This is a genomic window from Terasakiella pusilla DSM 6293, assembly GCF_000688235.1.
Classification (GTDB): domain Bacteria; phylum Pseudomonadota; class Alphaproteobacteria; order Rhodospirillales; family Terasakiellaceae; genus Terasakiella; species Terasakiella pusilla.
The window spans coordinates 57,080-172,422 of the sequence record NZ_JHYO01000004.1; the positions used below are offsets into that span (position 1 = coordinate 57,080).

At 52.1% G+C, this 115,343-nt stretch carries 105 protein-coding genes and 1 other RNA gene (1 of these 106 cut by a window edge); 59 read left to right on the top strand and 47 right to left on the bottom strand.

The window, feature by feature from the left end; all coding sequences use genetic code 11:
• Together gltB and Q397_RS0103675 are read right to left on the bottom strand one after the other, a co-directional pair.
• On the bottom strand, positions 1 to 3,756 hold the 5' portion of the coding sequence (gene gltB, locus Q397_RS0103670; protein ID WP_051609676.1) for a glutamate synthase large subunit. 759 nt of this gene lie to the left of the window's left edge; the window shows 3,756 of its 4,515 coding nt (coding positions 1–3,756); it begins with the start codon at positions 3,754 to 3,756; its stop codon lies off the left edge, out of view.
• Positions 3,757 to 3,773: 17 nt separating this feature from the next.
• Complete coding sequence (locus Q397_RS0103675; RefSeq protein ID WP_028878256.1) at positions 3,774 to 5,213, bottom strand: NAD(P)-dependent oxidoreductase; 1,440 nt, start codon at positions 5,211 to 5,213, stop codon at positions 3,774 to 3,776.
• Between the two features lie 340 nt (positions 5,214 to 5,553).
• Between Q397_RS0103675 and Q397_RS0103680 the strand changes: the two genes are divergently transcribed.
• From Q397_RS0103680 to irrA, 4 genes are all read left to right on the top strand, one after another.
• The gene (locus Q397_RS0103680) at positions 5,554 to 6,354 is read left to right on the top strand and encodes an undecaprenyl-diphosphate phosphatase (RefSeq protein ID WP_028878257.1); all 801 of its coding nucleotides are present in this window, start codon (positions 5,554 to 5,556) and stop codon (positions 6,352 to 6,354) included.
• A 33-nt stretch (positions 6,355 to 6,387) separates the two neighbouring features.
• Positions 6,388 to 8,214: a tetratricopeptide repeat protein gene (locus Q397_RS0103685; protein ID WP_169737966.1), complete on the top strand. Its 1,827-nt coding sequence runs from the start codon at positions 6,388 to 6,390 to the stop codon at positions 8,212 to 8,214.
• A 207-nt stretch (positions 8,215 to 8,421) separates the two neighbouring features.
• A complete protein-coding gene (locus Q397_RS0103690) occupies positions 8,422 to 9,828 on the top strand; it encodes an NAD(P)H-dependent flavin oxidoreductase (protein WP_028878259.1) in 1,407 nt (468 codons plus the stop codon).
• A 135-nt stretch (positions 9,829 to 9,963) separates the two neighbouring features.
• Positions 9,964 to 10,383, top strand: a complete 420-nt coding sequence (gene irrA / locus Q397_RS0103695; protein WP_038012820.1) for an iron response transcriptional regulator IrrA — start codon at positions 9,964 to 9,966, stop codon at positions 10,381 to 10,383.
• Between the two features lie 85 nt (positions 10,384 to 10,468).
• On the opposite strand, the gene Q397_RS20940 is transcribed toward irrA, so the two are convergent.
• Complete coding sequence (locus Q397_RS20940; protein WP_051609677.1) at positions 10,469 to 11,221, bottom strand: tetratricopeptide repeat protein; 753 nt, start codon at positions 11,219 to 11,221, stop codon at positions 10,469 to 10,471.
• 52 nt (positions 11,222 to 11,273) lie between these two features.
• On the opposite strand from Q397_RS20940, the gene Q397_RS0103705 reads away from it, so the two are divergent.
• Together Q397_RS0103705 and Q397_RS0103710 are read left to right on the top strand one after the other, a co-directional pair.
• Positions 11,274 to 12,137: an SDR family oxidoreductase gene (locus Q397_RS0103705; RefSeq protein WP_028878261.1), complete on the top strand. Its 864-nt coding sequence runs from the start codon at positions 11,274 to 11,276 to the stop codon at positions 12,135 to 12,137.
• Positions 12,127 to 12,753, top strand: coding sequence for a trimeric intracellular cation channel family protein (locus tag Q397_RS0103710; RefSeq protein ID WP_038012821.1), 627 nt, complete (start codon positions 12,127 to 12,129; stop codon positions 12,751 to 12,753). Before Q397_RS0103705 ends, Q397_RS0103710 begins: the two co-directional genes overlap by 11 nt.
• Positions 12,754 to 12,764: 11 nt before the next feature.
• On the opposite strand, the gene Q397_RS0103715 is transcribed toward Q397_RS0103710, so the two are convergent.
• From Q397_RS0103715 to ffs, 5 genes are all read right to left on the bottom strand, one after another.
• Positions 12,765 to 13,535: a substrate-binding periplasmic protein gene (locus Q397_RS0103715; protein ID WP_028878263.1), complete on the bottom strand. Its 771-nt coding sequence runs from the start codon at positions 13,533 to 13,535 to the stop codon at positions 12,765 to 12,767.
• A gap of 4 nt (positions 13,536 to 13,539) precedes the next feature.
• Positions 13,540 to 14,136: a recombination mediator RecR gene (gene recR, locus Q397_RS0103720; RefSeq protein ID WP_028878264.1), complete on the bottom strand. Its 597-nt coding sequence runs from the start codon at positions 14,134 to 14,136 to the stop codon at positions 13,540 to 13,542.
• Between the two features lie 16 nt (positions 14,137 to 14,152).
• Positions 14,153 to 14,476, bottom strand: coding sequence for a YbaB/EbfC family nucleoid-associated protein (locus Q397_RS0103725; protein ID WP_028878265.1), 324 nt, complete (start codon positions 14,474 to 14,476; stop codon positions 14,153 to 14,155).
• 5 nt (positions 14,477 to 14,481) lie between these two features.
• The gene (locus Q397_RS0103730; RefSeq protein ID WP_028878266.1) at positions 14,482 to 16,281 is read right to left on the bottom strand and encodes a DNA polymerase III subunit gamma/tau; all 1,800 of its coding nucleotides are present in this window, start codon (positions 16,279 to 16,281) and stop codon (positions 14,482 to 14,484) included.
• 106 nt (positions 16,282 to 16,387) lie between these two features.
• Positions 16,388 to 16,487, bottom strand: an RNA gene (ffs, locus tag Q397_RS24615) — signal recognition particle sRNA small type.
• Positions 16,488 to 16,582: 95 nt separating this feature from the next.
• Here ffs and Q397_RS0103735 point away from each other — a divergent pair.
• Positions 16,583 to 16,918: a hypothetical protein gene (locus Q397_RS0103735; RefSeq protein WP_028878267.1), complete on the top strand. Its 336-nt coding sequence runs from the start codon at positions 16,583 to 16,585 to the stop codon at positions 16,916 to 16,918.
• Between the two features lie 38 nt (positions 16,919 to 16,956).
• Entirely contained in the window at positions 16,957 to 17,877 is a 921-nt protein-coding gene (nudC, locus tag Q397_RS0103740) for an NAD(+) diphosphatase (protein ID WP_028878268.1), read from the top strand.
• Here the strand turns inward: nudC and Q397_RS0103745 are convergent.
• Positions 17,864 to 18,766 (bottom strand): LysR family transcriptional regulator, encoded by a 903-nt coding sequence (locus Q397_RS0103745; protein WP_028878269.1) that lies wholly within the window; start codon positions 18,764 to 18,766, stop codon positions 17,864 to 17,866. The two genes, nudC and Q397_RS0103745, sit on opposite strands and share 14 nt — an antisense overlap.
• A 120-nt stretch (positions 18,767 to 18,886) precedes the next feature.
• Here Q397_RS0103745 and Q397_RS20945 point away from each other — a divergent pair, with 120 nt between their 5' ends.
• A complete protein-coding gene (locus Q397_RS20945; protein ID WP_051609678.1) occupies positions 18,887 to 19,834 on the top strand; it encodes a DMT family transporter in 948 nt (315 codons plus the stop codon).
• Here Q397_RS20945 and Q397_RS0103755 read toward each other — a convergent pair.
• Together Q397_RS0103755 and Q397_RS0103760 are read right to left on the bottom strand one after the other, a co-directional pair.
• Positions 19,793 to 20,743, bottom strand: coding sequence for a DMT family transporter (locus Q397_RS0103755; RefSeq protein WP_028878270.1), 951 nt, complete (start codon positions 20,741 to 20,743; stop codon positions 19,793 to 19,795). The genes Q397_RS20945 and Q397_RS0103755 overlap by 42 nt on opposite strands.
• Before the next feature lie 121 nt (positions 20,744 to 20,864).
• Positions 20,865 to 22,499, bottom strand: a complete 1,635-nt coding sequence (locus tag Q397_RS0103760; RefSeq protein ID WP_028878271.1) for an electron transfer flavoprotein-ubiquinone oxidoreductase — start codon at positions 22,497 to 22,499, stop codon at positions 20,865 to 20,867.
• 145 nt (positions 22,500 to 22,644) lie between these two features.
• Between Q397_RS0103760 and Q397_RS0103765 the strand changes: the two genes are divergently transcribed.
• The 6 genes from Q397_RS0103765 to Q397_RS0103790 all read left to right on the top strand — a co-directional run bounded on the left by Q397_RS0103765 (position 22,645) and on the right by Q397_RS0103790 (position 29,692).
• Positions 22,645 to 23,499 carry a uracil-DNA glycosylase gene (locus Q397_RS0103765; RefSeq protein ID WP_028878272.1) on the top strand — a complete coding sequence of 285 codons (855 nt, stop codon included), beginning with the start codon at positions 22,645 to 22,647 and terminating at the stop codon, positions 23,497 to 23,499.
• Between the two features lie 148 nt (positions 23,500 to 23,647).
• Positions 23,648 to 25,447, top strand: a complete 1,800-nt coding sequence (locus Q397_RS20950) for a lytic transglycosylase domain-containing protein (RefSeq protein ID WP_051609679.1) — start codon at positions 23,648 to 23,650, stop codon at positions 25,445 to 25,447.
• A 98-nt stretch (positions 25,448 to 25,545) separates the two neighbouring features.
• Entirely contained in the window at positions 25,546 to 26,082 is a 537-nt protein-coding gene (gene moaB / locus Q397_RS0103775; protein WP_028878273.1) for a molybdenum cofactor biosynthesis protein B, read from the top strand.
• 230 nt (positions 26,083 to 26,312) lie between these two features.
• A complete protein-coding gene (locus Q397_RS0103780; RefSeq protein WP_028878274.1) occupies positions 26,313 to 27,377 on the top strand; it encodes an HD domain-containing phosphohydrolase in 1,065 nt (354 codons plus the stop codon).
• Between the two features lie 14 nt (positions 27,378 to 27,391).
• Positions 27,392 to 28,423, top strand: coding sequence for a substrate-binding domain-containing protein (locus Q397_RS0103785; protein WP_028878275.1), 1,032 nt, complete (start codon positions 27,392 to 27,394; stop codon positions 28,421 to 28,423).
• A gap of 81 nt (positions 28,424 to 28,504) precedes the next feature.
• Positions 28,505 to 29,692, top strand: a complete 1,188-nt coding sequence (locus Q397_RS0103790) for a Bcr/CflA family multidrug efflux MFS transporter (RefSeq protein ID WP_028878276.1) — start codon at positions 28,505 to 28,507, stop codon at positions 29,690 to 29,692.
• Here Q397_RS0103790 and Q397_RS23835 read toward each other — a convergent pair.
• Both Q397_RS23835 and Q397_RS0103800 read right to left on the bottom strand, forming a co-directional pair.
• Positions 29,667 to 30,452 (bottom strand): trypsin-like serine peptidase, encoded by a 786-nt coding sequence (locus Q397_RS23835; RefSeq protein WP_205618791.1) that lies wholly within the window; start codon positions 30,450 to 30,452, stop codon positions 29,667 to 29,669. The genes Q397_RS0103790 and Q397_RS23835 overlap by 26 nt on opposite strands.
• 41 nt (positions 30,453 to 30,493) lie before the next feature.
• Positions 30,494 to 31,288 (bottom strand): HesA/MoeB/ThiF family protein, encoded by a 795-nt coding sequence (locus tag Q397_RS0103800; RefSeq protein ID WP_028878277.1) that lies wholly within the window; start codon positions 31,286 to 31,288, stop codon positions 30,494 to 30,496.
• A gap of 359 nt (positions 31,289 to 31,647) precedes the next feature.
• Here Q397_RS0103800 and Q397_RS20960 point away from each other — a divergent pair, with 359 nt between their 5' ends.
• A complete protein-coding gene (locus Q397_RS20960) occupies positions 31,648 to 33,732 on the top strand; it encodes a methyl-accepting chemotaxis protein (RefSeq protein ID WP_169737967.1) in 2,085 nt (694 codons plus the stop codon).
• An 85-nt stretch (positions 33,733 to 33,817) separates the two neighbouring features.
• On the opposite strand, the gene cysK is transcribed toward Q397_RS20960, so the two are convergent.
• From cysK to ubiE, 7 genes are all read right to left on the bottom strand, one after another.
• Positions 33,818 to 34,795, bottom strand: a complete 978-nt coding sequence (cysK, locus tag Q397_RS0103810) for a cysteine synthase A (RefSeq protein WP_028878278.1) — start codon at positions 34,793 to 34,795, stop codon at positions 33,818 to 33,820.
• A gap of 151 nt (positions 34,796 to 34,946) precedes the next feature.
• Positions 34,947 to 35,402 carry an RrF2 family transcriptional regulator gene (locus tag Q397_RS0103815; protein ID WP_028878279.1) on the bottom strand — a complete coding sequence of 152 codons (456 nt, stop codon included), beginning with the start codon at positions 35,400 to 35,402 and terminating at the stop codon, positions 34,947 to 34,949.
• A 26-nt stretch (positions 35,403 to 35,428) separates the two neighbouring features.
• Positions 35,429 to 35,890 carry a dUTP diphosphatase gene (gene dut, locus Q397_RS0103820; RefSeq protein ID WP_417782726.1) on the bottom strand — a complete coding sequence of 154 codons (462 nt, stop codon included), beginning with the start codon at positions 35,888 to 35,890 and terminating at the stop codon, positions 35,429 to 35,431.
• Positions 35,891 to 37,096, bottom strand: a complete 1,206-nt coding sequence (coaBC, locus tag Q397_RS0103825) for a bifunctional phosphopantothenoylcysteine decarboxylase/phosphopantothenate--cysteine ligase CoaBC (RefSeq protein ID WP_038012822.1) — start codon at positions 37,094 to 37,096, stop codon at positions 35,891 to 35,893.
• Positions 37,097 to 37,234: 138 nt separating this feature from the next.
• Complete coding sequence (locus tag Q397_RS0103830; RefSeq protein WP_028878282.1) at positions 37,235 to 37,969, bottom strand: SDR family oxidoreductase; 735 nt, start codon at positions 37,967 to 37,969, stop codon at positions 37,235 to 37,237.
• A 21-nt stretch (positions 37,970 to 37,990) separates the two neighbouring features.
• Complete coding sequence (ubiB, locus tag Q397_RS0103835) at positions 37,991 to 39,532, bottom strand: 2-polyprenylphenol 6-hydroxylase (RefSeq protein ID WP_028878283.1); 1,542 nt, start codon at positions 39,530 to 39,532, stop codon at positions 37,991 to 37,993.
• On the bottom strand, positions 39,532 to 40,290 hold the full coding sequence (gene ubiE, locus Q397_RS0103840) for a bifunctional demethylmenaquinone methyltransferase/2-methoxy-6-polyprenyl-1,4-benzoquinol methylase UbiE (RefSeq protein WP_028878284.1): 759 nt from the start codon (positions 40,288 to 40,290) through the stop codon (positions 39,532 to 39,534). The genes ubiB and ubiE overlap by 1 nt, the downstream gene beginning before the upstream one ends.
• Positions 40,291 to 40,372: 82 nt before the next feature.
• Between ubiE and mutM the strand changes: the two genes are divergently transcribed.
• The 9 genes from mutM (at position 40,373) to Q397_RS0103885 (ending at position 50,481) form a co-directional block, all read left to right on the top strand.
• Entirely contained in the window at positions 40,373 to 41,200 is an 828-nt protein-coding gene (mutM, locus tag Q397_RS0103845) for a bifunctional DNA-formamidopyrimidine glycosylase/DNA-(apurinic or apyrimidinic site) lyase (protein WP_028878285.1), read from the top strand.
• 15 nt (positions 41,201 to 41,215) lie between these two features.
• Positions 41,216 to 41,581: a hypothetical protein gene (locus Q397_RS20965; protein WP_038012823.1), complete on the top strand. Its 366-nt coding sequence runs from the start codon at positions 41,216 to 41,218 to the stop codon at positions 41,579 to 41,581.
• Positions 41,582 to 41,624: 43 nt separating this feature from the next.
• Positions 41,625 to 42,401, top strand: coding sequence for an enoyl-CoA hydratase (locus Q397_RS0103855; protein WP_028878286.1), 777 nt, complete (start codon positions 41,625 to 41,627; stop codon positions 42,399 to 42,401).
• A 178-nt stretch (positions 42,402 to 42,579) separates the two neighbouring features.
• The gene (gene rpsT / locus Q397_RS0103860; RefSeq protein WP_028878287.1) at positions 42,580 to 42,843 is read left to right on the top strand and encodes a 30S ribosomal protein S20; all 264 of its coding nucleotides are present in this window, start codon (positions 42,580 to 42,582) and stop codon (positions 42,841 to 42,843) included.
• Between the two features lie 449 nt (positions 42,844 to 43,292).
• Positions 43,293 to 44,792, top strand: coding sequence for a chromosomal replication initiator protein DnaA (dnaA, locus tag Q397_RS0103865; protein ID WP_038012824.1), 1,500 nt, complete (start codon positions 43,293 to 43,295; stop codon positions 44,790 to 44,792).
• 190 nt (positions 44,793 to 44,982) lie between these two features.
• Positions 44,983 to 46,101 (top strand): DNA polymerase III subunit beta, encoded by a 1,119-nt coding sequence (gene dnaN, locus Q397_RS0103870; RefSeq protein ID WP_028878289.1) that lies wholly within the window; start codon positions 44,983 to 44,985, stop codon positions 46,099 to 46,101.
• A gap of 17 nt (positions 46,102 to 46,118) precedes the next feature.
• The gene (gene recF, locus Q397_RS0103875; protein ID WP_028878290.1) at positions 46,119 to 47,306 is read left to right on the top strand and encodes a DNA replication/repair protein RecF; all 1,188 of its coding nucleotides are present in this window, start codon (positions 46,119 to 46,121) and stop codon (positions 47,304 to 47,306) included.
• A 32-nt stretch (positions 47,307 to 47,338) separates the two neighbouring features.
• Positions 47,339 to 49,807, top strand: a complete 2,469-nt coding sequence (gyrB, locus tag Q397_RS0103880) for a DNA topoisomerase (ATP-hydrolyzing) subunit B (protein ID WP_051609682.1) — start codon at positions 47,339 to 47,341, stop codon at positions 49,805 to 49,807.
• A gap of 317 nt (positions 49,808 to 50,124) precedes the next feature.
• On the top strand, positions 50,125 to 50,481 hold the full coding sequence (locus tag Q397_RS0103885) for a bleomycin resistance protein (protein WP_028878292.1): 357 nt from the start codon (positions 50,125 to 50,127) through the stop codon (positions 50,479 to 50,481).
• Here the strand turns inward: Q397_RS0103885 and Q397_RS0103890 are convergent.
• From Q397_RS0103890 to Q397_RS20970, 5 genes are all read right to left on the bottom strand, one after another.
• Complete coding sequence (locus tag Q397_RS0103890) at positions 50,478 to 50,756, bottom strand: peptidylprolyl isomerase (RefSeq protein ID WP_028878293.1); 279 nt, start codon at positions 50,754 to 50,756, stop codon at positions 50,478 to 50,480. The two genes, Q397_RS0103885 and Q397_RS0103890, sit on opposite strands and share 4 nt — an antisense overlap.
• Before the next feature lie 84 nt (positions 50,757 to 50,840).
• Positions 50,841 to 51,179, bottom strand: a complete 339-nt coding sequence (locus tag Q397_RS0103895; RefSeq protein WP_028878294.1) for a YdbL family probable chaperone protein — start codon at positions 51,177 to 51,179, stop codon at positions 50,841 to 50,843.
• The gene (locus Q397_RS0103900; protein WP_240475019.1) at positions 51,179 to 51,370 is read right to left on the bottom strand and encodes a YnbE family lipoprotein; all 192 of its coding nucleotides are present in this window, start codon (positions 51,368 to 51,370) and stop codon (positions 51,179 to 51,181) included. The genes Q397_RS0103895 and Q397_RS0103900 overlap by 1 nt, the downstream gene beginning before the upstream one ends.
• Positions 51,371 to 51,389: 19 nt before the next feature.
• Positions 51,390 to 53,543 (bottom strand): intermembrane phospholipid transport YdbH family protein, encoded by a 2,154-nt coding sequence (locus Q397_RS0103905; protein WP_028878296.1) that lies wholly within the window; start codon positions 53,541 to 53,543, stop codon positions 51,390 to 51,392.
• A gap of 66 nt (positions 53,544 to 53,609) precedes the next feature.
• Entirely contained in the window at positions 53,610 to 55,301 is a 1,692-nt protein-coding gene (locus Q397_RS20970) for a SulP family inorganic anion transporter (RefSeq protein WP_051609702.1), read from the bottom strand.
• Between the two features lie 129 nt (positions 55,302 to 55,430).
• Here Q397_RS20970 and Q397_RS0103915 point away from each other — a divergent pair, with 129 nt between their 5' ends.
• Complete coding sequence (locus tag Q397_RS0103915) at positions 55,431 to 55,856, top strand: MarR family winged helix-turn-helix transcriptional regulator (protein WP_028878297.1); 426 nt, start codon at positions 55,431 to 55,433, stop codon at positions 55,854 to 55,856.
• A 2-nt stretch (positions 55,857 to 55,858) separates the two neighbouring features.
• On the opposite strand, the gene Q397_RS0103920 is transcribed toward Q397_RS0103915, so the two are convergent.
• Positions 55,859 to 56,731 carry a LysR substrate-binding domain-containing protein gene (locus Q397_RS0103920; protein WP_028878298.1) on the bottom strand — a complete coding sequence of 291 codons (873 nt, stop codon included), beginning with the start codon at positions 56,729 to 56,731 and terminating at the stop codon, positions 55,859 to 55,861.
• A gap of 101 nt (positions 56,732 to 56,832) precedes the next feature.
• Between Q397_RS0103920 and Q397_RS0103925 the strand changes: the two genes are divergently transcribed.
• Together Q397_RS0103925 and fghA are read left to right on the top strand one after the other, a co-directional pair.
• Entirely contained in the window at positions 56,833 to 57,945 is a 1,113-nt protein-coding gene (locus tag Q397_RS0103925; protein WP_205618793.1) for an S-(hydroxymethyl)glutathione dehydrogenase/class III alcohol dehydrogenase, read from the top strand.
• A gap of 45 nt (positions 57,946 to 57,990) precedes the next feature.
• Positions 57,991 to 58,839: an S-formylglutathione hydrolase gene (gene fghA, locus Q397_RS0103930; RefSeq protein WP_028878300.1), complete on the top strand. Its 849-nt coding sequence runs from the start codon at positions 57,991 to 57,993 to the stop codon at positions 58,837 to 58,839.
• On the opposite strand, the gene Q397_RS0103935 is transcribed toward fghA, so the two are convergent.
• Positions 58,836 to 59,177, bottom strand: coding sequence for a tRNA-binding protein (locus Q397_RS0103935; protein ID WP_028878301.1), 342 nt, complete (start codon positions 59,175 to 59,177; stop codon positions 58,836 to 58,838). The two genes, fghA and Q397_RS0103935, sit on opposite strands and share 4 nt — an antisense overlap.
• Before the next feature lie 200 nt (positions 59,178 to 59,377).
• Between Q397_RS0103935 and Q397_RS23840 the strand changes: the two genes are divergently transcribed.
• From Q397_RS23840 to Q397_RS0103960, 5 genes are read left to right on the top strand one after another with little or no spacing between them, the layout of a single operon-like run.
• Complete coding sequence (locus Q397_RS23840; RefSeq protein ID WP_084148924.1) at positions 59,378 to 60,502, top strand: cytochrome b/b6 domain-containing protein; 1,125 nt, start codon at positions 59,378 to 59,380, stop codon at positions 60,500 to 60,502.
• Positions 60,495 to 60,902, top strand: coding sequence for a DUF1924 domain-containing protein (locus tag Q397_RS0103945; RefSeq protein WP_028878302.1), 408 nt, complete (start codon positions 60,495 to 60,497; stop codon positions 60,900 to 60,902). Before Q397_RS23840 ends, Q397_RS0103945 begins: the two co-directional genes overlap by 8 nt.
• A gap of 21 nt (positions 60,903 to 60,923) precedes the next feature.
• A complete protein-coding gene (locus Q397_RS0103950; RefSeq protein ID WP_051609685.1) occupies positions 60,924 to 61,397 on the top strand; it encodes a diheme cytochrome c in 474 nt (157 codons plus the stop codon).
• A 48-nt stretch (positions 61,398 to 61,445) separates the two neighbouring features.
• Positions 61,446 to 61,976 (top strand): helix-turn-helix transcriptional regulator, encoded by a 531-nt coding sequence (locus Q397_RS20980; protein WP_169737968.1) that lies wholly within the window; start codon positions 61,446 to 61,448, stop codon positions 61,974 to 61,976.
• Entirely contained in the window at positions 61,951 to 63,234 is a 1,284-nt protein-coding gene (locus Q397_RS0103960) for an adenylate/guanylate cyclase domain-containing protein (protein WP_028878304.1), read from the top strand. Before Q397_RS20980 ends, Q397_RS0103960 begins: the two co-directional genes overlap by 26 nt.
• Positions 63,235 to 63,272: 38 nt before the next feature.
• Here the strand turns inward: Q397_RS0103960 and Q397_RS0103965 are convergent, their stop codons facing one another.
• Both Q397_RS0103965 and Q397_RS0103970 read right to left on the bottom strand, forming a co-directional pair.
• On the bottom strand, positions 63,273 to 64,139 hold the full coding sequence (locus Q397_RS0103965; protein WP_051609687.1) for a TPR end-of-group domain-containing protein: 867 nt from the start codon (positions 64,137 to 64,139) through the stop codon (positions 63,273 to 63,275).
• Positions 64,140 to 64,240: 101 nt separating this feature from the next.
• The gene (locus Q397_RS0103970) at positions 64,241 to 64,708 is read right to left on the bottom strand and encodes an Lrp/AsnC family transcriptional regulator (protein ID WP_038012826.1); all 468 of its coding nucleotides are present in this window, start codon (positions 64,706 to 64,708) and stop codon (positions 64,241 to 64,243) included.
• Positions 64,709 to 64,917: 209 nt separating this feature from the next.
• Here Q397_RS0103970 and nhaC point away from each other — a divergent pair, with 209 nt between their 5' ends.
• Entirely contained in the window at positions 64,918 to 66,438 is a 1,521-nt protein-coding gene (gene nhaC / locus Q397_RS20985; protein ID WP_051609688.1) for a Na+/H+ antiporter NhaC, read from the top strand.
• Between the two features lie 53 nt (positions 66,439 to 66,491).
• On the opposite strand, the gene Q397_RS0103980 is transcribed toward nhaC, so the two are convergent.
• The 4 genes from Q397_RS0103980 to Q397_RS21000 all read right to left on the bottom strand — a co-directional run bounded on the left by Q397_RS0103980 (position 66,492) and on the right by Q397_RS21000 (position 70,979).
• On the bottom strand, positions 66,492 to 67,526 hold the full coding sequence (locus tag Q397_RS0103980) for an AbrB family transcriptional regulator (RefSeq protein ID WP_028878307.1): 1,035 nt from the start codon (positions 67,524 to 67,526) through the stop codon (positions 66,492 to 66,494).
• The gene (locus Q397_RS20990) at positions 67,523 to 68,371 is read right to left on the bottom strand and encodes a formate dehydrogenase accessory sulfurtransferase FdhD (RefSeq protein WP_051609689.1); all 849 of its coding nucleotides are present in this window, start codon (positions 68,369 to 68,371) and stop codon (positions 67,523 to 67,525) included. The genes Q397_RS0103980 and Q397_RS20990 overlap by 4 nt, the downstream gene beginning before the upstream one ends.
• Before the next feature lie 48 nt (positions 68,372 to 68,419).
• Complete coding sequence (locus Q397_RS23845; RefSeq protein WP_051609690.1) at positions 68,420 to 70,372, bottom strand: adenylate/guanylate cyclase domain-containing protein; 1,953 nt, start codon at positions 70,370 to 70,372, stop codon at positions 68,420 to 68,422.
• Positions 70,373 to 70,457: 85 nt separating this feature from the next.
• A complete protein-coding gene (locus Q397_RS21000; RefSeq protein ID WP_205618792.1) occupies positions 70,458 to 70,979 on the bottom strand; it encodes a hypothetical protein in 522 nt (173 codons plus the stop codon).
• Positions 70,980 to 71,165: 186 nt separating this feature from the next.
• Here Q397_RS21000 and cimA point away from each other — a divergent pair, with 186 nt between their 5' ends.
• The 4 genes from cimA (at position 71,166) to Q397_RS0104015 (ending at position 77,138) form a co-directional block, all read left to right on the top strand.
• A complete protein-coding gene (cimA, locus tag Q397_RS0104000; RefSeq protein ID WP_028878308.1) occupies positions 71,166 to 72,776 on the top strand; it encodes a citramalate synthase in 1,611 nt (536 codons plus the stop codon).
• A complete protein-coding gene (locus Q397_RS0104005; protein ID WP_028878309.1) occupies positions 72,763 to 73,575 on the top strand; it encodes an RNA methyltransferase in 813 nt (270 codons plus the stop codon). Before cimA ends, Q397_RS0104005 begins: the two co-directional genes overlap by 14 nt.
• A 411-nt stretch (positions 73,576 to 73,986) precedes the next feature.
• On the top strand, positions 73,987 to 76,365 hold the full coding sequence (amt, locus tag Q397_RS21005; protein ID WP_156950626.1) for an ammonium transporter: 2,379 nt from the start codon (positions 73,987 to 73,989) through the stop codon (positions 76,363 to 76,365).
• Between the two features lie 155 nt (positions 76,366 to 76,520).
• The gene (locus tag Q397_RS0104015) at positions 76,521 to 77,138 is read left to right on the top strand and encodes an FMN-dependent NADH-azoreductase (protein ID WP_028878310.1); all 618 of its coding nucleotides are present in this window, start codon (positions 76,521 to 76,523) and stop codon (positions 77,136 to 77,138) included.
• On the opposite strand, the gene Q397_RS0104020 is transcribed toward Q397_RS0104015, so the two are convergent.
• Both Q397_RS0104020 and Q397_RS0104025 read right to left on the bottom strand, forming a co-directional pair.
• Positions 77,135 to 78,937, bottom strand: coding sequence for an ATP-binding cassette domain-containing protein (locus tag Q397_RS0104020; RefSeq protein WP_028878311.1), 1,803 nt, complete (start codon positions 78,935 to 78,937; stop codon positions 77,135 to 77,137). The two genes, Q397_RS0104015 and Q397_RS0104020, sit on opposite strands and share 4 nt — an antisense overlap.
• Before the next feature lie 128 nt (positions 78,938 to 79,065).
• Entirely contained in the window at positions 79,066 to 79,809 is a 744-nt protein-coding gene (locus tag Q397_RS0104025; protein ID WP_028878312.1) for an MBL fold metallo-hydrolase, read from the bottom strand.
• Positions 79,810 to 79,955: 146 nt separating this feature from the next.
• Between Q397_RS0104025 and Q397_RS0104030 the strand changes: the two genes are divergently transcribed.
• The gene (locus tag Q397_RS0104030) at positions 79,956 to 81,350 is read left to right on the top strand and encodes an FAD-linked oxidase C-terminal domain-containing protein (protein ID WP_028878313.1); all 1,395 of its coding nucleotides are present in this window, start codon (positions 79,956 to 79,958) and stop codon (positions 81,348 to 81,350) included.
• Between the two features lie 47 nt (positions 81,351 to 81,397).
• Here Q397_RS0104030 and Q397_RS0104035 read toward each other — a convergent pair whose 3' ends face one another.
• The 5 genes from Q397_RS0104035 to Q397_RS0104055 form a co-directional block, all read right to left on the bottom strand.
• Positions 81,398 to 82,276 carry a hypothetical protein gene (locus Q397_RS0104035; RefSeq protein ID WP_028878314.1) on the bottom strand — a complete coding sequence of 293 codons (879 nt, stop codon included), beginning with the start codon at positions 82,274 to 82,276 and terminating at the stop codon, positions 81,398 to 81,400.
• 63 nt (positions 82,277 to 82,339) lie between these two features.
• Positions 82,340 to 83,230, bottom strand: coding sequence for a hypothetical protein (locus Q397_RS0104040; protein WP_028878315.1), 891 nt, complete (start codon positions 83,228 to 83,230; stop codon positions 82,340 to 82,342).
• Positions 83,231 to 83,303: 73 nt separating this feature from the next.
• Positions 83,304 to 84,263, bottom strand: a complete 960-nt coding sequence (locus Q397_RS0104045; RefSeq protein ID WP_028878316.1) for a ribonucleotide-diphosphate reductase subunit beta — start codon at positions 84,261 to 84,263, stop codon at positions 83,304 to 83,306.
• Between the two features lie 87 nt (positions 84,264 to 84,350).
• The gene (locus Q397_RS0104050) at positions 84,351 to 86,210 is read right to left on the bottom strand and encodes a ribonucleoside-diphosphate reductase subunit alpha (protein ID WP_028878317.1); all 1,860 of its coding nucleotides are present in this window, start codon (positions 86,208 to 86,210) and stop codon (positions 84,351 to 84,353) included.
• A 451-nt stretch (positions 86,211 to 86,661) separates the two neighbouring features.
• Positions 86,662 to 88,323 (bottom strand): hypothetical protein, encoded by a 1,662-nt coding sequence (locus tag Q397_RS0104055; protein WP_028878318.1) that lies wholly within the window; start codon positions 88,321 to 88,323, stop codon positions 86,662 to 86,664.
• A 266-nt stretch (positions 88,324 to 88,589) separates the two neighbouring features.
• On the opposite strand from Q397_RS0104055, the gene Q397_RS0104060 reads away from it, so the two are divergent.
• Entirely contained in the window at positions 88,590 to 92,192 is a 3,603-nt protein-coding gene (locus Q397_RS0104060; protein WP_028878319.1) for an AsmA family protein, read from the top strand.
• 22 nt (positions 92,193 to 92,214) lie between these two features.
• On the opposite strand, the gene Q397_RS0104065 is transcribed toward Q397_RS0104060, so the two are convergent.
• Complete coding sequence (locus tag Q397_RS0104065) at positions 92,215 to 92,433, bottom strand: ribbon-helix-helix domain-containing protein (RefSeq protein ID WP_028878320.1); 219 nt, start codon at positions 92,431 to 92,433, stop codon at positions 92,215 to 92,217.
• Between the two features lie 206 nt (positions 92,434 to 92,639).
• Between Q397_RS0104065 and Q397_RS0104070 the strand changes: the two genes are divergently transcribed.
• On the top strand, positions 92,640 to 93,560 hold the full coding sequence (locus tag Q397_RS0104070) for a LysR substrate-binding domain-containing protein (RefSeq protein WP_028878321.1): 921 nt from the start codon (positions 92,640 to 92,642) through the stop codon (positions 93,558 to 93,560).
• Positions 93,561 to 93,638: 78 nt separating this feature from the next.
• Entirely contained in the window at positions 93,639 to 94,358 is a 720-nt protein-coding gene (rquA, locus tag Q397_RS0104075) for a rhodoquinone biosynthesis methyltransferase RquA (protein ID WP_051609693.1), read from the top strand.
• Here rquA and Q397_RS21010 read toward each other — a convergent pair.
• Both Q397_RS21010 and Q397_RS0104085 read right to left on the bottom strand, forming a co-directional pair.
• On the bottom strand, positions 94,350 to 94,979 hold the full coding sequence (locus Q397_RS21010; protein ID WP_051609694.1) for a LysE family translocator: 630 nt from the start codon (positions 94,977 to 94,979) through the stop codon (positions 94,350 to 94,352). The genes rquA and Q397_RS21010 overlap by 9 nt on opposite strands.
• Positions 94,979 to 95,623 carry an alpha/beta family hydrolase gene (locus Q397_RS0104085; RefSeq protein WP_028878323.1) on the bottom strand — a complete coding sequence of 215 codons (645 nt, stop codon included), beginning with the start codon at positions 95,621 to 95,623 and terminating at the stop codon, positions 94,979 to 94,981. The genes Q397_RS21010 and Q397_RS0104085 overlap by 1 nt, the downstream gene beginning before the upstream one ends.
• 61 nt (positions 95,624 to 95,684) lie before the next feature.
• On the opposite strand from Q397_RS0104085, the gene Q397_RS0104090 reads away from it, so the two are divergent.
• Positions 95,685 to 96,056, top strand: coding sequence for a VOC family protein (locus Q397_RS0104090; RefSeq protein ID WP_038012827.1), 372 nt, complete (start codon positions 95,685 to 95,687; stop codon positions 96,054 to 96,056).
• A 75-nt stretch (positions 96,057 to 96,131) separates the two neighbouring features.
• Positions 96,132 to 97,028 carry a DMT family transporter gene (locus Q397_RS0104095; protein WP_038012828.1) on the top strand — a complete coding sequence of 299 codons (897 nt, stop codon included), beginning with the start codon at positions 96,132 to 96,134 and terminating at the stop codon, positions 97,026 to 97,028.
• On the opposite strand, the gene ybaK is transcribed toward Q397_RS0104095, so the two are convergent.
• The 3 genes from ybaK to Q397_RS0104110 form a co-directional block, all read right to left on the bottom strand.
• Positions 97,025 to 97,495 (bottom strand): Cys-tRNA(Pro) deacylase, encoded by a 471-nt coding sequence (ybaK, locus tag Q397_RS0104100; protein WP_028878326.1) that lies wholly within the window; start codon positions 97,493 to 97,495, stop codon positions 97,025 to 97,027. The two genes, Q397_RS0104095 and ybaK, sit on opposite strands and share 4 nt — an antisense overlap.
• Positions 97,496 to 97,519: 24 nt before the next feature.
• Positions 97,520 to 98,470: a hydrogen peroxide-inducible genes activator gene (locus Q397_RS0104105; RefSeq protein WP_028878327.1), complete on the bottom strand. Its 951-nt coding sequence runs from the start codon at positions 98,468 to 98,470 to the stop codon at positions 97,520 to 97,522.
• Positions 98,471 to 98,571: 101 nt separating this feature from the next.
• Entirely contained in the window at positions 98,572 to 99,621 is a 1,050-nt protein-coding gene (locus Q397_RS0104110) for a cytochrome-c peroxidase (RefSeq protein WP_028878328.1), read from the bottom strand.
• Between the two features lie 286 nt (positions 99,622 to 99,907).
• Between Q397_RS0104110 and Q397_RS0104115 the strand changes: the two genes are divergently transcribed.
• The 13 genes from Q397_RS0104115 (at position 99,908) to Q397_RS0104175 (ending at position 111,531) form a co-directional block, all read left to right on the top strand.
• On the top strand, positions 99,908 to 100,963 hold the full coding sequence (locus Q397_RS0104115; protein WP_028878329.1) for a CNNM domain-containing protein: 1,056 nt from the start codon (positions 99,908 to 99,910) through the stop codon (positions 100,961 to 100,963).
• A gap of 80 nt (positions 100,964 to 101,043) precedes the next feature.
• A complete protein-coding gene (gene pyrF / locus Q397_RS0104120; protein ID WP_028878330.1) occupies positions 101,044 to 101,742 on the top strand; it encodes an orotidine-5'-phosphate decarboxylase in 699 nt (232 codons plus the stop codon).
• A 4-nt stretch (positions 101,743 to 101,746) separates the two neighbouring features.
• The gene (locus Q397_RS0104125) at positions 101,747 to 102,445 is read left to right on the top strand and encodes a hypothetical protein (RefSeq protein WP_028878331.1); all 699 of its coding nucleotides are present in this window, start codon (positions 101,747 to 101,749) and stop codon (positions 102,443 to 102,445) included.
• A 21-nt stretch (positions 102,446 to 102,466) separates the two neighbouring features.
• A complete protein-coding gene (locus Q397_RS0104130; RefSeq protein ID WP_028878332.1) occupies positions 102,467 to 103,297 on the top strand; it encodes a hypothetical protein in 831 nt (276 codons plus the stop codon).
• Complete coding sequence (locus Q397_RS0104135; protein WP_028878333.1) at positions 103,284 to 103,922, top strand: phosphoribosylanthranilate isomerase; 639 nt, start codon at positions 103,284 to 103,286, stop codon at positions 103,920 to 103,922. Before Q397_RS0104130 ends, Q397_RS0104135 begins: the two co-directional genes overlap by 14 nt.
• Before the next feature lie 74 nt (positions 103,923 to 103,996).
• Positions 103,997 to 105,208 carry a tryptophan synthase subunit beta gene (gene trpB, locus Q397_RS0104140; RefSeq protein WP_028878334.1) on the top strand — a complete coding sequence of 404 codons (1,212 nt, stop codon included), beginning with the start codon at positions 103,997 to 103,999 and terminating at the stop codon, positions 105,206 to 105,208.
• Positions 105,205 to 106,029: a tryptophan synthase subunit alpha gene (gene trpA, locus Q397_RS0104145; protein WP_028878335.1), complete on the top strand. Its 825-nt coding sequence runs from the start codon at positions 105,205 to 105,207 to the stop codon at positions 106,027 to 106,029. The genes trpB and trpA overlap by 4 nt, the downstream gene beginning before the upstream one ends.
• A gap of 12 nt (positions 106,030 to 106,041) precedes the next feature.
• Positions 106,042 to 107,055: an acetyl-CoA carboxylase, carboxyltransferase subunit beta gene (gene accD, locus Q397_RS21015; protein ID WP_084148927.1), complete on the top strand. Its 1,014-nt coding sequence runs from the start codon at positions 106,042 to 106,044 to the stop codon at positions 107,053 to 107,055.
• Positions 107,015 to 108,328: a bifunctional folylpolyglutamate synthase/dihydrofolate synthase gene (locus Q397_RS21020; RefSeq protein WP_169737969.1), complete on the top strand. Its 1,314-nt coding sequence runs from the start codon at positions 107,015 to 107,017 to the stop codon at positions 108,326 to 108,328. Before accD ends, Q397_RS21020 begins: the two co-directional genes overlap by 41 nt.
• Positions 108,306 to 109,430, top strand: coding sequence for a folylpolyglutamate synthase/dihydrofolate synthase family protein (locus Q397_RS0104160; protein ID WP_028878336.1), 1,125 nt, complete (start codon positions 108,306 to 108,308; stop codon positions 109,428 to 109,430). The genes Q397_RS21020 and Q397_RS0104160 overlap by 23 nt, the downstream gene beginning before the upstream one ends.
• Positions 109,427 to 110,536, top strand: coding sequence for a bifunctional folylpolyglutamate synthase/dihydrofolate synthase (locus Q397_RS23850; protein WP_028878337.1), 1,110 nt, complete (start codon positions 109,427 to 109,429; stop codon positions 110,534 to 110,536). The genes Q397_RS0104160 and Q397_RS23850 overlap by 4 nt, the downstream gene beginning before the upstream one ends.
• A 26-nt stretch (positions 110,537 to 110,562) precedes the next feature.
• The gene (locus Q397_RS0104170) at positions 110,563 to 111,249 is read left to right on the top strand and encodes a DUF1223 domain-containing protein (protein ID WP_028878338.1); all 687 of its coding nucleotides are present in this window, start codon (positions 110,563 to 110,565) and stop codon (positions 111,247 to 111,249) included.
• A gap of 66 nt (positions 111,250 to 111,315) precedes the next feature.
• Positions 111,316 to 111,531 (top strand): hypothetical protein, encoded by a 216-nt coding sequence (locus tag Q397_RS0104175; RefSeq protein ID WP_028878339.1) that lies wholly within the window; start codon positions 111,316 to 111,318, stop codon positions 111,529 to 111,531.
• 71 nt (positions 111,532 to 111,602) lie between these two features.
• Here Q397_RS0104175 and htpG read toward each other — a convergent pair whose 3' ends face one another.
• Complete coding sequence (gene htpG, locus Q397_RS0104180; protein ID WP_028878340.1) at positions 111,603 to 113,468, bottom strand: molecular chaperone HtpG; 1,866 nt, start codon at positions 113,466 to 113,468, stop codon at positions 111,603 to 111,605.
• Between the two features lie 225 nt (positions 113,469 to 113,693).
• Between htpG and Q397_RS0104185 the strand changes: the two genes are divergently transcribed.
• Together Q397_RS0104185 and Q397_RS0104190 are read left to right on the top strand one after the other, a co-directional pair.
• Positions 113,694 to 114,053, top strand: a complete 360-nt coding sequence (locus tag Q397_RS0104185) for an HPF/RaiA family ribosome-associated protein (RefSeq protein ID WP_028878341.1) — start codon at positions 113,694 to 113,696, stop codon at positions 114,051 to 114,053.
• A 392-nt stretch (positions 114,054 to 114,445) separates the two neighbouring features.
• A complete protein-coding gene (locus tag Q397_RS0104190) occupies positions 114,446 to 115,219 on the top strand; it encodes a ferredoxin--NADP reductase (protein WP_028878342.1) in 774 nt (257 codons plus the stop codon).
• The last annotated feature ends 124 nt before the right edge of the window (positions 115,220 to 115,343 follow it).

The window sequence follows — 115,343 nt, forward strand, 5'->3', positions numbered from 1 at the left end:
CTCACCGCCTTCAAGGGCGTTTTTGGCATCCTTGATGATTTCCGCATCCAGTGTATCCGGCACCGGGTTACGGTCTGTCATGGTGCAGAAACGCGGTGTGTCGCCAGTATCGGCTTGAGCCAGCAGCGGGTTGAGGTCAAGGTCATCGAGGTTTTCGCGACCACGGCCAACCTGTGACAACAGATCGCAACGACCGATGATGTCTTCCAGCTTTTCATAACCGAGCGACGCCAGAATCTCCGTGACTTCTTCTGCGATAAAGGTGAACAGATTGACGACTTTTGCCGCAGAGCCAGTGAACTTTTTGCGCAGGTCCGGGTCTTGGGTACAGACACCCACCGGACAGGTGTTGGAGTGACACTGACGCACCATGATACAGCCCATCGCGATCAAAGAGGTTGTCCCGATTCCGAATTCCTCGGCCCCCAGCATAGCCGCGATGACAACATCACGACCTGTGCGGAAACCACCGTCTGTGCGCAGTTTAACGCGGTGACGCAGTTTGTTGAGGGTCAGGACCTGATTGACTTCTGACAGGCCCATTTCCCATGGCAGACCGGCATATTTGATGGAGGATTGCGGGGATGCCCCGGTTCCGCCGTCATAACCGGAAATGTGGATCGTGTCCGCACCCGCTTTGGCAACACCGGCAGCAATGGTCCCAACACCGGAACGCGCAACCAGTTTCACACAGACGCGAGCGTCCGGGTTGATCTGTTTCAGGTCATAGATCAGCTGCGCCAAATCCTCAATAGAATAAATATCGTGGTGCGGCGGCGGCGAAATCAGGGTCACACCCGGTGTAGAGTGACGCAGCTTGGCGATTTCAAGGGTGACCTTGAAGCCCGGCAGCTGTCCGCCTTCACCCGGTTTTGCCCCTTGGGCGACTTTGATTTCCAGTTCCTGACAGTTGTTCAGATATTCCGCAGTGACCCCAAAGCGACCGGAAGCCACCTGTTTGACCGCAGAGTTAGCGTTGTCACCGTTTTTACGCGGCTTAAAGCGCTCGCGGTCTTCCCCGCCTTCACCGGAGTTGGATTTCGCGCCAATGCGGTTCATGGCGATGGCGAGTGTCTCGTGAGCTTCCCGTGACAAGGCCCCAACGGAAATCGCAGGCGCACACAGGCGGCGGCGGATCTCGGTGATCGATTCGACCTTATCGACGGAAATTGCATCGCGATCTGAATCGAAGTCCAGAAGGTCGCGCAACATCATCGGCTTGCGGCTGTTTACGCCGTCAGCATATTCGCGATATTTGGAATAGCTTTCGGTTGCCACCGCATCTTGCAGTTTGTGGATCAACAGCGGGTCATGGGCATGACGCTCGCCCTTGGCACGATAGCGGTAGAATCCGCCTTGCGGCAGGGGCTTGTCATCGCCAAACGCGCGCTCATGCATTTCAATGATCTTGTCTTGCAGACCTTTAAGACCGATACCGGAAATACGCGAGGTCATGCCGGGGAAGAATTCTGCGACAACGGACCGCGACAGGCCGACTGATTCAAATGCATAGCCACCACGGTAAGAACTGATGACGCCGATCCCCATTTTAGACATGGTTTTCAGCAGGCCTTTGTTGATGCCTTTTTTGTAGTTCTCGACCGCTTTTTCAAAGCTGATGTCGCCGTAAATGCCGCGGGCATGTTGCTCGGCGATGGCTTCTTCTGTCAGATAGGCGTTGACGGTTGTCGCGCCGACACCGATGAGAACGGCGTAATACTGAACATCCAAGGCTTCCGCAGAACGTACATTGATAGAAGTAAAGGTACGCAATTGCTGGCGAACCAGATAGCTGTGAACCGCACCAGCTGCAAGGATCATCGGGATCGGCGCTTTTTCAGCAGAGATATGCTCGTCGGTCAGAACGATATGTTTCTTGCCGCCGCGAACGGACATTTCCGCTTCATGACGGATACGTTCGATGGAGTCGCGCAAGGTTTCTTTTTTCGGATTAAAGGTACAGTCCAGTTCGACCACATCTTCGCTGAGGAATTTCTTCAGCGCGTGGAATTCTGTTGAGGTCAGGACCGGAGATTCAAGCTGAACCACTTCACACTGGTCCGGCCCTTCATCCAGAATGTTGCCCAGGTTGGACAGACGGGTGCGCAGCGACATGACGCGGGTTTCACGCAAGCTGTCGATCGGCGGGTTTGTCACCTGAGAGAACGCCTGACGGAAGAAGTGGTGCAGGCCGCGATATTGGTCGGACAGAACTGCCTGCGGTGTATCATCACCCATGGAGCCGATGGCTTCCTGACCGGTCTCGACCAAGGGACGCAGGATCAGGTCCATGTCTTCTTCAGTAAAACCGAACAGCTGTTGCTGACGACGCAGCACATCCAGCGGGTAATAGACCGGTTTTGGAGAATCGGCTTTGATAATTTCATCAACTTTGGTGATGTTTTTCACCCACTCGCCATAGGGCTGGCGTGCGGCGGTCCAATCCTTCAGTTCACGATCGTGGTAGAATTTACCTTCATGGAGATCGACACCGATCATACCACCCGGGCGCACATGGCCTTTCTCGACAACTTTGCTTTCGTCGATCTGAGACATACCGGTTTCAGAGCCGACCAGCAGGATGCCATCGCCTGTGATGGTGTAGCGCAAGGGACGCAGACCGTTACGGTCAAGGCCGGCTACAATCCAGCGACCATCAGTGGCGCAAATCGCGGCTGGACCATCCCAGGGCTCCATGACGGAGTTACAATAGGCAAACAGGTCTTCGTGGGTCTTGGGCATCAGGGCGTTTTGGCCAATAGATTCCGGCACCATCAGGGCTTTTACAGCCGGGGCGGAACGACCCGCGCGCACCAGCACTTCCCAGACCGCGTCCATACAGGCCGAGTCGGAGGCGCCGTTGGCGATCAACGGTTTGATATCTTCAATATGGCCACCAAAGACAGGGGCTGCCATGCAGGTTTCGTGGGCTTTCGTCCAGTTGATGTTGCCGGTAACCGTGTTGATTTCCCCGTTGTGGGCAATCATGCGGAACGGTTGAGCCAGACGCCATTGCGGGAAGGTGTTTGTGGAATACCGCTGGTGATAAATTGCGAAATTGGACACAAACAGTTCATCATTCAGGTCCGGGTAAAATTCTGTGATTTCCCCCGCCATGAACATGCCTTTATAAATGACACTGCGGCAAGACAGGGAACAGAAATAGAATTCTGTCAGATTTTCAGACAGGCACTGGTTTTCAATGCGACGACGGATGATGTAGAGATCGGTTTCAAACTCTTCGTTCGGCTTGCCAAGGGTGTTGGCAATCATGATCTGTTCAATTTCCGGACGGGTCGCGTTGGCTTTTTCCCCGATCACTTCAATGTTCACAGGGACCTGACGCCATCCGTAGATACGATAGCCGAATTTCAGCACTTCCGCTTCAACGATACAACGGCAGCGTTCCTGTGCGCCAAAATCTGTTTTCGGCAGGAAAACCTGACCGATGGCAAGCGCGCCTTCTTCCGGTTCGTGCCCTGTACGACGGATGTGACGCTTAAAAAATTCTTGCGGGATCTGAACGTGGATACCGGCACCGTCCCCGGTTTTACCGTCGGCATCAACCGCGCCACGGTGATCCAAAGCGCGTGTCGCTTGGAAAGCATGGCGCAGAACTTCGCGGTTTGGTTTGCCGTCCAAGGAGGCAACAAGGCCGACGCCACAGTTGTCGCGTTCCATGTTCGGGTCGTACATGCCGTTTTCAGCAAGGAATTTTGCGGCGCGTTGGTAATCGGATACGTATGTATTTGTCATTTTTCTCTCATGCCTCCTTATTCAGCAGCAACGCCTGCGCGTGCTTGCGCACGGAGGTATTTATGAACTTGATCGGATGCTTCGCGTGCATCGTTGATACAGTTGACGACCAGTGAAGCACCGCGTTCGATGTCCCCGGCGGCAAAGACGCCGTCAATGCTGGTCATCCATGTCTTTTTGTTAACGTCCAGCGTGCCCCAACGGGTGACGGCCAGATCGGGTTCGCCAAACAGGGTCGGTACGTCTTCCGGCTCAAAGCCCAAGGCTTCGATGACCATGTCCGCGTCCAGTTCAAACTCGGAGCCTTCGATTTCTTTAACGCTTTGGCGACCGGAGCCATCGGCGACACCCAAATGCATGGAAACCGCTTCTACCTTTTGGACTTTGCCCAGACCTTTGAAGGATTTGGGGGCGGACAGCCATTCAAAGTCAACGCCTTCCCCTTCGGCATTGCGCACTTCGTTTTGTGACCCCGGCATGTTGGTGCGGTCACGACGATAGAGACATTTAACAGATTTCGCGCCTTGACGGATGGACGTACGTACACAGTCCATGGCGGTGTCCCCGCCGCCGATGACAACAACATTTTTGCCTTCAGCATTCAGGGTGCCATCATCAAATTCCTCGACCTTATCCCCGAAGCTTTTGCGGTTGGAGGCGGTCAGGAAGTACATCGCAGGGAAGATGTTTTCCAGATCGGAACCCGGTACATCCAGTTTACGACCGGCATAAACACCCACACAGATCATGACAGCATCATGTTTTTCACGCAGGTCTTTTAAGGATGCATCGCGACCAATTTCAAAATTGAGGTGGAACTGGACGCCACCTTCTTCCAGCAGTTTGTGGCGACGTGCGACCACATCTTTTTCCAGCTTGAAGCCCGGAATCCCGTAAACCAGCAAGCCGCCGACACGGTCGTGACGGTCATAGACATGGACTTCATAGCCTTTGCGGCGCAGACGGTCGGCAGCGGCGATACCGGCAGGGCCAGCCCCGATGATGCCGACGCTTTGGCCCAGTTCACGCAACGGCTGCGGGCCTTTGACCCAACCTTGTTCAAAGGCGTTGTCGGTGATGAATTTTTCGATGGAGCCGATGGTCACGGCGTCATGTTCGGACTGTTCCAGAACACAGAGCCCTTCACAGAGACGGTCTTGCGGACAGATGCGACCACAGATTTCTGGCAGAGAGTTGGTTTCTTGGGAGACATGATAGGCATCTTCCAGACGGCCTGCAGCCACAAGGCGCAACCAGTCGGGGATGTTATTGCTGACAGGGCAGGCAACGGAACAGTAAGGGATGCCACATTGTTCACAACGTGACGCTTGCTCTTGCGCTTTTTCAATGGTGAAGCGTGCGTAAATTTCGTTGAAATCCTGTTTGCGCTCTTCGGCAGTACGTTTGTCGGGGTAGTTTTGCCCGATAGTGACGAACTGCATCATTTTTTCAGCCATCTTTTAGGTCTCCAGTTCCTCTTGTTAAAGAGTTGTCTTTTATAAAGTTATGCGTTCAAAGCCTGTGTGCACAGCGCTGGCACGATGAGAAGGCGAACAGCGTTGAGTTTGGTATGAGGGATAGTTGTGCATAAATCAAGAAAAAAACGACATATAGGTCAGCTATATTGACCTATTATGAGATTCTGGCGTGGAAACAGATGCCTCGGCGTCTCGGTATTTCGTGTGCATCTGCAATAAGTAGTACCGAAATTGTACTAACTTAGTTTTTGGGGGTCGAATCCTATCGTGTTATATAAGCTGAATTCAAAAAAACAGGTCATGCAGGGGATCTACAGACGTGACTGAACTCCATATTCTAGTGCTCGCCCTTGTTCAGGGGATTACCGAGTTTTTACCGATCAGTTCTTCCGGCCATTTGGTGCTTGTCCCGATTTTTGGGGGATGGGCTGATCAGGGGCTCATGATGGATGTTGCTGTCCATGTTGGCACCCTTGGCGCGGTCATGATTTATTTCTGGCGTGATATTTGGTTTATGTTGCGCGGTGTGATCCGTGTCAGCAAAGGGAAACGCGATCCGGGTGCCCGTCTTGCGGGGCTGGTTGTATTCGCGACCTTGCCGGTGATTGCGGCAGGCTTTCTTTTAAATGAATTTATCGGCCCGTCATTCCGCACGATCGAAGTCATCGGCTGGACCACATTGGGATTTGGTATACTTCTTTATATCTCAGACAAGATGGGTCTGACCATTCGCCGGGTAGAACATACCGGGATTGCCGATGCGTTGATTATTGGTCTTGCGCAATGCCTTGCCTTGATCCCCGGTACGTCGCGTTCCGGCATTACGATCGCGGCGGCTCGCTTTTTAGGCTATGAACGTGTGGATGCGGCGCGTTTTTCCATGTTGCTCTCCATCCCGGCAATTTTAGGGGCTGGCACGTTAAAAGGCTGGGAATTGTATCAAGCGGGCAATGTTCAGCTGACCAATGATGCACTGACAGCCGCCGGCCTGGCATTTGTGGCTGCGTTTATTGCCATTATGGTGATGATGGCATGGCTGAAACGCGCGTCCTTTACGCCCTTCTTTATCTATCGCTTAGTGCTGGGCACGGGATTGCTGTATTTTGCGTATTTTACCTAAATCTCGCTAGTCGTTGTATCGGGAAAATTTGTCGTGACTGTACATCATCAAGCGCTCGCTTTGTTACGTAATCAGAGATTTGTAGAGGCAAAGTCTATTCTGTCGAGGCAAGTCCAACAGGTGCCGAACGACCATGTGGCTTGGTACTATTTGTCTCTTGTCGCCTATAAACAAGGCGAGCGAGAAATCGCGATTAAACTGGTAGACAAATCTCTTTCGCTCTCTCCGCGGTATGTGGAGGCACTGCAAAATAAAGGGGTGATGTTGTCCGAGTTGGGGCACTGGCAAGAAAGTTGCGCTGTTTTAACTAAGGCACATAAGCTGGATCGCAAAAATCCAAATATCCTGAATTTATTGGCTTTGTCCTTTAAAGGTGCAGGTGAGTACGGCAAGGCGCTGGTCTTCATCAAAAAGGCGATTGCGCAAGACAAGTCTAACCCGCACCTTACTTTCAATATGGCGAATATTTATCGTGAGAAGGGTGCTGTTGACGAGGCGCTGTCTGGCTATGAGAAGGCTTTACTTTTAAATCCTCAATTTAAGGAAGCGTATAATAACCTGAGCGCGACACTGATAGACCTTGGTCGTTTTGAACAGGCGTTAGAGGTGTTGTCTGACGGATTAGCGACCTTTTGCGATGATCCGGAGTTGATGTTCAGCAAGGCGAAGGCTTTGTCCGGCCAGAACCAGTGGCTCCCCGCAATAGAATGTTATGATCAGGTTTTGGCAAAAGTGCCTAGCTACACACAAGCTATTGTAAACAAGAGTAATTTGCTAAAGCGCACGTTAAAATATGAGGAAGCTTGCGCGCTTTTGAGAGAGGCTTGTGATGTGTTACCACACGAGGATGTTCTGCGTTTCAACTATGCAATGGTTTTGCAAGCGTTAGGGGCTTTTCAAGCCGCTGCGGAGTTGTTGGAGGAATTTACGCAGAGTGAAGGCGAGTTTAAAGAGACTGCGCAATTTAACTTGTCTCTCAATTATTTGACACGCGGGGATTTTGTTGAAGGATGGCGGCTTTATGAGGCCCGTAAACATCTACCGACAACCGCGCGCAAAGTCGCGATTGCTGATAAGCCGATCTGGCGAGGAGAACCCATCGCGGGACGTCATCTACTTGTTTATTGGGAGCAGGGGTTAGGTGACAGCCTTCAGTTCTTGCGGTATTTGCGGTTGATTGACACGCAGGGCGGTCAGTTGATTTTTTCTTGTCAGAAGCCCTTGCATAGACTGCTTGAACGACTGACAAGTGTTGATCGTCTGGTTATCGGCGAAACCGATTTGCAGGATGTTGACCTGGTGGTGCCGCTTTTGGATTTACCGCATCTGTTTAACACCACTCTTGACACCATACCCGCATGTGACCCTGATTTACTTGTACCACCTTTGGTGCGAAAAGAACAAAATCTCACGGTCGGTATGTGCTGGAAAGGGTCAGGCACGCATGTAAATGATTTTAACCGATCGCTGACGTTAGACCTTCTCGCACCGCTCTTTAAAACCGATCATTCTTTTGTCAGCTTGCAAGTGGCACATGATCAGTCAGAAGTCATATCCGAGCTATCTCCTTATGATGTCGAAGACTTGGGTAGCGGTTTTTCTGACTTTTTTGATACTTATAAAGCACTTGAAAAATTGGATTTAGTGATCACCGTCGATACATCTGTTGCCCATCTGGCCGCGACGATGGGTAAGCCGGTTTGGCTTTTGATCCCGTTTGTTTCTGACTTCAGGTGGTTGAAAGAGCGTGATGATTCGCCGTGGTATCCGAGCGTCAGATTGTTTAGGCAAACTGAAATTGGGGGCTGGTCAGCCGTCATCGATCGGGTGCGCACCGCGTTGGAAGAAGGGGACTTCTAGGGCGCGTTGAGAGACGGCTGGTACATGGTTTTTGAGATGTACAAAAGTTCCAAAAAAGACACAAAGTTATTTAGGGGCTTGGTTTCTTGAAGAAATCGCCTAAATTCTGTCTAAATGATGTTTTTAGAGGCTGGTCAAAGCAAGTGTTTTCCGTTAGTGTCCGGCCCGAACATATCCAATTCTATGACATAACGCCGGAGTCGAGACGTGAAGTCTATTAAACCTGTTATTATTTCTGGACGCGAAGTACACCCTATTATTGAGGGGGGCAAGGGCGTCGCAGTGTCAAATGGCCGCAGTGCCGGTGCGTTTGCGAAAGCAGGTTGTGTGGGGACATTCTCAGGTGTGAACCCGGACTCTTACGATGAAGACGGCAATCCGATCCCGCAGGTCTACAAAAACAAGACCCGTAAGGAACGTTTTGAAGAACTGATCGCCTATGCCATCGAAGGCGGGATTGCGCAAGCGCGTATCGCTTATGAAGGGTCAGACGGTCGGGGTCGTATTCACATGAATACCCTTTGGGAAGCCGGTGGGACAGAGCGTGTGATTCACGGTGTACTTGAAGGCGCAAAAGGTCTGATCCACGGGGTTACGTGTGGCGCGGGTATGCCTTATAAAATGGCTGAAATCGCTGCCCAGTATAATGTCTATTATTACCCGATCGTTTCCAGTATGCGTGCTTTTCGCGCCTTGTGGAAACGCTCTTATTCCAAACATTCTGCCCTGTTGGGTGGTGTGGTTTACGAAGATCCGTGGAAAGCGGGCGGCCACAATGGCCTGTCCAATGCGGAACGTTATGACGAACCGCAAGATCCCTATCCGCGTGTTGCAGAAATCCGCAAGTTTATGAACTCGGTTGGTCTGAACGATGTGCCGATCATTATGGCGGGTGGCGTCTGGTATCTGCGTGACTGGGAAGAGTGGCTGGACAATCCGGAGATCGGTCCGGTGGCCTTCCAATTTGGTTCTCGTCCGCTGCTGACACAGGAAAGCCCGATCCCTGATAGCTGGAAACAGCGCCTCCTAAACTTGAAAGAAGGCGATGTCACGCTGAATAAATATAGCCCGACAGGGTTCTATTCGTCGCAATTGAATAACGATTTCTTGCGTGAGCTGGGCGACCGTGCGGCCCGTCAGGTGCCGTTTGCAAGAAAGCCGACCGACGAGTTGACTGGTGAAGTGAAAGTTGGTGCACGTGGTCGTTCCATCTTTGTACCTGCCGACAAACAGGCCGATGTGGAAGGCTGGATTGCTGCGGGTTACACAGAAGGAATGCGTACACCTGACGACACCATGATTTTTGTTGACCCGGATCGCGCTCAGGAAATTCTGGCGGATCAGGCGGGTTGTATGGGATGTTTGTCTGCTTGTGCGTTCTCCAACTGGGCGGACAACGAAGAAAATACAACAGGTCGTTTGGCGGACCCGCGTTCTTTCTGTATTCAAAAGACGCTTCAGGATATCGCTCATGGCGGTTCTGTTGAGAACAACCTTGCCTTTGCGGGCCATAATGCCTTTAAATTTGCAGATGATCCGTTGTTCCAATCCGGCCGTGACGGTCAATTCCCAACGGTTGCACAACTGGTTGATCAAATCCTAACTGGAAATTGAAGAAACTTTGACCTTACTTGACATAGGTCAAGATTAAGCTCAAAGTTTTCTGACATATTCCGCGCAAAGTTTAAGCGTTCTAATTAAAAACTAGCAATGCGATACTAAAGTTTGCGATTTTTATAGGGGATCACCATGGACAAAGTACGCCCGTTTAGCCACGCACTTGACCGCCTTCGTGATGCAGGATTGCGTCCAACGCGTCAGCGTCTGGCACTTGCGAAATTGTTGTTTGATGATTGTGATCGTCATGTCACAGCAGAACAACTGCATACAGAGGCGCTTTCCGGCAACATTCGTGTGTCTTTGGCGACTGTGTACAATACGCTCCATCAGTTTACGGCAGCTGGTTTGCTGCGGGAGATTGTCGTTGATGCGGGTCGTTCTTACTTTGATACCAACACCTCTACCCATCATCATTTCTTTGATGAAAGCTCCGGCATGTTGACAGACGTTCCGCATGGTCAGTTGCAGGTGAGTGGTATTCCGACACCACCAAACGGGTCGGAAATTGAAAGTGTTAACGTCGTGGTGCGTATTCGCGCCGCGTCATAATTCGATCGAGCTGTCTCTTTCGAATTATAAAAGCCGGGTTCTGGGGGGGACCCGGCTTTTGCTTGTCTGGCTTTTGGGGGCGCGCTTACGACCCGGAGTTGACGTCCATGCGTTCTAGATTAAGCCGTGCGGTTTCGGCTGCGTCACCAGAAGGGTCAATTTCGATAACAGCCATCCAGTCGGTGCGGGCTTCTGCATCCTTACCTTCAATACGATAGAGCATGCCACGTTCCAGCAAGGCCTCGGTGTTGCCGGGGGCAAGGGCAAGGGCGCGATGAATGTCGCTGCGCGCTTCTTCAAACCGTTCCGTCAGGCGATAGATGCTGCCGCGAAAAATCAGCGCATCCACATTCATGTCATCGAGTTCGAGGGCGGTGTTGAGATCGGAAAGGGCATCATGAAGCGAGTTTTGCGCACTGCGCATCTGGGCGCGATCCACATAAAGTTCGGCGGAGGTGCCATCCAGTTCAATGGCGGTGGTCAGCAGGGCGCGGGCGCGATCGACCTGATTGGCAAGATACCATCCCTGGGCCGACTGGGCGAGCAGCTGGGCTTTAAACTCTTTGGACCTGCGCGAGCTATCTGCCAGACGCTCTAGTCGGTCTGCCCCATTTTCGTAACGTTTCATGGCGATCAGGGCAGTGGCGATGCAATGTTCTGCCGCTTCACCGCCGCCATAGCCTTTCCAGTTTAGCGCCATGTCGAAGGCTTTTTCAGGTTTTTCGCGGACCAACCCCATACAGGTCTGATAGTTTTCTGCATGGTTGATGGTTTCTGCCCCGACGTGTTGAGTGGAAATTAAAAATGCGAATGCGACTAGAAATGCCTGACGTTTCACCTTAAATCCTTTAGACATAAGAAAGAGATAGAAAATGGGATTTGGTGGGTAGATGAACACACTCTTTGTATTTGGTCTAGGATATTCGGCACGTTTTTTTGCAAAACAGGCCGTCGCAAAAGGCTGGCGTGTTATGGGCACCATGCGCGAACCGCAAGAGATCGACGGGATCGAGGTTTTTCCTTTCGACGGGAAAACCCATTTCGAAGATTTTGCCGGACGACTGGAAGGGGTGACCCATGTTCTCCATTCCATCCCGCCGCATAAAGACCTTGGTGATCCACTTTATAATTTACAGCGCAAACATTTTGCGCGCCTGAAGAAGCTGCAATGGTTTGGTTATCTGTCGACGACCGGTGTTTACGGCAATGCGGACGGGGCGATGGTGGACGAAACTTTTGAACGCACACCCTCTAGCCCGCGATCCATCGCGCGCAAAGAGGCGGAGGATGCGTGGCTCGGCACAGGGTTGCCTGTCCATATTTTCCGTCTGGCGGGGATTTATGGGCCGGGGTGTAGCACCTTTGATCAAATTAGACAGGGGCGTGCGCGCGCGATCGATAAGCCGGGACATGTGTTTTCGCGCATTCACCGCGATGATATTGCAGGGGTGCTCTGGGCTTCTATTGCGCATCCACAACCGCAAACGGCCTATAATGTATGTGATGACCAACCGGCAGAACCCCTCAAGGTCCTGCGCGAAGCCTGCCGGATTATGGGCCATGAGATGCCACCGGTTCAAAGTTTTGAAGAAGCGGTAGAAACCATGTCTGATATGGCGCGTACATTCTGGCTGGATAATAAAAAAGTCGATAATAGCCGCGTCAAAGAGGCTTTGGGCTATGAGTTGATGTATCCCGGTTTTAAAGAGGGGCTGGAAGCCATCTGGGCCGAGGAAAACCATCATGACCATTGATGTCTTTTACATCCTCGCCATGATCGGGACGGCTGTTTTTGCCCTCTCTGGTGCGATGGCAGCGGCGCGGCAGGAACTGGATATTTTTGGTTTTATCATTGTTGGTCTGGCACCAGCAATTGGCGGCGGGACGATCCGTGATCTGTTGATGGGGGCGGAATATGTCTTCTGGATGATTGATCTGAATTATATTTATGTTGCCAGTGTGGTCGCGATCATCGCGTTTTTTCAAGTTCATCGGCTGGATGGGAAGCGCTACACCCTACTGACATGGGCCGATGGGTTGGGATTGGCCTTGTTTACGATCATGGGCACGCAAATTGCGGTCGATCATGATCTGCATCCGGTTATTTGCGTGGCGATGGGGATGATCACAGGGACTTTTGGCGGGATGATCCGCGATGTTATTTGCAATGAAGTGCCGTTTCTGCTGCAAAAAGAAATTTATGCCCTAGCGGCAATTGCGGGAAGCTGTGCGTATATGGTGCTTATTGCGGTGGGGTTGGAAGATCAGGGCGCGATGATTATTGCCGTGGCGACAACCTTTATCGTGCGGGGGTTGGCGATTGTGTTTGGCTGGACGCTGCCCCCCTATCGGCCACATAAAAAAGAATAGCTGGCAACCTGTTAAAAGTGCGGCTCGACGCGTTTGCGGATGTTTTTGGCGTAGTGGGTCCACAATGTTTCAAACAGGTCCGGGGCCGCTTTGTAGAGGTCTTGTTGGATCGGTAGGTACAGATAAGATGTCCAGATAGGGGGATCAAGGCGACGGATTTGTTTTGTCCCGTCTGGCACCAGTTCAATGAGACCGTCAGCAACTTTCCCCGCAAACACAAAACCATCGATTTGACCGGCAGAAAGTTTGGAGAAGCCATCATAAGGGCTGAGTGTTTCGGAAATGGGCAACCCTTGTGACTTGAGCGTTTCGGTGACGATAAAGCCTTGCGGCGCCCCAAGCTTAAATTTTTCACGCAAAAAACGGCGATCGCCCGCCCATTCTATGGGGTTATTTGCGTTTTCAAACAAATTATAGTGAACAGGCGACATGGAGCGTTCCTGATCAAGGGCATTGGTCAGGTTTTTGGGAAAACGTAGATATTTCTCTCTTTCCGGTGAGGGATTCACCCCGAGTACGGTGCCGAATTGGCCTGATTTTAAGCCACTGAGGCAACGCGACCACGGCATTCTGTACCAGTTGATGCGGAGGTCAAGTTTATCGGCTGTCTCATCAAGGGCGTCGGCAAAGATACCGCGTTGGCCTTTGGGGGGCATGGTTTTGCCCTGAGTGAGATAATAAGGCGGCATATGGTAGATGCTGGTACATACGTCCAACTTGAGTTGATCTGCCTGCGCGCTCAGGGACCAAAAAAGCGAGAGAAGGGCCAATATAAAGCGCATCACCTTATTCCATCGGGCGGCGGGCGGACAGGGCCGCCGTTAATGTACCATCGTCCAGATAATCCAGCTCACCGCCAACAGGCACCCCGTGGGCGAGTCCGCTGACAACCGTGGAGCAGTCTTCCAGACAATCGGCGATATAATGTGCCGTGGTCTGTCCGTCAACGGTTGCACTGGTCGCAAGGATAACTTCTTTTGTTCCGGTTGCTTTGACGCGCTCAACCAGATCATGAATTTTAAGGTCTTGAGGGCCAAGACCATCAAGGGCGGACAGAGTGCCGCCCAAGACATGATAGCGCCCCTTAAAGGTCGCAGAACGTTCTAGCGCCCAAAGGTCGGCAACGTCCTGCACCACACAAATCAAGCTGTCATCACGCCGTGGGTCGGTGCAGATGGTGCAGGGATCACATGAATCGAGATTGCCGCAGGTGGAACAGGTTTTGACATTCTGTTCCACACGGGTCAATGCCTGTACAAGCGGCGTCATCATCACGTCTTTCTTTTTGACGAGATGAAGGGCCGCGCGTCTGGCAGAGCGAGGGCCAAGTCCGGGGAGTTTGGACAGAATCTGGATCAGATGTTCAATTTCAGGGGCAGCCATCGCAAACCAAATCCCATTAAAACGGCAAAGACATACCCGGTGGCAACTGCAGGCCGCCTGTGATTTCTGACATGCGTTTGTTGACTTCGGCTTCCATTTTGGATTTGGCATCTGCCATGGCAGCAACGATCAGGTCTTCCAGAACTTCTTTATCTTCGGGGTCAACCAAAGACGGATCGATGTCGATCTTTTTGAGATCGGCTTTACCGGAAATAACCACATTGACCATGCCGCCGCCAGAGGTGCCATAGATTTCCAGTTCGGACAGGCCATCCTGAAATTCCTGCATTTTGGATTGCATCTTCTGAGCCTGCTGCATCATTTTTGCCATGTTTTTCATGGGACTTACTCATCTCCGTTGGTGTTGTCGGGATCACCCGGTGTTGCCTCGATTTGAATCGCGGCATCGATCTGATCCAGTTTAATTTCGTGTACTTTCTCTACCACACTGCCGGGAAAGGCGGCCAGAATTTCGTTGACCAGCGGGTGTTGGGAGACTTCGTGTTTGCGTTTGGCAATAGCTTCGTCACGCACTTGCGCCAGTGTGATATCACCGGTGGCATGGCGCGACACACTGATGGCCCACGTGCGGTTTGTATGTTCATCCAGAAACTTTTTTAGATGACCGGCAAGGGTATCAGGGGCGAGATCACCGGGGCGAAACTCGATTTTCCCCGGTTCAAACGACACCAGATGAAAGTTGTTCATCAGGTTGGCTTTCAGGATGATGTCTTTCTTTTCATCCGCTAAATCCACAACCTGTTGGAAGGTTTGCGGATCAGCCAGAACTTGCACGGGCGCTTGCACCTGTAGGGCTGCGTCTGTCAGGCCACCATTAACCACGCGCATGGCCGTCGGCCCACTACCGGAGCCTCCGCCGTGGCCCATCATCGGTGCGCCAACGGCTTGGGCCATTTGCCCACCCCCACCGCCGCCGGACGGACCACCCCCACCGGGGCCACCTGTTGGGCCAGAGGTGCTGTTTTGCATCATGCGGATGGCTTCTTCCGGTGTGGGCATGTCGGCGACATAGCACAGGCGGATGATAACCATTTCGGCAGCTTGCTGGGGGTGCGGGGCGTTGCGAACTTCACCCAGACCCTTCATCAAAATTTGATAGGCCCGCGCCAGAACCGACATGGCGAGCGTGTCCGACATTTCTTTACCGCGCACACGTTCCATTTCAGAGACAACGGCGTTTTGGGCGGCATCGGGCACGACCTTGACGCGGGTCAGCCAATGGGTGAGTTCCAGCAAATCCTGCAAGACCACGCTGGGGTCGGCACCTGCGGCATAAAGCGTATCCATGACGGCAAGGGCCGCGGCCGCATCGCCTTTCATGATCGCATCAAACAGATCAAAGGTGCGCCCGCGATCTGCCAGACCCAGCATATCGCGCACTTGTTCTTCGCCCACTTCACCATGGCAATGGGCGATGGCCTGATCAAGCAGGCTGAGGCCGTCACGTACAGAGCCATCGGCAGCGCGTGCGATCATGGCAAGGGCGGTGTCATCGACCTTCGCGCCTTCTTTTTCAGCGACCATGTTAAAGTGAGAAGCCAGCAAATCCTGATCAATGCGGCGCAGATCGAAACGCTGACAGCGCGACAGCACAGTGACAGGAACTTTGCGAATCTCGGTCGTTGCGAAAATGAATTTAACGTGCGCGGGTGGTTCTTCCAAAGTCTTAAGCAGGGCGTTAAACGCGCCTTTGGACAGCATGTGCACTTCGTCGATGATGTAGACTTTGTAACGGGCGGAGGTCGGACGGTAGCGCACCGACTCGATTACTTCGCGGATGTCGTCCACACCTGTGCGCGACGCCGCATCCATTTCGATCACATCGACGTGGCGGTCCTGGGCAATGGCGACACATTGTTCGCAGACACCGCAAGGGGTGATGGTTTCGCTGCCTTTTCCATCTTCGCCGATACAGTTGAGTGCGCGTGCGACCAGTCGGGCGGTGGTTGTCTTACCTACACCGCGTACCCCGGTCAGCATAAAGGCTTGCGCCAGACGACCAGATTCGATGGCATTGGAGAGGGTGCGCACCATGGCATCCTGACCGATGAGTTCCTCAAAGGTGGACGGGCGATATTTTCGGGCGAGGACGCGATAAGCGCCTTGATCTTCTGTATCTGTCATAGGGGCTAAAATCTTTGTATTTCTTGTTCGTCACAAGTTAGCAGGGCTTGGCCCGACATGCCAGTCGGGATTGCAAAAAAAGACAGAAGATTTTGGGGAGAAAATAAGGTGAGAGATTGAATACGACCCGAGCAGTGAACTCGTTACGGCTGCTTCCTTCCGGACCTGACCGGGTTGGCGAGGAGCTCGTCCGCATCAACCTCTCAGGGCCGTCTTCTATACCGGGTAGGCGTTGACTTCAAGGGAAAACTGACTCTACCATGCACCCCTGTTTAATTTTCTTTGAGAAACCGAGTCGCCCATGGTTGATGCCGTTGAAATCTATATCTGTAAAAAAGGCCAAAAAATTGAGGAAGGCCAAATGGTTATGTCCAACGACATTGACTGCAAAGAAGCCGCGAAAGAAGATGCTGAAAAACGCTGCAAGATCGTGCCATCGACCGAACGGATTGTCTATTATGACGTCAGCGGCGGCGGGTTCAAGGTGCTATATTCCTACACCAACCCCAACGTAAAAGAGGCGAAGCGCAGCCGTCCTATGGGGCGCGGTGGGGCAGCGCCTGCGCCGGTGAAAAAGAAGAAAGTAGCCAGACAGAAAGGAATGTGGGAAAAGATCAAAGGGTCATTGGGGTTATAGGGTAACCAGATCTGAACAGAAATATGGGAGTTGACCAGATGTCTTCATCATCATTCGATCTTTATTACACAAATGCCCAGATTGACAGACGATCAACCGACCGTCCCAGAACCGAGTTGATCACTGAAACCCTATATTCCGAACAGGCCCGCTTTGTGGTGCTGTCAGATAACCAAAACCTGTTTGAGCTGAAAGACGATCTTCATCATCCCGCTTTCTTGGAGCGCAAGGACGTGGAAGCTTACATCCCCCATCACCCGTGGGCCTATCTGGGGGTCTATGGCAAGCACGCCTTGTTTGTGCTTGATCTCAGTGTGTTGGAAGATCATGCCATCATCGAGGGGTTTGAGAATAAGTATTTGTTTGAAGATCTTAGACGGGCCGCCCCGGTTCACCAACGTACCGAAGCGTCGCAGTTGGCCTATGCCCGTGGGTTGATGTACTGGCACAAACGTCATCGCTTTTGTGGTGCCTGCGGATCGGAAACGGAAAGTCAGCAAGCCGGTCATGTGCGTAAATGTTTAAACCCTGAGTGTGGTCTGGAACATTTCCCGCGCACGGACCCGGCGGTCATTATGCTCGTGACTCATGGGGATAAATGTTTGCTGGGACGTCACAGCCGCCTGAAAGCGGGGATGTATTCCACGCTTGCTGGTTTTGTTGAACCGGGGGAAACACTGGAAGATGCCGTGCGCCGGGAGGTGATGGAAGAAGCGGGGATAAAAGTCGGCAAGGTCACGTATGCCGCCTCCCAACCTTGGCCCTTTCCCACCAGTTTGATGCTGGGCTTTTATGGGGAAGCGGAAACCACAGAGATCTCGTTTGCGGATGATGAGCTGGAAGATGCGCAATGGTTTACACGCGATGAGCTAATCAATATCGCGGATCAAGGCAAAAGCCTCGCCAGTCATGACAGTATTGCCCGTCAATTGATCGAAAACTGGATCAAAGCAGGGTGAAATAGTGCCCTGCCGTATCTTTGACAATATCCGCCATGGCTTGGGCTGCGCGGGTCAAGGGGTAGTCTTTGGACCAGACAAGGCTAGTGACCCGCTCAATCTGCGGCTCGATCAGCTTGAGCGCGACCAGTCGGTTTGCATCAATATGATGCTGGCAGGAACTGTAGGATAGGGCGGTACTGCCAAGGCCGCGACACACAAGTTCGGTGTGGATGGCGAGCGATTCGACTTCAATCACCACATTAAAGGCTTTCCCCATTTTGCTGGCGTGTTGTTCAAGGATATGGCGCAGGCCATGTTTGGGGCCGGGCAGGATGAAGGGTTCTTCCAACGCTTCTGTTAGGGTGATGGTGTCGCGCCCTTCCCACCGTGGGGCAGGCTGGGTCATGAAATAGAGCGTATCTTCCCACAAAGGGTGACTGCGCAAAGACGGGCTGACGTTGCCTTCAAATAAAACCCCGATATCCAAACGCCCATTGAGCAAACTATCCTGAATGGCCCCGCTTAGCATCTGGGTGATGCGCAGTTTGACGTTGGGATAACGCTGGTGGAAGGTTTCGACAATGGGGGCAGCGAGCACACTGCCGACACTGGGCGGCAGACCCAAACGCACTTCACCGCTGATTTCACCTGCAAAGGCGGTCATGTCGGTGCGCAGGCGCTCCATTTCCTCAGCCAAAAGACGCGCGCGTGGTCGCATGCGTTCGCCTGCTTCGGTCAGCACCACACCGCGCCCTGTGCGTTGAAACAGGGCGACGCCTGCATCCTCCTCCAGCATTTTGATCTGGCGGCTGAGCGCGGGTTGGGTGACGTTTAAGCGTTTCGCCGCATGGGAGAGAGAGCCGGTTTCCGCCACATGAAGGAAGGTGCGTAGTTGTTTGAGGTCCATAACGACTTATCCTGATATAACGAATAATTATATCTTTTAAAAATTTATTATATTTGGCTTATGTCACAAACAGGCGTAGAGAGTAAAGTGTAAAAAGCCCTCCTTCAGCGAGCCCTTGAAATGAACGATCAACAAACCGACCCAACCGCCATTATCTTTGTCTTTATCGCCACCATTGCATTGGCGTTTAAAGGTGTTTTCGCCAAGTTTGCCTATATGGCGGATATGGGGGTGGATGCGGTTTTGCTTTTGCGTTTCGGGATTGCAGCACCTTTGTTTTGGTTGGGTGTTTTGATGTTTGCCCGAAAAACCGCGCCGCTGACATGGCAGCAGTGGAAGGCTTGTTCGTTGGCGGGGGTGATGTTCTTTATGGCGACATACTGTGACTTCACCGCGATCTCCGAAATCGGGGTGAGTGTCTCGCGTCTGATCCTGTTTACCTTCCCGATGATTGTCATGCTGATTAATGCGGTGATGTCGAGACGGGCGCCAAGTGTTCATCAATGGATCGTGTTTGTGACCACCTATTCCGGCATTTTGCTGGTGATGGCGCCCAATGGTCTCAGCGGGTTTGACAATTTCAATTGGATTGGCGCGGCATGGGCCATGGGGTCTGCGACCACCTATGCGGTCTATCTGGTGATGTCACAGGAATTGATGAAATCCATTGGCTCTGTGCGCTTTACCGCCGCTTCCGGCTCGATCACGCTGGTGATTATGTTGGCGGTGATCCCGGTGAGTGCGACCAGCGGCAGTATCACCTTTCCCATGGATGGGGTGTTCTGGGGGGCGATGATTGCGGTTTTCTGTACCGTCATTCCATTCTTTATGTTGTTTGAAGGGATTAAACGCTGCGGGGCGACCCAAGCCAGCCTGATCAGCCTCAGTGGGCCGATCCTGACCATGATCGCGGCGTGGTTGATCTTGGATGAAACCCTCAGCACAGTTCAAATTATCGGCGCGGTCGTCACCATTTTGGGCGTCAGCAGCCTGAAAGCCACATGGGCTTTGGATGCACTGAAGCGGTTATTTGGGCTTACGCGCCCGCAAAAAGTGACTGACGCGTAGGGCGGGTCCCGCCATAAAGCGGGTCCGTGTGCGCAACACCGGTGTGTTGGCAGAGGTATTGCCCCGACTTTCACGAAAGACGATGTATAGGCCGCTAAAGATAATCACGGCCGCCCCGATGTAGGTCTGCTGGTCCGGCACTTCGCCAAACAGGTAGAATCCGTACAGCGTCGCCCAGATGATCTGGGAATAGAGCATGGGGGCAACAATGCTGGCTTCCCCGGCTTTATAGGCTCCGACAATACAGTTCAAGGCTAGGAAACTGAGCAGGGACACAGCGGCTGTTTTTCCCAAGTCTTCAATCGGCATGGGGATATAGTTGATCGGCAACAGCAAGGCCATGACAATAAACAGGCTGAGCATGGGGAAAATGATGATCACCACATCGCGTTCGTCCCGTCCGATTTTGCGCACAATAATCGCGTTGAGGGCGGAGAAGAAGGAGCCGATCATGACCGAGAAGTGACCCAGATGCAGTTCCTGCGCACCGGGTCGGACCACGATCAGTACGCCGATTAATCCCAATAAAACAGCACCGCCCCGATGGATGCCGACGCGCTCCCCCAAAAACGGTACCGACAGGAGTGTCACCCACAACGGAATCGCAAACAGGATGGAATAGGTTTGCGCCAGTGGTAAAACCGAAAAGGCATAAAAGGTCGAAATGGTCGAGATCAACATACTGCCCATACGCAAGGTCAACCACCACGGATGACGCGGGCGCAAGGTCGCGGCCTTGGTGTCGCGGATCAGTTGCAACGCCACCATGGGAAAGCCGAACAACATACTGAAAAACAGGATTTGGAACGGGCTATAGGCCCCACCAAGGTCTTTGACCAAAGCGTCATGGCTGGCATAGATGGCGTAAGCAAGCAGCCCAAGAAGGATGCCTTTTTTATTGTTGTTCATCGAAGCGCCTTCGCGATTTTATCGGTTTTATTTTGCCCCATGATAGAATGCGGCGCAAAAACGATGCAACAAAAAAGGCCGAACAACTGTCCGGCCTTTTGTTGTTATGCAAACAAACTGCTTACATGTTCGGGTAGTTCGGGCCACCCGTACCTTCTGGAGTTGTCCAGTTGATATTTTGGGTCGGGTCTTTGATGTCACAGGTCTTGCAATGCACGCAGTTAGCAAAGTTGATCTGCAGTTTTACATCATCGCCTTCCCCGATATATTCATAGACACCTGCCGGGCAGAAACGGGCTTCCGGGCCATTGTATTTTGCCCAGTTGATGGAAACCGGCACGCTGTCGTCTTTGAGTTTCAGGTGACAGGGCTGGTTTTCTTCGTGCGCGGTGTTGGACAGGAAGACAGAAGACAGTTTGTCGAAGCTGATTTTACCATCCGGTTTCGGATAGTCGATCTTCGGCTGGCTGGCAGCCGGCTTCAGGGCTTCGTGATCTGTGTGTGGGTACTTCAGGGTCCAAGGCTCACGCCCACCGGTGACGTAAGTTGTGAAACCGGAGTACATCAATCCCCCCAAGAAGCCCCATTTGGCGAAGCTTGGGCGGATGTTACGGACTTTGTAAAGTTCATCCCAGATGTAAGATGCTTTGATGTTTGCCGTATATTGTGTTGGCTCAACCGGAGCATCTTCTTGCTGACAGAGTTCGAAGATCGCATTTGCGGCTTCGATACCGGATTGCATGGCGTTGTGCGTCCCTTTGATCTTCGGGACGTTCAGGAAGCCTGCACCACAGCCCGTCAAACAGCCGCCCGGGAAGGTCAGTTTCGGCAGGGACTGGAAGCCCCCTTCAGCCAAGGCACGTGCGCCATAAGCGACGCGACGACCGCCTTCGAAGGTCTTGCGGATTTCCGGGTGTGTTTTAAAACGCTGGAATTCATCAAACGGGGACAGATGCGGGTTCTGGTAATCCAGACCGACCACAAAGCCAACCGCAACCTGATTGTTGTCGAGGTGATAGAGGAAGGAGCCGCCATAGGTTTTTTTGTCCAGCGGCCAGCCCGTGGTGTGAACAATTTTACCTTCATGGTGGTTTGCCGGATCAATTTCCCACAATTCCTTGATGCCGATCCCGTACGTCTGGATGTCGGCGTCTTTGCGCAGGTCGAATTTGGCTTCCAGCTCTTTGGTCAGGGACCCACGCACACCTTCGGCGAAGATGGTGTATTTGGCGTGCAGTTCGACGCCCGGTTCAAAGTTCGGACCTTCGGAGCCGTCTTTTTCGCGGCCCATGTCGCCTGTTGCGATCCCTTTAACAGAACCGTCTTCGCGGTAGAGAACTTCACAAGCGGCAAAGCCCGGGTAAATTTCAACACCCATTTCTTCGGCTTGTTCCCCCAGCCAGCGACAGACGTTGCCCAAGGACACGATGTAGTTACCGTGGTTGTGCATTTGCGGCGGCGTCGGCATTTTTTGGGAGCCGGTTTCTGTCAGGTAGATGAAGCTGTCGTCTTTGGCTTCAACGGTCAGTGGCGCACCTTTTTCTTTCCAATCGGGGAAGAGGTGGCTCAGCGGCCCTGTTTCAATGACGGCACCAGACAGGATGTGGGCACCGATCTCGGACCCTTTTTCAACGACACAGACGGTCAGTTCTTTTTCATTTTCCTGTGCAAGTTGGCTGAGTTTAATCGCAGCAGAGAGACCGGACGGGCCCCCGCCGACGATTACAACATCAAATTCCATGGATTCACGTTCCATAGTCCGGCTTCCTTCCTAAAAGTTTCCGATGTGATTGTTCTGTTAGCGAACATTATTATCACTATTATGCGATGCAACATAGAAAAAATGCACAAACTTGTGAACCTTTCTGTTCAAATAAAACGAACTTTGATAGGTATCTGGTATGAATCAGCACTCAGACAGCACATATCACGACCCGTTCGACCCCGCAGCCCTGCTGAAATGGTACGTCGAGATGGGTGTGGACGAAACCATCGTCGGCGAATCCATCGATCGCTATGCCCTTAGCGCGGAGATGTTGGCAAAACGTCAGGCCGCGAGCCCACAGCCACGCGTGCAGACCAGTGCACCTGTGCAACAGCCACAGATGTCACAAGCTCAAGTGCGCGCAACCGATGAAATGGTGCAAACCGCCGTTGCCATGGCGCGTAAAGCAGAAACCATCGAGCAATTGCGCGACGCGGTGAATGCGTTTGACGGCTGCCCGCTTAAGAAGACGGCGATGAATACTGTCTTTGCTGCGGGGAATCCAAAAAGCGATATCATGTTTATCGGGGAAGCCCCGGAAGCTGAGGAAGATCGCCAAGGCGTGCCCTTTGTCAGCCCCAGCGGGCAGCTTCTGTCCAAGATGCTTCATTCCTGCGGGTTAAGTGAGGAACCGGGGAATTTTGACAAGGTCTATCTGACCAATGTGTTGTTCTGGCGACCACCGGGCAACCGTCCGCCGATCCAGAGCGAGATCGCGGTGTGTTTGCCCTTTGTTGAACGTCAAATTGAATTGGTGGACCCGAAAGTGTTGGTTCTTTTGGGCGGCGCTGCCGCAAAAGCGGTGCTGGGTCACCATGAAGGAATATCGCGTTTGCGCGGGCGTTGGTTTGATCATTCCTCCCCTAATTTATCGCGTCCGGTCAAAGCGACAGCCTTGTTTCACCCGTCATATTTATTGCGCTCCCCGGGGCAGAAAAGACGGGCGTGGAGTGATCTTTTGAAGATCGTTGAAAAATTGGAAACATTATAAAAGTCGCCGATTTCTTGCGTATTTTATTAAAATAGATTATTTTGCAGCTGAAATTTGGCGAGACGTCCAAAGGCTGTTTTAAATCAGCCCGTTAGAGAAATTATAAATTTTGGCGCATTTTGTGCCTTTTCTTGTTTAGTGGATAGATATGGTATTTAACCTTAAAAAGGCGCTGCTGGCTTTGGGGCTCATAGCAATTTTGCTCAAGGCTCAATCAGTGATTGCTTCGGATGTACAGCTTGCCTCTTTGCCGCAAAATGCAGAGATTGAATGGGAAACCATTGGTGTTCTGGACGAGAAAAATCTGTCTCTCTACAAACGAATCTTCGCCATTCAGGAAGCGGGGCGCTGGAACGCGGCTGACAAGCTGATTAAGGAGCTGACGGATCAGACGCTGATGGGCCATGTGATGGCACAACGCTATCTGCATCCGACCAAATACCGTTCGCGCTATAAAGAGCTGCGCCGTTGGTTGCTGCGTTATAGTGACCATCCGCAAGCCCAGCGTATTTATGAACTGGCCGTCAAACGTCGCCCGAAAAACGCGTTGAACCCGCAAAAACCATCGGGTCAGTACCTCAGCGGGGCGGGGTATGATGCGACGGGCTATGCCTCCAAAGTCTATGCGCCGAAACGCCGTCTGGATAAAGAGAAAGCCCGCAAAGCGGCGAACTATACCCGCAAGATGCGCTATTATACCCGCAAAGGCTGGACCAAATCGGTCAAGAATCTGTTGGAAACCAAAGAAGTGCAGCAGTTGTTGCACCCCGGTCAGTTGGATCAGGCCCGCACTTGGTTGGCGGCGGGCTATTATGTCGATGGTCGCGACGACTGGGCCTATGAATGGGCCACAAAAGCCATCAAACGTTCCGGTCGATATATCCCGCGTGCCCACTGGCTTGCCGGTTTGGCCTCATGGCGTTTGGGGAAGTTGGATCAGGCCGCAAAACATTTTGAGCAGGTGACCTACTCAGAATATTCGTCGGACTGGATGGTTTCTGCGGGATCGTTTTGGGCCGCGCGCTCTTATCTGCTGGAACGTAAACCGGCAGAGGTGAATAAATGGCTGGTGAAAGCTGCGGCCTATCCGCGTACTTTCTATGGGTTGCTTGCTAACAATGCGCTTGGCTATGAGATGGCCTTTGACTGGACGGTGCCGGAAATCGACAGTTTCGAGCTGGGGCAGTTGAAGACACAAAAAACCGGTCGTCGTGCGTTGGCCTTGTTGCAAATGGGCAAGGACGATCTGGCGGAAAAAGAATTTCGTAAAGCCTACGCCCGCACGGACAAGGATGGACGCAAGGCCATGTTGGGTATTGCGTTGCGCAGCAATATGCCGTCTTTCAGCATGCGTTTAGGCGCTTTGTTGAGCCGCAACGGTGTGACTGTACCGGATGCCGCTCTCTATCCAATTCCAAAATGGCAGCCGGAAGTGGGCTTTAAGGTGGACCGTGCTTTGATTTATGCCCTGATGCGTCAGGAATCGGGCTTCAACCCGAATGCGGAATCTTATGCAGGGGCCAAAGGGTTGATGCAGTTGATGCCCGGAACAGCCAGCTTTGTCGCCAAGGACCGTCGCATGGCCTGGAGCAAGAAGCTGTTTGAGCCGGAAACAAACATTCATCTGGGGCAGAACTACATTAACATGTTGCTGGGTGAAAAATATATCAATGGCGACCTGTTCCACCTGACGGCGGCCTGGAATGGCGGGCCGGGGAATTTGAATAAATGGAAGCGCGGGATCAATCATGAAAATGATCCGTTGCTGTTTATTGAAAGTATTCCGTCTAAGGAAACTCGTAACTTTATTGAGCGGGTGCTGACAAATTTCTGGATTTATCGGGATCGCATGGGCCAGCAAGTACCGACGCTGGAAGCGATTGCCTCCGGTCAATGGCCGAGCTATGAGGGGCAGGATAAGCAGAGCCTCGAACTGGTGAGAAACTGATATATCCTCGAAAAAACAAAATCGTCTGTTGACCAGACTCAATTTTTATTGGGTTATTGTCGGTTAGGATCAGACGCGTTTTGTTAGAGGAGTTCAGTATGTCAAAAATCGAAGGCGAACGGGTATTTCAATCCCTGAATATTGCCATTATTACTGTGTCAGATACCCGCAGCTTTGCGGATGATAAATCCGGTGATACCCTGGCGGCTCGCATTGAAGGCGCAGGGCATCGGGTTTATGAACGGCTGATCCTGAAAGATGACGCTGATGTGTTAGCCCAGCAATTACGCAATTGGGCGGATGATCCCCAGATTGACGTGGTGATTACCACGGGCGGCACAGGTGTGACAGGACGTGATGTGACACCGGAAGCGTTCAAACAGGTGATCGATAAGGAAATCCCCGGTTTCGGCGAGATTTTCCGGATGTTGTCCTATCAAAAGATTAAAACCTCGACCATCCAGTCTCGCGCGATGGCGGGTGTGGTCAATGCCACCTATATGTTTGCCTTGCCCGGTTCCAGCGGGGCGGTGAAGGATGCGTGGGATGACATTTTGGTTCATCAGCTGGATGCACGCACCCGTCCGTGTAATTTTGTTGAACTCATGCCGAGATTGAATGAACATTTGCGGTAAAAGCGTCATTTAAAATCTATCCAATCCACCTGATTGGAGAAAAGTTTCTTTATCTTGAAGGCAATCTGGATAATATTGATAGTGTTGTAAGGTTGAACAACTTTGTCAAAGTCCGGCTTTTGGGTATTCTTAGTTGAAAACCGGTGCCTTATATGAATTTTTTATGAACCCATTGAAATCCATGGGCATAACAGGGAAACTGTCGCCAACAAGGTCGGAGAAAAACAAGAATGACGCCCGCAATAAAAGAATCAAAAATTCTTATTGTCGATGACAAACCGGCCAACGTTTTATTGTTGGAACAGCTACTGGAAGAAGAAGGCTACGAAAACGTCATATCAACGACGGACTCCCGCGAGGTTGTCAGTCTGTATGTGAGCGAGAAAGTGGATATGATTCTGCTGGATATTCGTATGCCCTTTATGGATGGTTTGGAAGTGATGGCAGCATTGAAAGAGGTCGTTGGTCCTCATGATTACCTGCCGATCTTGGTTTTGACGGCCCAAACGGATATGGAAACCCGGCAAAATGCCTTGAGCATGGGCGCCCGGGATTTTCTGACCAAGCCGTTTCAGCCGTGGGAGGTCTTTCAGCGTATCCATAATATGTTGGAAACCCGCGTGTTTTATTTGTCTCAGCGCAGCCGTGCAAACGTTCTGGCAGATGAGGTTTTTAAGCGCACGCAGGAAATTCGGGAAACCCAGCTGGAAGTGGTGCGTCGTTTGGGGCGGGCAGGGGAATATCGGGACAATGAAACCGGTGCCCATGTGGTGCGGATGAGTAAAAGCTGTCGGCTTTTGGCGTTAAAAGCGGGGCAAGGTCGTGACTTTGCGGAATTGATCCTGCAAGCCAGTCCCATGCATGATGTGGGTAAAATCGGTATACCGGACAATATTCTTTTGAAACCGGGGCGTCTGACACCGGAAGAACGGGTCGTTATGGAACGGCATGTGGAAATTGGTGTCGATATCATCGGGGAATTTGATAGCCCGATGCTGGAGATGGCCCGTCAGATTGCCGCGACCCACCATGAAAAATGGGATGGGTCGGGTTATCCAAAAGGACTGGCGGGGGAAGATATCCCGCTGGAAGGTAGAATTGCCGCGATTTGTGATGTCTTCGATGCGTTGACGTCGGAACGCCCTTATAAAGAAGCATGGCCCCTTGAAAAGGCTGTGAAGTTTATTGAGGAAAATAGTGGGTCACATTTTGATCCGACACTTGCGAGACTATTTGTTGAAATTATTCCCGATGTGGTGGCTCTGCGTGAAGAGTACCCGGACGAGGAAGAGTAAGGAAATCCTTTTCGATGATGATGAGATCGGCTTTATTTGGACTGATGGTTCTTGTGGGACTGTCGGCAAGTGTTTCTGTACGCGCGAATGACGAATTTCGTCATACGGTGCGTATTGTAGGGTCTTCCACCGTTTTCCCTTTTGCAGCTTTTGTGGCTGAACGCTACTACCGCCAAACTGGCAAAAATGCGCCGGTGGTGGAATCGACTGGTTCCGGCGGCGGGATCAAGATGTTTTGCGGCGGTGTCGGGGCGGATACGCCAGATATCGTCAATGCCTCTCGTCGCATGAAAGTGAGCGAGATTAGCCTATGTGCAAATAACAAAGTGCACGATATTACGGAAATCATGGTCGGATGGGACGGGATTATCCTGGCGACTTCGGTTGACGGAAAAGCCTTTGGTTTGACCCGTCAGCACCTGTGGAAAGCGCTGGCAAAACGTTTGCCCGTGGATGGCCAGTTGTTGGATAACCCCCATAAGCTCTGGTCCCATATCGACCCGGAATTACCCGCCGTGCCAATTCAGGTCTTCGGCCCGCCGCCGACGTCCGGGACCCGTGATGTGTTTGTGGAAGAAGTGATGATCAAGGGCTGTCGGGGTTCTAGTTATGTTGAAACGTTGCCGGAAGAAACCCGTCGTGTTGCGTGTGGAGAGATGCGTGAAGATGGGGTTTATGTTGAAGCCGGAGAAGATGATGATCTGGTTGTGCGCCGCCTTAAAAACAACCCGAAAGCGTTCGGGATTATGGGGTACAACGCGTTGGAACGCCGCAGCAATCTGATCACGGCTGTCACCATCAATGGCGTGGCACCTTCCTATGAGACCATTCAGGATGGAGAGTATCCTTTGGCCCGTCCGTTGTTCCTGTATGTTAAAGATGAACATCTGATCGCACTGCCGACCATACAGAACTATGTGGACGAGTTTATCAGCCCGCAAGCATTGGGCGAAGAAGGGTATCTGGCGGACAATGGCCTTATTCCGCTTAAAGGGATGGATGGGCGTCAAGTCAAGGCGCAGATTACCAAATTAACAGCGCAATAATATTACGCTGCTTTCTTTACATTCCGGGGGAAGAGGCCTATAGACTCTTTCAAATGAAACTATAGGACTTCTCCCCCTCTTATGTTACGCACCAATTCCTTTTTATTTACGGTTATTTTGACGGCGCTTGTGGCGTTTGGCCCGCTGTCTACGGATATGTATCTTCCGTCCCTCCCGGCCATGAAGGCGGAGTTTGGGGCGAGTGTGTCTGACGTCCAGTTGACGCTAAGTATTTTCCTTGCCGGTTTTGCGGTTTCTCAACTGTTATATGGCCCTTTATCTGATCGGTTTGGACGGCGTCCGATCCTGATCTTTGGTATTTTTGCCTATGGAATCGCGAGTGTGGCCTGTTTTCTGGCGACCTCCATCGAAATGCTGATTGTTGCGCGCTTTTTTCAGGCGTTTGGGGCGTGCAGTGGCCCGGTGCTGGGGCGCGCGATTGTGCGTGATGTGTTTGGACAGGATCGTGCGGCACAGGTGTTGGCTTATATGGGATCCGCAATGGCGTTGGCCCCGGCGGTCGCCCCGCTGGCGGGGGGCTATTTGCAGGTCTGGTTTGGATGGCAGGCAAGTTTTGTCTTTTTGGCGGGGTTTGCCTTTCTGTTGGTTTTACTGGTCTTTTTCCTTATTCGGGAAACTAATGAGCATAAAAATCCTGAGGCGCTCAAGCCTGCCCGTATGTTGGGCAATTATTTGACGTTGCTCAGTCATTCCGGTTTTATGGGATATGTGTTGCTTAACAGCTTTGTCTTTTCCGGGTTGTTTGCTTTTATTTCCGGGTCTTCTTTTGTGTTTATCGATGTGTTTGGTCTTGCACCGAACCTGTATGGCATTTGCTTTGGAATCGTGGTTTGCGGCTATATTACCGGAACGTTGATTGCAGGTCGATTTTCGCGAAAATTGGGGGGCGCGCGGATGTTGCGATATGGAAGCTTCCTATCCGTATGTGCGGGGCTGTTGTTGTTTGGCGTGGCTTATAGCGGCGCGAGCAGCGTGGGGAGCGTTGTCGCGCCCATGGTGCTTTATATGATTAGTGTCGGCATTGTGATGCCAAACTCCATGGCGGGGGCAATTGGGCCGTTTGCAAAAATGGCCGGTGCCGCTTCTGCGTTGATGGGCTTTATCCAGATGGCGATCGCGGCTGTGGTCGGGGGCACGGTCGGGGTGATCCATGACGGGACGCAATTGCCGATGACGGGGGCGATTGCCCTTATGGGAGCGGGAGCGTTCCTGACCTATGTTTTTATTGTGAGACGTCAGGCTGAGTAGGGGGATGGGCCTTAGCGGCCTGTTCCCAAAAGCCTAATGTCTTGAGGTGGGCGACAATTGCTGCGCCTGAAACGGCGATGCCTTGGGCCTTTTGCTTTTTGGCGGTGGCAACGTGGATAAAGCCGATCTTCAGTCCCTCTATTTGATCTTTATAAAAGATCGGAGAGCCGGAATCGCCGGGGACGGCGTCGCAAACGTGGGTTGCAAGGCGTAAAAGTGTGTTGTAGGACGTCAGTTCACATTGTTGGTTTACGCTCAGGATATGGGCTTTGTCCTGACTATACCCTGCCTGAATGAAGTTTGTTTTTTGGGCTTTCAGGGTGGTGTAGATATTTTTGTTGATCGGGGCGACCGCAAGGGTCCCGACCCGCTGGCTCATGTCCTTATCGAGTTCCAGAAACGCCCAATCCTTAGAAACCGAGCTATATGTTTTTGCCGTTGTGGGCGAATATCCCGGCGCGATGTGGTAGTTGACGGCTTTGGCATGATCAATAAAACTACCGCGACGATAACCTGCCAGAAAGTGGATGGTGTGGGCTTTGACCCAGACCTTACGCTTTTTGTTCCAGAGACAGTGGGCAGCGGTGAGCACCAGTTTGGGGCCGATGAGTGTACCGGTGCAAAATCCACCCGACTCTTTGTTAATCCGCCCGATGGCGCTCCAGGGGTATTTATAGGTTTCAATGAGGATGCGGTCGTCTTCTCCTTTAATGCCGTCAAGTTTGATCTTGTCTGCTGCCTCTAAGGGAAATAAAGGCATAGCAGTCAGTATAAGGAGGAGGAGAAGACGCATGGCAGACCTTATGAATGAGCCGATAAGTCTGTGATGGTCGGATGATCCCCGCACAGCGGACAGCCCTTATCGCGTTTCACTTTGACGTTTCTAAATTCGGTATGAAGAGCATCGTAAATCATCAGGGTGCCCGACATGGATTTGCCCACATTCATGATTTCTTTCAAAACCTCTGTTGCTTGTAAGGATCCCATGGTCCCGCAAATCGCACCAAGGACACCGGCTTGTGCGCAGGTCGGTACTTGTCCTTCGGGTGGTGGTTCGCGAAAAATACAGCGATAGCAGGGTTTATCCTCCCCCTCTTCGTGGGATTTATAGGTGGAAAGCTGACCGTCAAATCGAAGGATGGCCGCTGATACCAGGGTTTTGCGGGCGAGATGACAGGCGTCGTTAATCAGGAAACGGGTGTTGAAATTGTCGGTGCCGTCCGCGACGAGATCATAGTTTGCAATAATATCCATGATGTTGGCGCTGGTTAAGCGTTCCTGATGGAGATTGACCTGAATATCAGGGTTGATTGCCTTAAGCCGTTCCTGCGCGCTGACCACTTTGGGCTGGTCAATGCTTTGTGTCGTATGGATCACTTGTCGCTGAAGGTTGGAAAGATCAACGACATCATCATCCACAATGCCGATGGTTCCGACACCGGCAGCGGCAAGATACATGAGAACCGGGGCGCCGAGTCCCCCTGCACCAACGACCAGTACCTTGGCTTGAAGCAGCTTGGCCTGACCTTCGCCGCCTACTTCAGGGAGCAAAATGTGCCGCGCGTAACGGTTGAGTTGTTCTTCGTTGAAATCCATGAAATCCGAGCCGTAATTCGTGAGTTAACTGTGACGACATTTTGATAGGCAATGTCAGAGAATGCAAGTGTTGCTAGCCAAAAGGTTACATTTGGATGTGCTTAAAAGTTTATTAGTATTAATTCTACAATATCTTTTAATTGATTTTTGGCGTATAATAATTGACTATCCATTTGTAATATTTGACTAAAAAATGAGCAAGTGAACAAAGATAATTCGTATAGCTGGTAATCATACGTGTTGTTACCTTTTTTTAGAATCAATAAAGTTCAAAAAATAAGCAGTTATTGGGTGCCGAGATGTTAAACAATGTAAAGATATCAATGAAACTACCTGTGGTTATGGTGGCATTGATTTTAGTGACTGGAATCCTTTTGGGCGGGACGATCCTGTTCAGGGTGAATAGTGGATTTGATGATGCCGCCAAGAACAAATTGATCGCGCTTGTGGCGGCACGTAAATCAGAACTTTCAAATTATTTGAATATTATTGAAAGTGACCTGAATATTCAATCACACAGCCCTTTGGTGGTTGATGCTTTGGCAAAATTCCAGAGTGCCTGGTCGCAAGTTTCAGGTGATCAGACGAACGAGCTTCAGAAAGCGTACATTACGGATAACCCAAATCCGGCCGGGGAAAAGCATAAGCTGAACGCTGGCGCACAAGGCACGGCGTATGATCTGGCTCATAACGAATATCACCCTTACTTCCGCATCTTATTGGAAGAACGTGCTTATTATGATGTCTTTCTGGTCGATCCTGAAGGCAATGTGGTCTATAGCGTCTTTAAAGAGCTGGACTTCGCAACCAATTTAAACTCAGGCGAGTGGGCTGATACGGACCTGGCGAAAGTATATAAACAGGCGGTGAACCAGCGGACAAGCGGCGTTGGGTATTTTACAGACTTTCATCCTTATGCACCAAGTCAGGATGCACCGGCGAGTTTTATAGGGGAAGCGGTCTTTAATGCGGACAAAGAGTTTGTCGGTGTGTTGATCTATCAGATGCCCATCGGTGAAATTAACCGCATCCTGCAATCGGCAAGCGGTATGGGGGAAAGTGGCGAGACTTATATTGTCGGTGAAGATTATCTGATGCGCAGTGACTCGCGCTTTGCCAAGGAAAGCACGATCCTGAAAACCCGTGTGGAAAGCGACACGGTAAAGGCTGCGTTGAGCGGAAAAACCGGTGCGCAGATTATTGAAGATTACCGCAAAATTCATGTTTTCTCGGCTTTCACACCGATCACCTTCCTCAACGCGAAATGGGCCGTGATTGCAGAAATTGACGAAGCAGAGGCCATGAGCACTGCAACAAGCGTGCGCAACATCAGCTTGATCCTGATCCTTGTGGTATCCGTTGTTGGTGCCGTGATTGCCCTGTGGTTTGCCCGCTCTATCACCAACCCCATGTCCAAAATTGTCGATACCATGGGTGTGCTGGCGACGGGAGAAACCAATGTGATCGTCCCGGATAAAGACCGTGGCGATGAAATTGGTGAGATTGCAGCGTCCTTGCAGGTCTTTAAAGACAATAAAATTGAAGCGGATGCCTTGCAGGAACAACAGCGCAAAGAAGAAGAATATAAAATCCAGCGGGCGGAAAAGGTCGACATCATGATCACCCAATTCCGCAGCGAAGTTACAGAAGCGCTGGAAATCATGAGTGGGCAAGCGCATGAAATGGAGGTCAGCTCTCAGGATCTCTCTAGTTCGTCGGAGCAAAGTTCTCAGCAATCCACTGCGGTGGCGGCGGCTTCTGATGAGGCCGCGGCAAATGTGCAGACCGTAGCTGGGGCTGCGGAAGAATTGTCAGCATCTGTCAACGAGATCAATGTCCAGATCGATGAAAGCGCGCGCATTACCGAAGAAGCTCGCACGCAAGCTCAGGGCGCCAATGATATGGTTCAAAGTCTGAGCGAAGCGGTATCGCGCATTGGTGATGTGATTAAACTGATCAATGATATTGCCGAGCAGACAAACCTTTTGGCCCTCAACGCAACCATCGAAGCGGCGCGCGCTGGCGATGCGGGTAAAGGTTTTGCGGTTGTGGCCTCCGAGGTCAAGAACCTTGCAAATCAAACGGGTCGCGCAACGGAAGAAATCTCCTCGCAGATTAATTCAGTTCAAGATCGCACCAGTGATGCTGTGGTCGCAATCCAGTCCATCACGGAAGTGGTCAACCGTGTCAGCGCAATTTCAGGCTCCATCGTTGCCGCCCTTGAAGAACAAAGCGCAGCAACCGCCGAAATTTCGCGCAACGTACAAGAAGCTGCCAAAGGCACGACCGAGGTTTCCAGCAATATCGCCGGTGTCAGTCAAGCCTCCCACCAAATCGGCGAAACCGCCACATCGGTTTTTGAAGCGGCTAAAATGGTCAGCGACCACACCAATGCGCTGCGTGAGAAGATCGCCGTCTTCTTGAAAAACGTACAGGAAGCCTAATCTCACGACATTCTCGATCCTCCATAAAAAAGCCCCCGTCCAAATACAGGACGGGGGCTTTTTTGTTGTCTTTAAGACTGTCGGCTTACTCGCTGACCACGCCGTCGAACAGGGCGGTGGAGAGGTAGCGTTCTGCGAAGGAGGGCAGGACAACAACGATGTTTTTGCCGGCAAATTCGTCGCGTTGGCCAAGTTCAATCGCCGCAGCCAAAGCCGCACCGGAGGAAATTCCGACCGGAACACCGTCTGTAGAAGCAACTTCGCGGGCGGTTGCGAAAGCTGTTTCGTTGCCGATTTTCAGGATTTCGTCAATCAGACCCGTATTCAGAATGTCCGGCACAAAGCCTGCGCCGATGCCTTGGATTTTGTGCGGGCCGGGGACGCCGCCGGACAGGACCGGGCTATCTTCCGGCTCAACCGCGATGACTTTAATATCCGGGTTTGCATCTTTCAACGCAGCGCCCGTCCCTGTGATTGTCCCGCCTGTGCCAACACCGGAAACAAAAGCAGCCACGTCGCCATTGGTATCGGTGAGGATTTCGTGGGCAGTTGTGCGTTTGTGGATGGCAGGGTTGGCTTCGTTTTTAAATTGCTGCGGCATGAAGGCGTCTGGCAGTTCGTTGACCAGTTCTTCTGCGCGTGCGATGGCACCGGACATGCCTTTGGCGGCGGGTGTCAGTTCCAGTTCCGCACCCAAAAGCGCGAGCATCTTGCGGCGTTCTTTGGACATGCTTTCCGGCATGGTCAGGATCAGACGGTAGCCGCGCGATGCGCAGACAAAGGCAAGGGCGATGCCTGTGTTACCGGATGTCGGTTCAACCAGAACCGTACCTTCTTTGATTTTACCGGCTTTTTCTGCCGCTTCGATCATGGCAAAGCCGATCCGGTCTTTCACAGACGCCAGCGGGTTGAAAAATTCGCATTTGCCAAGGATGTTGGCTTTGACGTTATGGGCTTTTGCCAGACCGGAAAGGTTAACCAGCGGGGTTGCGCCGATGGTGTCGATGATGCTGTCGTAGATTTTGCCGCGCGCAGGCGCGTTTGCTGTAAATTGTTCTGACATGTCCACTCTCTTTGTACGTCAAATTTTCGTAAAATAGAAAATATCTTTCTCTTAAAGGTATGGGGGCGTGGTGGCGCCTTGTCAATATGCAAAGCGCCATTTTAAGGAGGGGAATTTAAATAATATACAAATAGATGGCGTGAAAAAGGGATTAGATGGTGAAATCCAGATTCTCGCGACCCTCGCTGACCAAACCAGCCTGATTGGCACGGGTACAGAGGTCATCGATGCTGACCTCGTCCAGTTCCAGCATCAGTTTTTCCTGCATCTCTGCCCAAACTGGACGCACCACCTTGTGGCCCAGTTCGGACCCAGCTGGATCGTTCAAGGGATCCTCCGCCGTTTCCATCTTGCGCACGATACGCACGATCTCGCCCACACTGATACGGCGACGTTCGCGCGCCAGACGGTAGCCCCCGCGCGGGCCACGCACGCCAACCAGAATACCTTCGCGCACAAGCTGTTGCAGCCCCTGTTCTAGGTAACGGCGCGGGATGCCCTGACGGCGCGTGATCTCGCGGCTTTGAACAGGTTGTCCGCCACTGTGATAAGCGATGTCGAGCACGGCTTCGATCGCAAATAGCATTTTCTTGGAGAGTCGTAACATTGGGGGGCTTCCATCGTTTCTTTTGGTTATGTTTTCTTTAGGCCTGTCGAGCCAAAACCGCCTGCGCCGCGTTCTGTGTCGGGCAAGGTGTCGGTTTTGTCCCATGTGATTGTGGTGACGGGCGCAACAACCATCTGGGCGATGCGCATGCCGCGTTCAATCACAAAATCTTCGTCACCGAGGTTAATCAGAATGACACCAACTTCACCGCGATAATCCGCATCAATGGTGCCCGGTGCGTTGGCAACGGTGACACCGTTCTTTGCCGCAAGGCCCGAACGCGGGCGCACTTGGGCTTCATAGCCTGCGGGCAGGGCAATGCTAAGCCCTGTGGGGACGATGGCGCGTTTGCCGACAGCCAATGTCAGCGGGGCATCAATCGCCGCCATCAGGTCCATACCGGCCGCATGTTCTGTGGCGTAGTGGGGCAGGTCAAGGTCGGCCCCGTGGGGAAGTTGGACAACGCTGACGTTTACGGTGTTCATCATTTAGTCTTCTTTCAAATGGTCTGCTATTTTTGCCGCCAAACGTTGGGCGACTTCAATTTTGGATGATTTGGGCCAGTCTTCGTAGTGATCCGGCGTAATCAGATGGATGGTGTTGTCATCGCCGCCAAAAGTGCCCGTTGTCGGCGATACATCATTGGCAAGGATCCAGTCACATTGCTTGCGCGCGCGTTTTTGCGTGGCGTGATCAATGACATGTTCGGTTTCTGCCGCAAAGCCGATGACAAGACCGGGGCGCTGGCTTTTGTGCTGGCTGATGGTGGCGAGAATATCGGGATTTTCCGTCAATTGCAGGTCCGGTATCTTGCCGCTGCCATCTTTTTTAAGTTTCTGATCCGCTTCCATATCCACGCGCCAATCGGCAACAGCCGCCGCAAAGACAGCAATGTCACAGGGCAGGGCCGCTTCACAGGCCGCCAGCATGTCGCGTGCGGACTCGATCGCAACCACGCGCACGCCCTTAGGGTCAGGCTGGCGGGTCGGGCCTGTGACCAACGTGACCTCTGCGCCGAGCTTGGCAAGTTCGGCGGCAATGGCATGGCCTTGTTTGCCAGACGACCGGTTAGCGATATAGCGCACGGGATCGATGGGTTCATGGGTGGGGCCACTGGTGACGAGGGCTTTTTTACCGACCAGCGGACCTGTGGGTTTAAAGTGGGCGCAGACGGCCTCTACCAGTTCTGATACATCGGTCATGCGGCCCATGCCATATTCCCCGCAGGCCATATCGCCTTCCAGCGGGCCGACCATGGTGACGCCGCGATCGATCAGGGTTTTGACATTCTGTTGTGTTGCCGGATGGTCCCACATGCGCACATTCATGGCAGGGGCCATCATGACGGGCGTGTCGGTGGCAAGCAGGGTTGTGGAGGCAAGGTCATTTGCCAGACCGTTTGCGGCCTTTGCCATGATATCTGCCGTTGCCGGGGCGACCAAAATCAGGTCGGCACTGCGCGAGAGCTGGATGTGCCCCATTTCTGATTCGTCGTCCAGATCAAACAGGTTTTCATACACTTTATCGTTACTGACAGCGGACAGCGCCAGCGGGGTGACAAACTCCCGCGCGGCTTTGGTCAGGATGCAGCGCACATCGAAAGAACGTTCCCGCAACCTACGCACGAGTTCGGGTGTCTTGTAAGCTGCGATGCCGCCTGTTACGACAAGGAGTATTCTTTTCTTCTGATACACGATGAGTTCCGAATCGTATTACGCATAAAAAGTGTAGATAACCTACGCATTGGATAATGCGGGCGCAAGCAAATAATAGGGTTATTCAATAAAAAAGCCTAAACATTTGATATTACAAGCTGCCATTGCGCATGATGATCAAAAGTGGGCGCGTAAGCCGCCATCAATTGTCAGCACTTGGCCTGTCATATAGGATGCAGCGGTTGAGGCAAGGAAGACACAGGCCCCGCCAATTTCTTCAGGTTGTCCCCATCGCTTTAACGAGGTACGCCCGTCAAGGAAGGACTGGACTTCGGGGTTCTGGACCATGGCGGCGTTGGCTTGGGTGGCGAAAAATCCGGGCGCAATGGCGTTGACGGTGATATTTCGCGCCCCTAATTCTGCCGCAAGGGCGCGGGTGAGGCCGGTTAAGCCTGCTTTACTGGCAGTATAGATGGCATCACCTGATCGCGCGATATCCCCTGCGATGGAGGTTACATTGATGATCCGTCCCCCGTCCGGCATGGTGCGGGCGACTTGGCGGGCAAGGTCAAACGGCGCAACCACATTGCTGTCGAGCAGGTGGCGCACTTCCTCCAATGTAAAGTCGTCCATATTGCGGCGATCGCGTGCGCCCACATTATTGACCAGAATATTCAGCGGCCCAACGTCTTTAAGGGCATGGGCGATGGCAGTACTGTCCGTGACATCAAAGGCCAAGGGGATCATATGGGCAAAGTCACGGCTTTGTGCGCGCAAGGTTGCATCCTTGCGCCCATTGATAAAGACAAGAGCGCCAGCCGCGTGCAGGGCCTTTGCCATTTCCCACCCTAAACCACGCGACGCCCCTGTGACGAGGGCGGTTTTACCGGAGAGATCAAACGGATGGGTCATGGTTGCCTGTATATATAAGTGTTACGTCAGAAGATCGATGAGCAGTGTCGCGCCTAATCCAAGCGCCACGATCCAGCCGAGCCAACCGGTGAAGCTGCGATAGCCCGTGCGATTGCGCCCTGTATCCAGTTTGAGGCCGTTTTGGCTGACATCCTGCAATGTTTCTTCGATATTGGCGACGATACGCGGCAGACGCAGCAAGGTGTCGCGGGTTTCTTCTGCAACCGCTTTGACGCGGGCTTGCGGCCCCAAGTTCTTGCGCATCCATTTTTCAATAAACGGTTCGGCGAGGAACCACATATTGACGTTCGGGTTCAGGTTACGGCCCACCCCTTCCGCGATCAGCATGGTTTTTTGCAGCTGGATCAACTGGGGCTGTGTCTCCATGGAGAAATATTCTGTGACCTCAAACAACTGGGCGAGCAGGCGCGCCATGGAAATCTCGTTCTGGGGCAGGCCCATGATCGGTTCTGCAATGGAACGTGCGGCTTGGGTGAACAGTTCAACAGACTGGTTCATCGGCACCCATCCGGCTTCAAAGTGGACTTCTGCCACGCGGCGATAATCGCGTGTGATGAAGGCCAGCAACAATTCACCAAGGTGGCGCTGTGTGGTGTGGTCCAACCGGCCGGTGATGCCAAAGTCTACGGCAGCGAGACGACCATCGGGCAGGACAAACAGGTTGCCGGGGTGGAGATCTGCATGGAAGAAGCCGTCGCGGAACACCATGTTGAAAAAGGCGTTGGAGGCTTGTTCCAGAATCTGGTTGGGATTATGTCCGGCTTCGATCAGTTTTTCCGGTTCATCCACATTCAGGCCGTGCAGCCGTTCCAATACCATGACGCGCTTGGCGCAATAGGGCCATTTGACTTCGGGGATGTAGAAATAGTCATCATCCTTAAAGTTTTCGCGCATTTCGTCAGCGGCGGCGGCTTCAAAGCGCAAGTCCATTTCAAAGCGCACGGTATCTTGCAGGGCCTTGACCGATTCGACCATTTTCAGGCGTTGCAGGTCAGGGCGGGCGCGCTCGACCCATTCCGCGATGGTTTCCATCAGTTGGAAATCGGCCTTAAAGGCACGGCGAATGCTGGGACGCAGGACTTTGACGGCGACTTCTTCCCCATCGATCGTTTTGGCAAAGTGCACTTGTGCGATAGAGGCCGCGGCAACGGCTTCATCATCAAAGTCGCTGAAGAACTGTTCAATCGGGCCGCCGAGGTCTTCTTCAATGATGCGACGTGCTTCTTTCCCGGGGAAGGGGGGCAGGCGGTCTTGCAGTTCTGTCAAATCTTCGGCAATTTCCTCGCCCATGACATCCGGGCGGGTGGACATGGCCTGTCCCAGTTTAATTGCGGTGGGGCCCAAATCATGCAGGGCGCGTGCAAGACGTTGACCTGGACGCATATGTTTAACGCCACGGGCGCGACCAACAGGGATCAAGCGCGCAAGGAGAACCACACCAGGGGTAATGCCCATGCGTTCAAACATAAACAGCACGTCATAGCGCGCCAAGGTCAGCGCCACACTTAACAGACGTTTGAGGATGGTTAGGGATCGCAGCATTAGATAGTCCACCCCGTATGGATTGCTGCGATGCCGCCCGTCAGGTTGCGATAGCTCACCTGTTCAAAGCCCGCCTCGCGGATCATCTGGGCGAACTGTTCCTGTGGCGGGAATTTGCGGATACTTTCTGCAAGATATTGATACGAATCGCGATCTTTGGCGACCACCGCGCCGATCTCCGGCAGCAGTTTGAAGGAATAAAGATCGTAGATTTTATCCAGCACCGGCATGACGACTTCGGAAAATTCCAGACACATAAAGCGTCCACCGGGTTTGAGTACGCGGCGGGCATCACGCAATGCAGCCGGAATGTCCGTGACGTTGCGGATACAGAAAGCGATGGTATAGGCATCCATGGTGCCGTCCGGGACAGGCAGGCATTCCGCGTTCCCGCACAGCCAGCTTAGGCCGGTCAGGCGATTGTTGTCGATAGCGCGCGCGCGCCCGACTTTTAACATTTCGTGGTTGATGTCTGTCACGGTGACGTGGCAGGTGCCGCGTTTTTTGGCGACATGATCTTGGATACGAAAGGCGATATCGCCTGTGCCGCCGCCCACATCAAGGGTGTTCCAGCCATCTTGCGGGTTCAGCCAATCGACCATCTGGTTTTTCCACAGGCGGTGAATCCCCATGCTCATGAGATCGTTCATGATGTCATAGTTGGAAGCCACGCTGTCAAAAACGCCTCGTACCATTTTTGCTTTGTCATCTTTGGCGACGGTGCGAAAACCGAAATGTGTCGTATCTTGATCGGACATGCTTTAAGTTCTTTCATCTAGAGAGAGTGCCCGAAAATAGCCTATGGCGATTGAATAGGCTACCCCTAAAAGGAGAAGCAGAGTGCCCGAATTACCCGAAGTCGAAACCGTCCGTCAGGGATTGCGCCCTGCGTTGGAAGGGCAGGTGATAACGGATGTGATTGTACGCAGGCGCGATTTGCGCACGCCCGTGCCGGATGATTTTGAAGAACGGGTGCGCGGGCAAAAGGTGCTGGGGCTGGATCGCCGTTCCAAATATGTGCTGGTGCAGCTGGAGAGCGGGGAGACGATCATCATCCATTTAGGCATGTCAGGCCGAATCCGTATTGAAGAAGGCAACCCGCCGGAACCGGATAAACACGACCACATCGAATTTATGACCTCGTCCAGAAAATGTATCCGGTTTGGTGATCCGCGCCGGTTTGGTTTTGTCGATTTGATTGAGGAAAGCGGGGTTGACCTCTATCCCTCAATTGTTAAGCTGGGACCGGAACCGTTGAGCGACACCTTTACCTCCGCAGTGTTGTTGCAGGCCCTGAAAGGCAAGACAACGACCATGAAAGCGGCCCTGATGGATCAACGCATTATTGCGGGGCTGGGTAATATATATGTGAACGAGGCGCTTTATCGCGCCGGTATTTCCCCCGAACGCAAGGCCGGCAATCTGACCAAGACCAAAGCGGCCCTGTTGGTGGAGGTGATTAAGCAGGTGCTGACGGAAGCCATTGCCGCAGGTGGGTCGTCGTTGAAGGATCATCGCCAGACCGATGGAGAGCTTGGCTATTTCCAACATTCTTTTAAAGTTTATGGGCGTGAAGGCGAAACCTGCGGGCAGTGTGAGAAAACCGAGATCAAGCGAATTGTGCAGCAGGGACGCTCCACTTTTTACTGTTCGAGGTGCCAACAATAAGGTATGAGCATAGGTATGTTAAACGCATTACGCATAGGATTATTGGTCGCAGCCCTTGTGTTTTCACAGAAGGTGGCGGCTGATGACGTGGAGTTTCTGTCGGTTTTGGAAGATGTGCCTTTGATGGCGGGTCTGACCGAATCTTCTGACGGGGCTGTTCGTTTCGATACGCCGCAAGGACGCATTGTTGAAGCTTATGCGGTGGGGACTGTCACAAAAGCTTCTGTTTTAACCTACTACAGAGACAGCCTACCTTCATTGGGGTGGGCCCGTACAGCGCATGGCAGTTATATGCGTGATGGTGAATATTTGACCGTATCGGTTCAGATGGAAGACGGGGCGGCGATTGTCCGGTTCTCGCTTTCACCGGACGGAAAATAGACGTAACAAGAAAATTCAACAGAGATTACTTAGGATTAGGGATATGGCATACGAACATATTATTGCTGAGAAACGGGGTCGTGTTGGCCTGATTACGCTCAACCGCCCCAAGGCGATGAACGCGTTGTGCGCAAAACTGATTGCCGAGCTGGGCAGCGCACTCGATTCGTTTGAAGCCGACAGCGATATTGGCGCAATTGTCCTGACCGGCAGCGAAAAAGCGTTCGCTGCAGGGGCAGACATTAAAGAAATGGCGTCTAAAGACTTCAACGATGTCTATTCTAACGACTTTATCACCGGCGAATGGGAAAAAGCGGCAAGCTGCCGCAAGCCCGTGATCGCGGCTGTTGCTGGCTACGCGCTGGGGGGCGGCTGTGAAATGGCGATGATGTGTGATTTTATTATCGCTGCTGAAAACGCCAAGTTCGGTCAGCCGGAAATCACCATTGGGACGATTCCGGGTGCAGGGGGGACACAACGTCTGACCCGCGCGGTTGGGAAGGCTAAAGCGATGGAAATGTGCCTGACTGGCCGTATCATGGGCGCGGAAGAAGCAGAGCGTTCTGGGTTGGTGACACGTATCGTTCCTGTTGAGAAATTGTTGGAAGATGCGCTTGAAACAGCGGAAAAGATTGCCAAACTATCCATGCCTGTTGTAATGATGGCGAAAGAATCGGTGAACAAAGCGTTTGAAACAACCCTGAAAGAAGGGGTGATGTTTGAACGCCGTGTCTTCCATTCTACGTTTGCATTGGAAGATCGCAAAGAAGGTATGGACGCTTTTGCGGAAAAACGTTCACCGAATTTCCAGCATAAATAAGTGTTGTCTCCCTTTGTTTTTTGCAAGGGAGCGACCATGAGATGAGGGGGAAGCCCGGTAATTTACGGGGTTCCCTTTTTGAAGGGTTGCAATATTTCTGCAATTCTTCCTTGACGTGGTGGGGGCGAACAACTATAAGCCCCCAACCGATTTAGAAATTAGTTTTTCAGGAAAACCGATGGCTAACACCCAAAACGCAAAGAAACGCGACCGCCAAATCCAACGCCGCACTGCTGTGAACTCAGCACGCGTTGGTCGTATTCGTACCTTCATCAAAAAAGTTGAAGCTGCGATCGAAGCTGGTGATCAATCAGCAGCTGCGGAAGCTTTTAAAGTTGCGATGCCTGCAATGCACACTGGCGTCTCCCAAGGCGTTGTGCACAAGAACACTGCAGCACGCAAACTTTCCCGTCTGTCTGCACGCATTAAAGCTCTGGCTTAAGCGTACAGTCAAATTCGGGATTCGAATTTCTGACAAAAGGGTCGCAAGCACTTGTTTTGCGACCCTTTTGTCGTGTCTGGAATGTGGCTTCTTGTCTTTGTTCCGTTGGGCTTGCGTCAAGGCATTTTTTTGTGGTTTTGATGAATCAAGCGGTGGACTCTTTGATGCTGCCCAGATAAAGTTATCCACAACCTAGATCGGGTCCTTGTGACCATTTCTACATGCGTCATACGTTAAACGCTGGCTCGATCTGTCACATGAAAAAGCGGCACCTTCTTTAGTCGTTTCCCTTGTTTGGGGGAAAAGAGTTGCAGGCAGTTTTATCGCTGTCTGTTTAGGGGTGCTTTTTTTTCTGTGTTGTGGAAAAAGAATATTTTAGGCGAACAATAGGCGTTCCGTTCCGCTTGGTCGGATCGAACATAAAAGTCGGGTTAGGATCGAAATAGGGCATGCAAGACGTTAATATCTCACCTGTGGTAGATGGGGATTGGGCACAGGTGTGCTCGCATATGCGCGATGAAATCGGGGATGCGGCTTTTGATAGCTGGTTTAAGCCGATTTCTGTACGTTCCGTCGATTCTGGTGTGGCAACGATTTCCGTGCCGACTCGCTTTATGCGGGATTGGGTTGCCAATAATTATCTCGATCAGATCCGCGCGCTGTGGTGTGCCATCAACAAGCAGATTACAAATGTAGAAATCAGCGTGGGTAATGCGCAAGGTGGTGGGATTCTGTCTCAAGCCAGTTCTAATGCGCAGCGCCAGACCCCGTCGTCACATCGAAACGGCGGGCAAGGTATGATGCAGGGGCAGGGGCAGATGCAATCGCACCAGCAACCGCAAATGCAGATGTATGCGCCTGATCACAGGGCGCAACCGGCGCCAACCGTGCAGGTCAGTCAATCGACCTTGGCAGATGATTTGGGCGCGCCACTGGATCCGCGCTACGTCTTTGATAATTTCGTGGTGGGTAAGCCAAACGAATTTGCCCATGCCGCAGCAAAGCGCGTGGCCGAAGCCGATATTCCGCCGTTTAACCCGTTATTTATGTACGGGGGCGTCGGTTTGGGTAAGACTCACCTGATGCATGCGATTGCGCATCATATGCGTGAGGTTCATCCCAACCGCACCGTGGTTTACCTGTCGGCGGAAAAGTTTATGTATCGCTTTATTCGGGCGTTACGCGAACAAAAAACCGTTGATTTTAAAGAGCAATTCCGCAGTGTCGATATGTTGCTGATTGATGATGTACAGTTCATTGCAGGCAAAGATTCCACGCAGGAAGAGCTGTTTCACACCTTCAACGCCTTGGTGGATCAGGGGCGTCAGATTGTCCTGTCTGCTGATAAATCCCCGTCGGACATCGAAGGGTTGGAAGATCGTTTGAAATCCCGCCTAAACCATGGGCTTGTGGCTGATTTACACGCAACGACGTATGAGCTGCGCTTGGGGATTCTATTATCCAAGGCGGAGCAATTGGGTGTAGAGTTGCCGACAAAGGTTACTGAGTTTCTGGCGCACAAGATTTCATCGAACGTGCGTGAGTTGGAAGGGGCGCTCAACCGCGTTGTGGCGCATTCCCAGTTGGTGGGGCGTCCGATTACGCTGGAAACCTCGCAAGAAGTGCTGCATGACCTGTTGCGGGCCAATGATCGCCGTGTCACCATTGAAGAAATTCAAAAAAGAGTCGCGGAGCATTTCAACATCCGGGTGGCGGATATGCATTCTGCGCGCCGGGCACGCTCTGTGGCACGTCCGCGTCAGATTGCCATGTATCTGTCCAAGCAACTGACCTCACGGTCGTTGCCGGAGATCGGGCGTAAGTTTGGCGGGCGCGATCATACGACCGTGATGCACGCGGTTAAAAAGGTGGGTGAGTTGGCCCTGCACGATCAGGATTTTGCCGAGGATGTGGAACTTTTGCGCCGCATGCTGGGCGGTGTGGGCTAAACCTGTAAAAAACCTTTAAAAATTCCCCTTGGAATCTGTAAAAAAGCTTCGATTTCTCGCAGGCTTTGTTATAATGACGAACCAATTTGGTGCGGCTTATGCTAACACTTTGTAATGTCACATGAAATTGGGGATCTCGGGGTCGGTCAAAAACCATTTTCGAAACCATTTGGAAAACGATAAGAACGTCATGAAGATTACCATCGAACGCGCAAGCTTAATGAAGTCCTTGGCTCACGTGCAAAGTGTTGTGGAACGTCGCACCACTATTCCGATTTTGAGCAACGTAAAACTGGACGCGCATGGCGGTCGTTTGTCCTTGAATGCGACCGATATGGATCTCGATATCGTTGAAACGGTGGAATGTGAAGTGATCACCGAAGGCGCAACAACTGCTCCGGCGCACATGCTGTACGACATCGTACGCAAGCTGCCTGACGGATCACAAGTTGAGCTGGACAACGGTGCAAACGAAGAATTGCTGACCCTGCGCGCGGGGCGTTCCAAATTTACGTTGGCCTGTTTGCCGACCATGGATTTTCCGGTGATGTCTGGTGGGGAGCTGGATCATAATTTTGCATTGCCTGCGGGCGAGTTGAAGGGGATTATCGATCGCACCCGCTTTGCGATCTCCACCGAAGAAACACGCTATTACCTGAACGGGATTTACATGCACGCGGGCGAAAATAACGGCGTGCCGGTTCTGCGCTCTGTTGCGACAGACGGTCACCGTCTGGCTAGCGTTGAAGTCCCGCTGCCGGATGGATCTGCTGATATGCCGGGTGTGATTGTCCCGCGTAAAACGGTTGGCGAACTGCGTAAGCTGATTGACGAGACAAATGACGATGTGTCTGTCTCTTTGTCAGAAACAAAAATTCGCTTTGCTTTTGGCGAAGTGGTCCTGACGTCCAAGTTGATCGACGGTACTTTCCCGGATTACGAACGCGTGATCCCGACGGGCAATGACAAGATGATGGAACTGGATTGCAAAACGTTTGCAGCCGCCGTTGATCGTGTCTCTGCAATTTCTACTGAAAAATCCCGTGCGATTAAACTGGCGATTGCGCCGGGCGCGTTGGTTCTGTCAGCAAGTAGCCCAGACGCGGGCAGCGCGACGGAAGAAATTGAAGTCTCCTACAGTGCTGAAAATATCGAGATCGGCTTTAACTCCAAATATCTGCTGGATATTGCCCAGCAGGTCGAAGGGGAAACAGCGCAGTTTATGTTGTCTGATGGCGGTTCACCGACCATCGTGCGCGATGCGTCCGATGCCAGTGCACTGTATGTCCTGATGCCGATGCGTGTGTGACGGATTGAAGAAACAAGGTGCGTGAAACCGGCGAAGACAGGACGGCTCGTCAAGCTGTAGCCATTGCTGTCACCAGACTGACACTCAGTAATTTTCGTTGTTACGACTTTCAACGCCTTGATCTGGATACCCGCCCTGTTGTGCTGACCGGCAAAAATGGGGCAGGCAAAACAAATATCCTTGAAGCGGTGTCTCTCTTGGCACCCGGTCGGGGGATGCGGCGCGCAAAAGCAGTTGATCTGGCACGGCGCGACGCGGGATGTGATGAAGATAGCGGCCGCGCCTGGGGCGTGGCGGCAACCGTTCATACCGTCGGTGGGCCGGTGGATATCGGCACAGGACGGGAAGAAACAGGACGCACGGGCACGCGGGAACGCAGGGTTGTGCGTATCGAAGGCGAAACCGCACGCGGGCAGTCTGTATTGGCTGATTATGTCGATGTGGTGTGGTTATTGCCGCAGATGGATCGCCTGTTTCTGGATGGCGCGATTGCGCGCAGACGGTTTCTGGATCGTTTGGTGTTTGGGTTTGATCCCAGCCACGCGACCCGAATGAATGCCTATGAGCATGGCCTGCGCGAACGGGCAAAATTGCTCAAGTCAGGCCATCACGATGACCGCTGGTTATCGGGTCTGGAAGATCAAATGGCGACCAAAGCCGTGGCAGTTGCCGCCGCCCGTAAAGATATCGGTGCGCGGCTTAATATCCTCGCCATGGACGGTTGGGGGCCATTCCCTGGGGCGCAGTTGACGCCGACGGGCCTGATTGAAGGCTGGTTGGAAGAACATCGCGCCTTGGAAGTTGAAGATAAATTCCGTCGCTTCCTTGCGGAGCATCGCAGCCTTGATGCCAAGATGGGCGGCGCGAAAGACGGGGTCCATAAATCCGATCTGATGGTGCGTCATGTGCCAAAGGATCAACCGGCGGAAGTCTGTTCCACCGGAGAACAAAAAGCCTTGTTGACCGGTATGGTATTGGCCAACACAAAGGCGTTGGCTTTGGACCGGGGGCGCTTGCCGCTTCTGTTGCTGGATGAGGTGGGGGCCCACCTTGACGAAGATCGCCGTAAGGCGTTGTTTGAAGCCATCAGTGCCATGGGTGCACAAGCCTGGATGACAGGGACGGATTTGGCTCAGTTTGAACCAATGATGTCCAATGCCACTTTCTTTAACGTAGAAAATGGCACTGTTGACCGGGTTACATAAAGACTGAATTGAGAAACTTAGGTAGATCAAGCATGAGTGAAGAAAACCTGCCCAACGGCGAGAATGCTGAAGCATACGGCGCGGATTCCATTAAAGTCCTGAAAGGGTTGGAAGCTGTTCGTAAACGTCCCGGTATGTATATCGGTGATACGGATGATGGTACGGGTCTTCATCACATGGTCTACGAAGTCGTGGACAACGGCATTGACGAGGCCTTGGCCGGTCACTGCGATTTGTTGGTCGTGACACTGAATGGTGACGGATCCGTCACCGTGTCCGATAACGGGCGCGGCATTCCGGTTGATATCCACCAAGAAGAAGGTGTGTCAGCGGCGGAAGTGATTATGACCCAGTTGCACGCGGGCGGTAAGTTCGATAGCAACTCCTATAAAGTATCCGGTGGTCTGCATGGGGTAGGTGTATCGGTTGTAAACGCCCTGTCTGATTGGCTGGAACTTAATATCTATCGGGATGGCAAGGAACATTTCGTTCGTTTTGAAAATGGCGAATCGGTTGAGCCGTTGAAAGTCATTGGTGATGCGCCGGTGAAAGCGGATGGCACGGCAGAAAATGGCACACGTGTGACGTTCCATGCCTCCGATGAGATCTTTGCGATCACGGAATATGATTACAATACCTTGGAACACCGCCTGCGTGAGTTGGCGTTCCTGAACTCCGGCGTGCGCATGTTGCTGCGTGACGAGCGCCATGCGGAGACGAAGGAAACGCTGCTTCATTATGAAGGTGGCTTGTTGGAATTTGTGAAATATGTAGACCGTTCCAAAACGGCGATCCTGCCGGAACCGGTCTTTATGACAGGCAGTAGGGAAGATAATAACGGCGATGAAGTCGGCGTTGAAGTCTCCATGCAATGGAACGACAGCTATCATGAAAACGTGATGTGTTTTACCAACAACATCCCACAGCGCGATGGCGGGACGCATTTGGCGGGCTTCCGTGGGGCCTTGACCCGTACGGTCAACACCTATGCGCAAGAAAGCGGCCTTGCGAAAAAGATGAAAGTTACCATCGCGGGGGAAGATATCCGCGAAGGGTTGACTGCGGTTGTGTCGGTGAAAGTGCCGGACCCGAAATTCTCCTCTCAGACCAAAGACAAGCTGGTGTCCAGTGAGGTTCGCCCTGTCGTAGAAAACCTTGTTGGGGAAGCGCTGAAAGAATGGTTTGAAGAACACCCGAACGAAGCGCGTCAGATTATTGGCAAAATCTGTGAAGCCGCGGCTGCGCGTGATGCAGCGCGTAAAGCACGTGAACTGACCCGTCGTAAAGGCGTGATGGATATTTCTTCCCTGCCGGGGAAACTTGCTGACTGTCAGGAACGTGATCCTGCCAAGTCTGAACTGTTCATCGTGGAGGGTGATTCCGCGGGGGGATCTGCAAAGCAGGGCCGTGATCGTAAAAGTCAGGCTATTCTTCCGCTCAAAGGTAAAATTCTTAACGTGGAACGTGCGCGTTTCGACAAGATGCTCAGCTCGCAAGAGGTTGGCACGTTGATCACTGCCTTGGGCACTGGTATCGGGCGTGATGATTTTAATATCGATAAATGTCGCTATCACAAAATCATCATTATGACCGATGCGGACGTGGATGGATCGCACATTCGAACTCTCTTGTTGACGTTCTTCTATCGTCAAATGCCGGAGATTATCGAGCGCGGCTATCTTTATATCGCCCAGCCACCGTTGTATCGCGTCAAGCGCGGGAACTCCGAAGTTTATTTGAAAGACGAAAAGGCTCTGGAAGACCATCTGGTTAATCTGGCGGTGGACGATTGCTTGCTGACGCTTCATTCCGGTCAGCAGATCGGTGGTGAAGATTTACGCGAGCGCATTAACAACGCGCGTCGTGTCCGTACCTTGTTGGGGAAATTGGCGGGGAAAGTACCGTCTTATATTCTGGAACAAGCGGCGATCGCCGGTGGTCTGGATATGACCTTATTGCAGGATGAAGTCCGTGGCCTGTCTATCGCGCAAAATGTCGCAGCGCGCCTTGATGCGATCGAAAATGATCTTGCCCGTGGTTGGGAAGGCAGCGTCTTGGATGATGGCAGTCTGTCCTTCACCCGTACACTTCGCGGTGTGAAAGAAACACATGTATTGGACCACGGTATCTTACGTTCTGCGGAAGCGCGTAGCCTGCACAGCCTGTCGGCGGAGATGAACGAAAGCTTCGAAAAGACAGCGGTTCTGACTCAAAAAGATAAAGACTATAAGGTCAACGGCCCCGTTGCCCTTGTGGATATGGTTTCTGAACTGGGTAAAAAAGGCATGAACGTCAGCCGCTATAAGGGCTTGGGGGAAATGAACCCGGAACAGCTGTGGGAAACCACATTGGACGAAAGCGCACGCTCGCTCTTACAGGTTAAAGTCAACCATATGGACGAAGCCAACGAAGTCTTCTCCACCCTGATGGGCGACGTGGTAGAACCCCGCCGTGACTTCATCCAAGACAACGCCTTGAAAGTGTCAAATCTGGACGTCTGATCCTGAGGAGCAGCTTTCAGTGAAGAACAAAAAACGCCCCGATGAGAAAATCGTTGGGGCGTTTTTTTTATGGTAGATATAAAATTTTCAGGCAGATAGCGGCGTGAAAGTTGACGGTGTTATGAACCCGGGTGGTCCGACGGAAAGCGCTTTGAAGAAGAGACTAACAGCACAGAAGAGCAGTACCTTGCCTTCCCATGTGGCGATGGTTGAACAAAATGGGGAGCGTGGCACTCTCAATACTACTTTTGTGAGGAGTGCTGCTCCGAATTTCGTAGGTGGTGATGACATTGATGCACCAGAGTTGAGAGGTTTTTATGGACTACGCGGTCGCTATTCCTATTTTGCCGTCGCTTAATATTGCGCGCACGAAAGAGTTTTATGTAAGCCAGTTGGGGTTTGAGGCTGTCTTTCAGCAGGCAGAAAGTTTTTTGATTGTGAAGCGTGATCAGATTGAGCTTCATTTTTGGCTGACGGATGATAAAGGGTTGCCGCCCGTTTCATCCTGTTACATCAGGGGTGGGCAGATCGCGATCTTGCATGATGAATATGCCTCAAAAGATGTCCCGAACCTGTCCCGTTTTGAGGAACGTCCTTGGGGGATGAAAGAGTTTTATGTGCACGATCTGGACGGCAACCTGTTGCGCTTTGGGATGATCCCGGAGGAGGCTTAGTCCTCTTTCATATACTTCTGGCAGGCTTGGCCGTAGCTTTGCAGGGTCTGGATGGTGGCTTTGTCGTTTTTTGTGAGCAGCTTTTCAAGGGCGATAAATTCTTGTTCGCTGTGATTGTCCTGTAGCTTTTCTAGGAAGCAATCACAGTACGCCACGGTCCCGCCGCCACCAAGGCAGTTGTCTTGAAAGGTGGTGGTGATTTTGTCGCTATATTGTTCCCCACAGGCAGACAGCAAAAGGGATGTGCAGGCGAGGGCAAGGAGCTGGAGGCGCATGGTGTTTCCTTGAAGGTGTGATCGGATAAGAAAAAGGACATAGCCCCTAACAGGCCATGTCCTTTTTGCGTTTGTCAGCTCTGGTTACTTTTGAACCCATGAGCCGTCGGCTTTCATGAGCCAAGTCCCGGCAGGTGCCTTTGAGACGATCTGTTTGGCATAAACTTTACCGACCTGATCGACAGAGACACCCTGTTGGTTTGCCCGTTGTTGATAGATGGACCGGCGCTTGGCATTGATCGCATCGACAGCCGATTGCACACTGGCGTCACGCGCACGGGCATAGCCGTCAAACGCTTCGCCAACCTTGCCACTGTCACGCAGGGCATCAAGGGATTGAGCGTTCGCCGTGGAGGCATCAAACAGTCCGATCATGAGGAAAAGGACGGGAATCATCACAAGACGTTTTACAATCGGCATCATTAGAAGAGCTCCGGGTTTTGTTCAATGTCATTGGTGGCAGTCTGTTCAAGCTTCAGGCGGACATCGGCATCCAGCTTGATGTTCAGATTGATGGTAATGGGTTCGGAAGGTGTTTCAACCTTTACCGTCGGGCTGCACCCACTCATCATGAATAGGCCCAACACAATGACGAGACTTGTTTGTTTCAACACGTATGCTCCTTCCAAAGGATTATTTATCTAGACCTATGGTAAAGCGAATAGCCTGACTTGACAAGCGGTAGCCTTCGCGCACGGTAGCAAGGATTTTATTCAGATTGGTTTCTAAATTAATGTTGAGTTTAAAGGGGTAACCGTCTTTCACGTCTGGATTATGGCCTTCCAGTCCCATGGTTAAAACCGCGTTCTGGCCCAGTTTGCGATTGATCTTGAGACTTAGCGATTTGTAATGAAAATTCGCAAGTACATCCAACACCAAGGCCATCTGTTCACCTGCACTGCCGAGCATGTCTTTTGCCGCTTGGGAGTTAAAACGCAGTACGCCACTTTCTTCGCTGGCAAGGACCGCATTGTCGATTTCCACATCGTCATTAACGAAGGTGAAGGGGATTTCCCCGCTGAGGCGTCCTGTCCCTGTCAGCCCATCAACACCGCTGAGTTTAAAGAATTCGGCAAGGGCGAGTTGTTTCATCATCAATACTGCCGTTTGTCGATCTGCCCCAAAGGGGAAACGGGCATCCTTGATCGACAATGTCCCGCCAAGGAACCCGGCTGTGACTTCTTGCAACTGCGCTTTTTTGGGGGAGAGGGAGAACTTTAGCCGCGGATTGAGCAAATCGACCACGGATTTGACGGCATCGATCTCTATTTTTTGTGATTTTGCTGTCTTCGGTGGGAAAAGGGAGGGGAAAAACAGGTCGGTATCAAGGTTTTCCATCGTAAACAGGTCGTTAGCGATGGTGAAGTTGTCGAATGTCAGGTGCAGGTTGCTGTCCAGTTTACCCTTTCGCCAGTTTAATGTACTGGACGCACGGGTCTGTCCAGTCAGTTGGGTCAGGTCTTTTAAAAGGGGGGAAAGGTCTTTTCCCTTAAAGTCGGTTCCCCAATTGATCACCGGCGTGTTGACGCTGGCTTGTCCTACATCGACGCTGGGATTGTAGGTTCCTTCAATCAGCAAAAGCGGCGCGTTGGGCTTACTTTGCAGCGCGATTTGGGTCGCGTTATGGATCTCGTTTTGTTCAAGGCGGGTTACGAGCTTGAAGGTAAGGTCCTCAAAGCGCTTTTTTGCATGTTTGTCGCTTAAACGTAGATCATTGCTGGTGACGGTCAGGCGCTGGTCTTTATGATCATACTGAAAGGAGGCTTTGCCCTTTGTTGAAAGGGTTTGCAGGGCGGGGATGTCAAGGGGGAGGTTTTGGCTTGTAATATTTAAATCGCCAAAAGCAACGATATTTTCGGCATTGATCAGTATGTTGGCCACGCTGCTGACGGATGCGTCCAGTGGAGAGGGTAACTGCGCAAATGGGGAGAGATCGGCAGGTTGCAGCCCTGAAGGGGTGAAGGTTAACAAGGGGACTTGAATAGCCAGTGAGGCAACCGCCTGCGCGAAATCGGCAGTGGTTTCCATCATAATGTTGAGCTTTTCTGCCTTATCTTTCAGGTTAAAGGTTGCTTCGACGTTCTGTGGGGTGAGTGTGCCTTCTGCGGTGAGGTGCAAGGCGGGGATCAGATAGCTTTTGCTTTGATCTTCGATGCGTCCATCGGTGATTTGAAAGTCTACTTTGTCAAAGGTTGGGCTGGCCTCACCTGTTAGGGTGAGTTGATCAAGGCGGGCAAAGGGGCTTTTTATGTTGGCCTGAGCGCGAAAGGTTGGTTTTCCCACGGTCGGGATGTGTAACGTCAGCGTACTGTGTGCAGACAGTTGATCGGTGTTGTAGACGATACGGGCATTGTTTATGGTGATTTCTGGCAGCGGCGTTGACGTGGTGGTTGCTGTTTGTGATGTGTCACCGGATGTAAACATCTCCTGCAAGGTGCCAAGGACGCCTTCTTCATAATGACTGGCATCGATGAACAGGTCATCGACGACAATTTCCCCGATTTGTTGATTGATCAGATCAAAAAGGGAATAGCGCACATAGACTTTTTTGAGCGAGAGTTCTTCGCCCAGCTTGACGTCATGCAGGGTGGTTTCTGTGAGTCCAATCTCTTCAATGCGCAAAGCCGGGACGGGCAGATTGAACTTTTGCGCAAAATGGGCGATCAGCGGGTAGGCGAGATCGACCCTTTTCAGGTAAAGGCCGCCCAAAACGAGGGATAAAAGCAGCAGGCCGAGGCTGAGCGTCAGCAGAATTTTTGATCGTCGCTCTTTTACTTTCAAGGCCATAAGGGATGCCAGCTTTCCGTTTCACACCGTTGGCTGAGTGTGTCGCAGAAAGCGGGAGCTGTCAATTTAGTTCAGGCGCTGGCTGTTGAGGGGGAGGGCTGCGTGGACTGCCTCGCGATAGTGATCATAAAATTGCACATGGGGCATTTGGGACAGGGCGTTCATCTTTTCGAGAGTCTTTTTAACGGCGGGCGTGCACCCCGTGATCAGTAACCACACGCCGGACTTGGAGGCCTGTCGAATAAAGATGGACAGGGCATTACTGCCACTGGAATCGATAAACGGCACGTCGCGCATATTCAGGATCACCACATTGGGCGGTGTGCCTGTGCGGGTGAGCCTGTCGAGTAACCCTTGCGCCGCACCAAAAAAGAACGGCCCGTTAAAATGATAGCTCAGGACACCTTCCGGCAAAGTCTGGCGGGGGTGTGTTGTGGTGGGATCAACTAGATCATCTATATCTTCGGCCAGCAGATCATGATGGGTCTGGACTTTCACGGCTTCTGCCATTTTGTGCATAAACAGCACGGCGGAAAAGACAAAGCCCACCTGTATGGCGAGGTTCAGGTCAACAAACACGGTCAATAACAGGGTGGTCCACAGCACGACCTGATCCCCGATGGGGGCTTTAAAATGATGAATAACCTTGTGAGCCTCACTCATATTCCAAGCGACGATCATCAAGATGGCACTTAGGCAGGCAAGGGGAATATAGGCGGCAAGCGGGGCAAACAGTAATACGACCAACAATAAAGCCACCGCATGGATGATCCCCGATAGGGGGGAGTAAGCACCGGCGCGAATATTGGTTGCCGTGCGCGCAATGGCCCCCGTTGCCGGCATGCCGCCAAACAGGGCCGACGCAAAGTTTGCAACCCCTTGGGCGACCAGTTCACAGTTTGATCGATGGCGTGTCCCGGTCATCCCATCTGCCACAACCGCGGACAGCAGCGATTCAATCCCTGCCAAAAAAGCGATGGTGAGGGCGGAGGGGAAGAGTTGTTTGACCAAGTCAAAGCTTAGGTCGGGCAGCATGGGGGCCGGCAGACTGCTGGGCATCTCCCCAAATTTTGAGCCAATGGTCTCAACGGATAGATCAAAAGACCAGACAAGCAGGCTCATGGCGACAATCGCGATGAGAAAACCCGGCCATTTGGGCGCGAGGCGTCTGAGGAAAAGGATCAAAAGCAAGCTGAGGAGGGAAATATAGATCACATGGCTTTCAATCTTGTGCAGGTTTTGCGCAAGGGCGGTGATTTTCCCTAAAAAGTCAGCGGGCAGGTTATCCAGATGCAGCCCTAAAAAGTCGTTGATCTGGCCTGTAAAGATCAGCAAGGCAATGCCACTGGTAAAGCCGGTGACCACCGGATCGGGGATATATTTGATGTAGGTGCCAAGGCGACATAGCCCCGCCAGCACCAACATGCCACCTGCCATCAAGGTGGCAAGGACCAGCCCGTTATAGCCAAATTGGGCAATCACATTGAAGACAACAACCACAAATGCGCCCGTCGGTCCGCCGATCTGATAGCGACTGCCGCCGAGGAGAGAAATCAAAAGTCCGGCGACAATGGCGGTGATCAATCCTTTGTCGGGTGTGGTGCCGGACGCAATCGCCAATGCCATCGATAGGGGCAGGGCGACAATGGCAACCGTCAGCCCGGCAAAGACGTCCTGCTTGAGATGGGCTGCGGTGTAGCCTTGCCGCAATAGTACATATGTTTTTGGTACAAATAAGTGCCAACTGTTTTTACTCAACAACGGTCCCTCCAGGACGGGGTGGGAAGATTGGGAAGACATGTGTATTCAATAATTGACATATCAACTATTGCTATGTCAATTATTGTTGCAATCCTTCGATATGATATTTCAAGAGGCGAGAAACAAATGTTTGATAGTGACGAGCAAGCCATCGCCGTTGTTTTGCATGACGTGGCCAACCGTTTGAAAGTGCTCATTGATAAAAAGGTCCAGCCCTATAAGCTGACCCGCATCAAGTGGCTGGCCCTGTCCCTGCTGGAAAAACGCAATGGCATGACCCAGACCGAACTTGCGAAGGAACTGGGCGTCGATGGCTCCGCCATTGCGCGGCTGGTGCGCCGAATGGAAGATCGCAATTTCATCTACCGCAAAGGCGATGAAAAAGACCGCCGGATTGTCCGCGTGTACATCAAAGAAGAAGCCCGCCCCGTGCTGGAAGACCTAAAAGCCATTTCAAATGACGTCAGCACCGAAGCCCTACGTGGCCTAAATGCCAAAGAACAGGAAGAGTTTTTAAACCTGCTGCTGGTGATCCGCAAAAATCTGGTGTGAGGTTATCCGCTCAGATGTTTTGCCATATAGTCGACGACAAGGCGGACTTTGGGCGATAGGTGGCGGTTTTGGGGGTAGACGGCCCAGACGCCTTCACTAACTGGGGCAAAGCGGCTGAGGAGAGGGGTCAGCTTGCCGTCCTGTAGCGCGTCTGCGACATAATAGTCGGGCAGTTGCACGATCCCGAATCCGGCAAGGCAGGCTTCGACAAGGGCGGGGCCGTTGTTGCAGCGCATGCGCCCGGTTACTTTGACGTTTGTGGCCTGCCCGCTTTCCCGATAACGCCAGTAATCCAATGTCCCCAGCAGGCAACTGTGATGGGCGAGTTCCGACAGGCTATAGGGTTCCCCATAGGTTTTAAGATAGGCGGGCGACGCGCAGGTGATCAGGTGACGCTCACTCAGTTTTTTGGCTTTCAGGCGGCTGGATTCCATATGCCCGACACGGATGGCAAGGTCTAAGCCTTCGCTGACCAGATCAAGCTGTCGGTTGGTCAGGTTGAGGTCAAGGTCCAGATCGGGGAAGTCGGCGAGAAGGCTGTTGAGGATCGGCACGATCTTAAGTTCCCCAAACGCAACAGGGGCAGTGAGGCGTAAGCGTCCCTTGGCGGTTTCCTGCATGTCAGAGATCGCATCTTCCGCTTCATCGAGGGCTTCGAGCAGGGGGCGGCAGCGTTGGTAATAAATCTCGCCCAGTTCGGTCAGGCTGACACGGCGGGTGGTGCGATAAAACAGGATCGCATCCAGTCGACCTTCAAGGGCGCTGACTTGACGGCTGATATGCGCCACCGAGACTTTAAGCTGCTGGGCTGCTTTGGTGAAACTGCCATGTTCGGCAACGGTGACAAATTCGGTCACCCCTTCCCATTTGTTCATTGTTACCATATGTAAAAAATGTTTTACCAAATGCGATATTATATGGATTTGAGAATTAATTATACTGTCTTCTAGAAAATATTCCTTTGGAGAAGACGATGATTAAATGTAAAGCCGCTGTTGCCTGGGCCGCAGGTGAACCACTGTCCATTGAAGAGATTGAGGTTATGCCGCCGCAAAAAGGCGAAGTGTTGGTCAAACTGGTGGCAACGGGTGTGTGTCACACTGATGCTTTTACCTTGTCCGGTGATGACCCGGAAGGGATTTTCCCCGCGATTTTGGGCCATGAAGGCGGCGGGATTGTTGAGCAGGTCGGTGAAGGCGTCACCAGCGTCAAAGTCGGCGATCACGTGATTCCGCTGTACACACCGGAATGTGGTGAATGTAAGTTCTGTAAATCCGGTAAAACCAACCTGTGTCAAAAAATTCGTGAAACACAGGGCAAAGGTTTGATGCCGGACGGGACAACCCGTTTCTTTAAAGATGGTCAGCCGATCTATCACTATATGGGCACGTCCACTTTCTCTGAATATACGGTCCTGCCGGAAATTTCGCTGGCGAAGGTGAATCCGGAAGCACCTTTAGAAGAAGTCTGTCTGTTGGGCTGTGGCGTCACAACAGGTATGGGTGCGGTCATGAACACGGCCAAAGTCGAAGAAGGCGCAACGGTTGCGATCTTCGGCATGGGTGGTATTGGTCTGTCTGCGGTCATTGGCGCGACGATGGCGAAGGCCAGCCGTATTATCGCGATCGATATTAATGAAAGTAAATTTGATCTGGCCCGTCAGTTGGGGGCGACCGATTGCATCAATCCGAAAAACTATGACAAGCCGATCCAAGAGGTGATTGTCGAGTTAACAGACGGCGGGGTGGATTATTCCTTCGAATGTATCGGCAATGTGGACGTGATGCGTTCTGCGCTGGAATGCTGCCACAAAGGTTGGGGCGAGTCCGTGATCATCGGTGTCGCCGGTGCGGGCCAAGAAATTTCTACCCGTCCGTTCCAGTTGGTGACAGGGCGCGTTTGGCGTGGGACGGCCTTTGGCGGCGTGAAAGGCCGTTCTGAATTGCCGGATTATGTGGAACGTTATTTAGCGGGTGAGTTTAAGTTGAACGACTTTATTACCCACACCATGAACCTTGAGCAGATCAACGATGCGTTTGACCTGATGCACGAAGGCAAAAGTATCCGCAGCGTCATTCACTATAAATAAGAAGGATGGCCCCTTGATCCGTTTGGAGGGAGGGGCCATGACCCTATGACCCAATCTTTGGAAAATATCAGCAGCAACAAAAGCTTTGGCGGTTGGCACAAACAATATGTCCATGCCTCTGAGGTCTTGAGCTGCAACATGCGTTTTGCGATCTTTCTGCCGCCCCAAGCCGCAGCCGATCACAAAGTGCCCGTTGTTTATTGGCTGTCAGGCCTGACCTGCACCGATGAAAACTTTATGCAAAAAGCCGGTGCCTTGCGCGTTGCTGCCGAATTGGGCTTTGCTATCGTTGCCCCAGACACCAGCCCGCGCGGTGAAGGTGTCCCCGATGATGCACAAGGTGCGTATGACTTTGGACTGGGTGCCGGATTTTACCTGAACGCGACCCAAGAGCCATGGTCCAAACATTACCGCATGTATGACTATATCGTCACGGAACTGCCGGACTTGATCGAAGCGACGTTTCCGGTAACAGGGGAACGGGCGATCAGTGGCCATTCCATGGGCGGGCATGGGGCCTTGACCATCGCGCTTAAAAATACCGATCGCTATCGTTCCGTCACGGCCTTTAGCCCGATTGTAAACCCGATCAAATGTCCATGGGGGCAAAAAGCCTTCACCAATTATCTGGGGGACAATAAAGCGGATTGGCAGGACTATGATGCCTGTGAATTGATCCGCAAAGCTGAGACCCAGTTGCCGATTTTGGTGGACCAAGGTGACAATGATGATTTTCTGGAGAAAGAACTAAAGCCGGAAAATCTTGTCAAAGCCGCAGAAGAAGCCGGCTATCCGATCACCCTTCGGATGCAGGCGGGCTATGACCATAGCTACTATTTTATCAGCAGCTTTATCGAAGACCACCTGCGTTTCCATGCGCAACACTTGGGTTAATAGACCTCGGCGCCGAGGGGAACTTCGGCGTCCATCCCCAACAATTTAACGTCCCCGTCTGCATTTTCCGCGCCCATGATCAGAACTTCAGACTGGAAGCCCGCAATGTTGCGTGGCGGGAAATTGACGGTACAGATGACGCGTTTGCCCACCAGTTCTTCCATGGTGTAGCTGGTGATTTGGGCACTGGACCAACGGGTGCCCAAATCCTCCCCAAAATCGACCTCGACTTTATACGAGGGATTTCGTGCGCGCGGGAACTCCTTCACCGTGATGATCTGACCGACGCGCAATTCGATTTTTGCAAAGTCATCATAGATAATTTGATCTTTTTTCATTTTGTTTTTCCGCTTCTTTAAATCTTCGGGCAGCCTAGCGCAAAAAAAGCAGGCGTCAAAAGGCTTATGCGCAAAATTGGCAGAAAATCTCGCATAAACCAAAGTTATAAAGCGGTGAATTAGGCGCAGGGTTGATTGTAAACCCGGCATAAACCCCGCAGTTTGACTGTATCAAAACGCAGAAAAGCGGAGATACGAAAATGCGTCCCCTTCAACAGTCAGAACAATCGGTTACGTCCGTTCTTATTTGGGACTTACCGTTAAGACTCTTTCATTGGGCCATGGTTCTGGTGGTCTGTGTCGCGGCCGTGACAGGCTATCTTTTCGAAGACTGGTGGCTGGATGTCCATGTCTGGGCAGGCTACGCTCTGACGGCCCTGTTGCTGTTTCGCCTGATCTGGGGATTTGTTGGCAGCTACTACAGTCGTTTCAACAGCTTTCCCTTATCGATCGGTGGTGTGCGCACTCATTTGTTTGATCTGTTGAGAGGTCGCTCTGACCCCAAAGAAGGCCACACCCCTGTTGGGGCATGGATGATTGTCTTGTTGCTGACAACCTTGATCGGGCTTGTGGTCAGTGGCTTTGTTGTGTGGGGCGGGCAGGAAAATAATGGCCCACTGGCCAGCGTTATCAGCTACGGCGTCGGTAAGGGCGTGGAAGACGTGCATGAGATCTTCGCCAATATCCTGATGGGCCTCATCGGGGTGCATTTGGCGGGTGTGCTGGTGGAAACCGTGATCTTTAAGCACGATCTCATCCGCGCCATGCTGACGGGTGAAAAGCAGGTGGTGCCGTCGGGTAAATCAACAGCAGGTCTAAAGCATAGTGTGATCGGCATCGTTCTGTTTACGGTGATCGCTTTCGGTTTGACCTATTGGATCAATTCCGCCAGCCGTGCGAATGAAGTGGCGGCGCTGGACCAGATCTATAAGCAAGCCTGCGGGGAATGTCACATGGCCTATCACCCAAGCCTGCGTACCCAATCGGCGTGGGATCAACTGATGCAGGGGTTGGAGGATCATTATGGGGAAGATGCAAGCTTGTCTGATGAAGTGGCCCAAACGGTCAGAACCTATTTAAAAGACAACAACGCCCTGAATTTTGATACCGAAGCCGCCCATAAAATCGGTCGGATCAACACCCCAAGCTTGCGGATCACCGACACCCGTTTTTGGCAAAAAAAGCATGATGACTTCAAGGACGCAGATTTCCGCCATCCGGCGGTGGGGTCCAAGATCAATTGTATTGCGTGCCATAAAGATGCGGAAACCGGACGCTTTGATGATGCGTCGATCAAACTCCCGAAAGGAATAAAATATGATTAAGCCGTTTATTGTCGCCCTTGGGCTGGGGACCGTTGCCTTTGCGGGGCCTGTGCAGGCCGATACGATCTTGCCGGAATATGAGGCGCAGGCCCGTGCCGCGGATCCGTCCTTTAGTGGTTTTTCCGCAGAACGGGGGCAGGCGTTTTATTTAAAAGATCACGCCACTGGTAAGGCGGAAACACCGTCTTGCACCACGTGCCACATGGGCAATCCCACGCAGGCAGGGCGCACGCGGGCAGGCAAGACCATTGCCCCGATGGCCCTGTCGCAAACCCCGGATCGCTTTCAGGACGTGAAGAAGGTGGAAAAGTGGTTCCGGCGCAATTGCAAATCCGTCTTGGGCCGGGAATGCAGCCCGCAGGAAAAAGGTGATTTCATCACATTTATGAAGACACAATAAGGGAAGAGAAAGGTGAGGAAGATGGGTTCTTATAAAAAGATTTTTTTTGCACTGACACTGACATCATTGATTGGTACAGCAGCACACGCCGATGAGCGCTATCGCCCCGTGCAGGATGAGGTTGTAAAGAAAGAATGTGGCAGCTGTCATATGGCCTTTCAGCCGCAGATGTTGCCCAAGCGATCCTGGCAAAAAATCATGGATGGGTTGGAAAACCATTTTGGGGAAGATGCGAGCCTTGATGAAGCTACCTTGCAGCATGTGCGTGCCTATTTAACCGACAATGCAGCGGATTCAGGATGGTTCGGTGGTAAAATGATGCGCGGTGTAAGGGACAACGAGACACCGATGCGGATTACCGAATTGCCCTACTGGGTTCGCGAACATAAAAAAGAAGTTCCGGTCTGGGCCTGGTCTGATCCGAAGGTGAAAAGCAAAACAAACTGCCAAGCCTGCCATCGTGATGCTGAGCGTGGGTATTATGATGACGATTGAGGGGATTGGCCTTATGGTGGGCAAAGCTGAACAGTGGGGGGAATGGTCGTGTCATCAAAGAAAAACCGTTTTGAAGTCCGCGGGCTGATTGCCTCGTTTGTGATTATCGCGGTGTGCGAGGTTTTCTTTTTGATGGATATTTATGCGGATTTTTTTCGTATAGATATTGATACCACATGGTTTGACCATGATCAGATCGAGTTTGTTGCCGTTGTAACACTGGCTTTTTCATTAGGTGTCATCGGACTGCAGATTATCCGCCTGTTAAAGCGACACCGTCAGGCAGAAGAGGTCGTGGAGACGGCTTCTGGTGAGCTTTATCATGTGATCCAAAAACATTTTGTCGGTTGGGGCTTGTCCCCGTCGGAAAAAGAGGTGGCTTTTTTGTTGATCAAAGGCATGTCCACGCAGGAGATTGCGGACCTGCGCGCAACCAAGATCGGGACGGTCAAAAGCCAGACCAGTTCCATTTATCAGAAAGCAAACCTGAAAGGGCGCAGCGAATTGGTCGCCTTTTTCGTGGAAGATTTATTGTCGGGGGAGACGATCCTGCATGAAAACAGACCTGAAAGCGTTTGAAAGCCCGTATCCGTTACGACGGAAGTTTAATGTCTTTATTGTACCTCTGTTGATCCTGCTGACCGTGCTTATTGCCGGTGTCATGAGTGCGGGTAGCACACGGATCATCAAGAGCATCTATCTGGAAGTCTCGCAAAATCGCGCCGAAATCATTGCCCGTGCTTTACAAGAAGTGAACGAGGAAGTTTGGCGGGACCTTCAGCAAACACGGGCTCCGCAGGCTTTATTTGAAACGCCGCAAGGTCAGGCATTGTTAAAGACCTTGCGCGGGGAAGTGAAAGAACTTGGCCTGTCACATCTGAAAATATACGGAAAAGGTGGCTTGCTGCTTTATTCCAGTGAAGAAGAAGAGATCGGGCAGTTTGATCCAAGTTTAGCCTATCAGAAAGCGGCAACTGGACAACGCAGTCTGGTGGAAAAGCAATTGCCCGATGGCCCGAAACTCTATGAACTATATGTGCCGGTTTCCGGTTCTTCCCAGGCTGTGGTGATGGAACTGTATGAACCTGTTGATTACTTGAATGCGCTTGTGTGGCAGATTGTTATTCCGGCAACGCTTGTCCCTGTTTTGGTACTGATCCTGCTGGGGGTCGGCATGAGAAAAGTCGTCGGGCGTGCGCAAGCGGACATTGATTACCGCACCGACCTTTTATCTGACTTTCGTGAAAGGTTGGAAAAGCTGGTGTCACTGGAGGCTGTTCAGTCTCTGCGTTCCTCGGCGGGGAAAGGGCGTGTTGACTCACGCCGGATCAACGCAACAATCCTTTTTTCCGATGTGCGCGGATTTACCGAATTTTGCGAGAAGGAAACGCCGGAAACGGTTGTTTCCTTCCTCAATCAATCTCTTGGGGCGGTGATTGACGCGGTGCGTGATCAGCAGGGTGATGTGGATAAAATGATCGGGGATGCTGTCCTTGCGCACTTCCAAGGGCCAGACGCACAAGCCAGAGCTTTAGCCGCCGCGCAAAGGGCACAGGCACAGTTGAAAGTGCTTGGTCTACCTAAAGGGGTTGGTATTGGCATCTTTACGGGGGAAGTGGTTGTGGGCACTGTGGGGGCCGCAAATCGAATGGATTTTACGGTCATCGGTGATACGGTCAATGTGGCATCGCGCCTTTGTTCCTGCGCAGCGGAAGGCGAGATTGTAATGGATGTGGCAAGTGCATCACAAGCCGGGGTCAACTCTCATGGCGACGAGGAAGAAGTGTCGGTGAAAGGGCGTGATCGTTCTTTACGTATCGTGCGGATCAGGGAATAGAAAAAACCGGCAGGGGACGCCCGACCGGTTTTGCGGGCTTACTCTGCCGATGTACTGCGCGCGCTTAGCAGGTTCTTGAAATCTTCGTGATCTTGCAGACTTTCGAAATCTTCCTCATCAACGGCCTGTTCAATCAAGCCGGGGGAATGTTCCAAGGCTTTGGTGAGATCGTTAAGCGCCTCTTCCACATTATCCAGACCCGCATAGGCACAGGCACGGAAATAGAAGGCGAGGGCGTAATCGTCCTGTTCTTCCAAGATGCGGTTACACAGGCTCAGTGCCCATTCACGATCCCCAAGCTGCAGGGCCGCATCAGCTTTGTAGGCCATTGTTTCATAGTCACCCGGATCAAGTTCCAAAATTTGTTCGTAGATGGCAATCTTGGTACGGGCATCAGGTGTTTGGTTGGCCTGCAGCCAGAGCGCATGGATTTTCTGTGTTTTTTCAATCTCATGCTGGTTGTCCAGAATGATCGTGCCTTTTTCTTTCAGTTCGGTCTCCAGCTTGGTCAGGCGGGTCTCATATTCTTTACTGAGCCGCTTGAGTTCCTGTTCCGCAATGGAGCGAATGGATTTGCGCATGTCTGAAAAAGATCGCCAACCGAGCAAAGCCAAGCCCGCACCAACAATAGCAAAGACGTAGAAAAAGAAGGTGACTGTATTGGTCGAATATTCCATGGCCTTACTGGCAAGGCGGACTTCTTTTTCGCTGATGTCGACGCGGGTGTCACTGCGCAGGCGTTCAAAGTCGGTGCGCATGCTTTTCAATTCATCCAGAATGTAGCGTTCCATCAAGGGCGGCAGGTTGGTGCGTTTGGGTGCAGGCTCTTCTGCCGCATGGGAGAACGGTGCTGCAAGGAGAAGGAGGAGCAGGCAACCGAAAGTCAGAAAAGCTGTGCGTCGCATGGGGGAACTCTTTGATTATGAATGGGGACGGGCTTCTGTCCCTAGTGTTCACATTTTAGCCGCGACTGTCATTAAGATTATTTTTTACCAATGGGCAGTGCTTAGTCGATGGGGATGGGAACGTTAAATTCATCCTTCACCAGTTCCATCACCAAAAAGGAATGGGTCTGTAAGACGTTGGGAAGCTGCCCGATCTTATAACCCAGTACAGAACGATATTCCTCGACGTTTTTGGTGCGCACTTTAAGCAGGTAATCAAAGTTCCCCGCCACCATGTAGCAGCCCTGAATTTCCGGGATGTAGCGCACCGCTTCGTTAAAGCGTTCAAGGGCATCGTCGCTGGTTTTGTCCATGGTTACCATCACCACCATCACACGGCCCGCATCCAGTTTGGCAGGATCAAGGTCGGCGCGGTAGCCGCGGATAATTCCCGCATCTTCCAGACGGTGGACCCGTTGCGTGCAGGGGGTTTTTGTCAGGTTTACGCGCTCTGCAAGTTCGACCATGGGCATGCGCCCGTGATTTTGCAGTTCGCGCAGGATCTTCTGGTCAATCACATCAAGGGCCATAGTAATATTTCCTATAAATTCAACATTAGGTAGTCAATAGTTTATATTAATACCAAATAATAGAGCCATTACCTAGTAAAAATGCCTGAAACTAGTGACTAGAAGGCTGGATAAAGACTGATGGTGGGACAGATTGGCTCCCCTGTGATGACAATTTAGAGAAAATGCCTTCCACACAGGGATGCCCAGCATCTAACATGGAGAGATGTATGACTGATACGACAGATACCGCGGCCTTGCCGCGTCCGTCGTTGGGATTGGCTGTATTGCCGGTCATCCTGACGCTGATCGTTCTGGGAATTCAATTATTTTACTTTGGTGATTTTACACCTCACATACCGTTGGCGATTGGTCTTGCGATTACAGGGCTGGTCGGCATCAAGCTTGGATTTAAATGGAAAGACGTTGAAGAAGGCGTGTTTCATGTGATCCACGTGTCTTTGCCTTCGGTTTCCGTTTTGATTTGTGTGGGCATGATTATTGGTGTCTGGATTGCCAGTGGCACTGTGCCGACCCTGATTTATTATGGATTGACGATTTTAACACCTGAGATCTTTTTGGCTGCGGCGATGATCTTGTGTTCCGTCGTGTCTCTGTCTCTGGGGACATCATGGGGCACGGTCGGGACTGTTGGTCTGGCGCTCATGGGGATCGGTGCCGGGTTTGGCATCCCGGTTTACTGGACAGCAGGCGCTGTGGTGTCCGGTGCATTTTTTGGCGATAAGGTGTCGCCCTTGTCCGATACAACAAATCTGGCCCCCGCGGTGACAGGCACGGATGTGTTTTCTCACATCAAAAACATGATGCCGACGACCATCCCGGCAATGCTGGTGGCGTTGGCAGTGTATCTGGTGGCGGGCTTTTCCCTGATTGATGGGGATGGGGGATCGTTTGAACGTATCCAGAAAATTACCGGATCGCTGCAAACAAACTTTACCATCTCCGCATGGTTGTTGTTGCCTGCGTTGTTGGTGATTGTGCTGGCGGTGAAACGGATGCCGCCGATCCCGTCCTTGTTTGCGGGTGTTCTTGCCGGTGGTCTCGCCGCGATGTTCGCACAAGGGGTCAGTATCCACGATCTGTTTACTTACGGTAACAGTGGTTATTCCATTGATACCGGCATTAAGGAAATTGATAGCTTGCTGAACCGTGGCGGCATTCAGTCCATGATGTGGACCATTTCATTGGTGTTGATCGCCCTTGGTTTTGGCGGCGCGTTGGAAAAGACGGGCTGTCTGGAAACGATCATCCAATCCATCATGACAAAGGTGAAAAGCTTTGCAGGTGTGCAGACAACGGCGGTGTGCACATCGGTTGCCACCAACCTTGTGGCGGGTGATCCTTATCTATCCATTGCCTTGCCGGGTCGCATGTATGCGCCGGTCTATCGGGCCATGCGATATTCCACCCTCAACCTGTCGCGTGCCATTGAAGAAGGGGGCACACTGATTTCGCCGTTGATTCCGTGGAATGCGGGCGGGGCGTTTGTGATCAGTGCGTTGGGTCTGGGGATTGCAGACGGACAGGTGGAAAACCTGCTGTATATTCCGTTGGCCTTTGCGTGCTGGCTGGCCCCCGTGATCGGGATCGTTTATGCCCAGATGGGTATTTTCTCCCCGCGGGTCAGTGCCGAGGAAGAGGAGTATTGGGCGAAAATGGGTGAGATTGTCGCCGATCTGGATGATGATATGAAACCGTCTAGCCCCCGTGTAGCCCCTGCAACGCGTTAGGTTTGTCTAACGACGATGACGAAGAGATAGCGGCTGCTTTAAAAGGGCAGCCGCTATTTTTTGCGCCGGGCGATCAGTTTGATGATAAAGGGCGTGACGAACACGATGGCAAACAGCCGCATGGCGTGATGGGTGGTGACAAAAGCCGGGTCAATCCCCATGGAGAGGGCGGCAAGCGCCATTTCCGCAAAGCCACCGGGGGAGAGAGCGAGGATCAGAGCGGTATAGGAGAACCCTGTCAGGTAGGCGATGACATAGGCGCTGGCAAAGGTCACGGCCAGCATGACGACAATCATGCCGAAGGCATGGGCAACGACGGTCACAATCTCTTTGTAGGTGGTGCCATAAAAGCGTGAGCCGATGGAACTGCCAAGGATCAATTGAATGATGAGGGAGGCCCATTCGGGTGGTTCCGTGACAATGATCCCGTTGAGATAGACAATTGAACTCAGGATCAGCGGGCCGGTCAACCGATAGGCGGGCAGGCGGATCAGCTTCGCCCCATACATCCCCACGATCCCGCAGGCAACAAGCAGGAGCGCATCCGGCAGGTGCCAGTATTGGGGCACATGGGTATCCACTACCTGTTCCAGATGAAAGCCGTAGGTCAGTAAAAACGGGATAAAAAGCAACACCCCGACCACGCGCACCGCATGGGCAAGCGTGATTTTTTTAACGTCCGCGCCCGCTTCTTCCCCCAGAATGATCATTTCTGACAGGCCACCGGGGAGGCCGGAGAAAAGAGCCGTGACGGCATCCATCCCGGCGACTTTGCGACAATAAAGCTGGGCGATAAATGTCACCACTGCCACATAGATGACGGCGGCTGACAGGGTGGGGATCCAGTCAGGGATATGCTTTAGGATGTCTGGTGTAAAGGTACTGCCGAGGACCAGCCCGATGATGACAATAACCAGATTGCGAATGCCATTTGAAACATCAATCGGTGCGCCGGCCATGCTGGCAACGAGTGTGGAACAAAGTGCACCCAGTAACCACGGCAACGGGAAATGCAGGATATAAAAGATATAACCGCCGACCGCGCCGATCAGGATGGACAGGACAAAACGAGACAGGCTTGTGATCACGATGCTGATCCTTGTGCAGGCAAATCAAAGATAAGGCGTTCCGGGCAACTGAGGACTTGAAAGCGTTTGCCGCGTGCCCGTGTGATGAGCGTCTGACCATATTGTTTGGCAAGCTTGATCGCCCAATGGGTCGCACCGGAGCGCGAGATTACAACAGGGATATTCATGCTTAAGGACTTAATCACCATTTCGGAGGTCAACCGACCCGTCGTGTATAGATAGGGGGCGGGGATGTCAGGTTTGTGCAGATGAATATAGCCCGCGATTTTATCCAGTGCATTATGGCGCCCGACATCTTCCATATAGATCAGGGGCTGATCGGCATGACAGACAACACAGGCATGGATGCTTCCTGCCTTTTGATACAGGCTCGGGGTGTCTTTGATCGTTTTTAAAGCGCGGATAATGGCACTTGCCGCGAGGGTTTGTGCATTAATCTGGTCGGGGACCGAGAGGGTATCCATAATATCGCCAAAGAGGGTCCCCATGCCGCAACCTGATGTTAAGACCTTACGTTTCAGGCGATGTTCGTAGGCTGTGGTTTGGTGGGTGCGCACAACGCAGACATCAATTTCTGCATCATATTCAATATCAGTAATGATATCGCAATCTTTAAGCATCTGCTGATTGACCAGATAGCCGACGCTCAACATTTCCGGATAGTCGCGGATGGTCATCAAGGTGACAATCTCGCGGTTGTTGAGGAAGATGGTTAAGGGATGTTCTTCAATCACGCACTGGGTCTGAACTTCACCCAACTGGTCCAGCCCGACAATATGTTCGGTGGTGTCGATACCATCAGGGTCGGGCTTGACGAGAAACCCATCTGGGGGGAGGCTGGTCATGATCTGCTGACTTGTCTTTCAGGGCGGCGGTTTGGGCGGGGGGCGGACTCAGGTTGTTTTTTTATCGGGGTCGGGCTGTGCCGATGGTGTCTTTTTGGGGGTAAGCACCATGCCTCTGGCGAAGTTTGGATCTTCCCGAATTTGCTTCACCGGTTTTTGTGCAGCCATATCCGGGGCGATCCCTTCTGTTGCGACCAGTTCAACCTTGTTGTTTTCCGGGGTGCCTTCAACTGGGATCGGCGCAGGGACTGGGGTCTCGGCCGGATAGGTGATCAGGGGCGCTTTCCAATCCAGAATGTAGAGGTTTTGCGCTTCCTCAAAGCCTTTCAGCATTTGCGCACCGAGGGGGGCAAAGGTATAGGCCGGTTTTTCCCCGAACAGATTTTTCAGGTCTTGTGACAGGTTGATGCAGTCACTTGCTGCATTATCGCAAATGCGTGCGGCAAGCTGAACAGCGTTGCCAAACAGGTCATTGTCTTTCTTAATGGGTTCGCCCGCGTTGAGGCCGATGCGGACATGAAGCGGAAATTCCGGTGCTGAACTGTTATTGCCATCGACACGTTTTTGAATTTCGATGGCAGCTTGGATGGCTTTGTCGTGGTCTTTAAAAGAGGCCATGATCCCGTCGCCCAGATGCTTGATCTCTCTCCCATCAAAGTTGGTCAAGGCGGTGCGCACAATCAGGTCATGGGCCTTTAGGACTTCTTGGGCCGCGTAATCCCCATGTTTGGAGGCAAGGTCGGTGGACCCAACCATATCTGTAAACATGATGATCAGCAGGTTGGGATTGATCGCAAGCTCGGCTTCGTTTTTCCAGTTGACCCAGCTTTCGATGGTCTCGCGGATTTGCAACGGGGCGGATCGATCCCCGTTTTTAAAGCGTTGGACAATATCACCGCTGCTGTCAAAGAGGGTTTGATGGCGGGGGTCGTCGAGATGCTTTTCAAACTCAAGGGCAAACCGTTCAGCCTGATCGGGTTTTGCCCCCAGCATTTCAAGGATACGGCGCAGGATGACGTCAAATTCGTCGTCAGTCAGTTTGTTGTCCCTGGCAAGACGTGATACGGCACCGGTCATAAACAGGTTTAAGCCAAAACGGTTGAGGTTTTCTGCTTTGGCGTTCGGGCCTTTCAGTGCGCCCAGACAGGTGCCGAGGAAATTGACCATCAGCATCTTTTGTTCTTCGGCCTTTTCGGAGAACGCGATGGTGTCATCGGGTTGGGTAATTTCCAGATTGCCGATATTGTCGAAAATGCTGAAGGTTTCTTCTTTTTCTTTCTCTTCAGGGTTGGTTTTTTCGACAACGAGGACAGGCATTTTATCAATCTCGGCAGCCGCCTTCTGCATCTCCTGCGAGATTTTGGTGACAGGTTGAGGTGCAGGTGTTTTGTGCTTTTTCTTAAATGGGTTGAGATCAAAACGTTGGGTGTAATAACTGATAGAAGACAGGCACGCGATCAGGAAGACGACAATAAACATGCCCACCAGCATGGCCTTGCGCAGTTTGTCTGCCATGGTGACGTCAAAGCCTTCCATCAACAGGGCGAGCATCGCCGCGGCCGCCCCCCCGGCACCAAGGCCGATCACGATGATGGTGGAGATGATGGCAAGAAACATGCCGACGCCCACATGGGCTTTTGGGCGTTCATATTCCGAGAAGGGATCTTCAAAAGTGTCTTGGGCCTTGTCATTCACGTATCCGACCCGCCCATCGGCGGAGACGGCGATATCGGCCCAGCTGTTGCCGCGCCGCGCGCGCACTTTCGGTTTTACGGCGGGTTCAACGCGATTGCGATAGATCACAATCTCGTTGTGGCGGCCAGTCTCGGGATTATATTCTTCCAGCACGATGCGGACGGGCTGTCCTGTCTGCTCCTCATCGAGCTGTTGGGCTTCACGGATGGCGAGGGGGCGTTGATGAAACGGAAACCGGGCATGAACGTGCCATCGCCCATTGGTATGGACGTGGACTTCGTACGTCTGGTTTTCGTGTGTGCCCATAGGGGTGTATCCTCTTTCTATCCCTATAAGATGGCTCAAGAATTCATCTTTGGAAAGAGGGTCTTCGCAGATAGTTTAAAAAAGATCAATCAAACAAGGCGTCGATGTCGTCTTGATCCATGACGACTTCTTCTTTTTGGCTATCTGGGCCGCTGAGGTCGGCTGTGCCATGGATAATCGCGCTTAAATGTTCGGTTAGCCTATGGATACCCTGCGCCGATTCGCTGATCTTGAAACGCAGGTATTCCGCATCACCGGTCCCGATGGCTTCTTCCGCATCGGCGACGGCTTGAAAGATGGCGAGGTCCACTTGGGCGATGGTTTCTTCAAAGGCTTTTTTATAAGCCGGCTTTACATGGTCGTAGGCTTCAACGGCGAGGTCTTTATCGGCAATTGTACTGTCGCGAAAGTGATCTTTGTAGGGTTTAGGTTCCCATTCTTTCACCATATCCAGACAATCAGGCATGTCCGGCAACATGTCGATCATCATAACCACTTCGTTGAAATGGTTCAGATAATCGGTCGCCAGCAACGTCTTTGAATTGATATTGGTACCCCGCGCTTTTTCCTGAAAAGCTTCATACTCGGGGCTGATGCCCTCTTCCACGTTTGTTCCTCTTACTTTTATTTTTGTTATAAGATTATTACCATAGGTTTCGTTATTGATACAAAAATATACATCATATTGAAAGGCAATATCGAAAAAACATAGAAATAAGTAAGGAAAGCTTGAGAAGACGGTCAGAATATTTGTATTCTCCCCGACCTATTTGAATTTGACGGATTGAAACCAATGACAAACGATAAAAGAGTCTATCTTTATGATAGCACGCTGCGCGATGGCGCACAGACCCAGGGTGTGGACTTTTCTGCTGCGGATAAAGCAGCGATTGCCATTGAACTGGATCGTTTGGGTATTGATTACGTTGAAGGCGGCTGGCCGGGTGCAAATCCGACGGATGATGCGTTTTTCGCCAAACCACCTAAACTGAAAAAGGCGGTTCTGTCCGCGTTTGGCATGACGCGCCGACCAGGGCGCAGTGCAGACAATGATCCGGGCCTGAACGGTCTTGTGAATACGGGCGTGAAAACCGTCACGCTGGTGGGCAAAAGCTGGGACTTTCAAGTCGATGTTGCCCTTGAGATCGAACGATCTGAAAATGTCGCCATGATCGGGGACTCTATTGCCTATGTAAAAGAAAAAGCCGGGGAAGCCATGTTTGATGCCGAGCATTTCTTTGACGGCTACAAGGCGAACCCGGAATTTGCCATGCAGTGCTGTAAAGCTGCCTATGATGCGGGGGCGCGCTGGATTGTCATGTGCGACACCAACGGCGGCACCCTGCCGGATGAAATTGAAAAGATCGTTACCGAAGTTGCGAAAGTGATCCCGGGCACCCATCTGGGCATTCACTGTCATGACGATACGGGCAATGCGGTTGCCAACTCTTTGGCGGCTGTGCGTGCCGGTGTGCGCCAAATCCAAGGAACCTTGAACGGCCTTGGCGAACGCTGCGGCAATGCCAACCTCATCTCCATCCTGCCATCTTTGATGTTGAAGATGGGGTATGAAACGGGCGTGAGCGAGGAAGGTTTGACACGTTTGGTCCATGTGTCACGGATGTTGGACGAACGCTTAAACCGCGCCCCCTCGCGCAATGCAGCTTATGTGGGGGAATCTGCGTTTGCCCATAAGGGCGGACTGCACGTGTCGGCGATTGAAAAAGACCCAAGCTGTTATGAACATGTGGAGCCGGAAAGTGTCGGCAACCAACGCACGATCATCATGTCCAATCAGGCGGGCCGATCCAACCTTGTTGCCAAGTTCCGCGAAGTGGGTGTGGAAGTAGATAGCAAAGACCCGAAGGTCAACGCCCTGCTGGATGAAATTAAAGAACTGGAAAGCAACGGCTATTCCTATGATGGTGCTGATGCGTCCTTTGAATTGCTGGCGCGTCGCAAGCTGGAAAATGTGCCGGAATATTTCCGATTAGAAAGCTTCCGTGTCATCGATGAGCGCAGTTGGGATAGATCCCATGTGCTGAAATCCACCATGTCGGAAACCACCGTTAAGCTGTATATCGGGGGGGAACGTAAAATGGATGTGGCAGAAGGCAACGGTCCGGTTAATGCGCTGGATGCGGCGCTGCGCAAAATTCTGCTGCCGTTTTATCCGGTGCTTGCCAACTTGCATCTGGTTGACTTTAAGGTGCGTATCCTCAATGGCGATCAGGCAACCGGTGCGATTACACGGGTGATGATTGAAAGTGCGGATGATGAAGGCAATACCTGGACGACTGTGGGGATGTCTTCCAACATCATCGATGCAGCCTATGAAGCCTTGCGCGATAGCTTGATCTACAAACTCTACAAATCAGGTGTTAAGGCTCATGGCGGGAACTGATCGCAGACGTAAATCCGAAGCGGCGGAATTTTGTCGGGAAGATGCACCGGCGATCATTCTGGTGGAACCTCAATTGGGGGAAAATATCGGTATGGTCGCGCGCGCCATGCTCAACTGTGGTCTGATTGATCTGCGCATTGTCAACCCACGCGAAGGTTGGGACCGCGCGAAGGCGGAGAAAGCGAGTTCCGGCGCAACCATGGTATTGGACCGTGCACGTTTCTATACCTCCACTAAGGAGGCAGTGGCGGATCTGGAAACAGTCTATGCCACGACCGCGCGGGTGCGTGACATGGTGAAGCCGATGGTCACGCCGCGTCAAGCCGCAACCGAAGCGGTGGAGCTATCACCAACAGGACGCAAAATCGGCATTCTGTTTGGCAAAGAAGCCAAGGGCTTGACCAATGATGATGTGGCCTTGTGTGATGCGATCCTGCATTTGCCGCTTAATCCGGCCTTTGCCTCGCTCAACTTGGCGCAGGCTGTGTTGATTATCGGGTATGAGTGGTTCACCATGAACGACGATACCGAAGGGCGTTACGTGCATAAAAGCAGAAGCAAATCTGCCCGTCCCGCGACGAAAGAAGAAGTCATCGGCTTTTACGAACATCTGGAAGACGCGCTCGATAAATCCGGTTTTTTGCGGATCGAGGAAAAACGGCCCAATATGGTCCGTAACATCCGCAATATTTTTGCCCGGATCGAACTGACCTGGCAGGAAGTCCAGACCCTGCGCGGCATTGTCGCCTTTTTGTCCACGGGGCGCGGCGGTGGACCGGGTAAAGGGAAAGACGACTAGGAAGATGATCCCTCGCAGAGTGTTGCGGGGGATTTTTTTTGGCATGTCGCGCGGATAGGATGAATTAAATGGTGCGATGCACAAAAAAGCATCATTCTGGGGTGAATTATGCTCAAAAAATAAACTCGCATTAAGTGCTGCCTAAAAAATAATCTCTTTGCCTATGGAGGAAACCTATTTGTTTCCATAAACTTGTCTCTCAACTTGTAGGGTTGGCATCTGAATTGCTTTTAGTTGTTTTAAAAACGGCGCAAATGTCGGTTTAAAAAACAATAAAACAATCGGAGATAGCTTATGGAACGAGTCGGGTCGGGCGCAGGACGTCTTTTTTCGCTGGGATTATTCAGTTTACCTTTTTTGCTTTCAACCTCGCTGGCACAGGCCATGGATGCGGTGGCGCTGGAATAAAGGTTGACCTTTTTGGAAAGCGAATTGGTACAAAAACAGGTCAATATCGACCATATCTGGACAATGATGGCTGCCTGCCTTGTATTTTTTATGCAAGGCGGCTTTTTACTTTTAGAAGCGGGGTTGGTTCGTTCCAAAAACTCTATCAACGTTGCACAAAAAAACATTGCTGATTTCATTCTCGCCACGGTCTGTTTTGGAGCCATCGGTTTTATGATGATGTTCGGCACCTCTTTTGCGGGGCTGATCGGTTTTGAAACGAGATTGCTTGCCTTTGATCAGGTGGAAGATTGGACCTTTACCTTTTTTATCTTTCAGGTGGTTTTTTGTGGGACAGCGGCAACGATTGTGTCCGGTGCGGTTGCCGAACGCATGAAGTTTGGCGGCTATCTGGTGGTGACCTTGTTGATTGCCGTGCTGATTTATCCGGTCTATGGGCATTGGGCGTGGGGCAACCTGTTAAATGCGGACAATGAAACGTTCCTGACCTCTATGGGCTTTATTGATTTTGCCGGATCGACCGTGGTGCATAGTGTCGGGGGCTGGGTTGCCTTGGCGGCGATCTTGGTGATTGGTCCGCGTCTGGGACGTTATGATGAAGCAGGTAAACCTGTTGTGATTAATGGACATAGCCCCGTGCTGGCGACATTTGGCTGCATCGTGTTGTGGATTGGCTGGATCGGGTTTAATGGCGGATCAACCACCGCTGGCACACCCGCCTTTGCCCATATTATTGCCAATACGGTTGTGGCGGGTGCCTTTGGCGGGCTTGTCGGGTTAATCTGTGGGCGTGTGGTCGATGGGCATTACCGACCGGATCGATCCATCAACGGGGTTCTTGGTGGTCTTGTCGGGATCACGGCAGGATGTGATGTGGTCAGCCTGTGGGGGGCAATCTTTATCGGCGCGGGCGCAGCAGTCACTGTCGTGGTTGCGGCAGATTTTCTGGAAAAGAAAGTGAAGGCCGATGACGTGGTCGGGGCCGTGTCTGTGCACGGGGTCGCAGGCGCCTTTGGGACACTGGCGCTTGCGTTTGTGGCACCGGTCGGAAGTTTTGGCGGCAACACCATGTGGGGGCAGGCTTATGTGCAGGCGGTTGGTGTTGGTGTGGCATTTCTCTGGGCGTTCGTTTTGCCTTATGTGCTGTTGAAAGCCATTGATCAGTTGTTTGAGGGCGGGATGCGTGTCTGTGCAGCCGATGAGTTGAATGGGCTTAACTTTGCTGAACATGCCGCGACCATGGGGGCTTCCCACGTTCTGCGGGAAATGGAACATGTGTTTGGCAGCCAAGGGGACAAGGATGAGCCGCACGCGAATTTTATCGCGGCGGATGAAGCCGATGAAATCGCCTTTTATTTTCAGCGGCTCATGAAACGCAATGCTCGTTTGGTCTCAGGGATGGAGCAAACCACCTCGGTTTTGGTCAATGCCTCGCGCAATCTTGCCAATATGTCCACAGGCCTGAGTGCGCAGGCGGAGCAAACGCAATCGCGCGCACAAGAGCTGGAAACGACGACAAAAACGGTGTCCGGCAGCATGAATGTGATGGCCTGTGATGTGGGTGAAGCCGGTAATCTTGCCAAAACAATTGCACAAAGTGCTGATGAAATGTCGACCACGGTGCGCAGTGTTGCAGATGAAATCCGCAGTGTGGTTGCCAGTATTGATGACATCTCATCCTCCACAGGACAAACGCAAGCCTTGTTGAAAGATGCGGTGGGTGAGGTGCGCGAAGGTCGCGATAAAATGAAAGCATTGGGTGAAGCGGCAGAAGCCACAGGCGCTGTCCTGTCCTTGATCAGTGATATCGCAAACCAGACCAATATGCTGGCTCTGAACGCAACCATTGAAGCAGCGCGCAGCGGGGCAGCGGGCAAAGGCTTTGCGGTTGTGGCGGGGGAAGTGAAGAACCTTGCAGATCAAACCGCCAAAGCTATTGCTGACATTGAATCGCGTATGCGGATCATGCAGGCGGGCGCGGTTGATGCGGTGCAGGTGATGGAAAAAATCGCCCACCTTGTGGAAGACGTGAATGACAAAACGGATGGGATCACCCAAGCCGTTGGGGTGCAATCCAGTGCGGCCGACCTGATTTCCGGGCGATTGCAGGATATGACGGGGATGACCAGCCATGTGGCGGACGAGATCAAGCGGGTGGCGGGGAATACATATCAGGCCTCAAGCACTGCTGGACAAGCGGCACAGGCAACGGGGGCTTTGAATGAAGGGATTGCCGATGTGATGACGGCCGCTGGCTTAAGCCGATCGCAAGCCAGCGAGCTAAAGATCGAGGCGGACGAAATCTCTAGAACTGCGTCGGAGTTAAACCGACTGGTTGGCAGCTTGTCTTTACACAAGATGGCAGATCAAGCGGCAGAGTAATTAGGGGAGCAATCCGGCCCCATTTAGGGGGAGGTGGGGTCGGATTGATGTGATTTTGGAAACAATAATTTTCGCAATGCGGGGATTTTAAAAAATGTGGAAAGAGGGCATCTTAGTGCCAGATAAATTCTTCATCAAATCAACAGGTAGTCCAGATGTCTAAAATTCTTCTTATCAATTCCAGCCCGATGGCTGATAATTCTATTTCTCGCAAACTGACAGCGTCTTTCGTTGCAAAGTACCAAGCCGCAAAAGGTGAAACTTTTGAGGTGATCGAGCATGATACCGTTGCGCTCAACCTGCCACACGCCGATGGTGACGTGCTTGGGGCTTATTTCACACCGGCAGATCAACGCAGTGCGGAGCAACAGGCGCATGTAGATCGTTCCGATACCATTATCAAGGCGATTAAAGAAGCGGACGCAATCGTCCTCGGTGTGCCGATGCACAACTTCGGTATCCCGTCCGGTCTGAAAGCTTATGTTGATCATTTCGCCCGCGCAGGGGAAACGTTTAAATACACTGAAAATGGTCCGGTTGGCCTTGTGGAAGACAAACCGGTTTATGTGCTCGCGACCCGTGGTGGCGATTATTCCGAAAACGGGTATCCGCAAATGGACTTTGTTTTGCCGTACCTGAAAACCGTGTTTGGCTTTATTGGCCTGAACGATGTGACAGCGTTGCAGGCCAATGGTCTGGCAATGGGCGAAGAAGCCGTGGCAGCCGCCATTGCAAAAGTTGAAGAAGAAATCGATCAGGTACTGGCGGCTTAAGCGTTCAGTTCCTCAACCATCATTTCCAGTTCCAGCCAGCGTTCCTCAGATGCATCCAGTTCATTTTGAACGGCAACCAGACGATCGCTGGCTTTCTGGAAACGATCGGGATTTTTTGTGAAAAGGCTGGGGTCGGCAAGTTCGGCTTCCAGCTTTTCTTTTTCCACACCCAACTCTTCCATCTTTTGCGGCAGCATATCCAGTTCGCGCTGGTCTTTATAGCTCAGCTTGCCTTTGGGTTTTTTGGCCTGTGGTTTTGGTTTGTCGGCAGGTTTGTCTTTGGCTTGCGCTTTTTCTTTTTCCTGTTCCAACTCTTTGCGCTGGCTCAGGTAATCTTCATAGCCGCCCGGATATTCCTGCACATTACCCATCCCTTCCACCGCGATGGTGGAGGTGACGACGCGATCAAGGAAGTCCCGATCGTGGCTGACCAGCAACAGCGTGCCGTCATAATCGGACAGCACTTCTTGCAGCAGGTCCAATGTTTCCATATCCAGATCGTTTGTCGGTTCGTCAAGCACCAGGAAGTTGGTCGGGTTTGCTAACAGTTTTGCCAGCATCAGGCGGTTTTTCTCCCCACCGGACAGGGCATGGATGGGCTGGCGGGCTTGTCGTTCTTCAAACAAAAAGTCGCGCATATAAGTGACCACATGCTTGGGCGTGCCATGGACCATAATTTCGTCCCCGCCGGTATCGGCAAGATAGTCCCAGCAGGTGACGTCCTGCGGCAGGTTGTCGCGTTTTTGATCAAAATATCCAGCCGTCAGGTTGGTGCCGATGCGAATCTCGCCGCTATCCGGTTCCACTTGCCCTGTAAGCATTTTTAGCAGGGTGGTTTTACCTGCCCCGTTGGGTCCGATCAGGCCGATTTTATCGCCGCGCATGACGCGGGTGGAGAAGCCTTTGGTGATGATTTTGTCGCCAAAAGCCTTGAACAGATCTATCGCCTCAATGACCAGCTTGCCGGAATTTTCCCCGCTATCCAGTTGCAGGTTGGCGGTGCCTTGGGCTTTGACGCGTCCGGCTTTTTGTTCGCGCAGGTCAGCCAGTTTGCGCACGCGCCGCATATTACGTTTGCGTCGTGCGGTCACACCCTTGAGCATATAGCGCTCTTCTTCTTTGATCTGGATGTTGATGCGGGTGAGTTCCTTTTCCTCTTCCGCCATCACATGTTCGACCCATTCGTCGAAAAATTCATAGCCCTGATCGGTGCGGCGTACTTTGGAACGGTCCAGCCACATGAGCTGGCGTGACAGTTTGCGCAAGAAGGTGCGGTCGTGACTGATCATCATCATCGCCCCGCGGAAGGATTGCAGCTCTTCCTCCAACCATTGGATGGTGGGTAGATCAAGGTGGTTGGTCGGTTCGTCGAGCAACAGGATATCGGGTTCAGAGACAATGGCGCGCGCGATGGCGGCGCGGCGGCCTTCCCCACCGGATAGGGTGGAGGTATCACGATCCCCATCCAGCTTCATCGCATCCAGACACATGGCGACGCGGTGATGTTCGTCTTCGTGGCGCAATCCGGCATGAACATAGTCATGCACTGTCATACCTTTGGGCAGGGCCGGGTCTTGCGGCAGGTACGAAACGGTGACACCGGGTTGGATAAAAACATCCCCGTCATCGACTTCGACAAGGCCAGCCATGACTTTCATCAGGGTGGATTTACCGGACCCGTTGCGCCCGACCAGACAGATGCGGTCATTTTGCTGGATGTGACAGTCGACCCCTTCAAAAACGGGACGTCCGCCAAAGGTTACATGCACATCACGAAGGGTCAGAAGAGGGGGAGCCATGGATTGGTCTTGCCTTACAGGTTTGTATCTAAAATCACTGCTGGTCTATGTACTAGATTCCATAGCTGGCGGCAAATGGCGAATGTATGGTTTTGCTTGAATTATGGTGTCTTTAATACGATTGACACTTAGACGGAGATTTTCATACCGTCAAAGGCGACCTGTAGGGTCAGCTCGTTAATCTTTTCGAAGGTTTCCGGCCCCAAATGGGTGAGGACGGTTGTTTTGGCCTGAAGCTGGTTTTGTTTTTCCTTGATCGTGGCGTAGGCCAAATGGAATTCACAGACGCGGTCATAGTGAAAAGCTTCGCAGATAAACAGGTCAGCATCTTTCGCCGCTGGGATCAGTTCAGTCGTCCATCCCGTATCTCCGCTGTAGGTGATGGTTTTGCCATCGATTTCAAAGCGCAGGATGAAGTCGTTGCCATCCAGTAAGTGCTTGGCATTAAAGGGATGAACGCCGATGTTTTGGATGGTTTGCCGTTTTCCTTTGGCCAGTTCGAAAAAATGAATGTCAAAGTTGTCGGGCTTGTCCCAACAGCCGGGATAAAGCACATTCATGGTGTCTTTGATGCGCTGTCTTACCCCTTTGGGACCGGCAATGGTCAGCGGGCGGGTGCGTTGAGCAAGATAGCGCGCGTCCATTAAAAAGAAGATCACACCGGCAAAATGGTCGCCATGTAAGTGGGTCAGGAAAATGGTATCGATCGAGTTCGGGTCCACGTTAAATTTTTTCATGGCAACCAGAGAGGACGCCCCACAATCGATCAAGAAGGAAGATTTTGTCCCCTTGACGTGAAAACAGGTGTTAAACCGTCCGCCGGTGCCAAATGCATCGCCGCAGCCCAAAAACTGAACGTCTACCAAACTCATGAAAAAAGTACCTCACTTCGTTGTTATGCTAACGAGCATGTCTCAACTTTAAAGTCAATTGTTAACGCGCAAATGCTACCTTGTTCTTTTGCGCTGTCTCTTATAATCTGCGTGTCAGCGAGAATTATTATCAGGATACAGAGCACATGAGCAGCACCTACGGCACAATCGATTCTTCTTTCCTTGACGCCCTGATCGCGCTGACGGCAGAGGATCGTGTTTCGACCTCGGCTGCGCTGTGTGAGCAACATGGAACAGATGAGTCATACCATACGGCAAAGGCGCCGGATGTGGTGGTGTTCACACTTTCTACAAAAGAAGTTTCTAATATCGTTAAATTATGCGCCAAACATAAGGTGCCCGTGATTCCTTATGGGACAGGCACGTCGTTGGAAGGTCATGTTGCGGCCTTACATGGCGGGGTCTGTATCGATTTGTCCCTGATGACAGAGATTGTGGAAGTGCGCCCCGAAGATCTGGACGTGACCGTTCAGGCCGGTGTGACCCGCAAGACATTGAACGAATATCTGCGTGATACAGGTTTGTTTTTCCCCATCGATCCGGGCGCAGATGCGTCTTTGGGCGGTATGACGTCAACGCGCGCATCCGGCACCAATGCGGTGCGTTACGGCACCATGCGTGAAAACGTTTTGTCTTTGACAGTGGTGACACCGACCGGGGAGGTTGTCAAAACCGCTTCGCGTGCGAAAAAATCCGCGGCAGGCTATGACCTGACTCACCTTTATATCGGGGCGGAAGGCACGCTGGGCATTGTCACGGAAGTTACCCTGCGCCTGTACGGGATCCCGGAAAGTATCAGCGCGGCGATTTGTCCTTTCCCGTCTTTGGAAGCGGCGGTCAATACGGTGATCATGACCATTCAATGCGGTATTCCGATTGCGCGGATTGAATTGCTGGATGAAAACCAGATGGATGCGGTTAATAAATATTCCAAACTGAACTACGAAGTCGCCCCGACCCTGTTCTTTGAATTTCATGGCTCCCCGCAAGGGTTGAAGGAGCAGGTGGAAATTGTGAAAGGATTCGCGGAAGAATTTGGCGGCACCCACTTCCAATGGGCGGATAAACAGGAAGATCGCGACCGTCTATGGTCCGCGCGTCACAATGCGTATTATGCCGCCCTTGCCATGCGCCCGGGGTGCAAAGGGGTGTCATCCGATGCCTGTGTGCCGATCTCGCGTCTGGCAGAAGCGATCCTGGAAACCAAAGCGGATATGGAGAAAAGCGACCTGTATGGCACGATTGTGGGGCATGTGGGGGATGGCAACTTCCATGCCCTGTTTGTGTTTGATCCGGACAATGAAGATCAGTTGAATGAAGCCAAACGTCTGAATGCCCGCATTGTTGAGCGCGCCATCGCCATGGAAGGCACCTGCACGGGGGAACATGGCATTGGACACGGCAAGATGAAATATCTGGAAAGCGAGTTTGGGGAAGAGGGGCTTGCGATCATGCGCACGCTTAAAAAAGCGCTTGATCCAGATAACATCATGAACCCGGGTAAAATCGTGAGCCTGTAAGGATAAAGAGAAAAGCAGTGTCACCGGCACTGCTTTTTTGGTTCTATCTAGTTGATCGGACTGTCTTCATGCAGGACGATTTCATCGCTATCTTTGTGATGGTCTTTATAGCCGGCAATGAAGGCTTGCGTGATCTCGCGCGTTTCGCGGAGCAGCGGCTCGTTGATGGCGGAGATGATTTTGAAGTCGCTGCTATGGGCGGGTTCGCCTTCAATCACGGCCAAAAGTTTGCGCCTCACGATCTGCCACTGATTTTGCACACGGTTGAGTTTTGTGCTTAAGGTCTCGTTGGCGGGGGCCATGACATTGCGTTCAAGGTCGCCTTCCAGCAAGGCTTTGATATCCCGATCAAACATGTAGACGTCTTGGCGCAGTTTAATTCCGTTCAGGTTTTCATCCAGACCGTAGGACAGATAGCAATAGGCTTTGGTCGCTTTTTGCAAGGCGACACCCAGACGCATGGTGGCGTGCAGGGTGGACAGGAAGGGCTTTTCTTCTGTTTCTGTTGCAAGGATACTGTCTGCGACTTTCATGTTTTGGTCGAGTAACTGACTGTTTAAACGGCCTGTCATATCGATATCCAGCCCCGGTGTATCCGGTGTATCCAGCGTGAGTAATCCGGCAAACTGGTTCAGTCGCCATATGGGGCTGATGGCTTTCAGCTCGGCTGTGTCCTCTTGTGTGGTGAGGGCATTCTGGTGGTTGATCTCATATTGCTCAAGGCTGTTTTTTAATTGTCGCAGGTTGTCATCTTTATCATTGAAGGTCGCGACAAAGCAGGATGACTTGGCGATTTGCTGACTCAAGGTTGCCTGCTGCATGGCGGTGTAGAGGCGTTCTTGTGCGCTGGCAGCCACGTGCGTTGTGCTGACGCCAAAACTCAGCAGGCAGGCGGCGATGAAAAGAGGACGTTTCAAGGTGGACATTGTTTTTATATTTACTCCATCAGGATCGCACAATCATATGTCTTTTATGAATGAGTTCAATCCCTATTGTTCGCGCTGTAGTATAATACGACCCACCCAAAAGAATAAGAATACCATGAGGATAGGAAGGGCGATTGTTTCAAACGCAAAAATGGTAATCAGGGTAATAATCCGTTCCGGTATGTTGCTGAGGAGAGCGAGGATTTTGTCTGTATTGGCTAGTCCCTTCACCGTGTCCCAGTCCGGTACGGGCAGACTGGCTCCCGATTGATCCGGTGTGTTGGAGAAGACCGACGCCCCTTTTGGCGTGGTGGTAATCGGTGGCAGGGGTTGGGTGTTTTTAGGTGTGACCCCCATAGCCTGATTGGTCTGGGCGCGCACGGTTTCGACTTGTGCAATGGCCTGATGGTAATCCTGCTTAAGATAGTTTTCAGAGATCATATGCCCGCCAAGGGCAAGGGTGGGGATCAATAACCGTGTCCCGATGACACTGACCAGCAGGATCAGTCCGATCCGGCGCAGGCGCGGGCCTTGTTTCCCAACCCACGGGGCGAGTAAAAGCGGCAGCAAAGCGAGGGGAAGAAGATAGGTCCAGGAGATATCCTCCAGCACCGCGATCAAAATTTCCTGTACCCCCACACTGGCCAGGGCAATGAGCACAAGATCGGAGAATTGTTCAATCATATCATTGATGGGTTCGAGCACCTGACCGGGCTGGATACTGACCACACCAATACCTGTGTCAACCGATTCGAGAAGGGAGATGGTCGCATTAAGGGTCCGGGCAACCGCATAGGCATAAGCAGCCCGTTCGCGCACATCCGCCAGATAACCAGCGGCTTCCTGTTCAAAAGCGGGCAGGGGGCTTAAGCGATACAGCGTATCAAACAGCCCTGAAAAGCAGATCAGGATCAGGGCGAGGAGGATCAGGCTATTGCGTAGGCGCAAAGACATAATAAACGTCCGGTTAGTGTCATGACGGGGGATTGTCCCATCCACACTAACCGGTGTCTATCATCTTTATGGGTTAGGCGAAGGCGTCTTCCCATGATCCTTGGGTCGCGGCTTTGGAATATTCAGTCGCGCGGTTTTCAAAGAAGTTGGCATGTTCCACCGCATTCAGCATCGCATCTAGCCACGGCAGCGGGTTCTTTTCGATGTTATACTGTGGCTCCATCCCCAATTGTTCGAGACGGCGATCCCCGATGTAACGGATGTAGAGTTTGACATCTTCCGGGCTCATGCCTTCGATGGCGCCCATTTCAAAGCACAGGTCGATAAACGCATCTTCGTGATGGATGATGGTGGCGCAAGCCTCATACAGGCGCTTGTGCAGTTCTTCCACATCAATTTCCGGGTTTTCCGACAGGAAGGTGCGGTACAGTTTGACGATGGAGTTACAGTGCAGGGTTTCGTCGCGCACAGACCATGTGACGATCTGGCCCATGCCCTTCATCTTATTCAGACGCGGGAAGTTGAGCAAAATTGCGAAGCTGGCAAACAGTTGCAGCCCTTCTGTGAAGGCCCCAAACACCGCCAAGGTGGTTGCGATGTCGATCTTTGTTTCCACACCGAACTGCTGCATGTAGTCGTATTTGTCTTTCATTTCCTTATATTTAAGGAAGGCCGCATATTCAGCTTCCGGGATACCGATGGTATCAAGAAGGTGAGAATAGGCCGCAATATGGATGGTTTCCATATTAGAGAAAGCCGCCAGCATCATCTGCACTTCGGTCGGTTGGAAGACACGGGTGTAGTGACGCATGTAGCAGTTGTTGACTTCGATATCACTTTGGGTGAAGAAGCGGAAAATCTGTGTCAGCAGGTGACGTTCGGATTCTGTCAGGTTTTTGTGCCAGTCTTTGACGTCATCCGCCAGCGGCACTTCTTCCGGTAACCAGTGCACTTGTTGCTGGGTCAACCAGGCTTCGTAGCACCAGGGATAGCTGAAAGGTTTATAGACGGGGCTTGCGTCCAAAAGTGACATTGTACTTAGTTCCGTTTGTTTTCGCGCACTCGGCGGGAGACTCGTTAAAATGGTGCGCACCCGGTTTAACAGGTGCGCACTTTTATCTTACTGACAGGCCAGACATTCTTCGTATTTGTCGGCGTCATTGGTGTTCATTGGCAGACGCGGATTGTCTGGCGTTGCCACTTTTTCCAGCAGTTGCTTCAGGCTATCCGGGACATGGTCCTTGGTGGCGACCACTTCGGCGCGCTGGATGGATTTGGAGCGACAGTAATAAAGGCTCTTAAGTCCGCGCTTCCACGCTTGGAAGTGGAGCTGATGCAAATCGCGTTTGTGTACGTTTGCGGGCAGGAACAGGTTGACCGATTGCGCCTGATCGATAAACGGTGCGCGATCTGCTGCCAAATCCACAACCCAGATCTGATCCAGTTCAAACGAGGTTTTGAAGATGTCTTTTTCATCCTGAGACAAGAAATCCAGATGCTGGACGGAGCCTTCATGAACGGTGATAGAGGTCCATGTGTCTTCGTCGTTTCTGCCATGGTCTTCCAGTACAGCCGCCAGATACGGGTTGCGCACGTTGAAGGAACCGGACAGGGTTTTGTGCATGTAGCTGTTGGCTGCAATCGGCTCGATCCCCGGGGAAGAACCGCCGCAGATGATGGAGATGGAAGCTGTCGGTGCAATGGCTGTCTTGCAGGAGAAACGGGCTTTGATGCCGTATTCTTCCGCATCCGGGCAGGAGCCACGCTCGTCCGCCAAAAGTTCGGACGCTTCGTCGGCTTTCTTTTGGATGTGAGCGAAGATGTTGCGGTTCCAAGCTTTTGCAAGCGCAGATTCAAACGGGACGCGGTTTTTCTGCAACAGGGAATGGAAGCCCATAACCCCCAGACCAACGCTACGTTCGCGCATGGCGGAATATTTGGCGCGTGCCATTTCGTCCGGTGCTTTGGCGATAAAGTCGTCCAAAACGTTATCCAAGAAACGCAGGATATCTTCAATAAAGCGTGGGTTGTCTTTCCACGCTTCGTAGTTGGCAAGGTTAAGGGAAGACAGACAGCAAACGGCGGTACGCTCTTTCCCGTGATGGTCGATCCCTGTCGGCAGGGTGATCTCGGCACAGAGGTTGGAGGTCTTGACCGTCAGGCCCGCCAGCTTGTGATGTTCCGGCAGGGCTGTGTTGACGTGGTCAGAATAGATAATGTAAGGCTCACCCGTTTCGATACGGGCTGTGAGGATGCGAATCCACAGGGCGCGGGCTTTTACCGTGCGCATCACCGTACCGTCATGCGGAGACAGCAGTTTCCAGTCCTCGTCACTTTCAACGGCGCGCATAAATTTGTCAGACAGCAGCACCCCATGGTGCAGGTTTGGTGTCTTACGGTTGGGATCCCCCCCTGTCGGGCGGCGCAGTTCGATAAATTCTTCCAGTTCCGGGTGGTGGTCCGGCAGATAGACAGCCGCAGACCCGCGACGCAAGGACCCTTGAGAAATCGCCAGTGTCATGGAATCCATCACGCGGATGAAGGGCACAACGCCGGATGTTTTACCCACACGACCGACTTGTTCCCCGATGGAACGCAGGTTGCCCCAGTAAGACCCGATACCGCCGCCTTTTGCAGCCAGCCAGACGTTTTCCGTCCACAGACCGACGATCCCGTCCAGACTGTCGTTTGCTTCGTTGAGGAAGCAGGAAATCGGCAAGCCACGTGTGGTGCCGCCGTTGGATAGAACGGGCGTTGAGGGCATAAACCAAAGGCGGCTCATGTAATCATAAATGCGCTGGGCATGGGCATCGTTATCACCATAGGCAGAAGCCACACGACCAAACAGGTCCTGATAGCTTTCTTCCGGCATGAGGTAACGATCTGCCAACACAGATTTGCCGAAGTCGGTCAGATGACTGTCGCGCGCATGATCCACATGGACCTGACAGCCCCCTTGTACCTGAACAACATCAAGCATACTCGATTCCACTGTATTCGCCTCCGATTAGCGGTTCAAAAATAAAGATACGATACAGCCACTGCCTGACAGATGGTCTGGCATCCGGTTGTTCGTATCCCGTGTGTCAAAGGCGGGACATCCACCCATCCCGTTTTGATGTGTAAGCCTTTCACAAACAGACCAGATTCGCGTATCGACCGCCCACCCATATATATGGAGAAGACGGTCGCAATAACAAGCATAGTTTCCTAGTACTTGAGTATAGGTCAGCCTTGTAAAACCAGCAGATTTAAAGGGGTTGACCGTGTTTTGCGTGGCCTGATGCGCAATGCATCGCACCCCTAGATATTGTGTATTGAGGGGGTGCCTGTCAACAAATTATAGTGTGTTGAGGCAAAATTTTAAGCTTAAAAAAATTACGTATCTGAAACAGTGCGCATTTTTCCTAGCGCTTTTCTTCTATACCACTTTAGGGTAGGTGGCTCATCGCGCGCTGGACCCCGATGGTGATGGTGTCCAAGATCTCTTCACCCAGAAAAACGCCGTCTGATTCCTGACGGGCCTTTAGGCTGGCGACTTCGCTGAGAATGCCTAAAATTTCTTTCAGAATCTTGAGTTCAGATCCGATTGCCTTCTCCGCGCGGCGTTTTAACAGATTCTCAGATGCCTGCAACCGTTTTCCGACTTTGGAGGCATGAATTGTGTGATGAACATGAAAGTAGTCGCTTATAGCGCGTTTGACAGTGTCCTTATCCGCCTGATCGGCGAGGGTGCGCAAGATAAGTTTGGCATGTTCCATGGGGCGGCGGCGCAGTTCGTCCATGGTCAAGGGAAGACGTTCGACAACAAAGTTTTGCGACATGCAGGCCGCTTGCAGCATGTTGATATCGAACGCGTTTTTACGCTGGAGCAGGGTGAGGATGACAAGGTCGAAAAAGATGTTGTCATAAAACTTATAAAGCCGTGACAGGTTGGCGATAACGGGGCCGACGTCCGGTTCTTCCTGTTGATCAACAATCTGGACGATACAGTCATATTCTGTCTGAAATTGCTTTTCACTCAGTTGGATAACATAAGACAGAACGCTGAAGCTAAAGTGCTGCGACAGGTTGAAGACGCCTTTCGCTTCCAATGCCAGCCATTCTTTATGTATACGCAGCGCAAGGCTGTTGGGGGTTTTGGTCGTGGTGAGAGGAGGCGTCTTTTGGGTGTTTTTGTCTTTGAAGGAAAACACTTTTTTTAAGCTGGAGCCAATGCCGCTTTTTTCTTCTTTTTTCCCGCCGGTGATCAGGCGCTTTTCTTGCGGTAGGCTGGTTCCTTTGATGTCGGCTTTGGCAATTTCGCCAGACCAGTCATCAAAGGCAAGCGCTATAATTCCGTCGATGTCACGGTGGTAGGTCTCGCGATAGAGGGTAAGGATATCGTCGTCAGACTCATCCGGTGTGGTGTGGATGTATATTCGCCGCGACAGCAGGTCACGCTTTTCGTGCAGGAGGGCGTCAAGAGCATCGTGCAGGATGGGGGGGAAGTCCGGGGAAAGCAAAAAGAACACCGGGACACCGTCACAGTTGATTCCACTGAGGGTCACTGCCTTTTGATTGATTACCTTGACATGATCTCCGCGCAAAAAGGCCAGACGAGCTGACAGGCGTTTAAAGGCATAGTCCCGTAAAATCGCTTCTTCGCGCAGATAGGGGAAATCGGTGGATTGAGAAGGTGCGACTTGTGGTGCGGGGGCTGCTGGTGGCGGGCCGGGGGATGGCAGTGGGGCGGGAGTTGGCGCGGCTTTTGGCCCCGACTGGGTGCCCTCAAGGCGTTTGATGGTATTGCCAAGGGCGCTCTGTAATTCGAGGGCGCGCTTCTTGGCGAAGGCTGTAAATTCCTGATCCTTAAACGCGAGGCATTGTTCCAAAAAGGCGAGTGCCGTTTGCACGCGAACAAGCAAAGGGGCGGGGAGTTCGCCCTTTGTATGGTTGGTTAACTCGGACACGACAAGGGTTACAGCGCTATCGATTGTATGGATGAGCGTGTCTTTGTCTGTCCCCGTAGGGAGGTTGACCAAGTCAGCAAAGGCTGGATTACTGTCTGGTGCCGTCCCGGTCGGGTTATTCTTGGGCGGCGTAGCTTGCATTATGTGGTCCTGCATACGTTGCCGGTTTTGTATTGGCGGTTGAATTTTCTGTTTTTAACGAATTAAGTTTACTTTATGGGCATTTATCAACCTAGGATCAAGAGGTACCTATTATTTAGTTAGAGAAAATCAACATTCAATTTAAAAGAGTTTAGTATTTTGCTGTTTTTTTCTCAGTTAAATGATACTCAGGGGATTGGGGCTTGAAGATTAGTACTGCAAAGCTATTTCAGTTATTGTGCATATGTTAAGCGGGTGTAGAAAACGTGAAGAAAATCCTTATCGGACTGGGTGTTTTTGTCGTTGTGGTTGTTACCGCGATTTTGGTGGTGCCCGGATTTATTGACTGGTCAGGGTATCGTGCGGAGATCGCGCAAAAAGTGAAGGCTGTCACCGGGCGTGATCTGGTTGTAGGCGGTGATATTGCCTTTAGCGTCTTACCCAGCCCGAAGTTGACTTTGGATGACATCCGTTTTGCCAATGCTGAAGGTGCCTCGTCTCAAGATATGGTGGAGATTCGCCAGCTTGATGTGCGGGTTGCATTGCTGCCGTTGTTGGCCGGGAATTTGCACGTTAACTCCATTCACATGATCGATCCGACGATTCGTCTTGAAATGTTGCCAAACGGAAAAGGTAACTGGGACGTCAGCCTGCCAGACGATAATGGCGAAACTCTCTCGGTCCCGCAACAGCGGACCGATCCTGCCTTTAGCGTTGGCCAATCTAACGACAATCCTGATCTGCCGATCCAGATTGATGACTTTATCATCGAAAATGGTCGTTTGATCTACAGTGATCCTGCCCAAGATGTGTATGAAGAAGTGTCCGAGCTGAACAGCAGGTTTGCCCTTGCAGGATTAAAAGGCCCTTATGAAGCGGCCGGTACGATGAAACTGCGCGGTATCCCTGTCGGCTTTGAAACGACGGTCGGGCAGATTGTACATGGACGTACGGCAAGCTTCGCCACCCAGATCAAATTTGCCCACGGTCAAACGGCGGGCTTTATCTCCGGGACAGTGGTTAATCTGGCGGACGGGCCGAAGATTAAGACCAAATTGGATGTGACTGGGGAAAGTCTGGCGGGGTTTGTCAGCGCTTTTGCTAAAACCGACACATTGCCCGGTGGCTTGGATCGACCGTTTAAAATCAGCGGTGATATCGCAGCGGGTAAAAACGGTATCTTGTTTGAAGGTGACGGGCTGGACCTGAACCTTGGGGAAGATCATGGACGCCTGAAGCTTGATGCCTCTTTGGGGGATGTAAATACGCTCAAGACCTCCCTGTCCTTTAAAAAGATCGATGGGGATATCTGGCTGACCAAAGCCCCTTATAAAGTAACAGAACCTGCCCCGTTGCCGCTGTTGATCACACCGACAAAACGGGCGAAGGCAACGCAGGCCAATCGTGTTTCGGCTTCCATCGGGCAGGGGCCTGCTGAAACAGGGGCTGCAAGTGCGGCATCTGTTGAGGGGAAGGCGGTACACATCCCGACGAACCTTGAAGCCACGATCAACCTGAATGTGGATGCGGTCCTGTTGAAAGGCGATTCCATTCGACAGGTGCAGGGCGCGATTTCTGTTTCTCAAGGGGAAGTGGCGCTGGAACAGCTTTCCGCTTTGTTACCGGGGGCGGGGGAATTGACCCTTGTCGGTGTCGCTGGTGAACGCAAAGGCACAGTCCAGTTTGACGGGTCAATGGAACTGAATATTACACATCTGCGCGGCCTGCTGCGGTGGGCCGAGGTGGAGACCAATGGGTTGCCCGCAGATCGTTTACAGCAGATCAGTCTGCAAACAAATTTAAGCGCCACGCCGGACGCTTTGGCCATTCAGGGCCTGAGCGCCAAGATGGATGGCACAACCTTGAAAGGCGCTGCCAATATTGCCCTGCAGTCTCGCCCGTCCTTCGGGGCAAGCATCACTGTGGATCGCCTGAATTTGGATGCGTACCTTCCCGATGAACAGGCACCAGCCCAACAAGGGGCGGGAAGTGCGACGGGCGCAATCTCTTCGACGCCTCAGGCCGCCACTAAAACTGGCGCCGCCTTTGATCCGGTTGCTGCGCTTAAGGTGCTGGATGCGTTTGATGCCAATCTGGATGTGCGTCTGGGGGAGTTAACCTATCAAAAGCGCACGATCAAAAATGCCGCGGTTGAAGCCACGGTCTATAATGGCGGACTGAATATCAAGAAAGCCAGTGTGGGCGATTTTGCAGGCGTGACCTTGGGTGTCAGTGGCAAGCTTGTCCGCACGGATAAGGGCGTACAGGCCGATAACCTGCATTTTAAAGCGTCAGGCAAAGACCTGTCCGGTGCGGCAAAAATCGCGGGCTTGTCGGATGCGTTGGATTGGCAGAAGGTCGGCGCGGTGGCTTTATCTGCGACGCTGAACAACAATGTGCTCGCCCCGCAAGTGGATGTTAGTCTGGATGCGTTGGGGGGCAGTGTTGTCCTGTCCGGTCAAGCGGATATTTTACCGTTGCCGAAGCTGGATGCCACAGTCAGTGCGCAGTTTGCCAGTTTGTCGCGCCTGACGGAGGGTCTGGGGTTGAGCTATCGCCCGACCGGTCCCGTAGGGCGGTTGGATGTTAATACGGACCTGATCTATACCCTGAATCAGGTGAATTTGAAAAATTTAACCGGCGTGATTGGTAAGACGGATCTGGGCGGGGAAGTGCTTTATAAAATGGGGGCGCGTCCTTATGCAGATGTTGCCCTGAACGTGGGTGATCTGATCCTTGATCCCTTGATGCCGGCAGAAGGTGGGCCGCAACAAAAGGCAACCAATGGTGCGGGCAGCGGTGCCAGCACGGGCGCGGGGTCAACCACGAAAAAGACGTCAGGGAAATGGTCGCGTGAACCGATTGATCTGACCGCCTTAAAGTCTATGGATGCGAAAATCCGTGTGCAGGCGAAATCTGTTCGCAAGGATCAGATGGTTGCCAGCAATGTGGTGTTGGCAGCGGATTTAAAAGATGGCGTGTTGGACCTGTCCAAAGCGACGGCTGATCTTTTTGGCGGCAAGATCAATGCCACGTCTAAAGTGAGTGTGGGTGATCAGGCGCAGATTAATTTTGATCTGACCGGCACGGGCTTAAAACTGTCACAGGCCCTGCGTCAATCGGGCAGTGGGACCAAAGCAGATGGCGGTGTGAGCCTCAGCGCAAAACTGGCGACCCAAGGCCGGAGTGAATGGGATTTTGTGTCGGGCTTGAACGGAAATGCAGCGCTTGATCTGACGCGTGTGTCCGTCGATTCCGGGGGGAAAGGTTCTCCCCTTCAAATCCTTAGCCTGTTGGCAGCTCTGTCGGGGAGCAATGCCAAGACGGGTCTGGCCGATGTGACGGTAAAGTCGGATATGGTTAATGGGGTTGCGACCCTGACGACCGCGCAATTAACCTCCACCATCGCCAATGGCGGCGCAAGCGGGACGGTTAATTTGCCTGACTGGATGGTTGATGTTTCAGGTAAGCTTAATCTGCAACAAAATGCCTTGGTGGGGTTGTTGGCCCAAAAAGCCAAGATGAAACAGGAATATCCGTTCTCTATTCGCGGTGCCATGGACGCACCGGATGTAAAACTGGATACGGGCGGTCTTTCCAGCGGCGGTGGTCTGGTGATCCCGCTGCCTGATAAGTTGGAAAAGAAAGGCGTGGGCAATGTGCTGCGTGGTTTGTTAGGGGCAGGTGGCATTAAAACTGAAGCCCCAACGGCGGCTCCGGCCCCCGCGCCGACAGAAGCGCCCGCCGTGTCCGGTGATGGCACTGTCGCGCCACCGCCACCACCGCCGGGTGGCTCATCATCACAACCTGCGCCGTCTGCTGAAGAGCAGTTGATCCGTGGGATCGGTGATTTATTGAGAAAGAAATAAAAGGGTAAAAGTGTGCGCCGTTTTAGAAGCGGCGCATATTTTCCAGAATAAAGACACGGATCGCACTGGACAGGTTGCCGGTGCGTTCTTTATCGATCTCGGTGATGAGCGCGTTCATGGAGATACCGCGGTCTTCCGCCAAGTCTTTCAGCGCATCCCAAAAGGCATTTTCCAGAGAAACACTCGTGCCGTGACCTGCGATGGTCACAGATCGTTTTCGAAGTGAAAGTTTTTCCGTCATTAGTGGTGCGCTCATTCCGCGTTGTTCCCAATAGATATTAACGGCTTCTGCACTCTGTGTCAGCATATCCTGAGGTATCCCTGTTTCCTGTTTCGTCAATGGTGACGGACGTTTTCTTTTTTCTTAACCCCATACTTAGGTCTTTCCTTGGTCGGGAACAAACGATAAGATTTCACCAAGTAGATGAAAATGATTCATGTGATTAAATGGTAAGACCTCTTCCTCCCCTCGCTCAGTTGCGCTCATTTGAAGCCGCAGCCCGGTTTCTTAGCTTTAAAAAAGCCGCAGAAGATCTAAATGTTAGCCCCTCTGCGGTGTCCCATGCGGTGCAAGCGCTGGAAAGCTACATGGGCGTGAAATTGTTTCATCGACTGAATCATTCTAAACGAGGCGAGAAGGCGTTGGTTTTAACCGATGCCGGCAAAAGTCTCTCGCCCTGTCTGTCGCGTTCTTTTGATGATATTGCTGATGTGGTGACATCCGTGATGGCGCAAGGGGCGGGGGATATCTTGACGGTGGCGACTGCGCCGATTTTTGCAAAATCCTGGTTGATGCCGCGCCTGCATCGGTTTGTCGCAAGCCACCCTGATGTGAATATTCGGGTCAATTCAACACTTAACCCGTCCAACAGTGTGTATGACAGGTTTGATGTGGGGTTGATGTACGGTCGTGGCAACTGGCCGGATCAGACAGCCCTTAAACTGTTTAGCGAAACCATGGTGCCTGTCTGTTCACCACATTTATTAGAGACGGGACCCGTGTTAAAGGCGCCTGATGATTTGATCCACCACACCTTGATCCATAGTGAGGCGCGTTTGACCACGTGGCCCATGTGGTTGGAAAATGCGGGGGTGCGCGGGATCAATCCGGCAAAGGGGCTGCATTTTAACCGGGCAACCCTTGCCATTGATGCGGCGATGAACTCCCTTGGGGTGGCCTTGGAAGGCAAGACCGCGATTAAGGATGAGCTGCGTGATGGCACACTGGTTATCCCGTTTGAAGGGCCGAATATGCCGGATCAAAGCGATGGATATTACCTGACCCACCCGATCGGACGGGGCGAAATCCCGAAGGTGGCGATTTTTCGTGAATGGGTCTTGCAGGAAGCAGCCATGCAAAATGATTAAGGCTGTGTCTGAAAAGCTTCATTTGGAATTAACACATAATCATATATGATTGCTGTTGGTGTTCATTGAGGGGGTCTCATGACCTATTTACGTAAGCGTAGCGCGCAAGCGGCGGCGCAGGACGATAGCAGTTCTGTGTCTGTGCCGGATTATTTGCAAAAAACATATACTTGGGCCTATTTAAATCCCAAAACCGTCCCGTTTTTAAGTTCCGCGCCCGTGGTGGCTGCGATTCTATGGGGCAATGCCACCCGTCTGATCCGCATGACGGTGGCGGAGATTGAAGAAGGCCAGCGTGTGCTGCAATCAGCCGCTGTCTATGGTCGCTTTTCCACCGATCTTGCAAAAGCCGTGGGGCGATCCGGTCATCTGGACGTGATGGACGTCGCCCCCATTCAGGTCGAAACGGCACGTAAACGGGTTGAAGGCTTCCCGCAGGCCAACGTGAAACTGGGCGATGCCTCTATCGCGCAGACCAACACGCCTTATGACACGGTTGTGTGCTTCTTTTTGCTGCATGAAGTACCGGAAGATATGAAGGAAAAGATCGTTAATGCCATGCTCGCGTCGGTGAAACCGGGCGGAAAGATCGTTTTTGTGGATTATCATAAACCGGGTAAGTTCCACCCCTTAAAACCGATCATGAGTAAAGTGTTTGATTGGCTGGAACCGTTCGCAAAAGGCTTATGGCATAAAGAAATTCAGGATTATGCCCATGACGCTGAGGCGTGGAACTGGACGAAAGAAACCATCTTCGGCGGGCTTTATCAAAAAGTGGTGGTCACGCGCTTAGGATAGGATGAGATGTTCCCACAACATCAATCCGGCGAATAAGAGCAGAAAAGCCCCTGTGGAATAATTGACGACTTTTTGCACGCGCGGACGCGACAGCCATCCGCGCACCGCATCTGCTGCCCATGCTAATGGCGCTTGCCAGATCACATTGATCACCACCAGCAGCGCCGACAAAATGATGAGCTGCCCCGTCACACTGCCACGCGCAGGATCGACAAAGTTGGGGAGAAGGGCCAGAAACAGGATAATGACTTTGGGGTTTAACAGATTGCATAGGGTGGCATCGCGCATGGCCTTTTGGGCGCTGATGGCCGGTCCGGTGCTGTCAAACTTAAGCGTGGTCCCGCGAAAGCCCTGTATGCCAATCCACGCCAGATAAGCCGCCCCCAAGACCGCGACTGTTTTAAACAGAACAGGGCTGGACGCGACGATCAGGGAAATACCAAAGATGGCTAATAAGGTATGTCCAACCAACCCGATTTGCACCCCGAGCACGGTTGCAAACCCCACGCGCCGCCCGGAATTGAGGGCGTAGCGCAGGATCAGGACCGTATCTGGCCCCGGTGACAACACAATCGCGCCGGCGGTCAGGGTAAAGGCAATCAGGGTGGCAAGATCAATCATTATGAAGCAGCTTTGGCTTTCAGCCAGTCGGCGAGGGCTTCAATCGCTTCGTCCTGATTTTGGCGCATGGTGCGACCGGATAGGTTACGCGGCTTCAGGTCATGGTCCCCATCATCGGCCCAATGGAAGTCGATGGTATCGGGCAGGCCATATTCCACAACTTCATCCCACCAGCCCATGGCATCGCGCGCGCCCTGACAAATCAGGGTCGGGGTTTTTAGTGTCATCAAATGTTCGGTGCGCAGATATTCTGGTTCCGACTTACCAAGGGGATGGAAGGGGTAGCCGGTGACGCAGACGCCGCGCAAGGGTGTTTCTTCGGCTTCCAGTTCGGCTGCAATCATGGTCGCCATACGGCCGCCCAAGGATTTGCCGCCAATAAACAGATTTTCCGGTCCGCCCAAATCGGCAATGATCTCGCGCCAGGCGTTGAGCAGTTTGGGCGTGCGATCCGGCGGGCGTTTTTTGCCGGTTTCGCGGCGTTTTTGCATGTAGGGAAATTCAAACCGCACGACTTTAATGCCGCGTTCGCCCAGACCAACGGCGACGCGTTCCATGAAGGCACTATCCATATGGGCGCCGGCGCCGTGGGCGAAGGCGAGGGTAATGTCAGAATTTTCGGGTCCATTGATGAGATAGTTCATGGTTTTTTCCTCATGTATTTGCTATTGAGTATATGAACGTAATTTTTCAGGGACGCAAGTGATGCTGAACGCAATTGATGCCATTCGTATTTTTTCCGATGATTTCCAGACAACAAAGGACTTTTTTGTTGATGCTTTGGGCTTTGTGATCGGGTTTGAAGGGGAAGGCGTGGTTGTTTATGACCTGCCGGGCACAAAATTGATCCTTGAAGAGGTGGATTTGAGCGAACCGGAAGCCGCGGGCATGGTCGGGCGCTTTACCGGTGTGTCTTTTGCTGTGGAAGATATCAAAGCAACCTACAAAGACTTGAAAGCCAAAGGCGTTGACTTTGAAGGCAAGCCGGAGATGGAAGAATGGGGCGGCGCGCTGGCTCATTTCCGTGATCCGGCCAACAATGTTTTCACCTTGATTCAATACCCGAACCAAAATTAACACAAGGTCCGAAAGCAGCCAGTCTGCCCGGTTTATCAAGGTTAGGTTTACACACAAATTTTGAAGGAGTGTGTGATGCAGATGCGATGGACCGACTGGACCTTGTTGATTATCCTGTCCCTGATTTGGGGCGGGTCTTTCTATTATGCAGAAATCGCGCTGCAGGAAGTCAGTGCCTTTGTCGTTGTGTGGGGCCGTGTGTTAGGCGCGGCCCTTTTGCTTTGGCTGATTTTGTGCGTGCGCCGTATTCCCGTACCAAACAGCCTGTCTCTCTGGGTGGCCTTTTTCGTTATGGGGGTGTTAAATAACGCCATTCCCTTTAGCTTGATCGTCTGGGGACAGACGGAGATTACGGGCTCCCTTGCGTCGATCTTCAATGCAACGACACCCCTGTTCACGATTATCCTCGCCCAATTTTTAACCACTGATGAAAAAATTACCTCTCGCAAGGTCATCGGCCTATTGCTTGGGTTTGTCGGTGTTGTGGTGATGGTGGGAACAGAGGCGCTAAGCGGTCTTTCCAACGCGATCCTTGCTCAGTTGGCCATTTTGATGGCGGCGGTTTCTTACGGCTGTGCAGCCATTTGGGGGCGACGCTTTAAAGGGATCAATCCGATGGTGACGGCAACTGGACAGGTGACCTGTTCGGCACTGGTGATGACGCCGGTTGCGCTGATTTTTGGCTTCCCCAATGGGTATTTTATGCCAAGCGTTGATGTCTGGGTCGCGTTGTTGATGCTGGCGTTTTTCTGCACGGTTGTGGCCTATATCTTGTATTTTCGGATCTTGGCAACGTCAGGCGCGACCAATTTGATGCTGGTGACATTTTTGGTCCCCATTAGCGCCATTGCTTTGGGTCACAGTTTGTTGGGGGAACGCTTAACTGTGGATCAGATGATCGGGATGGGGCTGATCCTGTTTGGTTTATTGATGATTGACGGGCGTTTGTTTCGCCGCGCGATAACGGCTTAATCCTTGCCGATGGGGGCAAACTGGGCGCGGGTCAGGGCCTGTAGGTCTGAGGGGGAAAGTTCGATCTCCAGCCCGCGTTTACCGGCACTGACAAAGATGGTGTCAAAAGCTTGTGCGGTGTCGTCAATCACGGTGGCGAGTTGCTTTTTTTGCCCCAAGGGACTGACGCCCCCCAGTACATAGCCTGTGATGGACTGCACTTTGCCCGCATCTGCCATAGCGACTTTTTTTACTTTGATCGCTTTGGCGACGGCCTTGAGGTCCAACATGCCGGACACCGGGACGATGCAGACGCACAGGCTGTTTTTATCGCTGGCAACGACCAGTGTTTTAAAAACGCGATTTGCCGGCAGCCCCATTTTCTCCGCCGCTTCTTCTCCATAAGATTGGGCGCTTGGGTCATGGTCATAGTGATGGACCTGAAAGCTGATTTTCTTTTTCTTCGCAAGATCAATGGCGGGGGTCATAAGCAGGCTCGTTCGTGTGGCGGGTTAAACGTCGAGGCATCCGGCGGGTTTATGGGCCTTGATGACATCGGCGATGGTTTTGATCGCGTTCATGTTTGTATAGGACGACCTAAACGCAAGCGCGATTGTACGCGATGGCGCTGGATCTTTAAAGTGGGCATAGCGCACAGAGTGTTGGCTGCGCTGGTGACAGGTGGTTTGCGCAGCGCAGAGGAAGTTTTCAAGGGCAGAATGAGGCATGACGGTGATGCCTGTCCCCACGGCGACCATATGGCGCAGGGTCTCAAGGGAGTTGCCTTCAATAAAACTGTGAACGCCTTTGCTGTTATCTTCAAAGGAATGGGGGAACTTGCAAATTTCCAACACTTGCTCGCGGAAGCAATGGCCTTTGCCTAACAACAAGAGCTTTTCATCTGCCAGTTCATCCCCCTTTAGATCATTGCGCCCTTCCCAGCGGTGGCCTTTGGGTAGCGCGCAGGCGAAAGGTTCTTTGTAAAGCGGGATGACGCTCATGCCTGGATGGTCAAAGGGCAGGGCAACGAGGGCGGCATCAATGCGTCCGTGTGCCAGAAACTCCAGCAGGGTCGAGGTATAATTTTCCTCAATCAACAGGGTGATTTTGGGTGCAGCCTCATAGATTGCCGACAGGATCAGCGGGAAGATGTAAGGCCCGACGGAATAAATGGCAGCAAGTCGGATGGTGCCGGAGAGTTCGCCATGGGTGCTGTCGGCGATTTCTCTGATATGGTCGATCTCTTCGAGGGCTTTTTGCGTCTGGGCGAGAATTTTTTTACCTTCTTCGGTGATTTTGATCTCGTTCTTGATGCGCTCAAAGATGTTGACGTTCAGTTCTTCTTCCAGGTTTTTGATGGCAACACTTAGGGACGGTTGAGTGACGTTGCAAAGTTCGGCGGCGCGGCTGAAGTTTTTTTCACGTGCGACCATGAGGGCGTATCTAAGCTGTGTCAGTTTCATTGCCAGTCTCCTGAAGGGCGGGAAGGAAGAGGGTAGTATATACGCAAGAAAGGGAGCCTGTGACCAGACCCCCTTTGTTCGATACTTGCGCGAAAAGCTGCTTATTGCATATCAATCGGCAACGGAGTCGCAGCGGTGGATTTCGGCAGGATCGGATAGGTGATCTGCGGCTGTTCCCCGGTGAGCGTTTTCAAGAAGGCGGTGATATCGTCGATTTCCTTCTCGTTGAGCGCTTCACCCAACTGGCTGGTGCCCATGATGGCGACGGCCTGTTTCAAATCCCAGACTTTGCCGGTGTGGAAGTAAGGGCCGGTCAGTTCGATGTTGCGCAACGGGGCAGCGCGGAAGACATAAGAATCGTCGGCTGTTTTTGTCACTTCAAAACGACCTTTGTCGTTTGCAGGCAGGATGTCTGCGCCCGGTTTTTCCATGACCCCAAACGGGTAGTAGCCCTCACCGCCGACGTTGACGCCCGCGTGGCAGGTGACGCAGCCTTTTTCGATAAACAGGTCAAGACCGACTTGTTCTTGGGGGGTAAGCGCCTTGCTGTCGCCGCCCAAAAACTTGTCGAACGGGGAATGTGGCGTGGTCAGGGTTGCTTCAAAGGCTTCAATCGCAATTGCCATATTGTCGAAGGTCACCGGATCGGCATCTTTCGGGAAGGCTTTTTTAAACTGATCTACATAACCCGGCATGCTTTTTAGGGTTGTGACCACACGTTCCGGTGTGTTGTTCATTTCCACACCCGCTTGCACGGGGCCTTTGGCCTGTGCTTTCAAATCTTCTGCACGACCATCCCAGAACTGGGCGATATTAAAGACGGCGTTGAAGGCGGTCGGGGCGTTGCGTGGCCCTTTGGCCCAGCCGTGACCGATGGATGTTTCAAGGTTGTCATCCCCGCCCATACCGACGTTGTGACAGGTGTTGCAACTGATCAGATGGCTGGCAGACAGGCGTGGATCAAAAAACAGGTCTTTCCCCAGCTCGATGCGTTCCGGTGTGATGTTATTGCCCTTAATCTCCGGGATCGAGGTCGGTACCTGTTTAAAATATTCATTTGCTTTTGTAACAAGTGCGTTGTCTGCGGCCAGTGCTTGTGTCCCCATACAAGCAACCAGACAGGCGGCGGTCATGCTTAATAACCGTTTCATGATACTCTCCATTGGTCGAAATCTATTCGTGCGAAGGCCCAAGTTCCTTCGATCCCACCCCCATTGACGGGATAGAAAAAGTATGGGGAAAGGGAGGGAGAAAAGGAAATATTATTAAACAATCCAGCCCATAGGCTAAAACTATAAACCTATAAGTTATAACAAGAATTTGTTTATAATGATCAGGATTGAAAAGCCTGTGGTTACAGGTACAATGCAAGGGTGTTGGTAGTCGTTATGCTGCTTTTTTGAGTTGAACCCTGCGCGGGTTACATTAGGTCCGAAGATGGCTCTGTTACTTTTTTATCTGCTCCTTGCGTTGGGGGTGTCCTTTATTTGTTCTGTCTGTGAGGCGGTGCTGTTGTCCGTTCGCCCGTCCTACATTGAGGCGTTGGGCAAAGACAGCAAGACAGGCAAAATCCTAAAAGGGCTGATCGGTAATCTGGACAGCCCGCTTGCGGCGATCCTGACCGCCAATACCTTTGCCCATACCATCGGGGCCGCAGGGGTGGGCGCAATGGCGGCAAAAATCTTCGGGGATGAATATCTTGGCATCGTGTCCGGTATCCTGACCCTGTTGATTTTAGTGTTGTCAGAGATCATCCCCAAGACCTTGGGCGCGGTATATTGGCGCCAGCTTGCCCCTGTGTTCGGGCGGCTGATCTATGGGTTGATGGTATTGTTTACGCCGTTTGTCTGGCTATCGGAAAAGCTCACGCGCTTGATTGCGCCCAGTGGCTCCAGTGCCTTTACTTTTAGCCGCGAAGAAGTCAACGCCATGCTGGATATCGGCGCGGATGAGGGGGTGCTGGATCGCACAGAACATACAATCGCCTGCAATCTGATGAAGCTGCATCAATTAAACGTGCGCGACATCATGACCCCGCGAACGGTGATGGTCAGTGCGCCAAAGGAGATGACGGTACAAGGCTTCTTTGACAAATATGCGCAATCGTCCTTTTCGCGGATCCCGATTTATGGGGCGGGACGTGATGAAATATCGGGTTATGTGTTGAAAACCGATCTGTTGATCGCGCAAGCCAAGGATGAGTTTGACCGTAAGCTCAGTGAGTTTACGCGTGATTTTGTGGTGATCCCGGAAAATCTCAATGCCCAAGGCTTGTATGAACGGATGATGCGCGAAAAAGTCCCGATCTGCCTTGTGGTGGATGAATATGGCAGTGTGCAGGGCTTGGTCTCCTTGGAAGATGTGGTGGAAACCCTGATAGGTCTGGAAATCACCGATGAAATGGACAAGGTGGAGGACATGCAGGTCTTGGCGCGGGAGCGTTGGCGCGACCGGATGCAGGCCATGGGGGTTGATCCGGACAGCTTTGGTTGAGGCCTAATCTCTTTGACAAGGCGGGCTAAATCCCCTAATCCAGAACCCGTTTCAATAACCTGTAAAAGTGAGCCCCCGCCATGAAAGCTTTTGAACGCATTTACGTTGCCCTTGATACGATGGATGTTGACTATGCAGTTGACCTTGCCCGCAAGCTAAAGGGGCTCGTTGGCGGGATGAAAGTGGGCAAAGAGTTTTTTACCGCAAACGGCCCTCAAGGTGTTGAAAATATTACAGAAGTCGGTATGCCAGTCTTTCTGGATCTGAAATTCCATGACATTCCCAACACGGTTGCCGGTGCTATTCGCGCCTCTGGCAAGACCGGTGCGCAGATTGTGAATGTTCACGCCCAAGGCGGGCTGGGCATGATGAAAGCAGCGGCTGAGGCGGGGAAAGAGGCACATATCCCGATGACCATTGCGGTGACGATCCTGACGGCGATGGATCAGGATGATCTGACCGCCATCGGGGTGAATGATCCAATTGAAGATCAGGTGGTGCGACTGGCAAAGTTGACACAGGATAGTGGCTTGCAAGGGGTGGTGTGTTCAGCCAAAGAAATTGCGCCGATCCGCAAGGCCTGTGGGCCGGACTTTAAATTGATTGTGCCGGGCATTCGTCCAGACTGGGCGGCAAAAGGCGATCAGAAACGGGTCATGACGCCCAGCGATGCGGTCAAGGCAGGGGCGGACATTCTGGTGATCGGGCGTCCGATTACCCAAGCGAATGATCCGGTGGAAGCTGCCCGGAAAATTGCAGCCGAGCTGGAAGGCCTCTAAGGATATGGAACCCAGCATTAACACAATGGTGTTTGATGCCCTGAGCTTTATGCGGGCGAATGCAAAGGTCTTTCGCAAATATCTGTTTTTGCCGATTGTCTTTTCCGTGGCTTCCCTGTTTTTGATCAAGGTGCCGGTGGCAGGCCTGTCGCTGGCGGCGGTTTCGAACTCCATCGCCATGGCCCTGATCGGGGTATCGGCCACGCGGTTTTATCTGTTGGGCAAGTCAGAAAAGGTGGCGGACGGGGCGAACCGTCCGTTTGCGCGATTCTTTTTTCTGACATTTGTGATGACCTTTATGGGTCATATGTCGGAAGTCTTTATGCTGTTGCCCGACAGTATAAAGGGCATGGCGGTCGTCTGGATGTTGTTTGGCCTGTGGTTAAACCTTAAAATCTGTCTGGCGTTCCCCGCCCTTGCCATGGACCATCCGGGGACTGTGATGGACAATGTCAAAAGCTCCTTTGATTGGACGCGCGGGCGGGCCATGACAATCATTTTTGCTTTTTTGATTTGCTATGGTCCGGTGATCTTTTTCACCTTCATGCTGATGCAGGTCCCTGATCTTGCGCCCGCGGAAGGGGACTTCTGGGGTGGGTTGCCGCAACTTGTCTTTTCCAACCTTCTGACTATCTTTTCTATGCTGTGGTCCTCCCTTGTTATGGCCCGCTTGTATAAAGAAGTTCAGACATCGACGTCTTAAGCCATTTAAGGACTGTGAGAAATGGAACTCCCGAAAACCGATGATAAGCTGCCGATCCTGCCGCTGGTCAATGGGGTCTATGCGATTTTAAAGCGCAATCCCATGGTCCTGTTTCGCGCTGGATTATTACCTTTTTTGCTGATGTTGGTCATCGGGTTGTGGAAGACACCGCCCGAGTGGGGGGAGGTGGGATTTCACCTCATGCGCTCGGTGGAGTGGGTGATGCTGTTGGGGTTATGGACCTTTTATGCGATCCAACTGCAACGCTTTATCCTTAAAGGGCCGCTAGACGGGGCGGTTAGCTTTTTACCAAAACTGAACATGCGTGAAGCCCGTTTTGCGCTGGCTTCCATCTTTGTCGGGGCGGGATATGCGGCTTTTGCCTTTTGGTATGAACAGCCGTTGTTTTTCCATCAACCGGATTTGGTTGTCATGGGCAGTATGACCGCGATTGAGGGTAAAGGCGAGCTGCTGTACGCCGCCTTGTTTGTGGGCTGGCTGACGCAAGTCTTTGCCTTTGTTTTACCCGCCATTGCGGTGGATAAGCCGGAACGCTTGATCCGCATTTTTGCGGTGTCCTATGAAGTTTTGCGTCGGGATTTCTCCCGCCTGTTTGCCGCCTCACTGATGGTGGTTTTGCCGGTGTGGTTGTTTATCACCTTGATCCGCTTGGTGTTACATATGCCTTATTTCACCCAGCTTGCGATGATTGATGAGGCCTCTGCCTTGGCGTGGAATTTGATTTTCTATACGCTGGAATGCCTGAAAGTCTTTGTCTGTGGCGGCTTGCTTGCCATGTTATGGGCCTTGGCTTACGGACGGATGAAAGGAAAGATCGATGACCTTGGTTAAAATCTGTGGACTAAAAACACCGGAAGATGCCCATGTTGCCATTCAGGCCGGGGCGGATTATCTGGGGTGCGTTTTTTTTCCGCCCAGCCCACGCAACGTGGATGCCATGACCGCGGCAGAAGTGTTTGACATGATCGGTGATGCGGATGTGGAACGTGTGGGCTTGTTTGTTGACCCTAGCGATGATGAGCTGATGGCGGTCCTGAACCATGCCCGTCTGGACGTGATCCAACTGCACGGGAAAGAAAGTCCCACACGTGTGGAAGAGGTTCGCCAGACTTTTGCCCTGCCGGTGATGAAGGCGCTGGCGATTGAAACTAAAGAAGATGTGATCGCGGCCAAGGCGTATGACGGGGTGGCGGATCTGTTGTTGTTTGATGCCAAGCCGCCAAAAGGCGCGACCCGACCAGGGGGCAACGCCATTGCCTTTGACTGGAACTTGCTGAAAGGGACCGATTGGTCGGTGCCATGGATGCTGGCAGGGGGGCTGACGGTGGCAAACGTTAAAGATGCCGTTGCCCAAAGCGGCGCGAAAGCGGTTGATGTCTCCAGTGGCGTTGAAGCGGAAAAAGGGGTGAAAAGCCCCGAGTTGATCCAAGCCTTTCTAGATGCCGTAAAAGAGTAACAATTCCTTTGCCAGCCCTTTTGCAAGTGCGCTATAACACTCCCGAAACTTACTAGTCGCGATAGAAGTAGATCATGAACAAACCCAATACATTTATGGCCGGACCGGATGAAGATGGTCGTTTCGGCATTTTCGGCGGACGTTTTGTTGCTGAAACCCTGATGCCGTTGATCCTTGAAGTGGAAAGAAACTTCAACGAAGCAAAAGACGATCCTGAATTTCAGGCGCAGGTGCAAGGTTACCTCAAGCAATATGTCGGTCGTCCCAGCCCGCTTTATTTTGCAGAACGTTTCACCGAACATTGTGGTGGGGCGAAGGTTTATTTTAAGCGTGAAGACCTGAACCATACCGGTGCGCACAAAATCAACAGCTGTATCGGCCAGATCCTGTTGGCAAAACGTATGGGTAAAAAACGCATTATCGCAGAAACCGGCGCGGGTCAGCACGGGGTTGCAACCGCGACCGTCTGTGCGCTGTTTGGTCTGGACTGTACGGTCTTTATGGGCGCAACGGACATTGAACGTCAGCAGCCGAACGTTTTCCGTATGAAGTTGTTGGGCGCGGAAGTTCGCCCCGTCACAGCAGGTTCCGGGACGTTGAAAGATGCCATGAACGAAGCCCTGCGCGACTGGGTGGCCAATGTTCATGATACCTTTTATCTGATCGGCACTGTCGCTGGGCCGCACCCTTATCCGGTGATGGTTCGCGAGTTCCAGAAGATCATCGGGGAAGAAACCCGCGAACAGATCATGGAACAGGAAGGCCGCTTGCCGGATACCCTGATCGCCTGTGTGGGCGGTGGGTCAAACGCGATGGGTCTGTTCTATCCGTTTCTGGATGACGCCGACGTGCGTATCATCGGTGTGGAAGCCGCAGGTCATGGCGTAGATACCGACGAACATGCTTGCTCCTTAACTGGCGGGCGTCCGGGCGTGCTGCACGGCAACCGTACTTATTTGTTGCAGGATGACGACGGGCAGATTCAGGAAGCCCATTCTATCTCGGCGGGTCTGGATTATCCGGGGATCGGGCCGGAACATAGCTATCTGTATGATATGAAGCGTGTCGAATATCACTGCATTACCGATCAGGAAGCTGTGGATGCGTTCCAGCTTTGTACGAAACTGGAAGGCATTATTCCGGCGCTTGAATCGTCCCACGCGGTTGCAGAAGCCGAGAAAATGGCGAAAGAAATGTCGAAAGATCAGATCATCGTGGTCAATATGTCCGGTCGTGGGGACAAGGACGTCAACACCATCGCCAAAGCTATGGGGACAGTATTATGAGCCGTATCGCGAAACGATTTGATGCCCTGAAAAAAGAAGGCCGTTCCGCCTTTGTGACTTTTGTGACAGCGGGTGACCCCGACCTTAAAACGTCACAGGAATTGTTTGCGGGCTTACCAGAAGCTGGTGCGGACATTTTGGAAATCGGCATGCCGTTTTCCGATCCGATGGCAGATGGTCCGGCGATCCAGTTGGGATCTCAACGCGCATTGGCAAATGGCATGACGTTAAAAGGTGTGCTGGCGTTGGTTGCGGATTTTCGCAAAACCGATAATGAGACACCGATTGTCCTGATGGGCTATTTCAACCCGATCTATTCTTTTGGCGTGGACAAGTTTGTTGTTGAAGCTAAAGAAGCAGGTGTTGATGGCTTTATCATCGTTGATTTGCCACCGGAAGAAGAACGCGAATTTGCGATCCCTGCCAAAGATGCGGGTCTGGACTTTATCTATCTGACAACCCCGACTGCAGATGATGCGCGTTTGGCAACTATTGCATCTAAAGCGAGCGGATTTATCTATTATGTATCGATCACAGGCGTGACCGGGACGGCATCAGCAGTTGCATCTGATGTGGAAGCTGCGGTAAAACGCATCAAATCACATACGGACTTGCCTGTTGCGATCGGTTTTGGCATCAATACGCCGGATCAGGCCAAGGTTATGGCGGGTCTGAGTGATGCTGCGGTTGTCGGGTCTGCTATTGTGAAAAAGATCGCGGACAATCTAGATGAGAACGCAACCGCTAAAGACGGTTTGGTGGAAGACGTTCTGTCATATGTAAACGAACTTGCACGTGGCGTGCGCGCTGCCTCTGCTTAAAGGATAAATGGAATGAACTGGTTAACCAACTACGTCAAACCCAAACTGCGCGACCTAGTGCGCCCGAAAGAAATTCCGGATAACCTTTGGCATAAATGTAGCAGTTGCGGCCAAATGATTTTCCACCGTGATCTGGAAAAGAACCAGCACGTTTGTCAGCACTGTGGCCACCACATGCGCCTGTCTGTCACAGCCCGTTTGGAAATGCTGTTTGACGGCGGGGACTATACCCGCGCAGAACTGCCGGCGGTTCCGGTTGATCCGTTGAAGTTTACTGATCGTCGTAAATATAAAGACCGTGTTAAAGAAGCAAACGCCAAAACCAAGGAAAAAGACGCCCTTGTGGTCGCCCATGGTAAAATGGGTGGGCAAAATGTGGTTGTTGCCGCGTTTAACTTTGACTACATGGCAGGGTCTATGGGGACTGCTGTGGGGGAAGGCCTTGTTGCGGCGTCCAAGCTTGCGATTGTGCAGGATGCGTCTTTGATCGTTGTGCCGGCTTCTGGTGGGGCGCGTATGCAGGAGGGGATTTTGTCCCTGATGCAAATGGCCCGTACGACCATTGGTGTGGAACGCGTTAAAGAAGCCGGTTTGCCGTACATTGTTGTCCTGACGGATCCGACAACGGGTGGTGTGTCAGCGTCCTTTGCGATGCTGGGCGATGTGGCGATTGCGGAAAGCGGTGCGGTTATCGGGTTTGCCGGTCGTCGTGTGATCGAACAAACGATCCGTGAAAAACTGCCCGATGATTTCCAGACAGCAGAATTTTTGTACGATCACGGGATGGTCGATATGGTTGTGCGCCGTAAAGAGTTGCGCGCCACATTGATCCGTGTTCTCAGCTTGTTGCGCAATACAAAGCCAGCTGGTAAGCTCCTTGAAATTTCCGGGGACAAGTCCTCGACACCGTCAGAAGAAGCGGACAACATCAACGATATCCCGCCGCCGCCGGATATCCGTCGTCCGGATGGGGAGCCAATCGGTGATGAAGACACAACCTCCAAAGGGGAGAAGCCAGCTGACTAGTAAGCAGCTTCTCGCGCATGTAGCAACGCTCCACAGCAAAGATATTGATCTGGGCTTGGAGCGTTTTCGCGTCTTACTCGCGCGATTGGGTAATCCGCAGGATCACTTGCCGCCGGTTATCCATGTGGCAGGCACAAATGGCAAAGGGTCCACCATTGCGTATTTGCGCTCTATCTTTGAAGCCGTGGGCTATAGCGTCCATGCCTTTACCTCCCCGCATCTGATCAGTACGCACGACTCGATCCTGTTAAAAGGCGAGGCGGTGTCGGAAGAGGAGCTTGCGGGCTTGCTGGACGAGGTCATTACGGCGAATGACGGTGACGGCCTGACCGTTTTTGAAGCCGTGACAGCAGCAGCCTTTCTTGGGTTTTCCCGTCATTCGGCCCATGTGGTCCTGTTGGAGACGGGCATGGGGGGCTTGGGCGACACCACAAATGTGGTTGAAAAACCAGCCCTGAGCGTCTTGACCCCGATTTCCAAGGATCATACAGAATTTTTGGGCGATAGCTTGGCAAAGATCGCCGCCCAAAAAGCTGGTATCTTGAAAAAGGGTGTGCCGTGCGTCATGGCGGCGCAGGAAAAAGAAGCCTATCAAGTGGTGCGCGAACGCACCAAAGCGCTGGGTGTGCCCGTCTATCGCGAAGGACGCGACTGGTTTGTCAAACGTGTTGGTCAGCGCATGGTTTTTGAAGGCTGGGATGGGGATTACGCATGGCCCTTGCCGGGGTTGGAAGGCGAACATCAGATCAATAACGCCGGGCTGGCCCTTGCCTGCCTTGAAGTGCTGAAAAACGACTTTAATCTCCCGCATGAGGCAGTGGGTAATGGCCTGCAATCGGTCCATTGGGCGGGGCGTCTGGAACGGATTCCCCCCAGTGATCTGCTACCCAAAGGCTGGGAGCTGTGGCTGGATGGCGGGCACAATGAAGCTGCCGCGAAAATGTTGCGCCAACAGATGAAAAAATGGCGCGACAAGCCGCTGTATGTGGTCTTTGGCATGCTCAAACGCAAAGACAGCAAAGCCTTTATCCATGAGATTGCGGATCGTGCAGATCATATCTACACCGTCTCAATCCCCGCTCAAGAATCGAAAAAGCCGCAAAAGCTGGCCGAACGTATCGAGCGCGAGGGCGGTCATGCCACCGTGTGTGAAGATTTGACCCACGCCTTTGAAACAATCCGCGCCGAACATACCGATAAATCCGCGCGGGTTTTGGTCTGTGGATCGCTTTATTTGTTAAGTGCATTTTATGAACTACACGCAAACGCTTGACCTGATCTTCCAAAGTTATCTTGCGGCAAAACCCCTGATCGCAGGCAAATTTGACCGGGATGTGCGCAACCCGCAGATCATTCTGGATGTGGCGGCACAGCTTGACTTGCTGCCACCCGCAGATCGGGTGCTCAAAGTCACAGGCAGTAAAGGTAAAGGGACGGTGGCAAGGCTTTGTGCCGAGGCGCTTCGTCCTTTTGGCAAAGTCGGCTTGCTCGTCTCCCCCGAAGAGATCACGCATCTGGATCGTATGCGCATTGATGGACAGGCGATCTCCGAAGACGATTTTATCACGTCATTTGAGGCCATCTGGCAAGCTGTGCCAGCGTTGGAAGCCCCGCAATATCTATCGCCCTATGGTCTGTTTTTGCTGGTGGCACTGCACTGGTTTAAACAGCAGGGCGTGGACTATTTTGTGTTGGAAACCGGGCGTGGCGTTAAGTTTGACGAAGGCGGGCAATTGGCGGCAAAGCTGGGCGTTGTGACCTCTGTCTTTTTAGAACATCCAACCTATCTGGGGCCGAGTTTGGGGCAGATTGCGGCGGATAAATTGTCGATCGTTGAAAGTTGCGCCGATATTCTGGTGGCTGATACCCAGATGCCTGTGGGGGAAACTGCCCCCGGCTGGTATCAGAAATCACAAGGGGTGGCGCAACAGGCTGTGCAGCAATTTATCGGGCAGGCGGTTGATTTGCCCGATGCCCCCTGTGCGTCCTTTGGGCAACGTCAGCTTGAGGATTGCACCCTTTATTATGAAGGGATGATTGCCCCGGAAAGCGCGGATCGTGCCTTTTTATCGCGCTTGATTGATCGCTATGACGGCTCGGTCTGTTTTTATACCTCCTTGCCGGATGATAAGGATTTTCAGGGTGTTTGCGAGATTTTGGAAGAGCTGGGCTGTGATAATCGACATATCATTATGACCGGGGAGCGTGGCTTTTTATCCTATGATCAGGTGCGCACAAAAACGCTTGCCTATGAAGGGCCGTATGATGATGTGGCGGCCTTGCAAACGGGCTTAAACTTTGAAGGCCATCGCGCGCGCTATTTTATCGGGACGCAGACCTTTTTGCGACTGGTTAAGCAGGCATATTTTTTATGACCGGACTGGATCGCTTAATGGATCTGCCGCGGTTTGGCACCATGGGCGTGAATGAGCGCATGGAGAAACTGTGCCAGCCGATTGCGCAAGTGCCTGCGATCAAGATCGTTGGCTCCAACGGGAAGGGCACGACCGCCCATATGATCGCGGACATGGCGCAGCGTTTGGGCAAAACGGTCGGGCTTTATACCTCGCCGCATTTGTTACGGGTGAATGAGCGCATCCAGATTCAAGGGCGCGAGATAAGCGATGCGGATCTGGACGACTATCTCAACTGGGCCTGTGATCAGGCGGTTGGGCTGGCGGGATGCGGTCGCTTTGAAGTGCTAACCCTTGCGGCCCTGAAATATTTTTCCGATCAACAGGTTGATCTGGCGGTGATGGAAGTGGGCTTGGGCGGGCGCTATGATCCGGTCCGCGCAGCACGCGGCACCTATTCAGTGCTAACGTCGATTGATTTGGAACATACGGCGATCCTCGGCCATACCATCAAGGAAATTGCGGCGGAGAAAGCGGCTGTGTGTCGCACAGGTGATATTCTGCTCAGCGCGGTTGGCGGCCTTGAAGACAGTGTGCCTGACGGGGTGGCGTATGTGGATCTGTCCCAGCCACCCTTGGCGCCGCTGCAAAGTAATGCGCGCCTTGCTGCCCACGCGGTGAAAGCACAGTTTAATTTGGTGAGCTTGCCTGAGACATCGGGCGTGCGGGTGCCGGGACGTCTACATAAACTATCACACACGCCCCCGATTTATGTGGATGTGGCCCACAGCCCCAAGGCGGTGGAAACGGTGTTGGCGCATTTTAAAGATCGTCCGGTCAGCCTGATCTGTGCCGCGCGCACTGACAAGGATGTGGAATCGCTGGCGGCGCAGTTCCATCACGTGATCGCCTTGCAGGTGGAAGACGATATGCATCCGGCAGAGAAAATCCTGTCCGGTTTCAACGCGCCGCGCAAAGATCAGGCCGATGACGTGGCACAGGCCCTGTGTCTTGCTCAAGCGCATCTGCCGGAAGGTGGCGTCATCCTGTGTCTGGGCGGGTTTGGTCTGGTCGGGCGGGTGATGGCGCATCTGCGCGGTACTCACTATGATGTGATTCGCTTGTGAGCGCGGCTGCTGTCATGCTCTAGGGCATGAAAAAGCTCATTGTTACCTCAGTTTTAAGTTTGTTACTCACCACAGCGCCTGTCAGTGCTGATGAGCCTTTGGCGGTGGTGGAACTCTTTACCTCCCAAGGGTGCTCCAGTTGTCCCCCCGCAGATGCATTTTTGGGGGAACTGTCCATGCGCCAAGATGTGCTGGCACTGGCCTATCATGTGGACTATTGGGACTATATCGGCTGGAAAGATATCTATGCCGACTCTGCATTTACGCAGCGCCAACGGGACTATGCCCACACTTTTGATTTACGATATGTCTATACCCCGCAAATGGTGGTGAATGGCACCACTGAGACATCGGGCAATGAACGTCGCAAGATCGTGGGTGCGATTGAAGAGAACTTAAAGAGGTCCACTGACGTTCAATTCAGGGCGTCGGATCATCAGGTTGAGATTGATGGACCCGCCCAAGATCAGGCGGTTGCGATCTATCAGGTGACTTATTTAAAGGAAGAGAAAACCGTGGTCCGCCGAGGGGAAAACCGTGGCAAAATCCTGAGTGAATATAATATCGTCACCGATTTGGTTGAGCTTTCTGAATGGCGCGGGGGGAGATATGTTTTCTCGCTTGAAGATGATCTGGAAGATGAAAGTTCTTCTAGGGCACTGTTTTTACAGAGAAAAGGTGATTTGAAAATTATTGCCGCCTTAAAACTGTAATGTGGCTGACCTTGAAAAAAGATCACGCCGACCCCATATCCTCAAAAAAGCGGAATGGAGGTGCCTATGTTATTTGGACTGACTTTACGTGAAGCCCCCAAGGAGAAAGCAAACCTTCCCTTGAGTGGCCCTTACAGCGCAGGCGGGGACGAACCGCCCTTGCGTGAATTGTTGGAAGATCCTTTGATCCATATGGTCGCAAGATCTGATAAAATCGGACGGGACCAATTGGTCGGGTGTGTTGAAAATATGCGAAGACGCCTGAATAAAAACTCCTGCTAATAGAGCGAAGACGAAAAACGCCGCTGATTGATCATCATCAGCGGCGTTTTTTTGTGTTTAATCCGGCTGGCTTAGACCAGACCTTTTTCCATCGCACTTGTCAGGCGTTTGGCAAAGGCCGTCATGTCCGGCACGGTTTCGCCTTCGATGATGCGCGCTTGATCCAGCAACAGGTGGGCGGCGTCATCCAGTGTTTGGCTGGTGCCGTCCACAGACAGATCAACCAACTTTTTGATCAGGGAGTGGGTCGGGTTCAGCTCCAGAATCGGGGCTTCGTTCGGCACGTCCTGACCATGTTGTTTCAACATGCGTTGCAGGTTGCGATCCATTGCGCTTTCGCTGGCAACGATACAAACCGCACTGTCTGTCAACCGATCGGTGGAACGCACTTCCTGTACCTCGTCACCCAACACGACCTTAAAGGCCGCGCACAGGCGATCGATGGCATCTTTATCAGCTGCGTCTTCCTTCTTGTCGTCTTCGGCGTCATCGCCGTCCTTTTTGATCTTGGACAGGTCCGCACCGCCTTTGGTGATGGACTGGAAGGACTTTTCTTCAAACTGAGAAACAGCCGGAATCCAGAATTCATCAATCGGGTCGGTCATAAACAGGACTTCCACGCCCTTGGCCTTAAACCCTTCCAATTGTGGGGAGCGTTTCAGGCTATCAAGGTCTTCACCGGAGATGTAATAGATCTGGTCCTGACCGTCTTTCATGCGCTCGACATATTCGGCAAGGCTGACCCACTCGTCACCATGGGTGGATTTAAAGCGTGCCAAGCTCAGGCACTCTTTTCGATGGGCGAAATCTTCGTAGATGCCTTCTTTCATCACGGCACCAAAAGTATCCCAGAACGTGCTGTAGCCTTCGGTGTCTTTCTCAGCTTTCTTTTTCAGCTCGCTCAGGATTTTTTTGGTCAGGCCGGCTTTGATTTTGGCCAAGACCGGATTGTGTTGCAACATCTCGCGCGATACGTTCAGCGGCAGATCACCGCTATCCACAACACCGCGCACAAAACGCAGATATTGCGGGATGACCTCGTCACAATCATCGGTGATGAAGACGCGGTTGACGTAAAGTTTCAGGTGGTTTTTACGTTCCGGCGTAAACAGGTCCAGGGGGCGCGAGCCGGGGATGAACAACAGGTTGGTATATTCGATTACCCCTTCGACTTTATTGTGCAGGGTCAGCCATGGTTCATCAAAGGCGTGGGCGACGTGGTGATAGAACTCTTTATACTGTTCTTCACTGATGTCTTTTGCCGCGCGCGTCCAGATGGCAGAGGCGCTGTTTAGCGTCTCTTCTTCTTCCCCCAACAAAACGATCGGAATATCGATATGGTCGGAATAGGTGGTGACGATGTTGCGCAGGCGCATGTCTTCGAGATATTCGCCCTGATCTTCGCGCAGGTGCATCACAATGGTGGTGCCGTGGCTGTCGCGTTCGGCATCGGTGATGGTATATTCCCCTTCGCCGTTGCTTTCCCACGCCCAGGCTTTGTCTTCGCCGGCTTTACGGGTGGTGACGACGACTTTTTCTGCCACCATGAAGGACGAATAGAAACCGACCCCAAATTGCCCGATCAGGTTAACGTCTGTTTTACCGGATTCTTCCGCCGCCTTAATAAAGGCTTCGGTACCGGATTTGGCGATGGTCCCCAGATTGTTGATGAGGTCATCGTGGTTCATGCCGATACCGTTATCAGCAATGGTCAGCGTCTTTGCGTCTTTGTCTACTTTCAGCGTGATGCGAAAGTTCGAGTCGCCTTCGCTTAGGCTGGAATCTGTCTGGGATTCATACCGTAACTTGTCGCACGCATCCGATGCGTTAGAGATGAGTTCGCGTAGGAAGATCTCTTTATTGCTATAAAGGGAATGGGTGACGATGTGCAGAAGTTTGCTGACTTCTGCCTGAAACGAGAGTTTTTCCTCAGTCATTGTAGAATTCAAATGCCCCTAAATTGAAAATGGATGATGATGGATATGTTCAAATTAAATTATGGATGCAAGCCCTTATTGTAAAGAATCTGCAAAAATCTAGCTGTCTAATGTTGCCAATGGGCGATTAAGCAGGTATGAGAAGGAGAATTTTCGTAGATTGCAGCGCCTTGTTTTGGCGGTTGCGTCATAATATAGTAAAAGAATAATAGGGCTCGAGTTAAAATGCAGTCTCCTTTGCAAATCGTTTTTCGCGACGTTGATCACTCTGACGCTGTAGAAGCGCGTATCCGCGAAAAAGTAGAAATGTTGGAAAAACATTCCGACAAAATTGTTAGCTGTCGTGTGACTGTAAGTGCACCGCACAAAAGCAAAACAAAAGGCAACATGTATGATATCCGTCTTGATATCTCCATGCCGGGTGAAGAAATCGTTGTAAACAAAACACACAATGATGATCATTCCCATGAAGACGTTTACGTGACGCTGCGTGATGCATTTGACGCTGCACGTCGTCAGATTAAAGAATGGGTTCAACGTAACCGCGGTGAAGTCAAGCAGCACGAAGACGTTGTTGTTGACTAATCTGCGCTGTTTTGCCAGACGAATAGAGAAACCCGCTTTCGATGAAGGCGGGTTTCTTTTTTGTTTGTATACATCTTAAAAAATTATATGTATACAAACAATAAGAGTTGCGATATGGTGAATTGAACATAGCGCGTATATTCGCTTTACATTAACTATGTGTGGTAGTAGGAAACTTGTGACGACGGCTTTTGCGATTCATTCTCAACGAAAGAATCTCTATTTAATTACACGATATATTTGTAATTGACAAATAATTAACACACTTTATTGTGCAATTAAATTTGAGGCAGACAAGATGTCGCCGTCATGTTGGATTAACCGGACAAACCGTTAAAGTGGGGGTGACCCTATCTGACTGGTGCTGGCCTTAAAAACGATAAGAGAGAGTTATGGCATTTTTTCAGGAAGACGTATTAGAAGTAAAACACTGGAATGATACGTTGTTCAGCTTTAAAACGACGCGTTCGGATGCGTTGCGTTTTCACAATGGTCATTTTGTCATGATCGGTCTGGAAGTTGAAGGTAAGCCTTTGATGCGCGCCTACAGTATTGCCAGCCCCAACTATGACGAACAGCTCGAATTTTTGAGCATTAAAGTCCCGAACGGTCCGCTGACATCGCGCTTGCAGCACCTTAAGGTTGGCGACAAGCTGCTGGTCAGCAAAAAGCCGGTCGGCACGTTGGTCGTGGACGATTTGACGCCTGCGAAAAACCTCTTTCTCTTTGCGACAGGTACTGGCCTTGCGCCATTCATGAGCATCATCCGTGATTTTGAAACATACGAGCGTTTCGACAAAGTGATCCTGTGCCATGGTGTGCGTTATGTCAGTGAATTGGCCTATCATGATTACATCAAAAACGAATTGCCGAACCACGAATATCTCGGCGAGTTGATTTCGGAGAAACTGGTCTATTATCCAACGGTCACGCGGGAGCCGTTTGAAAATCAGGGCCGCATCACGCATCTGATCGAAAATGGCAAGCTGTGTCAGGATCTAGGTCTGCCGCAACTGAACCCGGAAACTGATCGCGCCATGATTTGTGGGAGCCAAGTGATGAACGAAGATACGTGTAAAATCCTTGATGATCTGGGCTTTAAAGCATCTGACCACACCGGCCATGCAGCGGATTATGTGATCGAACGCGCGTTCGTTGAACGCTAACCTGATCCGACGAATACCCCAGCCGTAAGGTTGGTTTTGTAAGGCTTTTCAACACCCTGACTGATCCGGTCAGGGTGTTTTTGTTTGGCGTTTTTAGAAAAGTAGGATATATAATCCACAAACC

Excerpts from the sequence above, each read along its gene's own strand:
- Q397_RS0103675 (WP_028878256.1), bottom strand. The coding sequence starts at position 5,213 with ATGGCTGAAAAAATGATGCAGTTCGTCACTATCGGGCAAAACTACCCC.
- irrA (WP_038012820.1), top strand. The coding sequence starts at position 9,964 with ATGGACAAAGTACGCCCGTTTAGCCACGCACTTGACCGCCTTCGTGAT.
- Q397_RS0103705 (WP_028878261.1), top strand. The coding sequence starts at position 11,274 with ATGAACACACTCTTTGTATTTGGTCTAGGATATTCGGCACGTTTTTTT.
- Q397_RS0103710 (WP_038012821.1), top strand. The coding sequence starts at position 12,127 with ATGACCATTGATGTCTTTTACATCCTCGCCATGATCGGGACGGCTGTT.
- Q397_RS0103715 (WP_028878263.1), bottom strand. The coding sequence starts at position 13,535 with ATGCGCTTTATATTGGCCCTTCTCTCGCTTTTTTGGTCCCTGAGCGCG.
- recR (WP_028878264.1), bottom strand. The coding sequence starts at position 14,136 with ATGGCTGCCCCTGAAATTGAACATCTGATCCAGATTCTGTCCAAACTC.
- Q397_RS0103725 (WP_028878265.1), bottom strand. The coding sequence starts at position 14,476 with ATGAAAAACATGGCAAAAATGATGCAGCAGGCTCAGAAGATGCAATCC.
- Q397_RS0103730 (WP_028878266.1), bottom strand. The coding sequence starts at position 16,281 with ATGACAGATACAGAAGATCAAGGCGCTTATCGCGTCCTCGCCCGAAAA.
- Q397_RS0103735 (WP_028878267.1), top strand. The coding sequence starts at position 16,583 with ATGGTTGATGCCGTTGAAATCTATATCTGTAAAAAAGGCCAAAAAATT.
- nudC (WP_028878268.1), top strand. The coding sequence starts at position 16,957 with ATGTCTTCATCATCATTCGATCTTTATTACACAAATGCCCAGATTGAC.
- Q397_RS0103745 (WP_028878269.1), bottom strand. The coding sequence starts at position 18,766 with ATGGACCTCAAACAACTACGCACCTTCCTTCATGTGGCGGAAACCGGC.
- Q397_RS20945 (WP_051609678.1), top strand. The coding sequence starts at position 18,887 with ATGAACGATCAACAAACCGACCCAACCGCCATTATCTTTGTCTTTATC.
- Q397_RS0103755 (WP_028878270.1), bottom strand. The coding sequence starts at position 20,743 with ATGAACAACAATAAAAAAGGCATCCTTCTTGGGCTGCTTGCTTACGCC.
- Q397_RS0103760 (WP_028878271.1), bottom strand. The coding sequence starts at position 22,499 with ATGGAACGTGAATCCATGGAATTTGATGTTGTAATCGTCGGCGGGGGC.
- Q397_RS0103765 (WP_028878272.1), top strand. The coding sequence starts at position 22,645 with ATGAATCAGCACTCAGACAGCACATATCACGACCCGTTCGACCCCGCA.
- Q397_RS20950 (WP_051609679.1), top strand. The coding sequence starts at position 23,648 with ATGGTATTTAACCTTAAAAAGGCGCTGCTGGCTTTGGGGCTCATAGCA.
- moaB (WP_028878273.1), top strand. The coding sequence starts at position 25,546 with ATGTCAAAAATCGAAGGCGAACGGGTATTTCAATCCCTGAATATTGCC.
- Q397_RS0103780 (WP_028878274.1), top strand. The coding sequence starts at position 26,313 with ATGACGCCCGCAATAAAAGAATCAAAAATTCTTATTGTCGATGACAAA.
- Q397_RS0103785 (WP_028878275.1), top strand. The coding sequence starts at position 27,392 with ATGATGATGAGATCGGCTTTATTTGGACTGATGGTTCTTGTGGGACTG.
- Q397_RS0103790 (WP_028878276.1), top strand. The coding sequence starts at position 28,505 with ATGTTACGCACCAATTCCTTTTTATTTACGGTTATTTTGACGGCGCTT.
- Q397_RS23835 (WP_205618791.1), bottom strand. The coding sequence starts at position 30,452 with ATGCCTTTATTTCCCTTAGAGGCAGCAGACAAGATCAAACTTGACGGC.
- Q397_RS0103800 (WP_028878277.1), bottom strand. The coding sequence starts at position 31,288 with ATGGATTTCAACGAAGAACAACTCAACCGTTACGCGCGGCACATTTTG.
- cysK (WP_028878278.1), bottom strand. The coding sequence starts at position 34,795 with ATGTCAGAACAATTTACAGCAAACGCGCCTGCGCGCGGCAAAATCTAC.
- Q397_RS0103815 (WP_028878279.1), bottom strand. The coding sequence starts at position 35,402 with ATGTTACGACTCTCCAAGAAAATGCTATTTGCGATCGAAGCCGTGCTC.
- dut (WP_417782726.1), bottom strand. The coding sequence starts at position 35,890 with ATGATGAACACCGTAAACGTCAGCGTTGTCCAACTTCCCCACGGGGCC.
- Q397_RS0103830 (WP_028878282.1), bottom strand. The coding sequence starts at position 37,969 with ATGACCCATCCGTTTGATCTCTCCGGTAAAACCGCCCTCGTCACAGGG.
- ubiB (WP_028878283.1), bottom strand. The coding sequence starts at position 39,532 with ATGCTGCGATCCCTAACCATCCTCAAACGTCTGTTAAGTGTGGCGCTG.
- ubiE (WP_028878284.1), bottom strand. The coding sequence starts at position 40,290 with ATGTCCGATCAAGATACGACACATTTCGGTTTTCGCACCGTCGCCAAA.
- Q397_RS20965 (WP_038012823.1), top strand. The coding sequence starts at position 41,216 with ATGTTAAACGCATTACGCATAGGATTATTGGTCGCAGCCCTTGTGTTT.
- Q397_RS0103855 (WP_028878286.1), top strand. The coding sequence starts at position 41,625 with ATGGCATACGAACATATTATTGCTGAGAAACGGGGTCGTGTTGGCCTG.
- rpsT (WP_028878287.1), top strand. The coding sequence starts at position 42,580 with ATGGCTAACACCCAAAACGCAAAGAAACGCGACCGCCAAATCCAACGC.
- dnaA (WP_038012824.1), top strand. The coding sequence starts at position 43,293 with ATGCAAGACGTTAATATCTCACCTGTGGTAGATGGGGATTGGGCACAG.
- dnaN (WP_028878289.1), top strand. The coding sequence starts at position 44,983 with ATGAAGATTACCATCGAACGCGCAAGCTTAATGAAGTCCTTGGCTCAC.
- gyrB (WP_051609682.1), top strand. The coding sequence starts at position 47,339 with ATGAGTGAAGAAAACCTGCCCAACGGCGAGAATGCTGAAGCATACGGC.
- Q397_RS0103885 (WP_028878292.1), top strand. The coding sequence starts at position 50,125 with ATGGACTACGCGGTCGCTATTCCTATTTTGCCGTCGCTTAATATTGCG.
- Q397_RS0103890 (WP_028878293.1), bottom strand. The coding sequence starts at position 50,756 with ATGCGCCTCCAGCTCCTTGCCCTCGCCTGCACATCCCTTTTGCTGTCT.
- Q397_RS0103895 (WP_028878294.1), bottom strand. The coding sequence starts at position 51,179 with ATGATGCCGATTGTAAAACGTCTTGTGATGATTCCCGTCCTTTTCCTC.
- Q397_RS0103905 (WP_028878296.1), bottom strand. The coding sequence starts at position 53,543 with ATGGCCTTGAAAGTAAAAGAGCGACGATCAAAAATTCTGCTGACGCTC.
- Q397_RS0103915 (WP_028878297.1), top strand. The coding sequence starts at position 55,431 with ATGTTTGATAGTGACGAGCAAGCCATCGCCGTTGTTTTGCATGACGTG.
- Q397_RS0103920 (WP_028878298.1), bottom strand. The coding sequence starts at position 56,731 with ATGAACAAATGGGAAGGGGTGACCGAATTTGTCACCGTTGCCGAACAT.
- fghA (WP_028878300.1), top strand. The coding sequence starts at position 57,991 with ATGACCCAATCTTTGGAAAATATCAGCAGCAACAAAAGCTTTGGCGGT.
- Q397_RS0103935 (WP_028878301.1), bottom strand. The coding sequence starts at position 59,177 with ATGAAAAAAGATCAAATTATCTATGATGACTTTGCAAAAATCGAATTG.
- Q397_RS23840 (WP_084148924.1), top strand. The coding sequence starts at position 59,378 with ATGCGTCCCCTTCAACAGTCAGAACAATCGGTTACGTCCGTTCTTATT.
- Q397_RS0103945 (WP_028878302.1), top strand. The coding sequence starts at position 60,495 with ATGATTAAGCCGTTTATTGTCGCCCTTGGGCTGGGGACCGTTGCCTTT.
- Q397_RS0103950 (WP_051609685.1), top strand. The coding sequence starts at position 60,924 with ATGGGTTCTTATAAAAAGATTTTTTTTGCACTGACACTGACATCATTG.
- Q397_RS0103960 (WP_028878304.1), top strand. The coding sequence starts at position 61,951 with ATGAAAACAGACCTGAAAGCGTTTGAAAGCCCGTATCCGTTACGACGG.
- Q397_RS0103965 (WP_051609687.1), bottom strand. The coding sequence starts at position 64,139 with ATGCGACGCACAGCTTTTCTGACTTTCGGTTGCCTGCTCCTCCTTCTC.
- Q397_RS0103970 (WP_038012826.1), bottom strand. The coding sequence starts at position 64,708 with ATGGCCCTTGATGTGATTGACCAGAAGATCCTGCGCGAACTGCAAAAT.
- nhaC (WP_051609688.1), top strand. The coding sequence starts at position 64,918 with ATGACTGATACGACAGATACCGCGGCCTTGCCGCGTCCGTCGTTGGGA.
- Q397_RS20990 (WP_051609689.1), bottom strand. The coding sequence starts at position 68,371 with ATGACCAGCCTCCCCCCAGATGGGTTTCTCGTCAAGCCCGACCCTGAT.
- Q397_RS23845 (WP_051609690.1), bottom strand. The coding sequence starts at position 70,372 with ATGGGCACACACGAAAACCAGACGTACGAAGTCCACGTCCATACCAAT.
- cimA (WP_028878308.1), top strand. The coding sequence starts at position 71,166 with ATGACAAACGATAAAAGAGTCTATCTTTATGATAGCACGCTGCGCGAT.
- Q397_RS0104005 (WP_028878309.1), top strand. The coding sequence starts at position 72,763 with ATGGCGGGAACTGATCGCAGACGTAAATCCGAAGCGGCGGAATTTTGT.
- Q397_RS0104015 (WP_028878310.1), top strand. The coding sequence starts at position 76,521 with ATGTCTAAAATTCTTCTTATCAATTCCAGCCCGATGGCTGATAATTCT.
- Q397_RS0104020 (WP_028878311.1), bottom strand. The coding sequence starts at position 78,937 with ATGGCTCCCCCTCTTCTGACCCTTCGTGATGTGCATGTAACCTTTGGC.
- Q397_RS0104025 (WP_028878312.1), bottom strand. The coding sequence starts at position 79,809 with ATGAGTTTGGTAGACGTTCAGTTTTTGGGCTGCGGCGATGCATTTGGC.
- Q397_RS0104030 (WP_028878313.1), top strand. The coding sequence starts at position 79,956 with ATGAGCAGCACCTACGGCACAATCGATTCTTCTTTCCTTGACGCCCTG.
- Q397_RS0104035 (WP_028878314.1), bottom strand. The coding sequence starts at position 82,276 with ATGTCCACCTTGAAACGTCCTCTTTTCATCGCCGCCTGCCTGCTGAGT.
- Q397_RS0104040 (WP_028878315.1), bottom strand. The coding sequence starts at position 83,230 with ATGTCTTTGCGCCTACGCAATAGCCTGATCCTCCTCGCCCTGATCCTG.
- Q397_RS0104045 (WP_028878316.1), bottom strand. The coding sequence starts at position 84,263 with ATGTCACTTTTGGACGCAAGCCCCGTCTATAAACCTTTCAGCTATCCC.
- Q397_RS0104050 (WP_028878317.1), bottom strand. The coding sequence starts at position 86,210 with ATGCTTGATGTTGTTCAGGTACAAGGGGGCTGTCAGGTCCATGTGGAT.
- Q397_RS0104055 (WP_028878318.1), bottom strand. The coding sequence starts at position 88,323 with ATGCAAGCTACGCCGCCCAAGAATAACCCGACCGGGACGGCACCAGAC.
- Q397_RS0104065 (WP_028878320.1), bottom strand. The coding sequence starts at position 92,433 with ATGACGGAAAAACTTTCACTTCGAAAACGATCTGTGACCATCGCAGGT.
- Q397_RS0104070 (WP_028878321.1), top strand. The coding sequence starts at position 92,640 with ATGGTAAGACCTCTTCCTCCCCTCGCTCAGTTGCGCTCATTTGAAGCC.
- rquA (WP_051609693.1), top strand. The coding sequence starts at position 93,639 with ATGACCTATTTACGTAAGCGTAGCGCGCAAGCGGCGGCGCAGGACGAT.
- Q397_RS21010 (WP_051609694.1), bottom strand. The coding sequence starts at position 94,979 with ATGATTGATCTTGCCACCCTGATTGCCTTTACCCTGACCGCCGGCGCG.
- Q397_RS0104085 (WP_028878323.1), bottom strand. The coding sequence starts at position 95,623 with ATGAACTATCTCATCAATGGACCCGAAAATTCTGACATTACCCTCGCC.
- Q397_RS0104090 (WP_038012827.1), top strand. The coding sequence starts at position 95,685 with ATGCTGAACGCAATTGATGCCATTCGTATTTTTTCCGATGATTTCCAG.
- Q397_RS0104095 (WP_038012828.1), top strand. The coding sequence starts at position 96,132 with ATGCAGATGCGATGGACCGACTGGACCTTGTTGATTATCCTGTCCCTG.
- ybaK (WP_028878326.1), bottom strand. The coding sequence starts at position 97,495 with ATGACCCCCGCCATTGATCTTGCGAAGAAAAAGAAAATCAGCTTTCAG.
- Q397_RS0104105 (WP_028878327.1), bottom strand. The coding sequence starts at position 98,470 with ATGAAACTGACACAGCTTAGATACGCCCTCATGGTCGCACGTGAAAAA.
- Q397_RS0104110 (WP_028878328.1), bottom strand. The coding sequence starts at position 99,621 with ATGAAACGGTTATTAAGCATGACCGCCGCCTGTCTGGTTGCTTGTATG.
- Q397_RS0104115 (WP_028878329.1), top strand. The coding sequence starts at position 99,908 with ATGGCTCTGTTACTTTTTTATCTGCTCCTTGCGTTGGGGGTGTCCTTT.
- pyrF (WP_028878330.1), top strand. The coding sequence starts at position 101,044 with ATGAAAGCTTTTGAACGCATTTACGTTGCCCTTGATACGATGGATGTT.
- Q397_RS0104125 (WP_028878331.1), top strand. The coding sequence starts at position 101,747 with ATGGAACCCAGCATTAACACAATGGTGTTTGATGCCCTGAGCTTTATG.
- Q397_RS0104130 (WP_028878332.1), top strand. The coding sequence starts at position 102,467 with ATGGAACTCCCGAAAACCGATGATAAGCTGCCGATCCTGCCGCTGGTC.
- Q397_RS0104135 (WP_028878333.1), top strand. The coding sequence starts at position 103,284 with ATGACCTTGGTTAAAATCTGTGGACTAAAAACACCGGAAGATGCCCAT.
- trpB (WP_028878334.1), top strand. The coding sequence starts at position 103,997 with ATGAACAAACCCAATACATTTATGGCCGGACCGGATGAAGATGGTCGT.
- trpA (WP_028878335.1), top strand. The coding sequence starts at position 105,205 with ATGAGCCGTATCGCGAAACGATTTGATGCCCTGAAAAAAGAAGGCCGT.
- accD (WP_084148927.1), top strand. The coding sequence starts at position 106,042 with ATGAACTGGTTAACCAACTACGTCAAACCCAAACTGCGCGACCTAGTG.
- Q397_RS21020 (WP_169737969.1), top strand. The coding sequence starts at position 107,015 with ATGAAGACACAACCTCCAAAGGGGAGAAGCCAGCTGACTAGTAAGCAG.
- Q397_RS0104160 (WP_028878336.1), top strand. The coding sequence starts at position 108,306 with ATGAACTACACGCAAACGCTTGACCTGATCTTCCAAAGTTATCTTGCG.
- Q397_RS23850 (WP_028878337.1), top strand. The coding sequence starts at position 109,427 with ATGACCGGACTGGATCGCTTAATGGATCTGCCGCGGTTTGGCACCATG.
- Q397_RS0104170 (WP_028878338.1), top strand. The coding sequence starts at position 110,563 with ATGAAAAAGCTCATTGTTACCTCAGTTTTAAGTTTGTTACTCACCACA.
- Q397_RS0104175 (WP_028878339.1), top strand. The coding sequence starts at position 111,316 with ATGTTATTTGGACTGACTTTACGTGAAGCCCCCAAGGAGAAAGCAAAC.
- htpG (WP_028878340.1), bottom strand. The coding sequence starts at position 113,468 with ATGACTGAGGAAAAACTCTCGTTTCAGGCAGAAGTCAGCAAACTTCTG.
- Q397_RS0104185 (WP_028878341.1), top strand. The coding sequence starts at position 113,694 with ATGCAGTCTCCTTTGCAAATCGTTTTTCGCGACGTTGATCACTCTGAC.
- Q397_RS0104190 (WP_028878342.1), top strand. The coding sequence starts at position 114,446 with ATGGCATTTTTTCAGGAAGACGTATTAGAAGTAAAACACTGGAATGAT.